Below are 115,343 nucleotides of genomic sequence, written 5' to 3' on the forward strand. Positions count from 1 at the left end.
TATCCTTTTTTTGATCAGATTTCTTAGGGGACTTCTTCTTAGCTGAAGAAGCCTTTTTCTTTTTGTCAGTTTTCTTCTTAGAAACTAGGGTAGTCTTATCCTTTTTTTCAGCAGAAGAACTGGCTGACTTGTTATTTGAACATGCTGTTAGCGAAAGGGTAGTAGCAATTAATAGAGCAGATGTGATAATACGTTTCATCTTGATATCCCCCATATCGTGAATAATAGATTCCAGAATTACTGTTAATTATTTTTGTGTTATATAAATTAATAAAATATAAACCCTAATGTTCCAAAGCCAATGATTGATTATATTCAACTGCTTCTGGAATCTCATTAAAGTCAACCGTCAAATCCTTATATTCTTCTAAGACTTTTTCAATTTCATCAATTGATACGTGAAAATATTCTTTTCTATTATTAACTTTGTTGATACGTTTATCATTAAAACGTTGGTGTAATTCGGCTTCTAGTGAATATGCATCATATGAGAATATAAATGCATGAACATCAAATTTGAATGGAACAGATGCGGATCCTAATTCATCAATCCGTTCTTGAGGATCAAGTCTCCTTGTAACGCCAATTTTTACTACATCTGGTCCAAAAGAGCCGATATTTGAAATTATATAGACATAACCAGCCGTGGCATTTTCTTGTCGATAATCCAAATCATTTTTCTCTGCTTCACCTTTAGAGATATTTTGATTTAGTTCATCAATGCTTTGCTGAACGTCGTCACGTTCTTTTCCCTCTAAAGTCGATAATTTAGCAGTAAGTTCTACGAGTGCTTTTTTATAATGATCAAGTTCTTTATTTAATTTCTTTTGAGCGTCTTGGATTTGCTTTTGTGCTTTTTTATCTTCTCGTTCACGTTCACGCTGTTCACGTAATTCTTCTTTTTCCTCTTGTTTCTTTTCAGAGTATTCATATGCTAGATGTAGTTCATCTATCTTGCTGTCCAAGTATTCAGGCGCAATAGAAATTCCATTCGGATCATTTAGTTTATTCAATTGGTCGTAGGATTTATGTATACGTTTCTCTATACGATCTATATTAGAATAAGTTATTTTGTTGATTGCAGCTTCGCATTCACCATTAAAGGCTCTAATCAGTTGTTTTCCGTTTTTCTTTTGCATTGAGCGGCCTTTTGCTTCTGAGTTGTTTAAGGTCATTGGGGTGAAAATAGAGTATGCTTCAAAGCTACGAATCATTCTTTTTTGTGTTTGACGGACCTCATCAAGACGAGCCTTATATCCAAGAGAATTTGCAAAATCATAACGTGGTTTATAGAGTCCGTACGACTGCATGTTCAATTTATCTTCAGTGTCATCCAATTCCTTTTTCAGTGATGATATTTGTGAAGTTAAATTCGAAATTTCATTACGTAAATTGGACTCTTCGGTGGTTAATTTAGACAATGTGCTTTCATGTGTTTTCACTATGTTACTAAGTTCAGATTTTTTTGAGCTTAATTCATCTTGTTTCTTTTTAATTAGTTCATTTAATTCAGCCGGTTTCATTTGACTAGCAGTTAATTTTAAATTGGCCTGTTGAGTAAGTTCATTGTTCCTATTTGTGAGTTCGGCGTTTTCATTTTTAAGTGTTTCTATAGTTTCTTTGTACTGTTGTGTTTTGAATAAGTCAGAAAGTGACATCATTTTACCCCTTACAAAATAGTTTTTTTGTCCTCATATCTTGAATGTATTTTAAATCCCCAAAATTTGTTTTTTTTGGAACTGTCTAAAATAAAAAGCCGTTGCCGGCCATTTATTAATTTAAATTTAAAGTTATGTCGTAATCATGTTGAGCATTTTCATCTTCATAATTGTCTGTATCATAGTAAGCATCAAATTTAAGACGTAATGTCTTCATATCACTAATCTTACTTAGCTTTTCAATAGGGAAGAGGATATCACCTTGTTTTGTAACACCTTTGGAGATTTCTCCCGCCCAATTTTCTTTGTACCCTTTAACGGTATCAAGAACAGCATCTACTTGTTGTCCGTCGTTTGTTACTAAGGTACCTTGATCAGGATAAGTCGTAATGTCTCTGTTAGCTGCGACACTCATATGAATGATAATATAGCCCTCAGCTTTAGTATTTGAGTCATCATCTGAAGTGTATGGATTCAATTTAAAGATAGATACCTTTGAGACTTTAATGTTGGCTGGTTGCCAAGAATTATCATTAAATGAAACGTCATAAGATTTTTGATCTAAAATCTTGTGATTATCGTAATTGATATCCAAGGTATCTTTATTTGAAGATGATTTTGTACCTTTTTCTGTTTGTGTTGTAGTGTGTCCAGATGCCTTATTAGAAGTATCGTCATCAGATGAACTTCCGCCGCCACCAATCATTCCAAAAATAATAACAACTAAGACAACGACAATTAACCAAAACCACCAAATTTTATAGAATGGTTTACCTTTGTTCATATTAATTTACCGCCTTAGCATTTTTTGATGGGTGATGTAGGAATTCGAATACAGTTCCAACGATTAATACAACCATAGCAGGGAATGCCATAGCACCTGACAAGAAGAATAGAGCGTTACCAATAATTCCTAGAACAGGTCCAACAATTGAAATATTGTGTTGTTTACTTTGAATTAGAGCAATAACATTAATAATTAAACCGATTGCGGCCATAACATAGAAGAACGTTCCTGCACCGTTTGTCATACTTGTACCATCAAATGCATCACTTGCAGCCGTACTAAAAATAACAGGCCATGAGACAGCAAATAAAATACAGTTAATAATATCCAGAATCCCAGTCCAGATATTTATTTTTAGATTTTTCATAATAAAAAAATCCCCCCTAAATTTCAGCTTTTAGTGTCGTCAGTATTTGGACATATATTTATTAATTTAAAACAGAATTGATTTCTTGAATAACAACATCTTCAAGATGATACGGAATACTAAAAGTATCCATGAATCGATGGACATTTATGTCTTCTTTATTTTTGTCCTCTAAATACATTGGTAACAACAAAGAAATAGCATACTCGTTGGCTTCTAACTCCATGCCATACTTATATGGAGTAAAATAGAGGATTTTAGTTGATTGTTGACCGGATAAAATATGTCCCAATTCATGAGCCAGTTGAAATGGGATTTCCGATTTGTTATGCCATCTTGAGTTCATGGCTATACATCTGGCTTCTATATCAGTCGCAGGTGGTGTATATGGATCTAAAGTATCAAAAAAGACTACGGATATATTATTATCAAGAGCAATGTTCATCAAATAAGGCTTAATTTCATTATTTGTCATTTTTTCCACCCCTAAAAAATCTTCTTATTATTTCAAGATCTTCAGGTGGAATAGGTTTCCCTTCATATGACATAACAATGTCATCATCAGCAAGGTCCACGTGCTTCTTTTTTGATTTTACTTGTGAGTTTTTATTAGCACTTAAAACATCCAATGAGACATCTAAAGCAGCCGCAATGTCTTTCATAACTAAAGAATCGGGCGTGCTATAGCCGCGTTCATAATTAGAAATCACTTGTGGAGTTTTATGAATAAGATTGCTTAACTCCTTTTGAGTAAGATGTTTTTTCTTTCTATACTCTTTAATTCGTTCTCCAATTGTAGCCATGTCTATCAACTCCTAATAGTCTTTAATATATCATTAGTAACGAAATTAGTTATAAAACTAACGAAAAAATTGAAAAAAGGCTTTACATTAACGGAATACGTTAGTATAATGTATTTATCAACTAAAGGAGATGATAAATTGAATTTGCAGAACAACGTCAAAAAAATAAGACAAGCAAAAGGAGTAAAACAAAAATCCGTTGCTGAGTTTTTAAACATAAGTCAAATGAGATATTCCAGGATAGAAAACACTAATAAGTCAATTGATCCGATTATGCTAGAAAAAATAGCAAAATTTTTAGATGTAGATGTGTCTATTTTTTTTGATGATAAACTAACGGAATCCGTTATTAGTAAATATTTATTATCAACATCTTAATAGTACACAAACGCCGATTCACACATCCATGTCTAATCGTTAACACAAGTTTACAAAAATACAGCCTGTCAAAAATATCTAACTTTGACAGTTTAAGGAGGTGAGATTTATGAAAAGTTTAATAAAAAAAAGCCACCTAATTAAAGGTGGCAAGATTGTTACTTATAAAACAGATCAATACGAATTAACTCAATTATTGCTGGGACGATATGGAGAAATTCGAATCACTTCTGTTCGGGGAATAGCGGTTCATACATACTCTCGTTGTCTGATATGTTCTGCAATTTTAGATTGGTATAAACGTAGGTTGATTTTAAAGCGCCTGAATCTTCGTGCTCCATCTCGGTATAAACAATGAAGCCATTTTGATATATGAGTATGCTCTTATCCCAACCAGCATGAAAGTCTTCTGCTTTTTGAATAACTATTTCCGTGGCAGTACTAGCATTAGGACCACCGTTTATGATCATATTACTATGAGAAAAATCATATCTATACTTCAGATTTAATTTTTAAGATTATTTATTGGTTGTATATAAGCCATAAATTTCACCACCTTTCTTATTCAAATTATAGACGTTATGCCTGAATGTGAAAGGTCCTTAAAGGAGATGATAAGTAGTGGGAGACATAAACATTGTTAAGGAAGTTTTAGATATGCAAGATCGTCAAAACTTCAATGATACCGATTTGGCTGCAATAGCAGGAACGTCAAAAACAACTGTTGGTAAATGGTTTAAGGGTACCCCAATCAAAGATGAATATTTGGTTAATTTATCAAATGAAATCGATGATACAAGGTTCTCGTTAGCAGTTAACTGTTATCTATTCAACTTGCCACCGGTTCTACTAAATATTTCTAATGATTATAACCAAGAAACATCATCACTACTGATAGGTACACAGATTGAAGATTTAAATAGTGATAGTGCAATTGAAAATGCATTAAAGGAAATAAGTAAAAGCAATCCTGATGAGAGTGTAATAAGGTTTGGGATATTCAAAATGATCAGAACAAGCTCGATTATGCAAGCATGTGCGACAGCAATGTCACATAGGTACCACATATCGCTTAAACAAGCTGCATTAGGTGGAAGAGGGTGAATTGAATGCAGGAACCAGCAGTTGAACCATTTCAGGGAATTCCTGAGCGTGATGGATATGTTCTTACATGGATCCGTAAAGATAAGTTGAACGAGTTAACGAATGCATCACTTAATGAAGGCTTGGAATTACTTCCATGGGCATGCAAAATTGCCGGATGTTCAGCTCCTACATTGAAGAAAAAACTATTTAGGTATCGTGATGTATTGGATATGGATAATGGTGGGTGCGTTCGATTTTCAACTGGTTCTGGTAGTCCTTGGAAGTTTCAAGCAAAAGAGTTTAGAGATTTTGTTTTAAAGCACAAAAGAGAGTTTATGAAATCGGAGGAAATTTAAATGTTTGATCCAGAGGAATACAAGAAACAAAGAAAACTAGCTAGAACATCTTTTAAGGTTGAGCAAGTTCCAGAAAAGACATTACTACTAATTAAGCAAGGATTTTCAACGATGGAAGAATCATTTGAAACGGAAATTCCTGAAGAAATTTTGTGGGAGTGGTCGGAAGCAGGATTAAAAGCAGAGCTTAAGCGCGCCGAACTGGAAAGATATACATACCATTTCACATTTTAAGGAGGTGTAAATAATGGGATTATTGATCGTTACTTTAGGAACCGGCTATGTTTTCGGTTATGCAGCATCAAAGGAGCACGGCTTTATGAACCTATTCGACTTCGATAAAAATACGATTCAAAGCGTACAAAAGTTTTGGAAGAAATTAGATGATTGGTTCTTTGGCCCAGACGTTCCAAAAAAGATTGAGACGTACACAGACAGAACACCGGAAGCCATAAAAAAAGACTCACTATCCACAAAATAGCGAGTCCGGCGTTTAAATAAAAATTTTATATGAAAATTATAGCACGAAAAGGGGCTTTAAACATGCATGATTCAAATTATGACGCTAAATTAGCCGACGAAGACTCTGTTAATGCTGAAAAGTCACGCTATGAACGTGAACAAGAAGAATGGCTAATTAAAGAAGATTTATCGGAGGAATAATAAAATGACAACTCAAAATAACAATCAGGTTGAAACAAAAGAAATGGAAGTAACTTATAAGGTTAATGGTGAGCCGATAAGGTTGACGGCTAACATGGTTCAAAGCTTTCTAGCAAATGGAAACTCAAGAATTACTCAACAAGAAACAATGATGTTTCTATCTCTTTGCAAGTATCAAAAGCTAAATCCATTCACTAAAGAAGCGTACATTATCAAGTTTGGTAATAGCCCAGCTCAAATTATCGTATCAAAAGAAGCATTTATGAAGCGTGCAGAGGCAAATCCAAATTTCGATGGGTTTAAGGCCGGATGTATTGCCACAAATGTAGATGATATTGATCCACGATACACACAAGGCGCTTTTATCCTACCTGATGAGACTTTAGTAGGTGGATGGGCAGAAGTGTATCGCAAGGATAGAAAAATACCTACAAGAATTGAAATTTCACTTAAAGAATTTAACAAAGGTCAATCAACTTGGAAAACAATGCCAGCAACAATGATCCGTAAAACAGCAATTGTTAATGCTTTGCGTGAGGCATTCCCTAATGACTTAGGAGCAATGCAAACCGAAGACGATAAAAAGGTAGAAGATGAAACACCCAAGTCCGTTAATCAAGTACCTCAACAACCTACACCAGCTACAAATATCAACGAGTTAACGGGCAGTAAGCAGGAAGCTCAAGAGCCAGTTAAGGAACCTGCTAAAGAGCCAGCAAAGAAAACCGCTAAAGTTAAGAAGTCCATCAAAGATGTGACTCCTAAATCTCAACCGATTCCACAAGATGAATTACCTAAAACAAGCAAAAGGATGAGTGCTGATGAGGCTAAGAAGGCTTATGAGGAAATCAAGAATGGGGGTATAGACGACGATGCTGAAACAGATAAGCAACCAGAACAAACAGAGGCAGACGGACAAACAGACCTATTTGACGGAGAGTAATTACTACGATACTGAAACGGACAAAGTATTTCAATCACCAACGTTTTTCAAAAAATTTATAGCTTGCGAAGCTGAAACGATGGCAGAAATTAATGGGACTTGGAAGCCTGACTTTCATGAGGCTTTATTGATGGGTAACTACTTGCATAGTTACTTTGAGAGTCCTGAAGCACATCAGAAGTTCATTGAAGAAAATAAATGGGAAATTTTTGGCAAAAAGAGAGCTACTAAAGCGGACAAAGCAGCCGGTTTAGATGTAAATGGTCAAGTTTTAACCAACAAAATGCTTGTTGCTTATACGCAAGCTGATGAAATGATTCGGACACTTGATACAGACGAGAACTTTAAAGATTTATACCAAGGAACCAAAGAAACAATCGTAACAGGTCAAATTGATGGTGTTCCTTGGAAAGGTAAAATTGATTGTTTGAACCTAGATAGAGGCTACTTCATTGATTTAAAGACTACTCAAGACATTCATAAGAGATATTGGAATGCTAAAGATCGTGAGTGGGAGTCATTCATAGCACATTGGAATTATCAACTTCAAATGTATGTATATCAACAGCTTATCTATCAAACGTTCGGAGTCATGTGTGAGCCTTATATCGTGGCCGTATCAAAAGAAAAGATACCAGGTAAAGCTATCGTATCAATTTCAGAATATCGAATGATTGAAGCCGAAAACCAATTATATGAATTACAAGATCATATTGAAAAAGTTAAAAAGGGTCTGGTTGAGCCTAAGCGTTGTGGATTCTGTGACTACTGTAAATCAACCGCAAAACTATCCAATATCGTGGATATGGACGATTTAATAAGTTAGGAGGTGACTTTATGAATTACCTAAAACAGTTACAGGCGTTTAGAGATTATCAAATGTTTGAAACCGAGTTATCCAGTGGACAAATTGCTTTATACTACGCACTTTTGCAGATAAACAATAAATGTTCATGGATAGAATGGTTTACTGCTGCTAATCAAACGCTTGAAACACTTTCGGGATTGAGCCGGTCAGGTATCAATAAGAACAGGAATGTTCTTAAACAACTTGGGCTAGTCGATTTTGAGAGTAATGGCAATCGCAAAGCCACGTCTTATAAGATATGTGTACTTTATAACGAAGATAGTACACATAACAGTGAACATAGGAGTACACATAACAGTGAACATAACAGTGAACATAGGAGTACACATAACAGTAGCACATTAATTAAACAAGACAGAAACATAAACAAAACTAATAAAGATAGTCACAACTCAAAACACGACAAGCGTGTTTATGAGTCTGATGACATTAATTTCAAACTAGCTCAATTGCTATTATCAAAGATTGAGGAACAAAACCCAGACCACAAGAAGCCTGATCTACAGAAATGGGCTAATGATATTCGATTAATGCACGAGCAGGATAAACGTTCATATGACAAGATTCAAAAAATGATTGATTGGTCTCAAAACAATGACTTTTGGTCTGGCAATGTGCTTTCTGCCGCTAAATTACGTAAACAGTATGACACGATGGCGGCACAAGCTAATAACGAGGCTAAGGGTAAAACTACAGGCTATCGCAAAAAGTCCGGACGTATTGAGACGGCGACCGATTGGAACAAAGTTAAAGCCAAAGAAACGCCATCGAATGATCTACAAGAAAGACTAGCAAAAATTAGAGGTACTGAAGATGTTGCAAACTAAAGAACCACTCAGGTTATTACCTGAACAAAAGACTTTCCTGCTTCCATGTGGCCATTACAAAGTTGATAGTGTTGAGAAGGCAACGGAAACAATGATTAAAGGCAGTGATGCCATGGGTCAAGTGTATAAAGAAACCTTTGAAACGTTAGTAAATATAACCAAACAAGATAATGACAATCCACATTATCAAGGTGACCTGGAACTAAATCAAAATTTGATAAAACTAGCAAGGTTAGCGGACTGGTGTCAAAAGAGATTTGATCAGAAAACTATTGCTGCTAATCCCAATATTCTCAAGTTAGGGAGTGAATGAAATGAGAGCAATTATAGTAATAGCAATAATTTACTTCTTAGTGAAGACATTTAAATTCGTGGAGGATAAATAAATGGATCAATTAATAAAAGTAGACGTTAAAAATAACCAGCAAGTTTTGAGCGCTAGAGATTTATATAACGGTTTGGAAATTGCTCAACGTTTTAGCCGCTGGGTACTAAATAATTTTGAAATGTTTGAAGAAGGTATTGATTATGTGCCCTGTACATCAAGTACACAGCTAAATCAATATGGTGGAACTAAAGAAATAAATGATTATACGATCACAATAGGCATGGCTAAGGAATTAGCAATGATGGTCAGAAATGACAATGGTAAAAGATACCGTAAGTATTTCTTGAAGCTTGAAGAAAAATGGAATGATCCTCAAGAAGTAGTTAAACGAGGTTATGAAATTCTTCAAGATGAAAATATTCAATTGAAATTGGAAAATAAAAAACTCAAACCTAAAGCCACATACTTTGATCAAATCATGGCTAGTAAATCATTGATGATTACTACAACGATCGCAAAAGACTATGGAATGAGTGCCAAAGCATTTAACGATCTACTTAAAAAACTCAAAATTCAATACAAATTGGGTGGCATCTGGTATTTATATTCTAAATATCAAGATAACGGCTGGGTTAGCTCATCAACGCGAATGATTGATGGCAAGCCACGTACCTTAACCAAATGGACACAAAAAGGTCGTGTAGGACTATACAACCTATTAAAAGCCCACGATATTGTTCCTATGATTGAAAAGCTAGATATTACTACTGTAACTATTGGAGGGCAACAATGATTAATAGAACTGTTTTAGTAGGACGACTAACACGTGATCCAGAATTGAAACGTACAGCTAATGGTGCAGCAGTTGCCAGTTTTACATTGGCTGTAAACAGACAATTTACTAATTCTCAAGGGGAACGTGAAGCCGACTTTATTAATTGCGTTATTTGGAGAAAGGCAGCAGAAAACTTTACCAAATTAGTTCATAAAGGTTATCTTGTTGGAATTGATGGACGTATTCAAACACGTAACTATGAGAATAAGCAAGGCAACAGGGTTTATGTAACAGAAGTTGTCGTGGATAACTTCTCGCTGCTTGAAAGCAGAAATACTAATTCAAGCAATAATGCTCATGATAATTCAAATAATCAATCTAACAATTCAAACGATAATATGAGCGATCCGTTTGCTGACAACAGTAAACCAATCGACATATCAGATGATTCATTGCCATTTTAATATAGATGGAAGCAATTATTATTCGAATTTGGGGACAAAATAATGAATTATGAAAAGATCTATAAGTCGTACGTAAGAACGAGATTCAGCGATGAGTGTCATAACATCATACGAGCAATCATGTATATCCAAAAGAACTTCTGCGATATGCCAAGAGAATTTCAGAATGCTGACAGAGAGCTTAGTGATGAGGCTAAAAACAAAATAATTCAATCAATTCTGTGGGAGGACGAAATTGCTAACGAATTTAAAATGTGCCGTGTATGAAATGCGTTGCAATAAGTATTCATGTGTTGAGCTTATTGACAAGGCTAATCAAGAACACTTGGCAAAATTAGAAATGATTAGGCTAGGGCGGTTAAGTCTTAGTGATTTTAATTAGGAGGCTAAAAAATGACAGATGATAATTTAGCGGTTTATCAAATGCGAGAAAATAGATATAAGAATAAAGAAATAGCAGCTGCTATGCATAAAGAGCTTTTTTATATAGAAGACATAATACGTCAAAATAACAGGATCGGTAAAAAATTATATAGAGAAGACGATGAATGGCAGCGATCGAATGCCAAAAGGAATAAACATAGGAACGACAAGGCAGGTAAATAGACAACAAAAAAGCCACCCACAAAGTGAGCAGCTAATTAATTGGTTCCAGCAAATCAATTATATCACTATGGGAGCTGTATCAATGGGATTATTTCCGGAATTAGACGAAAATCAAACAATTAAAAACGTTAAATACTATTTTGAACACGATTTTCCCAGATTGAAGGCACGTTCACATATGAATATTGCATCGATACAGTCACCCAGTTTTGATACTGTTGGAAGTGCAGGCAATGCTATTAATACTCAAGAAAATAAAATTATGAATCAATTGAGAGCTCAAGAATTGGTTGTTGCTACTTACAAGGCGATCAAGAATTGTCCCGATGATTACAAATATAAAACTATTCTTAAATACCGTTATTTATATGGCCAAAGCAATACTAAAACTATGGAGGTGGCAGGATATGCTTCGACAAGATACAATGAGTGTAAAAATGCTGCGTGCTTGTATTTTGCCGAAGCATTTGCAGATTACTATACTATGCAAGTATTTAAAAAAAGCGGTGAAGCAGCGATGATATAGCGACGAGACAGCGTTCATCAACCGATGAGTAATCATTGTATATTAGTAGCATAGATGATTGGTAATAATACTAGTCATCTAAATAAACAAAAATGATATCCCTCAAACTATATTTTTAAATGGCGTTGTGGCGCTGTTTAATCGACATTGTGGAGAACATGGAAAATTCTCTACATTTTGTGAGAACGCACGGGCGGATCAGTAGAGACCAAATAATACAGAACGATACTAATAAATTATATCGTTGCTCTGACTGATGTTAGGTTCGATACCTATTTCTTACGTTGTGGAGGTGGCAGCTTCCACATTAAAAGCATACTCAAAGTTCTCCTTTCTAATTTAAAATTCATTATTGAAGGCTGGTTAATTCCAGTCTTATGTTTCGATAGCTCAACTGGTAGAGCGTCGGTGTGAAGTACCGAAGGTAATAGGTTCGACTCCTACTCGAGACATTGATTGTCGGAAAACAATCAAAAATTAAAAGAAAGAGCTTTTAATTCTTTTAATTCGCAAAAACAACAATAGTAGCCAGTGGCGCAAAGGGTAACGACAAATACTGATGATTGTGCGTGGTTCGATTCCATGCCTGGCTATATAGATATGCGGTTACTCTACCGCTTAAAAAAGGAGCGAATGTAGGAAGGACCACCTATTTAAACCAAGGTCCACACATTTGGTTTAACTCTCAATGATCAGTGATGATAAAGCTGGTCATGCTATGTGGATGTATGGCTACTGTTAAGCAAAATTTCTCCTCTGAATTCTTTTATACTTATTACTCAACAATTGTAGACATTCCTTTAATTTATTTCGAATACTAACTTAATTTTAAGACTTAACAATTCGGTTCGATTCCGGATATCCACATTTTTATCAATTTTAGACCAGTCAATTATGGCTGGCCTTTTTATTTTGAAGGAAAAGAATATGAATGAACAAGAATTTGTTAAAGCATGTAAAGAAAAGGTAGTTGAATACACAAACAAACATGTAGATAAGACAGATAGCACATCCATTGATGAATCAAATGTCTATACCGTATGGCAATGCAAGACGCTTCAAAACAACAAGGCTTTGCTATCTACTACATTACCCGATGGAATGTACTATGAAGCCACTTACAACGGTGACAAGAAGGAATTATATCTCGATGCCTACAAAAAATTTGAGAATGTTAAATACGATTTTTTAGTTGAAGGAAACAATATATTTAAACTGTTTAGATATTTAGTTAATAACTATATTGAAATGTCTAAAGATATTGATAAGTAGATGTCTGATAGTGAACGTGATAGACAAGCTATGAAAGAAGATTATGAAAAAATGAAACAAGATAACGAACAGTGGTTTGGCAAGTTATGAAGATGATTAAGACATCTTGCGGATATATGACTGCTCAAGAAGCCAAGATAATTGGCGACATTGCTAGAGATGAAAAGAAACAAAAAAAGAAGTACCTTAACAGACCAAAAACAGTTAGAAATTAAATAAATAATTTTAGAAGGAGGTAGGTGCCATGTAATGAAAAAATGGGAAGAAGCTGAGAAAGATTACTTAGCTGGAATGAAGTACAAGGATATTGCTACTAAGTATGATGTTTCAGTTAATACGGTTAAGTCTTGGAGAAGTCGACATGGTTGGGCAAGAGGCACACCAACTAAAAAAAGTGTGCACCCTAAATCCAAAAAGGTTGCACCCAAAATCGTTGATGATTTGTCCAAAAATGGAGACCTCACGGAAAACCAAAAGAAGTTTTGCTTGTACTATTTGCAACGTTTTAATGCTACTTGGGCGTATCAAAAAGCCTATGAGGTTGGTTATGAGTCAGCCATGGTTAACGGATCTAAAATGCTAAGAAATACTAAGGTTAAAAAGCAACTATCCATTTTGAAGAAACAGCAGGTGTCTGATCTCTATTTTGATGCAACCGATGTAATCAAGAAGTATATTCAGCAAGCTAATGCTGATGTAACTGATGTGGTAGATTTCAAGACTGTTAAGAAATACGAATGGTACAAGGTACGTTCTAAAACTGGTTCACAGGAGGATAGCGGTGGTTGCTTCGATTGGGTCCCTAAGATTGACCCAGATACTGGTAAACAAGGTTTCTATTATGAGAATGTTGTCCAATTAAAAGATAGCAATGAAATTGACACTTCAAATATCAAATCAGTTCGCATTGATAAAGGTGAACCGGTGGTTGAAATGTACGATAAGCAAAAGGCATTGGATAGCTTGTCTAAGTTGATTGGTACTGACGATGATAATGTTAATGAGCAACGGATCCGCAAGCTTAAAGCTGATGCAGATATTGCAGAGGCTAAAGCTAAGCAGATAAATAACAGTGAAGAAACCGTTCGGATTGTATTTAACGATAATTTGGCACCAGATGAGGAGGATAACCAAGACAATGGAAATCAAAGTTGATTTGGCTAAGATGATTGGTCGTGGTTATACTGATTTCTGGCGTGATCATCACTTTTACCGAGTGATTAAAGGTAGTCGTGGATCGAAGAAGTCGGTAACCACTGCTCACAATTTAATCTACCGGTTAGTTAAGTATCATTGGTCAAATATCTTGGTCGTAAGACGTAATGCCAATACCAACAAGACCAGCACTTTCGTGGAATGCAAGAAGGCTATTAATGACTTCCACTTAGAGCGTTATTTTAAGTATAACGAGTCACTGCCAGAAATCACTTACTTACCAACTGGCCAGAAAATTATCTTTCGTGGCCTTGATGATCCATTGAAGCTGACTTCAGTTAATGTCCTTACTGGTGAATTGTGTTGGCTGTGGGTAGAAGAAGCCTATGAAATTGAATCATTTAGCAAGTTACAAACGGTAATTGAATCGTTACGTGGGAATGATCCACAAGTCTTTTATCAAGTAACGCTCACGTTTAATCCTTGGAATGAGCATCATTGGTTAAAGCGTGAGTTTTTTGACCAGAAACGTGATGACGCCTTTGTTCGCACGACTACCGTTAGATGCAATGAGTTCGTTTCTGACGAATATAAGCAACGGCTTTATAGTTTATACCAAACTAACCCCAGACGAGCTAAAACAGTTGTTGATGGCGACTGGGGCGTAGCTGAAGGACTAGTATTTGAAGACAACGTTGAACAAGTTGACTTTAATGCTATGGATAAGATACAAGAATGTGGGCAGACTGGCTTTGGTCTGGACTATGGCTTCGGTAATGATCCTAATGCTTTCGTTGCTGTTGCTATTGATGTTCAAAATAAGCAATTGTGGGTTTACGATGAGATGTATACATATCATCAAACAACACCACACGTTGCTGAATGGTTAAAAACTAACGGCTATGAACGAGCTAGAATATACGCAGATAGCGCAAACCCTGAAAGAACCGCTCAATTAAATGATTTGGGAATTATTAATGCTGACAGTGTTGTAAAAACACCGGTTGAAGCTGGTATTGATCAATTGTGGCAATATCAAATTCACGTTCACCCTAAATGTAAGAATTTGTGGCGTGAATTAAACAGTTATGTTTTTGACAGTGATCGCATGGGTAACACATTAAGTAAGCCTAAAGACCAAGACAACCACGCAATTGACGCATTACGTTATGCAGTTCGTCAATATATGGGGGATTACGATGGATCATTAGGTGTTAAATGGGACGAACAATACGCGATTGGTCGTCAGATGGGAGTGAGTGACTATTAATAGTATTTATGGAAAGCAACGTTTTGACCGTGAAGCCAACCGAGACTACACGATGCCAGTTGGCACATATACGGCAGTTGCAGAACAGCCGTTAGAGCTAATGAAGATTGTTTATCAATTTATTAATCATCATCAGAATCATCAAGTCTTGAGACTGCAAACTTTATATGATTACTACCAAGCTAACAACGCAATCAAAAAGCAAGAAGATAGTAACAATCCTTACCACGCTAACAATCGGGTGGCGGCAGCGTTCGCTCGTTATATGACAAGCATTAGGGTTGGTTATTTAATTGGTAATCCAATTCAGTTAAAGCTACAAGATAATAATGAAGTAGATGATATCCAAGCACAAAAGTTTCAAAACGTATTGGACACTTTTACCACTAATACGAACGCAGACTATGTCAATCAGCAACTAGCGAAAGACTTATCAATCACTGGTCGAGCATATGATTTAGTGTATGTCAAAAATGGAGTGACTGATTTAGGACTAGTTAGAGTTGACCCTGAACAAGCATTTGTAATCTATGATGATACTGTTGATCATAAGCCACTAGTTGGTGTCCGTTATTATCAGACTGGTATCTTAGATAATCAGTTGACAGAACACTATGAGGTTTACACTGATAGTCAGCTTTTTACCTTTCATAGTGAAGGCGGACTACCTCAAACTAATTCACCAGTTGCTAATACGGTATTGGATGATACATTGCCACACTTTTTTGGTGTTGTTCCCTTAACCGAGTATCGCAACAATGACGAACGACTAGGTGATTGGGAACCTGAACTAGACCAACTAGATGCACTGGACAAAAGTGTATCAATGATGGCTGACTTTCAGGAAGATTTCAACAATGCCAATATTGTCTTAACTGGTAAGTTCTCCAATATGACAGAACCTAAATATTTACTGGACGAGAATGGTAATAAGAAAATAGGCCAGGACGGTCAGCCAATTATCATTGAACCGGCTCACCCAAACGTTGATCCTAAAAATCACATGTGGTATTTGGAGCCATTTGCGGCAAGTGGCGGTGTTGGTTCTACTGCCAAGCACATTATTCAGCCTGACGCTAAGTATTTAACTAAGCAGTATGACGCGGCTGGCTGGTCAACGTACACTAATTTTCTTATCAACGAAATTCACAAGTATACTAATACGCCTAATGTTAATGATCCAAACTTTGCTTCCAATGCTTCCGGTGTGGCTATGTCTTATAAACTATGGGGCAGTGATCAAGAACGCAAGCTACAAGAAACGTTGTTTAAACGTGGCTTACACGCTCGCTTGAATGCTTGTGTTAACTACTGGCAAACACTCAATCAGATTAGTGCTGACAAGTGGAATACGATGGTTAAAGCTAACTTTATGCCAAATCTTCCTAAGAATGATGATGCAACTGCGCAACTTATTCAGTTGCTAAACAGTACTGGTAAATTCAGTGACGAAACTATTCGTGACATGGCTGAACCAATTACTGGGGTTAATGCTGATACCGAAGCAGAACGCGTTAAAGAAGATACTCAAGCTGCTAATGAAGACAGCATGAATTATGCTCAAGGTGATGGTGGGCTGGGCAACATATTCGCAACTGGTAAGCCAACTCCTACACCCTCGATGAGTAACGGTGATGATCCAACGAAAGAAGGCTGATTATGGACATTAATAAACTGACCCATGCTTTAGCAAAGATTTTAGATGTTAAGGACCCAGTCTTCCAACAGTTGATTAGTATTATTGAACGTTCGCATCATTCACAGGTTAAGAATTTAACCTATTTTCTGCACAAAAATGTAGCCTGGCAAGATAATGCTGATGACGCAGACATTAAAGAGTTAACCGATGCAGTACTTGAGCTAAAGCAAAGTGCTACTCGTGAGGAAGAACAGGTTTTAGCCACGTTATTAAATAATCTACCTTACAAAACTAATCTAGATGTAGCCCAGGCTCAAGCACGTGTTAACGTCGCTAATATGGGGCTAAAGGTTAACAGGTTAGTTCAAGCTAAGCAGGCAGACATCGTTCAACAGGTAACTAAGTTAACTGGTAATGGATTAAGTGGGTATAATACACAGCTTAGACGACGTGCTTTGTATCGAGTGACTGCTCAAAATGAGCCTGAGAATACCTCAATAGACCTAATTTTTAAACATGCCAATAAATTAGCAATTGACTTGGATAACATTATCAAGTTTCAAATGCAAAATCACGTCAACTCTAATTCTATTAGCAAAACGGTTACGCAAGAACTGGGTGTTACTGGTAAGCCTAATCCTAATGAAGACTTATGGGAAACAGCAATGCAAAAGCGCTATATGTCAACCAAAGCTGATATGGAACGTATTTTAGAAACTGAAAGCAAAGCAACTCAGACACGAGAATGTGCCAAGCAATACAGTAATTTGGGCTTTACTAAGTTAAAGATTGTTACACGAGATAATCCTCATGTTTGCAGATACTGTGAGGGTCATGATGGCACAATCGTTGAAATTAAAGATGCTGTGGTCGGTATGAACGTACCACCATTACACCCACGTTGTCATTGCAATGTAATTCCAGTACAAATGGATTACAAAGATGTTTTAAGTGAACTAAATTAATATTTTATTGCCCTAGACATGGCGTTAAAAGGTCTATTTTTTATGCACCTTTTTAGCCGACGGGCGTTAAACGAATTGAGTCGACAGACGTTAAATGGAGGTATCTAATGAGTGAAGAACCAAAGAATCCGGAAACTAACCCTGAAAATGGTAAACAATCTGAAGAACCGGTAACATTTACTGATGAACAACAAGCTAAAATTGATGAATTGATTGGTCAACAGCACGCCAAATGGTCTAAAAAGCTTGATCAACAACAAGCTGACTTTAAACAAAAGCTAGTCGATGCACAAAAGCAGGCTGAAGAACGAGCTAAAATGACTGCCGAGCAAAAAGCTGAAGCCGATCGTAAACAACGTGAAGCTGAAATTGCTAAACAAAATCAAAAATTAGCAACTCAAATTCAAGAATATAAGACCAAGTCAATGTTACTTGATAAAGGGATTAGCCCTGACATGCTGCCATTGGTTATGGGTGCTGACGAAGATTCCACAAGCGACAATCTAGAGTTATTGCAAAAATACGTTGACAGCCAAGTACAAGCGGCTACTGAAAAGCTATTAACTGGCAAGCAATCCGTCACTACTGGGAGCAACAATACTTCACCATTAGAAACAGGGATTGATAATCCATGGTCCAAAGATGGTTGGAATTTAACAAAACAAACTGAAATTTATAACACCGACAAAGAACAGGCTCAAAAATTAATCGCTAGTGCCCAACCCATTAGTCAGTCGTTTTATGTTGGAAAACAATAAGGAGAGATAAATTATGGCAAACGGAAACATCACACAATTAAGTGATATGCAAATCCCTGAGAACTGGGGGGCTTATTTAGCTGAAAAATCAACACAAAACAACGCGTTCTTTACTAGCGGCGTTGTTCAAAGTGTTCCACAAATTGCATCATTATTAGGTGCTGGCAAAACAGCTAATATGCCACTATTCAAGCCACTAGCTGACGATGATCCACAAGTACCCGATGACACAACAGATTTGTTAGTCAACAAGATCACTACTGACTTAGCACAAGCTCGCAAATTGGGCTTCGATCAAGCTTGGAGTGCAACTGACTTATCAGCTGAACTATCAGGTGCCGATCCATTAAGTGCTATTGGCGATCAAGTCAGCGATTATTGGTCACATGTCTATGAAAAACTATTGCTACAAACTCTAGCAGGAGTATTTAGCTCAACTAGCATGAAAGGTGTCAACCAATTAGACATGACTTCTGATAAGACCGATACAACATTCAGTTTAAGAAACTTTAATAAAGCTCGTTTCTTATTAGGCGACCGTTATAAAGACTTGGCAATTGTAGCAGTTCATTCTGATATCCTCCGCCAATTACAAGATGCTAACCTAGTTGACGCTAAGAATAACTCAACTTTCGTCTTAAATGGCAATAGTAACGTACCAACAGCAATTCAAGCGCCCGATGCTGGTGATAAGATTAAAGGCGTCCAAATTGTTGTTGATGATAGCTTACCAGTAGATAATGGCAAGTATACGAGTTATTTGTTTGCTCAAGGTGCAGTTGGCTATTCTGAATTACCAGTCACTAATGCGGTTGAAACTAATCGTGATCCACTAAAAAACCACGGGGTTGATTATCTTATTAACCGCCGTCGTTTTGTCTTTGCACCACAAGGTTTATCTTGGAATGAAAGTAACTTTGTTACTAAGAATCCTGGTAAGGCTTATCCTGCAATGGCAGATTTAGCAGATGGCACTAATTGGTCAAAGGTCTACGATCAAAAATTGATTCCAATGGCACAATTTGTAACTAGTGCTGATGCTATCGTACCGACTGCACCAGCATCATCAACAACAACAACCGGTAAATAGTCAGGAGGCGTTCTATGAGTGACACACAGGACAGTGATAAGACATTAGCGAACGTTATTACTCTACTAGGCATTACTCCTACCGATAGTGAAAAAGAACGATTGATCTTGTATATTACCCATGCAAAGCAAGCCGTTGTTTTATATCTGGGCCGTGCGGTTAGAATTTCAGGGTTGCCATCAGGATTAGACTACATTGTAGAAAACTTGGCCGTCACTAAGTTCAATAAGTTTCATAACGAAGGCGAAAAGTCTCACAGTGAAGAAGGGTTGTCTTTCCAGTTTAATGTTAATGATTTGGCACCCTATTATCCAGACTTACAGGCTTGGATAGATGGTCAATCTAATACAACACGTGGCGCTACTGCGATTGGATGGTGATAATATGCGCTATTCAGATAAAGTTTATTTATTAACCAAGCTTGATGATGAAAACCCCGACGGTCTTAATCATCAAGTTAAATATCAAAGCCAAACAGTGCCAGCTAACGTACAACAGGTCAATTTAACATTTGCCCCTAATGGCACGGTGTACAACGCAACTGTTATTCGTGTTTATGGACGTTACCAGGCTGACGCAATTGGATTTGATGGTGAATACGTTGAAGGTGATAACGATACGGTTCATGAAATTCAAAAAGTTAGTCAGCACGATAAGCAAACAGCGTTCTACATTATTCATAATGAGGTGATACTACATGGCGAATAACTATGACAAAATACCCGTTGTTACGTTCTCGATTGACGTTGATTATTTTAAGCAATTGTTTGAGACTGCCAGAGGGCTTGCACGCAATGGTATGCCAGAGGCCATGGAAGAAGCCAATAAGGAATATCAACGAGCTATTGCGCTTAGCAAAGCATTTATCAAGAATGCTGGTGCACGCGAGCAAGAGGCTGCACAAGGCTTAGAACGCACTCAAGTTGGACATGGTAAGTCTGGTTATGTGCCAACGGGAACCTTGCAAGGATCGCTAGAATTCAAGATTAGCGACGATGGTAAGTCAGTGTCTATTAAGCCAATGGCAACAGTTGCAGATCAGAAACGAGCACTGGCGGCTATTGCTGGTAGTGGTAGTAAGAAGCCAATCACCAGTCAAGATGGCGTTGATTATTATGGTGTCTATGTAGAATATGGCACTTATAAAATGGCTGCTGAACCTTTTATGAAGCCTACCGGTGAGAAAGTTGCAATGAGGCTTGATAATGAATTTGAACGCATCATGCGTTTGGCAGTATTGGGAAGTGAATGATATGTCACCGGAGGAAGACTTGCTATTAAGCGTTAAACGATGCCTGCGAGCATTGAACGTTCCAGTATATGACTTCGGCCAGCAACGGCCAACTAAGTTTCCACAGATAGTTGTCAACTTGCAGAATGAGCAAGAACAAACCGACATTAAAGTCTTGGATTATTTCTTAGGCACTGTGGCTGTTGATGTTTATACTGATGTAGGCAATGTTGGCCAAGCATACGCATTAGGCCGTCAAGTTGCCAATGCTATGCAACGATTAGAATTAGCAGAATGGCCGTCTAAATATGACAGCTCATCAATGCGTAAATTAAGTGATAACAGTTTAGAAGGCCGACCGTTAAATCGGTTGGCTTATTTATTTGATATTTTTGTATATGGAAAGTGAGGAACATTAAATGGCTGGATTAAAGCTACAAACAAAGAGTGCTGACAAAATTTTATACGGGATCAAATTCCCATGGGATGACAAGGCAACTCTCATTCAAATGTTAGGATTACAAGCTGCATCTAGTACGACTAATACTCGTGCCAGTTCTGCAGTCAACTTAAAGCAAGGAGTTTTGCATACGTCTGGTTCACGATCAGAAACATTTGTCGTTGATTCATATTGGACAATCGGTGACAAGATTCATGATGGAATTAAGCGAGCGGTTGTACAAGATGTGGCGATTGGCATTTGGCGTATGGATTTCAACGAAGCAACTTTAGATGCTCAAGGAAACATTGCGTCTGTGCCTGCTGAATTTGGTATGGCTAAGCCTAATGGATTGCCAGAAACTGAAGCAGTTAACAACTTATTACATGCTAATATCACTTACAATATTGATGGTAATACGCAAGATGGCGTACTAGCTGTATCTGAACTTGACCCACAACTATTAGCTGACGGATTAAAGATGTTTGACTTCGCTCACAACACCGATATTGGTGGCGACACGACACCAAGCTCCGCAGCTGGTACTACTACTAAACCACAACAATAATGGAGGAAATTTAAACTATGGAAAACTTAATGATTGATGGTACTACTTGTACCCCTAAACTTAACTATGCTTTTGCTAACCAAGTAAAGAAAGAACTTAGTAAAGATGGTCGCGACGGTTTTGATGTCCTTATTGATGGCTTATTAGACGAAGACCCAGATCAAATTGTTAATGCTTATTATTACGCATTGGCTTACTTTAAGCGTTCACAACCTAGTCGTGACAAAGTAGTAGAAGCGCTCGAAGATACTATCTTTGCTGACGATGACAAGACTAATGCCGCTTACTCTGATATTATTCAATCTTTACACGCCGATAATTTTTTAGCACGGAAGCTTTCCAGTTTTGTAAAAGGATACAACAAAATTCTGGATATCATGCAGAAGAAATTGGATTCGGAAAAAGAGGGCAGCGACCAATACAATCAGGATCAGTTGGGTATGGAACAGCTTCAAGCACAACTGGACAAGCTGAAAAAAGTTCTGCAACCTGGTACACCGCAATCAGTTACGCCAGAAGTGCAGGCTTAACTCCAGAACAATTAGAACAGTTGACACCGGCTGAGTTCAAAGCTGTTTGGCATGGTTATCAGGTTAATGTGCTCAATCGGCAACGTGAGCAAATGCATGCTCGTTTAATGCCACAGGCAACCTATGGAGTCGAACTCAGTCAACCGTTAGGTGAAGTTGTAGAACGGTCCGATGAACAGATTGCAAATGAGATTAGCAAATTAACTGATTATCGAACTGTCGAAGAACGACAACCCGATACGCCTCAAATGGCTATGTATCGAAGATTAATGGAAGCAAAAGCTGACAGAGAGGAGGCCGATTAATGGGTGCAGTTGTTGAAAAGACATTCGTGTGGAAATTCATGGATCAGATTAGTCAAGGAGTTGCTAATGCACGTCAAGCAATGGACGAAGCAGTTCGTGCTGCTGCTAGTATGGGATCTAAAGTTAGTGAGAGTGGCGAACAGTGGCATAATTATGCTTCTAAACAGAAAGAAGCGATGGACGAAGCTAAAGCTAACTTTAATGAGTATAAAAACCAAGTTTCTAATTCAAGCAATTCAATCCGTGAAAAAATCAGTGGCCTAATTGATCGTCTCAAAGAGATTCCACGTGATGTTGTGACGACATTAAAGTCTAAAATCAACGATAAAAATATTGGCATCTTCTCACGCAAAGTGCGGGACGTTCCTAAGGAGCGATCCGTACTTTTGCGTGCTAAGGATAAGTTCACCGATATGTTCAAGCATCTTAGTGAGCGAATTAAACAAGTTCCCAAGGAACATTCATTGCTACTAAAAGTAAAAGATGGCTTCAGTAATGGATTCCAAAAGTTTAACGAAAGCGCCAAGAAAACACGTGAGAACGGCCATCGTTTGCGTGACATTATAGAAGGTACGTTTGTTGGCAATGCACTGTATAGCGCTTATGACAAAGTTAAAGATGGCGTTGTTGAAGCAACCAAGGCCGGCTATGATTTTGACAAAGAACAGCAGGTTATGTTACAAACATGGACAACCTTAACTGGATCAGCTAATAAAGCCAAAGGCATGGTCAGCACAATCAATGATTTAAGCAAGAAGACTGGCCAAGCTAGTGATCTAGTTAACGAGCTAGAACAAGGATTCTATCATTTACATTCCAGTAAGTCTGAAGCCGATGACTTGTCAAAAGCCATGCTGAATATGGGTGATGCTGTCGGACTGACTGGTGATCAAATGAAGTCAGTAACTCAAGATATGGTTCATGGGTTAGCCACTGGTAAGGTGTCTGCTGGTGAATTAAATCAAATAGGTGCTTATTTTCCAATGATTGATGAAGCACTTGCTAAGCATGAACATACAACCGTTGCAGGAATGCGTAATATGGCTCGACAAGGAAAAATCACTGGTAAAGACCTTGAGAGTGTTTTTACTGAGTTAGGTAATCACAAGTATGGTGAAGCGGCCGATAATATGTTAAAGACCATGACTGGTATGCAACGAACGGTTAAAGCACAAATGCCGAAACTTTTAGGTGACATTGAAGAGCCGATGCTAAAAGCACAAAACCCTATCTTTGGCACTATTTCTAAGTGGGTTTCTGAAACTCATACAGAGAATTTATTTAAAGACTTGGGAGACAAAGTAAGTAAAGGGTTTGCTACGGTTACTAAAGCTTTTGCTGGCGACAATTTTACTGGTAAGGGCTTTACAAACACCCTAAACCAGATGGTTGAAAATGCCGGTAAGTCAGTCGATAAGCTTTCAGCTTGGCTTGCCAGAAACGCTGGTAACATCAAAGCATTCGGCAGCATTGTTAAGAGCAGTCTAACTATTGCTTTTAAAGTTGTGGGAGCAGCTATTAGTGGTGTGGTTTCAGTGCTCGGATTTTTAGTTAATCCACTTGGTAAAACATCAAATAACAGTAAAGATGCTTCAAAGTCTGTAGGCGGACTAGCTAGCGCCCTAAAATCATTATCAAACAATGGACCAGCTATTCGAACGTTCGGTAGAATACTAGCTAGCGTGTTTGTTTTAAAGAATGCCAGTAAATTCATTAGTGGCGTCAAGTCTATAAACGATAATCTAAAGATAACTGGTGGTCTAAAGAATCTTGGCAAGCCAGTAACCGAGTTTACGACTTCATTAAAGAGTGGCTCTGGTGTTGTAAAATCATTTGGATCAGCACTAAAAGCAGTTCCATTTACCATTTGGATTGCGGCTATTGCGGCAATCATATTTGCTTTAGTTGAGTTATATAAGCACAATAAGAAATTCCGTGATTTCGTAAACGGACTTATTAATACAATCAAAGATTGGTATAGAAATGTTGTTATGTGGCTTGGTAATGCTGTAAAGTGGATCAAAAAGACATTTGGCCCGTTCTTCAAGTTGGCAGTTAAATCTATTCAGGCATTTTGGAAAACGATTGAGCCAGTTGTTTCTGCCGGAATTAAGATGGTTGAGCAAATCATTAAACTTGGGATGGCTGTGGTAAATGTAATCTGGAATGTTGCTTGGGGCCTTATATCGCTTGAAGTGAAAAAAGCTTGGGCGATTATTAAGCCAATTGTTGATATTGGTATGGGTGTAATTAAAGGTGTCATATCAGGTGGCATGGATATTATCAAAGCGATTTGGAAAGCAGCTTGGAACGTCATTACTACTGTAGTCAGATCTACATGGAATGTGATTAAGCCACTAGTTACTGGGGCGATGAATGTAATTTCTGACGTAATTCAAACTGTGCTTGATATTATCCATGGTAACTGGAGCAAAGTCTGGACAGATATTAAAAACATCTTTTCAGATATTTGGAAAGCTTTATCGCAAGCTACTAGAGCTTACATGAATGGTATGCACGATATAATTGCTTCAGTATTAAATGCAATTAGTTCTGTTTGGCATAGTATGTGGCAAGGATTAGGAGACTTCTTCAGTAACATCTGGAAAGGTATCAAGCAAGCCGCACAAGATGGTATTAACGGTGTTTTGAATGTTATTAATGCTGGTGTTAATGCCATTGATTCGGTTTGGAAATTCTTCACTGGTCATACGACCAATATTCACCATTTAGCGCCAGTCAGATTTGCTCAAGGCGGTGTCGTACATACTCGTCTATCGATGATTAACGATGGTGCCGGTCAGAACTGGAAGGAACTGTTACAACTACCTTCTGGCGAATTAAAGATGACTCACCAACGTAACGCAGTGCTACCTTTGCCGGTGGGCACAAGAGTATATAACGGTGATGAAACAGCGGCCATTATGGCATCTGCTGGTGTAGATCATTACGCACACGGTGGTATTGTTGGCGATGCAATTGATTGGACCAAGGGTAAGTTATCTGATATTGGATCATGGATCGGTGACAAGCTTGATGCTGTTGATAAGTTTCTCAAAGATCCGCTTGGAAATATATCCAAACTACTTCATAAAGCTACTGATGGTCTATTTAAAGGAGCAGCCAGTTTTGGTGGATTAGCCAGTGGTGCTATTGGAAAGCTATCAAGCATAGCAGTTGTTAAGTTCAAGGAAATGTTAAATAGCACCAAGAAAAAATTAGAAGAAAGCCTTGGTGATCTTGGACATGGTGGCGCTTCATATGATCCAAGTTTGATTAAGCGTGCTGCAAGTGCAATGCGTACTAGCATAGATGGTGAGAAGCTACGACAATTGCAATTTTTGATTAAAAATGAATCAGGTGGACGAGCCGGAATTCGAGGAATTGATGACGGCGATGGTACTGGACCTGCCATGGGACTATTACAGTACAAACGAAGTACATTTGATGCGTATGCGTTACCGGGTCACCGTAATATTTTATCTGCTTACGATCAATTACTTGCTTTCTTTAACGATAGTAATTGGTATTCTGATATTGGCGTGGGATATAACGGCAAGTATGGTGAATGGCGTGGACTAGCATCAGGCCCTTCTGGTCATCGTCGATTTGCTAATGGTGGCGAAGTTTTTGAAGAACAAAGCGCAATCATTGGAGATAACAGCCAACACCATGAATTTGTAATTAATCCTTATGATGTCACGGCTTATCCACTATTAGCTAAGGCAATGGACACAACTATGCGTGCTCAACCCGTCTCAACTCAAGCTGCTAACAATTGCGAAGATGATAATGCCGATATAGATAGAAAATTGGAAATGGTTATCGATTTACTTGGTTCAATCAATAATAAAGATTTCGCTCCAGAAATTAATATTGCAAAAGCTTCGAGTAATCTAAACCAACAAAATAGGCGCAATACAGATATCTATGCATACCAACGAGGTGATAGACAATAATGACAAATCAGGTATTTAAAGATGAAACGACTAATCCTAAACCTCATGCTTATGGCTTTTCAAACGGCCACGACAATCCTTCAAGACTGCCACTAGAGCCAATTGAGGTGGCAATAAGTGCTGATGGGGTTAATTGGGAATCATATTATGATGATGAAAATTTATTTGGCGTGCACATGTACGATTGGGACCCAGCTATCACCAATCCGGTAGATAACTGGCAAAAGATGAATACACGTGACGGTCAAAATAGAACTTCGGGATCATTCGACTCACGTGATATCACAACAACATGGATGATTGATGGAGATAATAAGCCCGAGTTTTCTATGCTACTTGCTGAATTACAGAACTTCTTCATGAGTAGAAATGGATTCTGGATTGTTTTTGGTGATGAACCAACATTTAAATATCGCGTGGTTACTAAGCCTATTGCACCAACCTATTTCAATGAGAAGCAAGGTACTTTTGTCATCACATTCAACAACTATACAGGTATGCGTGAGAGTGTAGGCACGTCGTTAGAAATCTTTGATAAAGAAAAAAACTTCTTTTCTTATGGAATGGGAATACCTAATAAAGATATTTCTTATGAATCCAAAGAAGAGAAGTTTTCTATTTATAATCCAAGTTCAGTTGATATTGATCCATTGGGACAAAATCATTATCTAAAAATCCACATTAAAGGTTCTGGATCACCAACTTTGACTAATAAAACTACTGGCGAGACATTCACCTACAACGTGGTTTTAAGTACAAATGATGAGCTTATTCTTGATGGAGTTGACCCGTATTTAAACGGTCAGCCTGATGGAATCAATAGTAATCACGGAACAATTTCACTAGCAAAAGGTGATAACGAGTTTGAAATTTCTGGCCTAACAAATTCGGACATTGCCTTTGAATTCTATTTTATCTATTTCTAATGCCAGCTTTTAATGGGCATAAAATTTACGTTAGATCATTTGATGGTCAGAATGAAGAATGGTTAACGTGTTTAAATGAAGATACATTTCAAATAGATAAGCAGGTTAGTTCGACATTTCAACTGTCTTTTACAGCGTTCCTCACAAAAAAGAATGGTGTTTCATTCGATTTGCTGAAGAACGATGCTTATATTATTTTTGACGGCCAAAAGTATCAAATCAAGCAGTGTGTATCTAAATACGTGGATGATTTTGTTACTAAAGATATCACGGCAACACATGAAATCTTTGGTATTCAAAATTTTAGGCAGTTCAAAGTTAACAAGGGAAGCCAAAGCTATTCTATTGATTCAATGATGAAATTCGTCTTTGATAGTCAGTACAATTCAGGCTATTCATATAAAACCAATGGGAGTTTTCCCACAGTTGATATTACGGACTGGGGTAACTGCTCCGGTTTGGACGCAATTCAAAAAGCCGTTGATTCATATGGAGCACGTTGGCTGCCAAATGGAAAAACGGTTTTAATCTATGATCAGAATTCATATAAGACTGCTACAAACCGGCAATTCATATGGTCTCACAACACTAATGATATTGAGTTATCAGTAGACTCCACTTCAATGGTTAATGGAGCTATGCTGTATGGTGCCACAGTTGATGATTCCCACAGTTCAACAGCTGATGGAACCTCAACAAGCGATTCTATTGGCTCATCTAGCACATCGGCAGCAACTTCTACTGGCAATGCTCGGGGAACTATTTCAACTATGGAAGATGGTGGAGCACCCGTTTATAGCTCACCGGTAGGAAATAACTTTACCGGTCAAAAACTACCAAATGGTAGTAAATGGGCTATTGATAAGCAAGTATCAATTAACGGTGTTGTCTGGTATCGTGTTGCCACAAACGAATGGGTAAGTGAGAAATATTTCTCATTTGATAAAACTGGCGATGTCAAGCCAGAACAACAAGTTATCGAGCAAGTCTGGGGTCAAGGTACTATTAAGGCTGCTGACATAACCACTGGTACTGGTGACAAGGAAACTACTATCACGCCAGCTTTTGCTAAAATTTATGATTCTCCATATTCTGCTCAACACGAAATTTCTGGTCGAACACTACCTAACGGCAGTCAATGGAAAATTGATGGAACTGTGTCAGATGGATATGGTGGAAAAACATGGTATCGTGTGGCAACAAATGAATGGGTTTGTGCTGATGATATCAACTTTGACGGTGATACAGATGTTGAGCCTAAATCAAATGGTGCAGCCACCGATGATACAGCAAAGGCAGACACGGACGAAGTAAAATATTATTTTGATCCGTTCTTTTACTACAGCTTAGCTTCACGCTCTAAACACGGTTTAATCGTTGGCGAAGATATTACTAATGACCAAATTAAAGATGCTGATTCTATGAAGAAGTATGCTGATTCGGTAATGCAAACCGAACCAGTAGTTGAGTTGACTGTTAACTTGTCTGCTCAAGATGACAGTTTGAACGTTGGTGATACGTTGTTTTTGAATGCTGAACCTCTCGGAATTAAAACAATGATCACGCTAAACGGAATCAGTGGCAATCCGTTGACAAATAACAGTCCTATGACCGTCACACTTGATAATTCAAAATTATCTAAGCGTGATATCAATTATGAAATGTCTGATAAGATTCGACTTGCAAATCGAAACAACGTCCTACTTAATAAAGCTTTTAAAAAGCAAGAAGCCAAACTTAGTAAAGCAACTGAGTCTATAAAGAGTATGAATGACAAAATAAATAAAATTAAATTAAATAAGGAGGGAAGCTAATGGATCCAATGCAAATTGTAAATTATAGTCGACTGAATAGAATGCATATAAATAAGACAGCCGACACTGGCACAAAGATTTTCGATGATTCTGGCGGCTATGTTTTAAAAATTCTTGGCAAAGATGATGATGGTAATGTTATTGCTCAAAAATATAAGTTGCTAGACGTTACTAAAGATACACAACTATCCGTTCCAGATATTGCTCCGCTAGAAGGAATTGATGGAAATGAACTACATTTGGATAGGCTAACTCAAGAACAAATCGGCCCTTCGATGTTCCATTCAACTACTTATAACATTGAAGAAGTCGAGAACGCTATAAATACTGTATTAAAGAACCAAGCAGTCGAGGATTCAAACATCCAACTGCTAGTTAACTTTTTCCAACAGCTTACTCCAGATAAGCTAAGTCAAATAAGCGATGAACTTTCTGAATCAATTGCAGAATATTATGCCAAAAAATCGGAAGTTGATCAAAAACTTGGGGATCTAGAAACTAGAATTAAAAATATTGAAGGAAGATTCCCTAGTAATCCAAATCCAAATGGATATTATCCGCCAAATTACACTGGTGATTATGGTATCAGCGATGCTTACAGTTGGAAGGGTAAGTTACACCAAATGGATGATGAAATGGAGGATAAATAATGGAAGATAATATTTTCCCGGGTTCCTATGAGAATTTCGATTATAATGCTGTTGATAGTGCTTTACCGACGACTCAAGCACTATTTTTTTGTACCAATTTAGCTGAGGCCTCATATCTGCCAACACAATATTCTACTGACGAAAGTGGCCACATCACGCCTGAAGGCTGGTCACAATTGCTATTTTTGGGACACAAATTTCAACCTGCTTATATGGTGCAAGGACTAGCAGGAAACTACAATTTTGAACTTAATTTCCTAACTCCTAATGCAGATGTGGAAGATTTGAGCGGCTATGTTGGCGATGGGAATGCTTTAAGAGACAAGCTAATCAGTTTTGAAGGAACAGATGCAAGCGGTGCTTACATTCGTTCTGATATTGGCTTTGAAACTTCTCAGGCTTCAGAAGGGATTATCACTTGGCAACCTGAATCAGTTATTGCTCAAGCAAAGGGACATTTTAAGTCGGCTCACTTCATCATTGAAAGTGTTAATCGTGATAGAGCAATTACTACACTAGATTTTGATTTGCAAATCATTGGAAATCAAAATGCTATGCCACACCGTTTTTCCGTCTATATTTCAGAATTTCAACGTGCTTTGCTTATGATTCACGATTTGATTGAGACCGGTAGAAAACAGCTTGCTTATTATGTTGCTTTGTATGTAGCGATTGTAAAGAAGAAAATTGACGATATACAAAGCCAAATGGCAGATGTCAATTCTCAAATTGAAGATTTAAAGTCTAAAAATCAAACTAATGCTCAAGCCCTATCTGATTTGCAAAACCAAATTAAAGCCAGTGATGTTTTGACTAATAGCAATGCTCAAAATTTAATTTCACAAATGATTACAAATGGTCAAATTGATGTTAGTCAAACTATGAATATGTCAATCAGAAATAAGTTACAAGGAATGAATAACGAAATGGGGGCTTAATAGATGACAAAAATAGCAAAGATTAGTCTTGATATTCGTAAAAATGTCACTATTGATAATGATCCAATCATCTTGAGACAAGGTGAAAATGATGTGATTATTGAAGCTTCTATTTCTAATGATGGCTACCCTAATCTTGAAATAGGTTTTGCAACATTCGAGGCAAAAAAGCCTGATGGAACAATTATTTGTAATGATCCGGTAAATGTAAATGGGAATGTTATTAGCTACCCAATCAGCAAGCATTTAACTGATTCTGTTGGCAAGATTCAGGATGCCTATTTCATGATTAATAATCAGATCACTACCTGTAGTTTTGATATTTCAATCATCCCTAGCACACAGCTAGATGGTACTTCAATAAATTATATTCCAGGTATTGAGAGCATTAATAATCTTTTGGAATCTACAAAAGCTGATTGGCTCGAAAAAATACAACAAATTAAAGCTCAAATTGATGGGTTTAACATTCCAATTGACCAACGATTTGAGTATAAGAAAGTAGGAGAGATTAATGACTGACATTCTTCAATTGTCTAAGGATGGAGCAAAATTCTATCCACAAACACATGCACAAGCTGTACTAGGACTTCCAGATTTTTCGACCTTTGAAAAAGCTAGTGATGTTCAAACTGCTATTACAAGTGCAATTAAAGGAATTGCACCGACAGATTTAACAAATTATCCGACTAAGAGTGATGTAACAACTGAAATAAGTACTGCTGTATCTGGAATTAAACCAACGGATTTAAGTAATTATCCAACCAAAACTGATGTAACAACTGAAATAAGTAGTGCTGTGTCTGGAGCAAAACCAGATTTAACAAATTACCCTACAAGGTCAGAAATGACTACGGCAATAACTAAGGCAACACCAGACGTATCTAGTTTTGTGAATATGACACAGGTTCAAAGTGCAATAACTAATGCTAACATTGTTCTTAAAAAGGTAGGGGAGGTTAATGACTAATTTTAAAAAGGTAGGGGAGGTTAATGACTAATTTTAAGAAAGTAGGAGAGATTAATGACTGACATAGTTCAAATGTCAAAGGATGGAGCAAAATTCTATCCACAAACACATGCACAAGCTGTATTAGGACTTCCAGATTTTTCGACCTTTGAAAAAGCTAGTGATGTTCAAACGGCTATTTCAAGTGCTTTAGGAAAAGTTGATGTTAGCCAAACTATGAGCATGTCCATTAGAAACAAATTACAAAATATGAATAAAGAAATGGGGTCTTAATAAATGGAAAATCAAGATTTAGATTTGATCGGTAAAACAGTTGGAAATATGCCTTATAAAATTGGAATTGTTGATCAAAACGGCAATTTAAAAAATCAATTTGTTGCAAAAGCTTCTACCAATCGAATTGACATTCCAGAACAAATGCTAAGCGGTAGTGGTTCAACAGGTGGGAGTACAGGCAGTAACACTGGTGGGAGTACTGGAGGAACTACTGGAGGAAATACCGGTGGCGGAGTAGCACAATTGCCATCCACCATAAATCTTTTTTCTGGTTCAGCAGTTGGAAATATTTTGTTATCGGGTCCGACACCAAATTATGATAATGTTGGAGATGGCCTGTTAATCACTTTAAGCAATCAAACTTCAGCAGTTCAGGGGGTTTTTGGACTTGGAAGTAATACTGTTCGTATGGATTTATCATCAATTGGATTAAAAAGAATTAAGGTTCCTAAAGAGAAATTAATTGTTAATAATTCATTCGATATTTCTGACCAATTGTCACAATATATCGGAAAAACAGTTAATGGCCAAACGCAAATTAATGGCATGGGCAGTTGGGATGATATTTCCAAGGACTATAGTAATTACTCTTTTTCTTTCAGCATTTTAAGTTTTGGAGGAGCAACAATTAATGTACTTCCTAATAAAACGCTTAGTATGAATCTTATTGTTAATATACAATCAAAAAATAGTATTAATAGTGATGTTGCCAAAGCTTCGCTCCCAATTCCAGTAATTCAAGTGAACACATATAAAAATTAGGAGGTGTAATTATGGAAATAGCAGTTTATTTAGATGATGATAGAAATATTATCGGTGTAAACAATACAAGCAATATTGCTGCTGAAACGCAGGCAAATGAAAAAGGTTGGACACTAATTCAAAATAGTGATCCAGCCTTTTCAATCGATGAGATGTTTAAGTGGACGGTCAGAGAATCTGATAATAAATTAGTCCACATTTCAACAGGTATGACACCTGATGAAGAAACAACTCAAGCTAATGCATTACTTGGTAAGAATGTTGGTCAAGCAATCGTGACAGCTAATAGTGCTGATAAAAAAGCAGATAGTGCTATCGCTAGTGCGGCACAATTGGGGAAACTTATAGCACCACTTTTAGCAACATCACAAACTAATTCAAATACAACAAATGGAGGTACTAATTAATGTTTGATTTTATTAAATTGATGTTCAATATTGGTGGTTATGATAATGAAGGAGTGGCTTATTTTGTAAAATTAGGCAATATCACTGTCGATCAATATAAACAAATCACAAATGAAGATTATAAGAGTGATAAAGAAGGAGTAGCCTAACGGCTACTCTTTTTTGTGTATCGAAAGAAGATGATTACTTTTGAGATATTTAAAACATAATAGATTTTGGTTCATGACTGGACTAGAAACCTTAATTCTTGGCCTCATCTTTGCCATAACGGATAATTTCATGGATCATCCACCACATTCTCCTGAAATTATTTCTGAGGTAAATAAGCCTATTTATTCAATGATATTGATATTTATTGGATTGTTCGTTGTAGTAGTTTGTAACAACGAATTAAAAGGGAAGCTAAGATTAATAGTTACTTTTCTGCTTTCGTTTGTGTGGCTTTTCTATTCAATTATATTTTTGATTCATGATCTATTTGCACCTGTGTTTGTTCCACACCTGGACACGATATTAGTTTGCGCTGTCGCCATCCGAATAACTGCTGAAGCTATGTGGGGTGATACCAGGTGACTGACCTAATTAAAATTATTGTATCTGCCGTTGGTGGTGCTATTGTCGGTGGTTTCTTCAATGTTTGGCTTCAACACGTTAAAAATCAAGGTGGTAATGAAAAAGTCTATGCTGAATACTCTGAAGATATGTATCAAAGAACCAAAAAGGCAATGGACGAACGTGACGATTTAAAGCAGCAAGTTATTGAAATGCGAGTTCAAATTTCTGAACAAAGTAAAACTATTAAAAAACAAAGTAAGGTAATCGACGGCCTTACAGCTCAAGTCGAAAAATTAAGCACTCAATTTAAATCAATGGAGGATAAAAATGAAAAAAAGTAAATTAACATTAGATGTCCACTCAAAAGCGTGGTGGGTATCTCTAATCTCTTTGATATTAGTGTTTGGTCAACAAATTGGCCATTTATTTGGTTGGGAAATCACATCTGACCAAATTAATCAAATTATGGGAATAGTAAACACTATTCTATTGATTGGTGGTTCACTTGGGTTGATTACAGACACATCTAAAGGGAGTACTAACAGTAATACTCCCACGGAAGTTAAAACACCGGCTTATTCAAATTCAACAAATTTAAGGAGGAACTAGCATGACTAAATATTTTGCAGACATTTCGAGCTATCAAAGAGATGATTTAGCATTCTTCCAAAATTTTGTAAATTCAGGTGTTCAAAGCGTTTTGATCAAAACAACTCAAGGAAGCGCTAATGGATCTAATTATTTAAGTCCTAAAGCACTAACTCAAACTAGGAATGCAATTAAAGCTGGCATGAACGTCGGATTCTATCATTATTTCTTGGCTATTAGTGTTACTGATGCAATCAATGAAGCAAAATTCTTTGAACAATCGGTTACTAATTTAGGTTATGGAAAAGATACACCGCTTTGCGTTGATGTTGAGGATCCATCATTAAATACGTCGGCAGTAGCAAGCTATGTTGATACTTTCATTAATTACCTTGAAACACAAGGCTATACAAATGTGTTCCAATACAGTATGGCAAGCTGGTTCAACCAAGGCATTTTAAACGCTAACAAGCATAGAACTTGGGTAGCTTCTTATGGTTCTGCAGATTGTGGAACCCGAGGCAATATCATTGGTTGGCAATACACATCGAAATGGGGTGGTAGTTCTCAAGATATGAGTTATGATTGGGGAATTTTTGATAAACAGCCAACTAAAACTGAAGCAGTCACACAACCTACAGTTGAACCTGAAAAGTCAAAGGTAGAAAATGTCATTAAGCTAACTGAACAAACCCATTCAGTGGATAGATTAGGCATTGAACGACCTGAAACATATGATGCAGGCTCAACTTGGAAAAGTTCTGATATTGTAATGATCAACAACGAACCTCACTATCAAATTGCTACCGATATTTTCGTGCCAATCTCTAAGACCACTTTTAAAGATTTAATCACTGTTAAATATTTGGACGATTCACCGGCACCTGTCTTTGATAGTAAGGGAAACCGAGTACAGAACGCGTCTGTCAGCACTGGTAAATCCTTCAAAACCGCTGGATTCAAAGTCATCAATGATATTCCGATGGCTAAGATTGCTACTGATCAATTTATTCCGTTCGAATATACTTCTGGCTCAAAATTTGAATAGTTTGACATTTAGATTAATCGTAGTAGTATAACAAACATTATATTTCAAGGAGGTAAACATATGAAATATCGTGTTCAATTAGACATGGTTTCACAATTGTTTACCGTTTCAGATAAAGACAATTCAAGTGTTTCAGCAAACGGTAAGACAATTTTAGAAGCCGTGAACAAACTTCAAAATAAATAAAAAAGCCCATCATCTATTAATTTAGGTGGTGGGTTTTTTTGTTTGTCTAGAAATAATTAAAAAAGTCTTTACATTATACGTATAAGCGTATATAATATAATTGTAAAGAGATAAAGGAAGAAGATTAGAAATGGCAAAAGTTTCAGCTGCACAAAGAAAAGCCAGCGATAAATGGGATCGGAAAAATAAAGAGCGAAAGCAGTATATTAATCGAAGATCTACTGCCAGAAATTTTATAAAAAATCAAGCTACTAAAGAGGATGTAGATGAATTTAAAATCCTATTAAAAAATAGAGAAAAAGAGTTATAATTCTCTTTACATTATACGTATATGCGTATATAATAGAACTTGTAAAGAGATAGAGATAAAAACAAAGGAGAACATAAAAATGACTGTTAAATTTGATGAAGTAGACGCTAAGAATTACGATGTATTGGTAAACGAGAACGATTACGGAAAGCTTACATTTGATGAAGAACAAGGCGCTTGGGTTCTATGGCCTAATTCAATTGATGACGGTGTTACATATTTTGAGGATCTCGAAGAGACAAAAGAAGCCATTGCTGATGAAATTAAGGATTATTCAGAAAATAACTAAATTGTTCTTACGCTAGATGTTTTACCGTTTATGGGTAGAAAAACATAATAAAAAGTAAGACTTTGCGCATATTTTGCGCATATTTCAAATGGGAATTGATATATAGGCTTTTTAAAATCCTGTACTCTCCTTAAATAAGCAATTTTAGAACACTTCTAAGTGTTCTATTTTTTTACCTTAAAACGCTAAAAGTACCGATACAATAGGGATAAGGGAAACTTTTTTATTTTAAAAAAATATAAACATTTTCTAATATATTCTAGCAATAGAAATTCTATTGTCCCACAGTTGTCCCAATTGTCCCAATCTAGCATGTTTTGGGACAATTACTGTTATATCAACGTTTACTTAGACAATTCATTTAAAGCATTAATAGTTTTATCTTGCTGTTCAATATTTTGTTCTTTTAATAAATGTTCATATGCACGCATGGTAATGGCTGTATTTTTATGTCCTAGCAATTCTGAAACGTATTTAATCTGAACACCCTTAGACAATAGATACGAGGCTAGGGTATGACGTAGGCCATGTGTGGCTATCTGCTGTTTACGAGGTATGTTTATTTCATCTTGAATTAAAGTAAGGGTTTTAATACAACCTGTATCACTTGGAATCTTGCAGTCGAATGATTTAAAAACTGCATTTTCAGGATCACGATACTTGTTAGCAAGTTGCCATTTAGATTGTTCGAGTTTTAGTTGTTTTAGAATTATAGATAGTTCTGGCAATATAGGAACTGTTCTAATAGAACTAGGAGTTTTAGTCCTAGGTACAATTTTCTTTTCTTTTTGGTAATCATAAATGTTTTTAACATATAGTTCTTTCTTTTCAAAATTAACATTATCCCAAGTCAAACCACCGATTTCTTCAAAGCGCAATCCAGTGTAAGCACCGGTTAAAATCAAGTAGTAGGTAATTGCAGAATAAGATTTGTTTTTGTCAGCATAATCAATTAATTTTTTAAAATTATCAATGGATAAAAATTTTACTGCACGTTTTTTACTGGGAGCACCATTGATTGTTACTTTACGAGTGAAGTCGGAATAAATGATTTGATCGTCAATTGCGTCTTGAATACATGAACGGATTATTGAGTTAGTTTTTTTACAAGTGACCGTTGAACGCGTTTTTTGATAGTCATTCATAAATGTTTGATAGTCCATTTTAGATATGTCAGTTATTTTTGTATCAGGGAAGTAGTTATCTATAACTTCCGCAATATTGTTAAAACGGTTCATGGAAGAATAGCCAACGTTTGGCTTTTTATATACTTCAACCCATTTTTTATAATAATCATTGATAGTAACATCTTGTTTATCAAGACTAGATCCATGACGCATTTGTATTTCCATTTCTTCTGCGGCGTGACGTGCCTCTGTTTTGGTAGAGAAACCACCCTTAACATATCTTTTATTATTGCCTTGTTTATCTTGGTAACCAATTTTGTATCTATAAGATTTACCATGCTTTTCTATCGTTGCCATAATAAAGACCTCTTTAAGTCGTTTTTGGGCAAAAATAAATAAGCCTACTTGAGACTTAGATTTATTTTTGTTGTTTAGCCGATTATTCGTACTGATTATTAATATCTCTTTCAACACGTAATCTAAACTCAGCACTAATCTTTTTGTTTTTAGATTTATCCTTGGAATAGATGCCTTTGTTATTAAGAGCAATTATTGCAACAGTTTCAATGGATTCAATTTGATCGCCAAAATTATCTAAAGCAGTTCCCGTTTGAGAATAACTTAAATCAGAATTACCGGTCATCTCATCATCAACCTGATTTAACAAGGTACTTCCGATATTTCCATTGCCTTTTGCGTTAGCTTGTTTGGCTAATTTTTGTTCAGCATTAATTGAAAATTCAGGGAATCCACTATCACCGTATATTTTACTATCTGGAAGTGTCTTAGGATTATCCTCTGTGACTTGAGCTAAATAATATTCATAGCCATAGTTTATTTTTGCAACCAGCTGTTGTTCATCTGATAGTGTATTGTATTGGTCAATAGTAACGTGTGTATCACCATATTTCTTAAATGGCGCAAAGCTATAAAATAGGTATGATCCTACAAGGACCACAACCAGTGTAGATAAAATACATACAATAACTTTTTTCTTCTTAGACCAGTTCTTCATAATATTTCCCCCAAAGTATTAAATGAAATACAAAATAATTAATATTGGTATCGTAATGAATATAGTTAACATACATCCTATATGTGACATATTGCTTCCAGTTTTATTTAAGCTATCACTAGCCGATTGTAAACTGTTGGCAGCTTTACCCCAAGCGTTGTTATTTGCTAAGTATATTCTCTGCTGCTTACCTAATTCTTCTGGCGAAATTTGTACTTGTATTCCGCACTTTGGGCAAGTGGTTTCATTATGAAGCAATGGATATCCACACCTAATACAATGTGGATGAAAATCAATTAGTGGATCAGGCTTATTTTTGTCGTCTTTACTAAGATTAGCAAAAAGAATTGCTATTAATGCAACCGCAAGTATTACTAACAGTATGGCAAATTCTATAATTAATCCGAACAGAAATTAAAAAGCCCAAAGCAATCACTTACAATGGTAGTAGCTAATTCCAACCAATATAGGGAGTGATTACTTTGGGTACATCTACTTTATCACGTTTTCAACGTGGCGCACTAGCACAACTGGTCAATGAGGGGAATAAATCTTACCAAGTAATGGCTGACGCCTTAGGCGTCACCAAAGCTACGATTAGCTATGAGTTGGACCGGGTTAAACCTTATGATCCAGAATTAGCTCAGCAAGATGCAGATCGCAAAAGGCGGAATTGCGGTCGTCGTTCGATGCTGACGGCAGCATTAGCGACTTTAATTACCAATCACTTACGATTAACCTGGTCACCAGAAACCATTGCGGCCGCTTATAACTTGAGCACTGCGTCAATTTATAATTGGCTTAATCGTGGCTGGCTCCCCTTCAAATTGACTGATCTACCCAATCGGAATGTCCGCCAGCACCGAGTGAGCGAAAATCGTGGGAAATTTACAAGTGGGACTTCCATCGAACAACGGCCAACAACTGTTAATCAACGGTTAGCTTTTGGTCATTGGGAAGTAGATACGGTGCTTTCTAGTCGAGGTGAGTCACGATCATGTCTGGTTACATTCGTAGAACGTAAGACCCGACTTCTATGGGCCATCAAAGCCCCTAATAGAACGGCTAAGGCTCTAAACACCGCCTTTGGCAAGTTTATGGGGGCCTTCGGTCCCCAAGTAAAATCCATTACTGTTGATCATGGTAAAGAGTTTGCCAATTATCAGGCCTTAGAACAGGATTATCAGATCAAAGTTTATTTTTGCCATCCATATTCACCATGGGAGCGAGGTTCCAATGAATATTTTAATAGACGGTTACGCTGGTTCTTCCCGAAAAAGACCAATTTTAGCCAAGTAACGACTGATGAGATCCTAGCAGCACTTGAACTAATTAATCAACGACCATTAAAAATACATCATCAACAGACTGCCATTGAAAGATTCCGGGCTTGTTCGGATTAAACTTGTAATTTGCCGTATAAAAAACATTATGTTTCCCCCATAAGATATATTTAATCAATTTAAGTATATCAAAAAGGGATGTATTAAAAGCTAATTCATTACCATTTTCTTCTTTACTATATATTCGTATCTTAGAGGAATGCAGAATTGTTGAAGGAACATAATGTAGTTATTAAATTGGATGTCATTATCACGACAATACTGTAGTAGTAAATCGATTGCTACCCTATTAGCAGCTCCCTCAGAACTAATCTTTCCAGTATTTGAGTGGTCATACATGTAGCAAGTATCACCGTTGAGCATATGACCAATTTCATGAGCTACCATCATTGGTAATTCTTCTTGCTTGTACCAATTCGTATTAATGAACATCATGTTTCGCTCCGGTATAGCTAAAGAGGGCCAGTCTGAATCTATTCCATTAAGTAATTCAAATCCTATGTGGTGATATAATGCGTAATTGAGCAAATATGTTGTAACATCACCCATATATTATTTTCCCCCATCTAAGATACGTCTAATCATTTCTAATTCTTCTGGTGGTATTTCTCTACCACCATAGCTCATGACTGTACTCTCCTTATTAGAATTAAATAATTATTTGAAGTACATATTGTACGGATGAGTGTGTAAAAGAAGGGATGCCCTTAAAAAAGGGGTCTCTTTTTTTATTAATTCTTGAATTTTTTAGTAAACCATCATAGAATGTAATCGTTTACAATAGGAGGGCTGAAATATGAAAATGAAAAAAGAAATCGTCTTTTTTCTCTCTTTAAGTCTCTTTATGTTATTTGGTATTAAGTCACAATCTGTACAAGCGGCTGAAACCGATACATATCAAACTAGTAAGAGTAGCTATAAAACAGTGATTAACACTAGAGATAGTATGGTTAAGCTCTATGCAAAAGGTAACGATGGGGTTTTTAGAATAATTAGTAATAGAGTTCTGGGGCCATCATCTTCATGGGCAACAGATAAGCAAGTTTACAATGGTGTAGAAGCTGATGGAACTCATGCGACCCTTTATAGAGTTGCTACAAACGAATGGATGGCAAATAATTCCGATGGAACAGCTTTTGGATTTGAAGTAAGACTTCAAAATTTACCGGGACAAGTAGATAATTATCCACCATCAGATGCTAAAGTGATTACTGTGAAAAATGGCGTTAATGCACCTATTTATGATTCCTATGGACATAAGACAGATAAAACCTTACCTGCTAATAGTTCATGGTTAACAGACAGATACTATTCTTATGGTTCAGGTATACCATTGAATTTTGTGGCCTATAGAATTGGCAATAATCAATGGTTAAGTCTTGAAGATATTAATGTAACTGCAAGTTACTAGACGTACTCAAAAAGGTCGTATTTCATATAGAGATACGGCCTTTTGAATATTATTTATAATTACCGTTATAAAAGTAATCGTTAAGTTTGTAGTTCAAGCGATTATCCCAATAAACAGGGGATTGCATCATTAACTCATCATTTTGTGAAACAAAAGCAGGGTACGGAACTTTGTGCTCTAAAGTCTTAGCCGTGTAGAGAAAATCGGGATCTTTAACTCTATTCATATTGGATTGATAATTAGCAATCATCATGAACATCACTAATGCGTAGGAAAGAACAATTCCACTCATAATGATTTTAAAAATTTTATGAGTCAAAGTGGTCATGTCGATAATTGCGATGGCTTTGTTGACATAAATAATTCCTAGAATATACAAAAAGACAAATGAACTAAAATATTCACGAATAAAGATCGGTGACAAGATGAATAAAAAAGGAATGAATAAGGCAACTGTGCTAAACAAATAAAAATAAGTGTCATAATTTTTAAGGACTAACAACGTGGACGCAATTAAGAAAAGATAAAATAGTATTCCAAATAGGCCATCAATTAAAGCAAGCTTATGATTTACTTGAAAAAATTGATAGTTAATATAGTTAATTTTACAATTCAACTTGAGATATAAATTAACTGATAAATAGTAAATTATAAAGAAGACAGCGGAAATAATAATAAAATATTGAATTCGCTTACTTTTGACTTCTTTTAAAGCAATAACAATCAATGATAAGCAGATTAGAGTGATAATAAAATAATTAAAAGTGATTATCCAAAAATGTGTCGTATTAACATAACTTTCAAAGTATTTGTCCAGTGAAAATGAAACTTTGCGATATTCATTTCTACTGAAGTAATAGGCTGGATTGACAAACATGAAAATCGCAGAGGACACGGCACCAAGTGTATATGCATAAACAATATTTTTTGATAAATTATTATTCTTACGTTTGTTCCAAATTTTAATGAAATATATAGATAGAAGGCCGACAAAAATTTGATAAAGCGTCATGTGTTCGACAAATAAACCACCTATAAATGACATGAGAAAGAAAAAAGCTGTAGGCGAACTGTAATTGGTTTTAATATACTTTTTGAACATGATACAGTAGAGCAATAGTAGGGTAATCGGTGGTAAATAATTGACGAATCCAGCAAACCACATGAAAATACTTTGAATATAACCAGACTGTAAAGTGATAAAGAAGGCTAATGCCATAGTCAAAGATACTCTAGTACGGCCAGTTAAGTACCATAAACACCAAATAAAGATCGTAATGATACCAGCGTAAAAGATTGCCGCAAAAATTGAACTGTGCATGATTAAAATTTCTAAAAGGTTACCTAAATAACGTCCATTAGAGCTGCCACCAAATGAAGAGTCTAATCCATAGAAATGATGTGTTAGTAAATAGTGTCCCGGCTTGCCCCACCAAAAGAAATCGTCACCAGCTGGAATAATTAAGAATGACGTAATGAGAAAATATAAGTATAAAATTGAAAAAATAACTTTATTATTTAGATGAAATTTGAAAGACCTATTCATGAATAAACACTCACCCCAGTTTAAAACCCATAGCTTATGTATATATTATGATGTGGATGATAAGTTTTCAATAAGTTATAAATAATTTTGCTTAAATAAATATATAAAAAGACATCAATATTTGCTTATTGATGTCTTTTTGTACACTGAACTTATTATTTTCTTAAAGGCTTAAAATTAATTATTCGACATTATTTAATTATTAATTTAATATAGCTACACCAATTGTTAAATATGTAGCAAATAATATCCAAATTAGATAAGGGATTAGTAAGTTACTGGCAAGCCGATTGATCCGTCTAAAAAATACGATACACAGAAAAACGACAATATCTAATATTAAAATTATTATTAATCCCCAAATGTAATGTTCATTGAAGAAAACAATTGACCAAATAAAGTTAAGAAGTAGTTGTAGCCAAAAGAGAATTGATGATACTGTTTTCACACGCTTAGGAGCCCGATTTGAGAAAATAATTAGATAACCTGCGACCGCAATTAAAAAATAGAGTATCGACCAAACAATACCGAAAACATAGTCTGGTGGCGACAATGGTGGTAGATTCAATACATTATATTTGAGTTTTATGTTACCAGCAAAAGCTGAAGATAAGCTCCCCAACAATTCAACGATGACTATAAAGATTATTAAAGAGAATATCCCTTTTTTGATACCTAACTTTTCCATGATCCGCCTCCTCTAAGTTTTTATTAATTGTATTAAATTGAGGAGTAAATTTACAAGGAAAGAACAATTTGATATTTGCAAGTAAAGGAGCATTAGAAATAGATGATTTTTTCATAATGGTGGAGTAATAAATAATTGATTCTAATCTAAGCAAGCGCTATCATAAATACGAACTGGATAGTAAATGAGTGATTGGGATCACTTTGGAAACATGTAGGAACTACGTGAACCTACTTAGTCCGTTTAGTTTGATGAGGACTGAGTAGGCTTTTTTGTGTAAAGATTAAAAATATTTGGTGAATTGTATTATGCGTATTACTTGAAGGAATAGCATTTAAAAGATTATTGTTACCGTGAAAATATCACTATGTTATGTATAGTTTCGGGAGTGAAAATCATGGAATATGAACAGATGGATAAGCAAATTATTCAAGGTGTGGGTGGAAAAGAAAACGTCAAATCTGTTATTCATTGTGCTACACGGTTGAGATTTGTTTTATATGATGAGTCAAAAGCAGATGATAAAAAAATCGAAAATATTCCAGGAATCCTGCAACTGGTTAAACATGCCGGACAGTATCAGATTGTCATTGGAGGACATATTGAGGACGTTTATAACAAGTTAATTGATATGTTAGATTTTGACGATGTGTCTAATAATTCGTATAATCCTCAGAAACTCTCAAAGAAGCAAAGTTCAGTGGACAAGTTGATTGAAACGGTTACAGGAATACTTTCTCCGGCAATTCCTTTATTGGCGGGGGCAGGAATGGGAAAGGTTCTGCTTTTAGTTCTAAATCTGATGGGTGTATTATCATCCAAAGGCCAAACTTATATTATGCTGAATCTGATATTTGACACTGGGTATTATTTTATGCCAGCTTTTATTGGATTCTCTGCCGCCAAGGTTTTTAAAACCAATCAAATTTTGGGAGCTTTTATCGGATTAGTGACAGTTAATCCTAATTGGGTAGCGATGGTAGCTGCTGGTAAGCCAATACATTTTTTAGGATTACCAATCGACTTAGTATCGTATTCTTCAACCTTTATTCCCGCTATCTTGTCAGTATGGGCTATGTCCTATATTGAGAAAATCGTTAAAAGAGTTACTCCTGACGTTATTAAGGTATTTGCGGAACCAATGTTAATCATCCTGTTTACAGCACCGCTGACTTTTTTAATCATTGGTCCTGTTGCTAATTTAATTTCTAAAGGTATCGCCAATGGCAGTATGTTTTTATATAACAGTGTGGGAATGATTGCTATCCCAATATTAGCTGGTCTTTATCCCTGGTTAGTTTCGATGGGAGTTCACAAGGCCCTGAGTCCAATTAGTATTCAATTGTTGATCTCTAAAGGTTACGATCCAATTGTTCGAGTAGCAGCTTTATGTTCAAATATGTCTCAAGCAGCCGCCAATTTAGCAGTTGGATTAAAAACTAAAAATTAAGAAGTTTGGCCTTGTCATCCAGTGCTACTGCGTATTTAGGTGGTATCACTGAACCGGCAATGTTTGGTGTTAATTTAAAATTAAAAAAGCCAATGTATGGTGCCATGATTGGTGGCGCTGTTGCCGGAATATTTGCCGGATTTATGAAAATGAAGGCATTTGTTTATGTCACACCTGGTCTGCTGAGTTTGCCTATGTGGGTTTCGAAGACTGAGAACTTCATATTACCCGCAATTATGACAATTGTAGTTTCCAGTTTAGTAACTTTTGTGGCTACTTGGTTGATTGGGTTTGAGGATCCGGTAGATGATCCGGATCTTAAATTTGAAAAAAATAACGCTAATAAACAAACTAATGCAAAACAAACACTCAAGAGTCCTGTTGAAGGAAAAGTAATTGCCTTGAGTAAAGTTAATGATAAAACTTTTTCCAGTGGCATTATGGGTAAAGGAATTGCGGTTATTCCTAATTCTGGAAAAGTGATTGCACCAACCGATGGTAAGGTGGTAGCGTCTTTTGCAACCGGACATGCCATCGGGATTCACCTAGATAATAATGCTGATCTGTTGATTCATATAGGAATTGACACGGCAGAATTAAAGGGAAAGTATTTTCAAACATTAGTTCAAAAAGGTGAACGATTTTCTGCTGGTCAGGAATTATTAAGATTTGATGTTGAAGGTATTAAGAAATCGGGGTATGACCCTACAGTTATGGTTATTGTACTCAATAGTAGCGATTTCCTAGAAATATCACCAATTCCTGAAGTGGAGAAGGAGGTTACCATAAATAACAATTTGTTGATGTTAGCGTAGTAGGAGGCTCTTATGAAAAGTTATCAGATTGATCCTGATTTTCTATGGGGAGTTGCTACGTCTGCCAACCAAGTGGAAGGTGGTTGGAATGAAGACGGTAAAGGAATGTCAATTGCTGATTGTTTAAGATATCGTCCCCAATTGGATGTCACTAATTATAAAGCTACTAATTCAATAAGTAGTAGACAAGTTAAAGAAGCCATGTCTGATCTTTCGACGAAAAATTGGGCTAAACGCCATGGTGTAGATTTCTATCATAATTATCATGAAGATATTAAGCAATTGGCCGCTATGGGTATTTCGGCTTTTAGATTTTCAATCAGTTGGGCCAGAATTTTTCCCAATGGTGATGACCAAGAACCTAATCAAGCCGGGCTAGATTATTATCTAGACCTAGTTAAAGAAATGAATAAGTACAATATTGAACCAATTATGACGTTGTCGCATTATGAAATTCCTTTGAATTTAGTTTTGAATTACGACGCCTGGTATGATCGTCGTGTGATTGGTTTCTTTGACAGATTTGCCAAAACGGTCATTGACTATTTACACGATTATGTAAAATATTGGATTCCTATTAATGAAATTGACAGCATCGTCCGTCATCCGTTTTCATCAGCAGGTTTAATCAAAGATCGGTTCCCTAATAAAAATTTTAAAAATGTTATTTATCAAGCAATGCACAACCAATTTGTGGCTTCGGCAAGAATCATCAAATATTGTCATGAAACTTATCCTGATTTAAAGATTGGTTGTATGATCACTAGTACAATGGTCTATCCATACAATAGTGATCCAAGAAATGTTTTGAGAGCTACTGAAATCATGAGAAATGTCTATGCTTTTAGTGATATCCAAATTAGAGGTCAATATCCTAAGTATCTTTTGAAGAAGTTAAAAGAAGAAGATATTAAAATCGAAGAAAAAGCAGAGGATGCGGATCTAATTAAAAGAAATACGGCCGATTTTATTGCTTTTAGTTATTACTCATCGGTTTGCACAGCCTATGATACAAGTGGTTTACAGGTAACTAAGGCTAATCGAATCAATGGAGTTTATAATAAGTATCTTCCTGAAAGTGAATGGGGTTGGCAGATTGATCCGATTGGTTTGAGACTTTCATTAATTAAACTTTATGATAGGTATCAAAAACCACTATTTATTGTAGAAAATGGTCTGGGTGCTTCAGATGTCTTAATGAGTGATAAAAAAGTTCACGATGACTATCGTATTTGTTATTTACGAGATCACATTCATCAAATGCTAATTTCCTTAGTTGAAGATGGAATTGAACTAATTGGCTACTGTGTCTGGGGTACTACCGATATGATTTCTGCTTCATCTAATCAAATTTCCAAACGTTATGGATTGATTTATGTAGATTTGGATGATGAAGGTAATGGAACTTACAAGCGTTATAGAAAAGACAGTTATTATTGGTATAAAAAATTGTTATCCTTTGGAAATAAGATCCCAATGTCTTTTTTTGATGAACCATTAACGCATGTGAATGAATCAGCTGTTAGTTAGAATGGATGTAAGCTGATTCCTGAGACAACTTTTAAGAGAGGGTATAATGAATAAATCGTCTCTCAAAAGGAAGGAATTTTTACATGCCAACTCGTTACGACAAAGAATTCAAACAAAACATCATCAACCTATATAAGCAAGGCGAATCAGCTGCCCAACTGGCCAGAGAATATGGCATTGGCTATTCAACCGTTCATAAGTGGATCCAGGGCCAAGCCAAAACTCAATCCGGTAAATTGCCAGACGAAATTAAAGCGATGGAAAAGCGGCTGGCTTCCCTGTCTGAGGAGAACGAAATCCTAAAAAAAGCCCTGGGCTTCCTTGCGCAGAAGTAACCAATATTTTTGATTACATTCACCAAGAAAGCCATCACCACCAGGTAACTAAGATGTGCCGAATCCTCGGTGTTTCCAGAGCTCAGTATTATCGTTATCGATCCCCAAAGCCTTCAAAACGCCGGGCCGAAGATGCGGACTTAAAACAACGGATTCTGCGGATCTTTGCGGAATTTAAGCAGCGATACGGTGTTATGAAGATCCACCATGAATTGAATCTGGAACTTCAACCACTGCAGCGTCGGTGCAGCCCAAGACGGATTTCCCGGCTCATGAAGGAACTGGATATCCACTCCGTTACCGTCAATAAATGGAAAGCGGCTTCGGCTTCCAAAACCAAGGTTGAACAGCGTCCCAACTTGCTTAAGCAGGATTTCTCGACCACTGGTTTAAATCAAAAATGGACCGCTGATATGACCTATATTCAAACGAAGCGTAATGGCTGGTGTTACTTATCAACCATCATGGATCTGCACTCAAGACGAATTATCGGCTATTCATTCTCAAAAAAGATGGATACTGATTTAGTCTTAAAGACCCTGGAAAGCGCGGTTAAAAATCGAACCATTACTGGGGACCTGATTATCCACACAGACTTAGGATCACAGTACACCAGCGATGATTACAACCAACGGTTAACAGAACTACATATCCGCCACTCTTACAGCCGTAAGGGGTGTCCATACGATAATGCACCAATGGAATCTTTTCATGCTTCCCTCAAAAAGGAATGTGTTTATCCAGTGCCGGTCTTTGAGAATTATGAAACTGCCGCTGCTGTCCTTTTTGAATATGTGCATGCTTTCTACAATAGGAAGAGAATTCATAGTTCACTGGGCTACCAGACCCCCTTACAAGTTGAAATCGCAACACTTGCGAGCCAAATGGCCGCCTGATTTAATGCTTTCCAGGGTTCAAATAAGTTATTAATCACGATTAATGATTTATTTGAGCTGTGGAAGGTAAACGCGGTTCTGAATGTCTCTTAAAACCTGTCTCAAATATTGACTTCAATCCACAGCCCCTATTAAGAGATTCAAGTAAAGGAAGATATACCTTGAATACTTAATAAAGGCTGTTTTTTTAATTATATGTTACTGAATTCTTGTTCTTCATCTGAATGAACATTATTGTGCTTATGTTTGATTTTCATCTGATTGGATGCGGACACTTGATGGACAACAAAACTACTATCATTCGTATGCGGATGAACAATAAAAAAATCGCAAATAATCATTGCCGAAGTGAAAAAGATGTTTAACCTAATTATCTTTTTTAGATGTTTTTTCAATTATTACTCCTAATTTTTTTAACTATTATATCCAGAAAAAGGAAAACTAGTTATTTTAGAGCTTAAAAAAAGACACTGCCGAGGAGCAGTGCCGTTAAGTTAGAAGAATTATTCTATAGAAGGATTGTACTATTGAGAATATAATATTATTGCATATTTTGGGTTTCTTCCAACAAACTTATTATATTACAACTTATAGATAAAAGTACGTTTATATAAAAAATAAATAAAATAATAACTATTATACTTATAATCAAAAAAATCTTTGTAATGAATACTTTTCATCAGCTTTGTTGAGAACTTCTTACCATTATTTGTTCTGATTGTAACAAGTATCCGATATGTAAATAGGTTAAAAATGTTAATTATTCCTGAACTTGGTAAAATCTAGCTAAAGATATCAAGATGTCTTGTTAGGAGGTGCTAAAATCATGTTTAATCGAATTCTTGTAGCTATTGATGGAAGTAAAAATTCATATGATGCCCTGCGTGCCGCAATTACCTTAACTAAACAATTTAATTCGAAACTATTTTTAGTTTCAGTCGTTAATACGGCTAATTTACCAGTGAATGTAGGTGTCTCATACGCTCCTGGACTAACTCATGATTTAGAAGAAGATGCTAAGACCGATCTACAAAAAGCTGAGGACCTCGTGAAGAAAGCCGGCTTGGCTTGTCAGGTAGAACTTTTAAATGGCGAACCTCGTTCAGAACTAGCTCATTTTCCTAAAGATAAAACAATCGATCTGATCGTTATGGGTAAAACAGGCTTAAACGCCTTAGAACGTGTCTTTGTCGGATCAGTAACACGTTATGTTTCAGAACATTCAAAAACTAATGTTTTAATGGTTGATTAGGAAATTAAGCATCGAATATATTTTTACTCATTTCAGGTAATTAAAACAGCACTTATTGGGAAATATATATTGTACAGAGACTCAAAGTCGTGTGCATTATATATTCTGAATAAGTGCTGTATTTTTATATTAAATGCGAATCATTTATTCTTTAACATTTCTTGAACAGTGGATTCATTATGTGCTAACCAACCACAGGCACCAGCAGCGATAGCACCAACTAGGTCATCCAAAAAGACATTGATTTTTCCAGTAGATTTATCGTTCAGTTTGGCCAAAATTCCATGTTTCAATTTATCGACATAACCGTAGTTAGTAACGGAAACGGAACCATACAAACTAGCTAAAGTAATAGCCATATTTTCATCAATACCATAAGTTGACTCATCAGTACGCATAATACGTTGCATAGGTCCAGATAGTAGCCCCTTTTCGGCTAGAACATCTAATTCGATACCGGTCATAATAGCATTTTGTGCTTCACGTTTATGTAGCACTTTTTTGATGGCGTGAATAGCTATTTCGGTATTTAGACCGGGAATGTAATCTTTTTCCAAAAAAATAACAATTTCAGCAATGTCATCTAATTGCACACCACGATCGTTTAAGTTTCTAATAATATGTTCAAAATATTCTTTGTCTTGTTCCTCAAATGATACCAAAATTAAAATCTCCTTATTATTTATTTGCATCCCATTCAGCTTTAAATTCATCTAGAAAATCCAGCATATATTGATGACGCCCTTGGGCAATTTTTTTAGCAGTAGGAGTGTTCATCATGGCAGTTAATTTTAACAATTTTTCATAAAAATGGTTGATAATAGTTTCGTCGTTTAAATTACGATATTCAGCTTTTGTCATTTTTTCACGCGGTTTGATAGCTGGATCGTAGATAGTTTCGGAATTGTTCCCTCCATAATAGACAGCTCTCACGATACCAATGGCACCAATAGCGTCTAGTCGGTCGGAATCTTGTACGATTTGTCCCTCTAAAGATAATTTGGGAGGATTGTCTAGTGACTTGCTGAATGACAAATTGTGAGTAATATAGAGGATTTCGCTAATTTGTTCATCAGTCATGTCCAAACCCTTTAGGAAATCATAGATTTCTTTCTCTAATTTAGCTGGATCAGAGACTAGTTTATCGTCAGCTACGTCATGTAAGTAGGCCGCGGCCAGCGTAATCAGATGATCGGCAGGCTCTTTTTTCAAAATTTGTTTAGCAGTCCTAATAACCCTTTGGATATGATCAAAATTATGACCGGTTGTGTCTTGTTTCATCTTATTAAATGAGTACTTACGAATGGCACTTAGTTTTTCTTCGTCTGTCATCAAATCAATCCCTCTTTAAATGAATAACTATATTGTCACACAAAAGGGTTTGTATTTAAAATAATACCGAAAATTTCAATAACAAGTTAGCCACTTGGACAAAATAAATTGAATCCAAGTGATATCAGTATTTGAAGTTTATAAATATGTCTTTAAGCGCCACAGGAACTAGCAAAGAGTTCTTGTGGCGTTTTATAGTTCAATAACTTTCTAGGCATATTGTTGAGCTTAAATTCTATGTCTCTTATTACTTTTGGGCTGACTGTATCCAGTGACAGCCCTTTGGGCAAGTCACGACGTATCATTCGATTATGTACTTCATTTGTTCCACGTTCACAAGATGTATATGGGTGTGTGAAGTAAACATCCGCAACGCCAGCCATATCAGATGATAGATTAGAGAACTCAGGGCCATTGTCTGCAGTGATTGAATTGATAAGATCACCATAGTTCTTTATGATCTCTTTCATAGCATAATCTACAGAGTCGGCATCTCTACCGTCAATAAGTCTCATTATTTCAAAGCGTGTCTTACGCTCTATGAGCGTTAAGACGACACTCTCATGGCCATTTCTTTTGCCCACAATCGTGTCTATCTCAAAGTCCCCAAAGGATTCTCTGCTATCAACACTTTTAGGGCGTTTCTCAATACTACGACCAAGTAGACGCTTATGCTTTTTTGAAGTATGTTGCTTAGTCGGTCTAGTTGACTTTTCTACCAGATCAATATTCCGGATTTCAAGTCGTTGTTCATCAATATATTTGTAAAGTGTAGTAGTACAAACCATTTCATCTACTAAGAATAATTCTTCGTTCTTAGCTCGTCCAACGGCCGTATCAGGTGACCATCCATTATCTATGAACTGGCTTACAAAGAAGCCTAAAAAGGCTGTGACTTGGTCGAATTTAGAAGGACGATGGCAAAGCTTACGGTTCTTTACATACTTTTGATGTGCAGTGTCAGGAAAGTAGCAATTCAAGTGTTGAACTTTACCATTAACTTTCTTGATCTGCTCAACAGTACCTCTGTTAATTTCATTATTAATAGTCTGAGGTGAAACGCCGATAGCTTTAGCTATCTGGCGATTCGAGTAGCCAATTGAATGAAAGGAAGCAATCTTTCCACGTTCAATTTCAGTTAAATGATGTCCTTTAGGACGATTTATGATATTCTGTTCTAGCACCAAGACGAAAAACCTCTTTCATTGTTTGTGTGAGAACTCCAATGATACCTGATTTTTACGTCTTGGTGTTTTTATTTTGTCATTTTTCTAAAGTGGCTAACTTGATTATAAAATTCGCCAAAATGATTTGTTAGGGAAATGGTCAATTATTTTTTTCTATCCTGCTGATTTTTCATTTGTTTGTCCTACAGAATTAAGTGAGTTGCAAGACTTGTATGAAGAATTCAAAACTGCTGGAGCTGAAATTTACTCAGTCTCAGTTGATAGTCAGTATTCACATATGTCTTGGGCAGAGACAACGGAAACTATTGGTAAAATCCAATATCCAATGTTGTCAGATCAAAAACATGAGTTGACAGACTTTTTCAATATGATTGATGAAACTAGTGGTCAAGATTATCGTGGTGTCTTTATCGCTGATCCAAAGGGAATTATCAAGTCATACACTGTTAATGCTATGGGTGTAGGTAGAAATCCAAAAGAAATTCTACGAACCTTACAAGCGGCACAATTTGTTGAAGAACATGGTGATAACGTTTGTCCAGCAAATTGGCATCCCGGGGAAGATACAATTAAACCTAGCGGAGATTTGGTTGGTAAAATTTAATTCTATTTTACGAAGACATTCAATTACTTTGGATGTCTTTTTTATTTTGTTGCTCCGTTATAACTATATATAGTGATACGAAATCAAAAAAATCTATATCTTGTATCAAATGATAAATTCCTAATTTAGCAAGTGAGTTAAGCGCTTTACACCGATATGTCGTCAATATGCTCAAGAAACCATTTACCAAATTTAGTTCAATTGGTGGTATGATTTTAGCTGTCGGTTAAATTGATATTTTTTAGAAATACGGTTTAAGGGATAAATAAAAATTGACCATTTCAAAATATAAATGCCACAATCATATATTTTGGCAATGGTCCAAGAGGAGAAGGATAAATGAGTATATTTAATCCAAAATGGTATGTTGAACAAATGAAACATTGGAGTTTCAAGAGTTACATGCTATTAATGTTTGGCTTGGGGGCCATCACTGCATCAACACTTTCACATTCTATTAATGCAATTGCTGTTTGGACATGGTTTGCGGCCGTTTTAGGTTTCACATGTACAGTTGCTATTACAAATGCAAAACCTTTAAATGGTGTTTTAGGATTAGTTTCAGCACTTATTTATATTTTTGTAGCTATCAATGCTAAGAACTTCTCTGATGTTGTTCTTCAATTAAGTTACATTATTTTGCTAGATATTCCTGTTTTGATCAGTCCACAATGGGCTAAGGATGCTGAAAAGCATATTCATGGTTTAACTGCTATTAAGTGGCTTTGGACAGCGTTATTTTTCTTTGCTTCATGGGGATTGCTTTATTTGATGGATACACATCTATTCATCAGTCCACGTCCAATTATTGATTCTGTAGCTGCTGCTATTGGATTTACAGGTGCACTTCTATGTACATTACGTTTCCGTGAACAATATTATTTCTGGACTGCTCAAGGTATTATGTCAATCGTTCTTTGGGGTGTTACCGCTACACAAGGTGATGCTAGTCCCGTTCTATTCTTGACATACATCATGTACTTCATGAATGATATGATTGCTTTCTTCGACTCACATATTCACTGGTTCCACAAAGATGCTACTGAAAACAGAGCTAAGAGTGAAGAATTGGCTAATAATTAATCTGTTTTTTGTTGCATTTAAATTACCAATTAGATTATTATTGTTGAACAATAGTAATCTAGAAGGGTAAATGAAACTGTGAAAAAATTTGTTAAAATCACTTTATCAGTCGTTATAGGCGTTACGTTATTTGTCGATGTAGCGGCTGGGGGTTACATGTTTAACTATGCATTTAGTAAGAGTGGGTACAGTAGTCAGATAAAGGGTCACTTGAGTAAGAACAGTCAATGGTTTTTGAGACAAAAACCGCAGATCTGGGAACAGACTACAAAAGACCATATAAAACTAAAGGCTCGATATTTACCTGCCGAGAAGGAAACCGCCAAAACAGTGGTTGTTGTCCACGGATTTGGTAGTGCTAGTAAATATATGGGGTCTTATGTCAGAATGTTTCACAACGCAGGATATAACGTTCTGGCGCCGGATAATCGTTCTTTTGGTATGAGTCAGGGTAAATACGCCGGGTATGGTTGGAAAGATCGAACCGATATGATGAATTGGATCAAACGACTTAATCGGAAATTTGGATCTGATTCACAGATTGGACTCTACGGTATCAGTATGGGTGCTGCAACAGTCATGTATACTTTGGGGGAACATCCTAAAAATGTTCGTTTTGCTATAGCCGATTGTGGCTATTCAACGATTTCCGGTGAGTTATCTTATCAACTAAAAGAAATGTTCCATTTGCCAAGTTTCCCAATTGTGCCTACAGCTAGCCTTTTTGCTGATTTTATGGCAGGTTATAATTTCTATCAAGCCAGCACTAAGGACAGTCTGAGGAATAATAAGGTACCATTATTTGTTATTCATGGTTCGAAAGATGATTTTGTACCAACTAAGAATGCTTATTTGAATTATGATTACACTAACGGTCCTAAAAAGCTTTGGATTGTTAAGGGTGCTAGTCATGCTAATTCCTATAGTAAGGCCGAGCAGCTTTACATTGATAAAGCAACGGATTTTGCTAATAAATATTTTAATTAAAATAATAGCCAGTAACTCGAGATGGGTTACTGGCTATTTGTGTTCTTATTCATGCTTTTGGTATATGATAATTTTACTAAACAAAGGTAGGTGATTGAATGCAAGAACAAGATGATTTGCGTTATTTTTTGAATCGAAAGCAAAAGTTTGATGTTCGTGCAGTATTGATCTTATTACATCAGGGTGAAGTCTTTGTTAGACAAGAGAATAGCAAGCAAGAATTGTATATCCTGCCTGGCGGAGCTGTTAAATTTAACGAAGAAAGTCAATCTGCTGCTGAGCGTGAGGCATATGAAGAACTAGGTTTAACCGATTTGAAGCTAGAATTTGCAGGTATCTTAGAAAACTTCTGGAAATTGAAGAGGATTGAATATCAACAATTGAATTTGATCTATCGTCAAGAAGTTAACGATGAAGTATATCATCAGCTACAACATTTGGATTACCAGAAATTTGATTTGCCCCCTAATTCTGATTTGAAGTGGGTTAGAGTTGATCAAATAGAAGATACTTTGCATCCGAAAGGAATTGCTAGAATTTGTTATCCAAAGGCCAAAGTACAGCATTTAATCAATCTTCAAAAATTTAATTTTTAAAAAATGATTCGTTATTGATTTTGTTATCGGTAACGAATTTTTTTTGTGAAATCCGATTGACTATGCAAAATGGGATGAATAATATTAAAAGTACGCTACCACGGTAAGCGCTTACTATATATAAAAGGGGGGATTTAGATGTCGATGATTGAAGTATCTAATTTAACAAAGGATTTTCGAAAAACTATTAAGTCACCAGGACTAGTAGGAGCCTTTAAATCATTGATTAAGCCAAAATATGAAACTTTTGAAGCCGTCAAAAATTTGAGCTTCGAGGTACCTAAGGGGGAAATTTTGGGCTTTATTGGTGCTAACGGTGCAGGTAAATCAACAACCATTAAGATGTTAACCGGAATCTTAACGCCGACTAGTGGATATTGCCGGATCAACGACAAAATCCCTCAAGAGGATCGTCAAAATTATGTTAAAGATATCGGGGTTGTTTTTGGTCAAAGAACCCAATTGTGGTGGGATCTACCATTGCGTGAAACCTATTCAGTTTTAAAAGAAATTTACAATGTACCTGACAAAAACTTCTATAAACGAATGGATTTTCTAAATGAAGTTTTGGATTTAAATGACTTCATTACTAGCCCAGTAAGAACCTTATCATTGGGACAACGTATGCGAGCCGATATTGCTGCCTCACTGTTGCATAATCCGAAGGTTCTATTTCTGGATGAACCAACAATTGGGTTAGACGTATCAGTTAAGGATAAGATCAGACATGCCATCGAACAGATCAATCAAGAAGAGCAAACCACAATCATTTTGACGACACATGATTTAGGCGATATTGAATTGTTGTGTAATCGTGTTTTCATGATCGATCATGGACAAGAAGTTTTTGATGGAACAATCAAACAATTGAAGAATCGTTTTGGACACATTAGAGAAATTGAGTTTGAATTGGTCAATGCGGAGGATGCGAATCGTCTAAACTTTTCTCAATTTGGTTCAGCTATTGAGTATTCGCAGAATGAAAAGAATGTTCGAGTTAAATTTGATAGTAGCAAAGTATCAGTTCCTGATGTTATCAGATTGACCTTGTCACAAGTTGACGTTCAAGATATCAGTGTTAAAGATGCGGATATAGAAGATATCGTTAGGAGGATTTTCCGAAAGGAGGCGGCCGAACATGACTAATTTCTTGAGAAAATATCGTCCCTTTGTATCAGCGGGTATCGAAGAGGCAATTGTTTATCGTGCTAATTTTCTGCTATTTGCGTTGGGTAATACTTTAGGCGCCTTTGTAACTTATTTCTTATGGAAAGCTGTCTTCCAATCGAGTACGAATTCAAGTTTAAGTGGGTTTACTTTTCCGGAGATGGTTTTGTATATCTTTTTGAGTTTCTTTACTGGAATTCTAACCTCAAGTGATGGTTCTAGTAGTGTTGGGGATGAAGTCAAAGATGGCTCAATTGCAATGCGTATCCTCAAACCAATCAGTTTTACGGCTAATTATTTTTATGAAGAAATTGGTAGTAAACTTATCGATGTCGGTGTTTTAGCAGTACCACTATTTGGTGGTATTTTAATCTATCAAATTGTTGGTACTGGGACACCAGTTCTTAATTTGGGCAATTTGTTATTGTACTTTTTCAGTGCAACAGTTGCATATCTAATTAATTTTTACTTTAATATTTGTTTTAGTTTCACCGCATTCTTTTTTCGGAATCTGTGGGGATCAAACGTTTTAAAAAATGCTTTGGTAATCTTCATGTCAGGATCATTAGTACCTTTGGCATTTTTCCCACCAGTCTTACAGAATGTTCTGAAAGTGTTGCCATTTTCATCATTACTATACACGCCGGTAATGCTGTATCTCGGAAAGTATAGCATGCAACAAACTATTTCTGTATTACTCCTACAAATCTTTTGGTTGATATTCTTTATTTTTTTAGCAAAAATCATTTGGCATTTTGCTATCAAACATTTGAGTATCCAGGGAGGTTAATATGAGAAGAGTATTACATCTAGAAAAAATTTTTATTTCACAATATTTAAAACAGACGATGGAATATAAGGCTGATTTTATCGTTGGAGTTTTGGGAGTTCTACTCAATCAAGTTTTAAATTTGATCTTTTTACAAGTTATCTTTAGTCAGGTACCTAAATTAGCCGGCTGGAGTTTACAACAGATTGTCTTTATCTATGGATTTGCCTTAATTCCCAAGGGATTGGATCATCTCTTCTTTGATAATCTTTGGATCGTTGGTCAAAAATTAGTTAGAAAAGGTGAATTCGATAAATATTTAACACGTCCTATCAATCCACTTTTTCACGTGCTAGTTGAGACCTTTCAAGTCGATGCTTTTGGTGAATTATTGGTTGGTGTTATCTTATTGGTTATGTCATCAGCTACAGTCCATTGGACTTTGTTAAAAGTGATTTTATTTATTGTTTCAATTCCATTTGCCACGGCTATTTATACAGCTTTAAAAATTGGTACTTCGGCCGCAGCGTTTTGGATGAAAAAGAGTAATACTATCACTTACTTGTTTTATATGTTTAACGATTTTGCTAAGTATCCGGTTAGCATTTTCAATCATCTAATTCGTTGGATCATTTCTTTTGTCATTCCATTTGCTTTTACGGCCTTTTATCCAGCCAGCTATTTCTTAACTGGAAAGAATGTGTTGTTTAATTTAGGTGGATTAGTGGTTATCTCAGTGGTCTTCTTATTCATTTCTATTAAGATCTGGAATAAAGGAATTTCATCTTATGAAAGTGCTGGATCGTAAAAAAAAGGAACTTCCTTTTGCCATTTGAAGCGATTGGAAGTTCTTTTCTTTATGCATTTTGTGTTTGACCACTAATATTTTTAACTGATGAAGTATCATCGCTGACCTTTTCTGCAGTTTCCATTTCCTCAGTATGTTCTTGTTTGTAAGCTGCCTTATCAAGAACTTTGAAGAATGGAAGGTAAACAGCAACGGCAATGACTAATTCAATTAATTGCCATACTGGAGCACGCCAATCACCACCAGTAATTAAATAACCATTGATAAAGATTGGAGTTGTCCATGGAACTTGAGCAATAACCATGCCAATAATATGAGCTTTCATTAAGAAGTATGTAATGCCTTGTAGAACCATTGGAATTAAAATGAAAGGAATTGATAATGTTGGATTTAGAACAACAGGGAAACCAAACATAATAGGTTCGCTAATTTCAAAAACTGAAGGAATAGCACCTAATCTAGCTAGTTGTTTGTAGCGTTTGCTCTTGGCAAAGAGAAGACAACAAATAACTAGAGCTAGAATAGCACCGGTACCACCGATATTCATACCAAAATCAAGGAATCCATCGGCTGTGATATGTGTTGGAGCAATGCCTTTAGAGACATCCTTGATATTTGCCATCAAAAAGTAGGTATAAATAGGTGAAGCCACTGCACCTAAGACATTGTTTCCGTGGATACCAACTGTCCAGAGGATCAGAGTTAAGAATAAGGCAAACTCAACACCCCAGAAACTATTTAATCCACCAACTAATGGTGAGAAGATTGCTTGAATAACGGCATTGATTTTGATGTTAAAGAGAACTCTTATAATCCAGAAGAAACCTAAAGATGCACATGCGGGGATTAGAGCAACAAAGGAGCTAGCAACAGCTGGTGGTACTGAATCTGGAAGAGTAATGACAATGTGCCTTCTAATGAAGAAAGCTACAATTTCACTTGAAATAATTGAAACAATAATTGCAGTAAACATACCATCTGATCCTAAAGTCGAAGGATCGATTTGGAATTTATCATTCAACATACAAAGAAGGAATGCTGAAACACCGATAGCTGTACCGGATAATGTATCTATTTTATTTAATTTGGCCATCTCATGACTCATACCGATGGCAACAATAACAGCTAAGATACCAAAAGTAATGCTAACAGCCGACTGTAATTTTGCTTGATAGGGTGCGACTAATTGTGTCCAACCTGGGAGTGGCAGATTTGCCAAGATCATAAAGATACTGCCAAAGATTGTAAATGGAACGGTAATAATCATTCCGTCACGTAATGCCAACATATATTTCATATTACTGAGTTTTGCTAACGCTGGGCTAAAACTATTTTGAAACCAATTTGTAATCGCTTTCATAACTAAACTTTCCTTTCCGCTTGATTACCTTTAATCTAGCATATGGAAATGGTATTGTAATTAAAGATAATGCTAGCTAAATACAACATATTGAAGGTGAATTCAATGAGATATAGTTTCAAAGCAAAGGATCGATCATTACCATTATATGTAGACAGTATTGGTTACAAATGGCGACAAGAGAATGTGTCTAGACCGAAAGGTTATAATTACGTTCATTGGTTACAGACATATTCGGGAACTGGAATAGTAAATATTGAAGGTCGAACAATAGAATTGAAAGAAAATCAGGGCATTTTGATCAATCAGAATATCCCTCATGCTTATCATTCTAAAAATGGTCTTTGGATTACAGATTATTTTTCCTTTGGTGGTTTATTAATTTCAGAGATTACTAAGGTACTGGGAATCCAAGATTATCTTTATATTGAAACTCCAGAGAGTAAGCTAAAAAATTTTATTGAAGTGCATCATAAGGAATTTAAAGAAAATAATCGTTTAGCTATCTATGAATCTTCGACTCTAGTTTATGAATTCATGCTTTTGATAAAGAAGTATTGTGTCGTCAATCCACACAATTATCAGATGAACAAAAAAATTATTGATCCTATTTTACAGTTGATTCGTGAATCATACCAACAGAATTTGACTAATAATGATTTTGTTAAACTAACAAACTACAGTTTACAGTACATCTTGGAAGCCTTTAGAACTAATTATGGCAGTTCGCCACATCAAATCTTGATAGATTATCGTATAAAGATGGCTAAGGAATTGTTATTGAATGAACCGGAGCTCTCAATTGATGAGATTGGTCAAAAAGTCGGTTTCAATACTAATAGTTATTTCATTTCAATGTTCAAACGCGGTGAAAAGGTCACACCAGGAAAGTTTCGTGGATTATATAGATAGTTTCAATATCTGATATTTTTGTACTATTCTCCTTAATTACTAGTTGTTATTTCTATGGTAAATTGATTCATAATCAAATAAAAGGAGAAATGACTATGAAATTTCCTGAACATTTCTTGTGGGGTGCGGCTTCGGCGGCTTATCAAGTCGAAGGTGCCTATAAAAACGATGGCAAAGGTCCATCAATTTGGGATGAGTTTTCGAAAATTCCAGGAAAAACAAAACACAATACCAATGGTCAGATTGCAGTCGATTTCTATCATCATTACAAAGAAGATATTGCTTTAATGGCGGAAATGGGTCTCAAGGCATATCGTTTTAGTGTTTCTTGGAGTCGGATTTTACCTGATGGTGAAGGCAAAGTTAATCAAGAGGGATTAGCGTTTTATGAAAAAGTAATCGATGAACTTCAAAAAAATCAGATTGAACCTATTTTGACACTGTATCATTGGGATCTTCCTGAAGCTCTACAAATTAAGTATGGTGGTTGGGAGAGTCGTCATACAATTGATGCTTTTCTAAAATACTGTCGGGTACTCTTTGATAATTTTGGCAATAAGGTTAGGTATTGGATTACCTTTAATGAACAGAACGTATTTACTTCATTAGGCTATCGTTGGGCATCTCATCCACCTAATGTTTCAAATCCTAAGAGAATGTTTCAGGCTAATCACATTGTCAATTTAGCAAATGCTAGAGCCATTCAACTATTTCACCAGATGGTTCCCCAAGGTAAGATAGGTCCCAGCTTTGGCTACGGGGAAGTTTATCCATTAACTAGTTCTCCTGCAGATGTTTTAGCTGCCGTTGATGCTAATCAGTTTAACAATGATTGGTGGTTGGATGTTTATTGTCGAGGCGAATATCCAGAAAAAATTATGTGTTTGTTAAAGCAGATGCATATAGCTCCAGATGTAACTATCGAGGATAAAAAAACTCTGCAGGCAGGTAAACCTGATTTTCTTGGAATCAATTATTATCACGGGGGAACGGTCAAGGCACCTGATACTGAAAAAAGTACTATAGAAAAAAACTTTGACAAAATTGATCCTTACTTGATGGCTGGGGACGTACAAGAGGATACCCCTGAGTCACGACTGTTTCAATCAGTTGAAAATCCCTATCTAGATAAAACCGATTGGGGCTGGGAAATTGATCCAATTGGATTTAGAATTGCTTTGAGACAGGTTTATGAGAAGTATCGTTTACCACTTATTATCACTGAAAATGGTTTAGGAGCTTTTGATAAATTGAAAGATGGTCAAGTAGATGATCAATATCGAATTGATTATTTAAATGAGCATTTGGTACAAGTTGGAAAAGCTATCTCTGATGGAGTACCAGTATTTGGTTTCTGTGCTTGGTCATTTACCGATTTATTGAGCTGGCTAAACGGCTATGATAAACGTTATGGGTTTGTCTATATTGATCGGAATGACTATTCTCCTAAATCATTGTTGAGAATTAAGAAAAAGAGTTTCAACTGGTATCAAGGAATAATCGAAACCAATGGTGGAAAGTTAGAGGTAAAATAATGTCAATTTTGTACGGTGGTGACTACAATCCTGAGCAATGGCCTGAAGATACTTGGCAAGACGACTGGGATAAGTTAAAACAAGCACATGTTAATTCAGCAACAATTAATGTTTTCTCGTGGTCTTTATTAGAACCAGAGGAAGGCGTCTTTAATTTTGATAAGTTAGATAAAATTATTGCCTTATTGGAAAAAAATAATATAAAAATTGTTATGGCTACTTCTACAGCAGCTTTGCCATTCTGGATGACTAAAAAGTATCCAGAAATCAATCGTGTAGATGATTATGGCAGACGTCAAATTGGTGTTAAACGAGAGAACGCTTGTCCTAATAGTCCTGAATTTCAACGTTTAGCTAGTCAATTGGTCGAAAAAATAGCACAACGTTATTCTTCGGTTAAAAATATTACACACTGGCACATTTCAAATGAATACAATGGTTACTGTTACTGTGAGAATTGTACGAAAGCTTTCAGAGAATAGCTAAAATATCAGTATGATAATGATTTGGATAAAATCAATCAGGCTTGGGGAACTAATGTCTGGAGTCATACTTATCACAGGTGGGATGAAATTGTACCTCCAATGAGAATTGGTGATACATATGATAATGGAAAACCAGTGATGTCGGGATTGGATATGGCCTATCGTAGATTTCAATCAGATAGTCTTTTGAACAATTTTAAAATGGAACGAAATATTATTAGAAAATATGATCAACGTCCGGTAACAACTAATCTAATGGGTTCACAAAAGGATTTGGATTACTTCAAGTGGGCCAAAGAAATGGACATTGCTTCTTGGGACAACTATCCCAGCTTTGATACGCCAGCCGGTTATACTGCTATGCAACATGACTTAATGCGCGGAGTCAAAGATCAACCATTTATGTTAATGGAGCAAACGCCTAGTCAACAAAATTGGCAACCATTTAATTCTTTGAAAGCACCTAACCAAATGCGGATGCTCAGTTATCAAGCAATGGCTCATGGAGCCAAAACTATTCAATTTTTCCAATTAAAACAAGCTCGTAATGGTTCAGAAAAATTGCATAGTGCCATGATTTCACATGCTGAATCAACTAAGACACGTGTCTTTGGTGAATTGAAGAAGTTAGGTAGTGAATTGAATCAATTACCTGAAGATTTGGAAAACTCACGTAATCAATCAAAGGTCGGAATGATCTTTGATTGGAATAGTTACTGGGGCCTAGAGGATTGTATGGGACCAACGACTAATTTGGATTATGTTCAAGAGGTTTATGACTATTACAGAGCCTTTTATAATCGTAAAGTTGGTGTTGATATGATCTCCAAAGAAACTGATTTGCAAAAGTATCAGATTGTCGTTGCTCCAAGCATGTATATCAATTCACCAGAAATGACTACTAAGATTGAAAAATTTGTTCAAAATGGTGGCATTTTTATCACTGATTACATGTCTGGCTTGGCTGATAAAGATGATAATGTTTATCTGGGCGGTTATCCTGGCCTTTTAAAGAATGTTCTAGGGTTAAAGTACGAAGAAACAGATGCCTTACCATTCGATCAGATGCATGATTTGGTGTCTGACGGCAAGATTATTGGAAAAGGTGGTTTAGTTTGTGATTTGATTCAGCCGCAAACAGCAGAATCGTTGGCTCATTACAGTGATGAAGTCTTTTATCAGAAAAATTCAGTTTTAACGAAGAATCACTTTGGAAAAGGTTTCGCTTACTATGCTGGTAGTCGGTTGGATGATCAAGCTATGGACTTCTTTATGAAGGATATTTTGCAGCAAGCTCAAATCACACCAGATGAAACCAAAACAGGCGTTGAGGTCGTTACGAGAACAGGTAAAACGGCTCGCTATACTTTTGTCATTAATACTGATAGTCAACCTAGGCAAATTAATAATCCCTATCCCAACAGTAAGGATTTGTTGACACAAACGATGACAACTAAAGAAATTGATTTAAAGCCATATGATGTATTGATCTTGGAAAATGGATTATAGATATTGAAAAAGTGCATCTCGAAACGTAAATGGATTTGATTCTACGTTTTGAGATGCACTTTTAAACTCACTTTAGTATTTGTTCAATTGTCTTACGGGGTACTTGTTTCTTTTCCACCTTTTCCCAAGAAAGAACTTTATCATATTTGCGATTATAAACGACTTTTAAGTAGTTATCAGCTTTGATAGGGCGGCCGATAGTGCTATTGAACTTTAATAACTTTTCGTTGCCATCCTTATCATAAGCCTTTTGTTTATAATAATATTCCTTATAGTCGGCACCAGAATCATCCTTTTCAATGATTTCTTTGTATGAATCACTAACATAAGTATAATAGTCATCCCCAGTAAAGTTAGGAACGTACCAAAATTGATAAGCCATCAATGGTATTAAAACTATTAATGCAATTACTAAACTAATGCCGACTTTTTTATTCATCATTTATCCCTCCGAATTCATTAGGAATAATAGCATAAATATTGAAACAATAGTCCTAACGATTTTGTAAGGTCTGTAAGATAAATAATAGGAAGGTTCCCATATCAAGAATTTTCCCACATTGAAAATGTTAGATTCAAACAGTAAATTTTTCCCCAAAATGGCTGATTTGATCGTGATACTTCACAAAAATATGTGCATCTTTATTTTCAGCAATTGGATAATTAAAAAATTGACCAGAAAAGATATTTCTTTGATTAAGGTAGGAAAAGTCTACCGTATCACTTTGAATTTCATCGATTGTAGCTGGACTATTGCCGACATTGCGAATCTCAATAGTTTGTTTATTGATACGCCGACAAATCACATAAGGTCGATTCTTTTGTAGTAGTAATTTATTTTTAGTTTTCATCAATCCTTTGATTTGAAAGAGACTGGTTGAAATTAAGATTAAGCCGACTAAAACAGATAGAGCCAGAATGAAACTGGCAATAACTAATAAAATTTGCGTTGCTGAATTCATGTTTTCACCTCAAATTTATTATTTCATAATCATGTTTATCTTACAATTCCGTCACATCAAACTAACAGTTTAGTTATAGAAGCACTTGTTAGTTTACATTTGGGTAAATAGATTAGATAATTACTTTCGATAGATGCATACATTGTGTATCTATCAATCAAAAATAATTCAAAAAGGTACATACACCAGTACGTTTACTCCGTAACCAGAAAGTCGTCTATAAGACGACTTTTTTGCTATATAAAAATGATGATGAGATAATTATAGCTAATAAGAGGCGAGGATTATGAAATTTAATATATTCGTAAATCAAATCCCTAAAGATTTATATTTTCCTAATTTTTTGATAAATCCTTTTATTGGAGCAATCGTTATAAGTTTAATTATTTTTATAATAATAGAAGTTACAAACAAAATAAAAAAATAAAGAATATTAAAATAATAGATCCAATAACTCAATGTTAAGTTATTGGATCTATTATTTTATTCTATATTCTAATTACGTTGTGTTTTATCCCAACTAGTGTGGCCAATTAATAGATGATAGCAGGAGATGATTAAACTGAAGAATAAAATAACGTAAATGTAAGAAATTAAACCGATGGAAAGGATAGTTTTTCTTAAGTGCATATTTTCATTGATCATATCATCCTTTTGAATGACTAAATTGCATTTATCATGTAATTTAAGTTCCTTATGATAAATAAGTGTAAAGACTGTTCCAAAGAAGAAACTAACAGTGGTCATAATAATTGTTGCGATGAAAATAAATTCGGGATTATCAGAGTAATGTGAAATGAAATCGAATGTAAGAAAAATAATACTGAAATCAGCTAGAATATTTAAAATAGGCTGAATGAAGAAGAAGTATGTATCAAACTTTTGACCAATTGTAACGACATTGGAAGTAGTGATCTGTTTGAAATATTTCCAACAATTCCAACCTCCTTGGGACCAGCGGGCTCTTTGCCGAATTAGTTTTTTAACTTTTTTGAGAGCCTCTTGTTCAACATATGCCTCGTCAACATATTTTATTTTTAAACCTTTTAGTTCCATTCGTAAAGTTAATTCATAGTCTTCCAGTAAAGCATTACCCCAAGGTTTATTGCCTAATTTTGAGAGAACTGATGAGACACGGAAGAATTGTCCATTACCGCATAAAGCAACTGCTTTAATGTAAGTTCGAATTAATTGAATCATATGATTAACAACAAAAAATTCCACATCTTGAAAGGTTTGTAAAATTTTTTCAGGCTTTTTCATCTTAATTCGTAACTGAACAGCGTCAGTATCAGAATTCTGGAATGATTGATTTAGTTTGTAAATAGTGTTGCCACTGAGAACACCATCAGCATCAAGAACACCGATGATGCATTTTTTTGAATCAAGTTTTTTTTCACTAATAATCCGATTGATTTCAGGAATAGCGCTGTTCAAGGCGTCACCTTTACCGGTTTGAGCATTGGGAAGTTTTCTTTGGATAATACTGATGGGACCAGCAACGCTTTGAGCTTGGGATACAGTGTCGTCTGTTGAATTGTCGTCAATAACGATAATATGCATGCGACCTTTTAAATCGATTAAGTGGTTCAAAGAATTTTTAATGACTTTTCCTTCATTTAAACAGGGTAACAATATAAAATAAAAGAATTGATTCAAATCTTGCTGTGGTTCATAAGGATTTTGCATATCCTTTTTAAATCGTTTTTGCTGTGAAAGATAAATATAGAATAGAATGAAACATTGAATCATGAAAACGGTGATGGCTATTAAATAAATAATCATTTTTATCATCTTCTCAATTAATCTTCGATTAGATTTTTGCTCAAATGTAGAAGATGTTCAAACATGCTGCTCATTTAAATAGTTTTAAATACAATTAGTCAAATTTTAAGAATCAAAAATACTATTTATTTAAATTTATGAAAAAGCTCCTGAAAGGGCTTTTAAAGTGTTATATAATTAACTTGTGATGTATGGAGGGGAATTCATGACCACTTTATTAGATGTAGCAAAAAAAGCCAATGTTTCAAAAATGACGGTTTCACGAGTAATCAATCATCCCGATAAGGTTACTGATGAGTTAAAACAATTGGTCTATGAAGCGATGCGGGAATTAGATTATCATCCTAATGTAATTGCTAAAGCTTTGGCCAACAATAGTACAAGAATTATTAAGCTATGTATTTTAGAAGATATTGATACGACAGAACCTTATTATATGAATTTGATGATTGGTATTGCCAAGACGTTAGACCTGCATCAGTATTCCTTGCAATTAGTAACGCGAAGGAATTTTGATATCGGTAATTGCGATGGCTACATCATCACAGGGATGCGTATTAGTGATGTTGACTGGATTAAGGATTTAAAAAAACCAGTCGTCTTATTTGGTGAAAACCGTTATGGATTTGACTTTATTGATACTAATAATAAAGCGGGTACTTACTTGTTATCACAGTTAGCTTTGAAAAAAGGATATGAAAAGTTAATTTATGTTGGTATCGATAGTAAGGAATCTTTTGAATATTCACGTGAAGCGGGTTATTTGCAACAAGTTCAAGAGAAAAGAATGGTTCCTGAATTACATCGATTTGGTAATCACAGTCATTTGTCTGAGGATTTTATTAGACAAAACTGGAATAAAATTCCTAAGAATACAGCTTTTATTTGTGCTTCTGATCGTCTGGCACTTGGAGTAGAACGTGCCATTGTTCGTTGTGGTGGAAAGGTTCCCGATGAATTTGGTGTAACCGGTTTCGATGGTGTCTTTTTGAATCAAGTTGCTTCACCAAAGATAACTACGATCAAGCAATCAATTATCCAAATGGGTAGTGCTTGTGGTGAAACACTTTTAGATAAGATTCAAAGTGGTGAGTCACAAGGCTCTCTAGTCTTTGAGCCTAAGCTAAGTTTAGGTGGTACATTGAGGGATTAAATTGTTACCGATAACATCAAACAAAGCCTTGCGGTTGTGGGGCTTACTTTTTTATACTGGTATGTAAGGGTTTACAAGGGGGCTATGTATTTTGAACTGGTATGATAAAGCAATCGTATATCAAATTTACCCCAAAAGTTTTCAGGACACCAATGATGATGGTATTGGAGATCTTCAAGGAGTAATCGCACACTTAGATTATATTAAGAATTTAGGATTTAATACTATTTGGCTAAATCCAATTTTTGTGTCACCACAAGTTGATAATGGCTATGATGTTTCAAATTATTTCGCAATTGATCCAATTCTTGGGGATATGGATGATTTTACAGAAATGATGGATAAAGCACACCACCTAGGGTTACACATAATTTTGGACTTGCCGATCAATCATACATCGGATCAACATCCTTGGTTTAAAGATGCTGTCAGCAATCCCAATAGTATTTTCAAGGATTACTACATTTGGCATAAGCAAGTCAATGGACATGAACCTAACAATTGGGGCTCATTCTTTGGTGGCAGTGTTTGGGAGAAGAATCCTAATAATTCAGAGGAATATTATTTTCATCTATTTGATAAGAAGATGCCTGACCTAAATTGGAAGAATCCAGAAGTACGCAAATCAATTGCAGATATTGCTAAGTTTTGGATTGAAAAGGGTGTTGATGGTTTCAGATTGGATGCCTTTATTCATATTGCTAAAGCTAATTTGGAACAGAATTCATTGATTCAGGATGAACAATTTCCAGCTGATGATACCTTTTATGCTAAGTTACCAAAAGTTAAGGATTACTTAGCCACTTTTGTTAGAGAAATCAAGGATTTCAAGCCAGATACTTTCTTATTTGGTGAAGCATCTTCGGCTAATGCTTTGGATGCAGCAGAATATACTAGACCAGATGAGGATGGCTGTGATGTAGTAGTTAATTCAGGCAATTATGGTGAAGTTTACGATGATAGTAATCCAGACGTACCAGGATTTTTCCAGACCAGACGCTTATCACTTGATCGTTTGAAGAAAACTTATGTGACATGGGAAAGTGTGTTAGCAAATATTAGTTTGCCAACATTGACTTGGGGTAATCATGATATTAGTCGTTTACGTGATCGCTTGAATCTACCAATTGATAATGAAGATGTCAGCAAATTACTGGCAACTTTGATGTACTTGCAACGTGGTATGCCAATTATTTATTACGGAGAAGAAATTGGAATGCACGGGTTGAAGTATCAACAAGTGTCTGATTTTGATGATCAGAGAGCTGTAGATTTAATTAATACGCTTCACAAGAAGTCATTTAAAGATGAAGAGATTTTGAAGCTGTTGAATAATCAGGATGAAATGACTGCACGTGGACCTATGCAGTGGGACGACTCTCAATATTGTGGCTTTTCAAATAAGGAACCATGGAATTGGGGCCAGACAGATGAGACTAATGTGTCAGCCGAATTGAAAGATTCAAAAAGCTTAGCAACATTTTACAAAAATTTATTAAGTATGAAGAAACATGACTGTTTTACTAATGGTGATTATCAATTATTAATCACTGATCCAGAGATTTATGCATACTTGCGTCAAACAAGAGATAACAAGGGCATTGTTGTAACCAATTTTTCTAATAAAGTAAAGAAGTTTACTTTACCAGAAGAAAAATGGAAAAAAGTATTGGCCAATAAAGTTAAGTTAACCAACAACGAACTAATACTTGATCCATGGGGAAGCTGTGCTTTGGAATCAAAAATATAGTAGGGGTGTAAATTATGGCAGATAATACTGATATTAAACTAAGAAGAGCTCAAATTTATAGTGTTTTTGTAAGAAATCATACTAAAAAAGGAACCCTCAAAGCATTAGAGGATGACTTACAACGTATCAAGGAATTAGGAACAGATTATATTTGGCTTTTACCAATTTATCCAATCGGTAAGAAAGATCGTAAAGGTAAATTGGGTTCACCTTATTCAATCAAAGATTATCGTTCAATTGATCCTAAGACTGGTTCATGGGATGACTTCGTTCATTTTTCTAAGAAAGTTCATGATATGGGTATGAAGTTGATGATTGATATTGTTTACAATCATACTTCACGTGATTCTGTACTTTTGAAAGAACATCCAGGCTGGTTCTTACGTGACAGCATGGGTAATTTGATGAATAAGAACCCTGATTGGACAGATGTTGCTGAATTAGACTACTCTCATAAAGATCTATGGAAGTATCAAATTGAGACTTTGAAGAAATATGCTGACTTAGTCGATGGCTTCAGATGTGATGTAGCACCACAAGTTCCAATTGAATTTTGGAAGGAAGCCAGAAAAGAAGTTGCTAAGGTTAACCCTAAGACAGTCTGGTTGGCTGAATCGACAGGAAAAGACTATATTAAAATACTTGGTGCTAAGGGATATCATGTTTCTTCTGATGCTGAATTGTATAGTGCATTTGATATGACTTATGACTATGATATAGATCCTATTTGGCGAGGCTATGTTAAAGGCAACGTTACTTTGAAGAAATATATTGATGCCTTAAATACTCAAGACGTTATTTATCCATCCAACTATATTAAGATGCGGGCCTTAGAGAATCATGATCAACCACGTGCACACAGTATGTTTATCAATGAGAATGATGTTTACAATTGGACGGCTTTCTCAGAATTCCAGAAGGGTTCAACTTTAGTTTATGCTGGACAAGAATTCGGAATGAAACATACTCCTAGCTTGTTTGATACTGACAAATTAGATTGGGATTCTCCTAAGATGAATCTAAGCTCTTTGATATTGACAATGCATGAGCTCAGTCAATATCAGATTCAAGTCGAGGGAGATTATAAGATAACACCAATTGAAAACGATGTAGTCGAAGTAACTTATCGTTTAGGTGATCTTATCCGGATTGGTATTTTTAGTTTGAAGGGAATGTCTGCTGAAGTTCCGGTCGCTTTACCAAGTTATAGTTACACAAACATGATCAATAATTCGTTAGTTAATGTACAAAATGGTATTGTTACCCTTGATTATGACCCCATTATTATTCAAGGAAAGACTAATGCATAAGGCTTTATAGCCGATAGAGAGTAGTTGATTCGATTGTGAATCAACTACTCTTTTTTTGGACAAAATTGAAACCTGTTATCGGTAACATTTCGAAAACGGTTGCAAAGTAAACGCTTTCGAACAATAATGGAAATTGTAATAAAGAAATAATATTTTTATAGGAGGCTTTGGTAATGAAGAAGAACTTCTGGAAACGTTTAGGTAAACGTGTCGCAGTTGTTGCTTTAGCAGCCGGTGCAACATTTATGTTGGCAGCCTGCAGTAGCAATGGTTCATCCTCAGGTAAGGATGTTAAGATCACAATTCTTCAAGGAAAGGTTGAAAACAATAAGCAATTCAAACAAATTGCTAAGGATTATGAGAAATCCCATCCAAATGTAAAGATTGAAGTTACATCAATCGGTGGTGGTACTCAATATGATCCAGTTCTAAAGACTAGAATTTCATCTGGTAATGCGCCTACAATCTTTAGTTTGGCTGGTCCAGCTGATGTGCAACAATTTAAAGCACATGAAGCTGATTTGTCCAATACAAAGGCTGCTAAGGCAGCCCAACCAGGAACATTGGATGCGGTTAAGTCAAATGGCAAGACTGTTGGACTTCCATTCAACGTTGAAGGTTATGGTTTAGTTTATAACAAGAAAGTCTTTGAAAAGGCTGGTATTGATCCAAACAGTTTGACAACAATGGACAGTTTGGAAGCTGCTATCAAACAATTGGATTCACAAAAGAGTGAATTAGGTATCAAAGGAGTCTTCGCTACACCTGGTAAGGAAGCCTGGGTATTCTCAGATCACTTGGCAAATCTTTACTTAGCACAAGACTTTAATGGTAATGCTCAAAAACTTTACAAGTCAAAGACAATGCCATTTACAAAGGCTAACGACATGAAGACTATGATTGACCTTGAAAAAGATTACTCAATCAAACCTATCATGCAACTAGATTATTCAGCACAAGTTAACCAATACTTCTCACAAGGTAAAGCCGCTATGATTCAACAAGGTGACTGGATTTATCCTACAGTTGAAGGTGTTGATAAAGACTTTGCTAAGAACGATATTGGTATGATTCCTATTCCAGTACCTGGTGAAAAAGGCAAGATGCCTGTAGGTACATCACTATACTGGGCTGTTAATAGTCAAAAATCTACACAAGAACAAAAAGCTGCTAAGAACTTCTTAGACTGGATGTACACATCTAAAGAAGGTAAGAAACAAGTTGTAGATACATTGCACTTTGTACCTGCTTACAAAGGATACAGTAACTTCAAGATGGGTGATCCATTGACATCAGCAGTCTTTGAATACTCACAAGCTCACAAGACAACCGGCTGGGCATTCCCAGGATACACTGGTACTTCATGGGATCCAGACGTTGCACAACCAAATCTACAAAAGTACTTATCAGGCAAACAAAGCTGGGATAAGACAGTTCAAAATATGAAAGATGGTTGGGCTAAACAACAAAAATCATCAAATAATAAGTAGAAGTAACAAAAGAGGGCAATGAATATGAAAAATAAGAGTCTTTCATTTTGGTTATTTTTAACACCAACCCTCGTTGCGTTAGCTTTGGTAGTATTTATTCCGGTAATTGAAGGTCTCTTTTATTCATTTACTGATTGGGACGGTTTGACTTTTACCAAGATGGTAGGATTTCAAAATTACATAACATTGTTCCACGATAAGGCGTTTATTAACGCCTTTTGGTTTACAGTGGGGTTTGTAATTGTCACTGTCATTATGCTGAACGTAATAGGATTGGGCTTAGCATTACTAGTTACACAAAAATTCAAGGGAAATAATTTCCTACGTACCGTTTTCTTCATGCCAAATATGATTGGTGGTTTAATCTTAGGTTTCATCTGGCAATTTATTTTCACACAAGGATTTCAAGCTTTAGGTAATGCCTTGCATATGGATTGGCTACAAAATTGGTTGACTAATGAAACAACTGGTTTTTGGGGATTAGTTATTGTTACTGTATGGCAAATGAGTGGTTATATTATGATCATTTACATTGCTTACTTGCAAAATATTCCTAATGAAATCATTGAAGCTGCAAAGATTGATGGAGCTTCAGCATGGCAACGTTTCACTAAGATCACGTTCCCAATGATTGCACCAGCATTTACAGTTTGCATGTTCTTAACATTATCAAACGGATTTAAAATTTATGATCAAAACTTGTCATTAACAAATGGTGGTCCATATAACTCAACACAAATGTTAGCGATGGATATTGTTAATACCGCTTATAACTCAGCTAACTTCTCCTTGTCAGAAGCAAAAGCTATTGTGTTCTTTATCATCGTTGCTGCTATTTCACTAGTGCAAGTTGCTTATAATCGTAAGAGGGAGGAGGATCTCTAATGAACAAGAAGAGTAGAAGTGCCATTGGTATCGTCGGAATCTTGTTGGGTATCTTGTGGTTGTTCCCATTTTACTTAATTGTGACTAACTCATTTAAGACACCTAAAGGGATCTTCGCCTCAGTTCTATCGTTACCACATCCAAGTACCGGTACGAACTACGTTAATTCATTTCATGCTTTGAATTTCATCACTTCGTTGACAAATTCATTGATTATCACTGTTTGCAGTGTCTTAGTCATTATTTTGGCTTCATCAATGGCCGCATATGCATTGCAAAGAAATCACAGTAAGTTAAGTAGTGCTCTCTTGATGCTATTTATCTCAGCTATGTTGATTCCTTTCCAATCAGTAATGATTCCTTTGACAGCCAACTTTGGTGCTGTACATTTTCTAAACATGTGGGGACTAGTTGTTATGTATCTTGGCTTTGACTGTAGTTTGTCAGTCTTCTTGTATCAAGGTACTTTATCAAGTATTCCTATTGCAATGGATGAATCAGCTGAACTAGAAGGGGCAAGTCGTTGGCAGATCTTTACAAAAGTTATCTTCCCAATGCTTAGTCCTATCACAGTTACTGTAGCAATTCTAAATATTATTGCTATCTGGAACGATTATCTATTGCCATCACTAGTATTGCCACAAGCGCAATACACAATTCCACTTCAAATGTTTAATTTCTTCGGTGAATACACAAAGCAATGGCATTTAGCCTTAGCTGGTATCACTATTTCCATTATTCCAGTTATTCTCTTCTATCTATTTGCCCAAAAATGGATTATCAAGGGTGTTACTGATGGTGCTGTTAAGTAATTAAAGAAAGGACAAATTATTGTGATCAATCTTAAATCTAAGAACGGACAACGATTAATAGCGAGTGGTAACTGGCTGTGGTCCTTGTTTACGATAAACTTTTCATTTTTTATCATTAACTTCTCAGTAATATTGACGGCAATAATTTTGTTTAATTTGAAGTTCTCTGTAACATATAATGTTGTTTTAATAATTCTTTGGTTAATGATGTCGGTATTTACTATTCCCGGATTAGCAGCAAGTTACGCTGCGGTTCAAGAATGGCAAATAAATGGTAGTATAAGTTTCTTTAAGTATTTTTTTAAAAAATGGTTTGATTTTCAGAAAAACTATCGTCTCAACTTTGGGTTAGGCTTTTTCGCTAGTATGTTCATTTTATTGAATAAACTTACGATTGGGAATCCGCAATGGCATATGGCAGTTTTGATTTTAACCTTTGTATATTTTATGGCTTTGGTAACAATCAGTTTTCAATTGGCAACAGCTAAATTTGCGAATTACTTAACATTATTTGTTGAAAGACCTTTACCCATTATTATCTCAGTAATAGTATTTTTAATCTTGATATTGTTGAATTTCGTTTTGCAATTGGCCTTTTTAAGTGTGATCTGCAGTATATCGCTTTCAACGTATGTTTCATACAGATTATTAGGTGGTCAAGTAGCCAAAAAGGATTGACTTTGGGTGTGGAGGACACATCTAGATTGATTAGTAAGATTAAACTTATTAGTTAACTGGAAGTCAAAAAATAAAAGGAGCGTTAAAAATGGTAAAAATTAATTTGGAACACATTTACAAACGCTATCAAGGTAATACTGACTATTCAGTTAGTGATTTCAACCTAGACATTAAAGATGGTGAATTTATTGTCTTCGTTGGACCTTCCGGATGTGGTAAATCCACCACATTGCGTATGATAGCGGGACTAGAAGATATTACAAAAGGCGACTTCAAGATGGATGATAAAGTCATGAATAAGGTACAACCCAAAGATCGTGATATCGCCATGGTTTTCCAAAACTATGCTTTGTATCCTCATATGACCGTCTTTGATAATATGGCGTTTGGTTTAAATATTCGTAAGAATGACAAGGAGGATACTAAGAAAAGAGTTGAAAATGCTGCTAAAATCTTAGGATTAACTCCTTATCTAAAACGTAAGCCAGCGGCTCTATCTGGTGGTCAAAGACAACGTGTTGCCTTAGGTCGTGCCATTGTCCGTGATGCAAATTTATTCTTGCTTGATGAACCATTATCAAACTTGGATGCTAAATTGAGAGTACAAATGCGTACTGAAATTGCTCAATTGCACCAACGTTTGGGACGTAACTTTATCTACGTTACTCATGATCAAGTTGAAGCTATGACTATGGCTGATCGTATCGTTATTATGAATGATGGTATGATTCAGCAAGTTGGTACACCATCTGAGCTATACAGCAAGCCCGCTAATAAATTCGTTGCTGGATTTATTGGTTCACCGGCAACTAACTTCTTTGATGTCAAACTTGAAGATGGCAAAATTGTTAACAATGGCGGAATTAATATTGCTGTTCCTGAAGGTCAATATAAAGTACTTAAACAAAAAGGCTATGTTGGTAAGGAGCTTACATTTGGTATTCGTCCTGAAGACATTCATGCTGAAGAAGTCGCAATTCAAGCCTTCCCTGATGCCATAATTAATGCTAAGATTCAAGTTTCTGAATTGCTAGGTGCAGAATCAATTCTTTACTCTAATCTCGGTGGAACTGACTTTATTGCAAAAGTTGATTCACGTGACCATCGTCAACCTGGCGATGATGTTCGTATGGCTTTTGAAATGACAAAAGCACATTACTTTGACAAAGATACAGACGAAACAATTCTTTAAGGATTAAGAAAGGTAATTAGGTATTTTACCTAATTACCTTTCTTTATAGGAGGTGTCGTAGATGCAAAGAATTTTTGAGGTTGATCCTTGGAATGTTGTAACCCACAAATTGGATAAAAAAAATAAACGTCTTCAAGAGAGTTTAACAAGTTTAGGCAATGGTTATATGGGCATGAGAGGTAATTTTGAAGAAGATTATTCAGGGGATGATCTTCCTGGAATTTACCTAGCCGGTATCTGGTATCCCGATAAGACCCGTGTGGGTTGGTGGAAAAATGGATATCCCAAGTATTTTGGCAAAGTTATCAATGCTGTTAATTTTATTAAAATGAACTTTTTGATCAATGGCTCTAAGTTAGATTTAAATAAAGATATTATTAGTGATTTTACTTTAGATTTAAATATGAAAAATGCCACTCTAACAAGATCTTTTATTGTTGACAAGGATGGTATTAAAGTAAAATTCAATTTTGTAAGATTTTTGAGTGTTGCTCAAAAGGAATTATCAGTACAAAAGGTCAGTTTCGAAAATCTTTCTGATCAGACAGTTGATATCAAAGTGATCTCAGCGATTGATGCTGATGTCAAAAATGAAGATGCTAATTACGATGAACGTTTCTGGCAAGTTTTGGAAATAACTGATAACAGTTTGATTGCTAAAACTAAGCCTAATGATTTTGGTACGCCAAGATTTACTTCAGGAATGCAAGTTGGTTATGTAACTGGACTAAAAGAAATCGATCATACCGTCGACAAATTAGAAACTAGCAAGACTTTTGTAGCAAATTTAGAATCGCATGAAATCGGTACAATTGAAAAACGCGTTGCTGTAGTTACTTCACGTGATTATGAAACTGTTGATGATTTAAGAGATGCTATGGAAGGTATTTCTGCCAAAGTTAAAGATGTTTCTTATGAAGAGTTGCTAAGTGCACATGAAAATGTTTGGGATAATCGTTGGAATCAATCAGATATCAAGATTGATGGCGACACAGATGCTCAACAAGGTATGCGTTTCAATCTCTTTGGATTATTTACAACATATTCTGGCGAAGATTCACGTTTGAATATTGGACCAAAAGGTTTCACTGGTGAGAAGTATGGTGGGGCTACATATTGGGACACTGAAGCTTTCTGTATTCCAGTTTATTTAGGTGTTTCTCAACCAGAGGTATCACGTAATCTGCTAATGTATCGTTATAACCAATTGAAAGGTGCATACATCAATGCTGAAAGACAAGGACTAAAAGGTGCGTTATATCCAATGGTTACTTTCAACGGTATTGAATGCCATAATGAATGGGAAATTACTTTTGAGGAAATTCACCGTAACGGCGATATAGCGTTTGCTATTTATAATTACACTCGTTACACAGGTGATAAATCATTTGTTCTTCATGAAGGTAGCAAAATGTTGACAGAAATGTCACGCTTCTGGTCTGATCGTGTTCACTATAGTAAACGTAATGAACAATATATGATTCATGGCGTTACTGGACCAGATGAATATGAAAACAATGTCGACAACAATTGGTATACAAATTTCTTAGCTCGCTGGACTCTAAAATATACACTACAAATCCTTGGCGAAGTAAGTAAAGATCAATTTGAAAAATTGAATGTTTCTAAAGAAGAAATGGATCACTGGCAAGATATTGTAGACAAAATGTATTTGCCATATGACGAAGATCTTGGCATTTTCGTTCAACATGATGGTTTCTTAGATAAAGACATTGAACCAGTTAGCTCTATTCCAAAGGATCAACTACCAATCAATCAACATTGGTCATGGGACAAGATTCTACGTTCACCATATATCAAACAAGGTGATGTTCTTCAAGGTATTTGGGATTTTATTGATGACTTTTCAGAACGTGAGAAGAAACGTAACTTTGATTTCTATGAACCATTGACAGTTCATGAGTCAAGTCTTTCACCAGCAATTCATGCTGTTTTGGCTGCAGATTTACATTATGACCAGAAAGCGGTTGCATTATATGAGAGAACAGCTAGACTAGACTTAGACAATTATAATAATGACACTGCAGATGGTTTACACATTACTTCGATGACAGGTGGCTGGTTAGCCATGGTTCAAGGATTTGCGGGTATGCGTGTTCACGACGATGGTACTTTGAGTTATAAACCATTCTTACCTAAGAAATGGAACAGTTACTCATTTAGACAAGTATTCAGAGGTCGTGTCATCGAAATAACCGTCAAGGAAAATGGATCAGAATTTAAGTTGGTATCCGGTGATCCACTTCAAATTCAAGTCAACGATAAACCGCTAATGCTAAAATAATTGTAAACTTAAGATGTCTGGAAGTTATTTCAGACATCTTTTTATCAAAGGAGTTAATAACGCGATATGGTTAAATTTGAACAAATTAAAGGTTTCATCTTCGATTTAGATGGAGTAATTGCTAATACATCAGTTTTTCATGCAAAAGCATGGCATCAATTGGCAGATAAATTAGGTGTCACATGGACTGAGGATTTGGCTAACCAACTAAAGGGTGTTGGTAGAATGGATTCACTTAACTTGATTTTAAAGTCTGGTGGCAAAGAAAACGATTACACAGAAGATGAAAAAGTTAAGTATGCTACTGAAAAGAATGACAACTACTTAAGCCTTTTAAAGGGACTTACTGATAAAGATATTCTTCCTGGTATGAAAGAATTTATTGAAGATTTGAGTGCAAATAATTATTTGATTTCTTTAGCCTCATCTTCTAAAAATTCACCAAAAGTATTGGAAGCTTTAGACTTGGAAAAATACTTTGATGCCAGAGTCGATCCAAGTACTTTGAAAAATGGGAAACCAGATCCAGAGATTTATGTTCGTGGTGCTGAAGTATTAAATTTGAGACCTGAGGAATGTATCGGACTTGAAGATGCCGTTTCAGGTATCAAATCAGTTAACGGTGCTCATGAAACGTCTGTTGGTATTGGTGATCCAGAAATCTTAAATGAGGCCGATATTAACTTCACTGATACATCACAAGTAACACTAGCAAATATTAAGAAGGCAATGAATTAGCAAAGAGGGGTAAAAAAATGGGCATTTCAAAAACAATTTTTGGGGAAATTGATTCTGAACCGGTGTACCTCTATAAAATCACTAATAAAAATCAAACAAGTATTAGTATTATAAGTTATGCGGCGACTTGGCAAAATTTTGAAGTTGTTGAGGATGGTAAAAAGCATTCATTGATTGAGCATTTTGATAATTTAGAAGATTACATTAAAACACCTTATCAGGTTGGTAAAACAATTGGACGTGTAGCTGGAAGAATTAAGGATGCTACTTTTAAAATTAATGATGAAAGTTACCAAATGGAACAAAATGAAGGTGAAAACTTTTTACATGGTGGTAGTCATGGACTTCAATACCAAAACTTCTCCAGTCGACAAATTTCTAATAAAGCCGTAATGTTCAGCCATACCGTAAGGGGTGAGGATGGCTTTCCTGGAAAGCTTGAAGTTAATGTTATCTATATGTTAACCGATAACGATGAAGTTTATGTCACTTACGGTGCAAATACTGATCACGATACTTTATTCAATCCGACATGTCATGTTTATTTTGATGTTGATGACGAAAATATTAGTCAGCAGCAGTTACAAATAAATTCTGAAAAACTTTTGGAAGTCGATGATGGGAAGATTCCTACAGGACAATATTTACCAACTGAAGGACCTTATGATTTCAAAAAGTTTAAGACAATTGGTAAGGGATTAGATCAACTATCCTTATTAGATAAGCATGAATATGATGACACTTTTGTCGTTGATGGCCATGCTGCTACAATCAAATCTGATAAACGTGCTGTTGATTTGTATACAGATCGTAATGGTATGGTTATTTTTACCGCTAATCCTGAAGATGCTCAAAAAGCCGCAAAATACGATTACAGTTGTTTAGCAATGGAATTACAAACACTGCCAGATGCTATTCATCATCCGGGTTTTGGCGATATTGTTTTAAGTAAGGATAAGAAAGTAGCCTATACTAATAAGTATAAATATCGTAGGTTGGATTAGAGCGTTACTGTGTCATTTAGTTTAAAAGTATTTGTTGAAGAATTAACAAGTTAAAGTTTAATAATAATCGATACGAGAATTCTTAAATTAGAATTTTTGTATCGATTTTTTTAATATTTATTAATACGTGTTATACGAACTATATACACAAAATCTATTGACATTGTTCGCTATTAGACGTTATATTTAAAAAGTTAAATAAGTGGGGAGGAAAATAATAGTAATACCACAATTTAAAAATAAAAAGATAACAGAGTAGAGGATAAAGCGTTAAGTGTCAAAAAGACGGAATGTGCTTTTGAACGAAGAAGTAAATTCGCGGTTTTATTCTCGCATTCGCTGCATAATGATATGTAGCAGCTCTAAGAGGAGATGCTCAAAATGAACAAGAAAAACAGTATTTATTCGATTACCACAATGGGTCTTTTAGTAGCAATGATGATTGTTTTAACTAATTTTTTAAGTATACAAACGCAATTCCTACGTATTTCATTTGAATTCATACCACAAGCCATTTTAGGAATGTTCTTTGGTCCGCTTTGGGCGGGAATTTCATCGGTAGTAGCTGATGTTGTCGGGACAACATTATTTGGTAAAGCTGGATTCTTTATTGGCTTTACGTTAAATGCGCTTATTTCAGGTGTTTTATATGGATTATTCTTCTACAAAAAAGAAATTACTTTAAAAAATACTTTCATCTGTGTTTTACTAAATACCCTTATTATTAGTTTGTTTTTAACACCATTATGGTTATCAATCATGTATCATGTGCCATTCTTTAACATGGGGCTTTGGGTTCCTAGAATTATTAAAGCAGTTGCCATGCTCTTTATTCAAACAGGTTCAATTATGTTCTTTGGTAAGGCACTACCACTAAAAATGCTTGCTAGTCGTTACATGGCGAAAGGATAAAAATGTTTAAGACAGGTTCAGAGGTTATTCAGTGGATTATTTCACGAGGTTACTTTGGCAGTTGTCCTGGATTAGAACGTATTACTGAATTATTACGTTTGCTCGGTAATCCTGAACGAACTTATCCGACAATCCATGTTGCAGGAACTAATGGAAAAGGATCAACGACACGCTATTTGGCTAATCTGTTGCGTACCAATGGTTTGAAAATTGGTACTTTTAATTCGCCATTCATTAAAGATTTTGCTGAACAAGTGGAAATCAATGGACAAGAAATTGATAGTTTTAACTTGGTTAAACTGGGAAATCAGATTAAACCATTAGTTGAGCAAATGGATAGACAAAAAGAATTTTACAGTATAACTGAATTTGAAATTCTCACTGGGTTAGCCTTTTCTTATTTTAAAGGACGAGTAGACATAGCAATTATTGAAGTGGGCATGGGTGGCCTGCTAGATAGTACTAATGTCATTGAACCAGAGTTGACTGCTATTACAACGATTGGATTAGATCATACTGCCTTTTTAGGGGATACAATTGAAAAAATAGCTTATCAAAAGGCTGGTATCATTAAAAAAAATACACCGTTAATTGTTGGAAATGTTTCTGAAGATGCATTGAACGTTATTAAAACCCAAGCAGCAAAAAATGATGCACCAGTATATATTTGGAAACGAGACTATCAAACCGATTATCGAGGATTTGTTAGACAGCAATTTGAAGAATTCAATTTTCATAATCGTGAAATACAATTAAAAAATTTGGAGACACCATTGATTGGTCATCAACAAGTTGAAAATGCAGCTGTGGCATTGGACATGTACTATCTCTATACTCAAAAACATAATTTGCCTTTTAACAAAAGTAAGATTGTTAATGGGTTACTACAAACTAAATGGCCAGCACGAATGGAGATTATTAGTTTAAAACCTTTGGTAATTATGGATGGAGCACATAATCCTCATGCGATTAAACGATTGAAGGAAAACCTTTTGACTGACTATCAAAATTATCATGTAAAAATATTGTTTTCAGCTATTGTGACAAAGGATATTAAATTAATGTTGGAAGAGTTATTACAGATACCCAATGTTGAAATCACCATGACAACCTTTGATGATGAAAGAGCTTTGAAATTGGAAGATTTTAAAGCTTGGCAACCGCGGATAAAGTTGAATGCTGACTGGCACGAGGCTTATCGGAAACTGAAAAATGAATTACAACCAAATGAGCTACTTTTGATTGCGGGATCACTTTATTTTTCTTCAGAAGTACGTTCACAAATTAAATAAAAGATTGAGCTGAAAAGACAATCTTCTTGGTTCCTTTGGAATCGGAAGATTGTCTTTTTGTATTGTAGGACGAACTAATATTAGTTGGAGTGTGTTTTTGTTATTCAAAAAATGAATTTGTCTAAATACAAGATAAGTATTAGACGAATGTACACTCTACCTTTATTCTAAAAGGTAAAGAGGTAAGAAAAATGAATGCATTAGATAAAGCTTTAAAGGGCGGAATTTTGGATTATGATGAAGCCGATTTTAAATTGGTTGATCAAACAGTAGAAAAAAATACACAAATAATTAATGAAATTAATTATCAAAATCATTCAATTGATGAACGTCGAAGGTTGTTCAGTCGTTTGTTCGGTTATCAAGTTCCTAATACTAGCGATATTAAAGCACCGTTCAATGCAGATCTAGGTTGTCATACTTTTATTAAAGACAATGTTTTTATCAATAAAGATTGTTTTTTCATGGACTTAGGCGGTGTTTGGATTGATGAAGGTACTAAGTTGGGTCCAAGGGTGGTTTTGATAACAGTAAATCATGGAGAGGCTCCTACGAAAAGAAAAACTTTGATTACAAAATCGATTCATATTGGAAAAAATGTTTGGCTCGGAACTGGTGTTACAGTGCTTCCTGGAGTGACAATTGGCGAGAATTCAATTGTTGGAGCGGCCTCAGTAGTAACCAAGGATGTAGCACCGAATAGTGTCGTAGTTGGATCACCAGCTAAAAAAATTAGGGACGTTAGGGGATAAAATATTATGACAGAACATGAAAAATTATTGGCCGGTCAGGAATATGACTATCGAGATTCTGAATTACAACAGATGATTGCCCGTGGTAAAAAAATGATTCAGGAAATCAACACTCAAACTGATGATAAGCAACGTAGTGAGACAATGCAGTCGCTATTCAAACATGTTGGCACCAATCTAACAATTAATGGGCAATTTGGGGCAATCTACGGATCACATATTAGTTTTGGTGATGATGATTTTATCAATGGCAACTGTTATTTCCAAGATTCTAATTTAATCACTTTAGGTGATCGTGTTATTGTTGCTCCAGATACTAAATTCTATTGTGGTGAACATTCAATAGATGCTAGTCATCGTTTTGGAGTTCGTGAAGATGGTAGCCATTATTTGATTACACACACTGAGCCTATTTCAATTGGTAATGATGTTTGGGTCGGTGGTAATGTGACAATTATCGGTGGTGTCCATATTGGTAATAATGTAATTGTTGGAGCCGGAGCAGTAGTTGTAAATGACATACCTGATAATTGTATTGTCGGCGGCGTTCCTGCTAAAGTAATCAAAAACTTACCTAGTTTAAAAAATAAATGAGGTGAATGATTGTGAAATTACTGAAAAAACCGATTTTCAGCTTGTACAAATTAACCATTGATCCTAAGAACCAGCAGGCCTTCTTAGCAGAAGGAGTGAATAATTTAATAACATCGTATCAAAACGAATCAGGCACTTTAATGATGGTAGCAACACATGAGGATGAGGCTGGTAGCGTTAATTATATTTTTGAAATGTATCAAGATGATGCCAGTTATCAAATTCATGCGGCTTCACCGCAATTTCAACATTATGCCAAATTAGCTCAGAAAGTGGTTCAATCTAAGGAGATTCATAAATTAAGTTTAGAAAGACTTCACACGAGTAATCAACCGTTAGAAATTAAGGGTGAGAATCCATATTTTGTTCGTTTACTTGAAGTTACCGTAAATCATAATAATGTAAAATTTTTAAAAAATATTTCTAAAAATACTGTGGCTAATCTTGTAAGTAGTGTCGATTCTAATCATTGGGTAATTATTGATATTTTTAAGGATAAATCAGCTATGCAAGAAATAAATGTTAATCAGTATTTATCACAAATTTCAACTGAATATACAATCCATGAATTGAAGGTTGATACTATGGTCAGTCAAGCCGATTTAAAGTTGGAATAATCAGCAAAAACAAGTAAACGTTTTCAATAGTCTGCTACAATAGAGTATGTAATTATTTATAAAACAGACGAGGACTTTAAAATGTCAAAATATTTAGTATTTATGGATTTAGATGGGACACTGCTATCAAGTGACCATAAACATATTTCGGTTCGTACTAAAGCTACAATTGAGCGCTTACAGAAGCACGATGTTAAATTCTATATTGCTACAGGAAGAATGTATGAGTTAGCCAAGATTACTCAGAATTTGTTGAATCCTGAAGTAGGATTGATTACCTCTAATGGTGCGGTTTTCGACGGTATCAACGGTCGTGAAGTTACACTGTTGGGTAGCAAGACAGTTGAACTAGCCTATCAAATAACTCAAGTTAATAAGTTACCAATGATGTTGTTTACACCAGAAACAGCTTATTTTACTGAAAAAATTCCACACTTTATTGCTCAGAATGCTGGTAACTTCGATGAAGCATTTGGTTATAAAGAAATTGAAAATCTAGAAGAATTACGTCAGGTAGCTGACAAAATTACCAATGGAGTTGTTTTGAGTCGTGGAGACATGGATGAATTGAATCAAGCCAAAGCTAAGTTAGCTGATAGTAAGAAATTACGTTTATCATCCTCAGGTCCCGATAATATTGAAATGATCCCTTTGAAGACCGATAAGGCTACTGCTATTCAGCAAGTTCAATGGGAACAACGTATCGATGCTGATCATACCTTTGTCTTTGGTGATGGCATGAATGACTTAGGAATGATGCAACAGGCTAAATATTCGGTTGCTATGGGGAATGGAGTAAGTACAATCAAAGAGCAAGCCAACTATGTAACGGAAACAAATGCTAAAGATGGTATTGCTGCATTCTTAGAGAACTTCTTTAAAGATGAATTCTAAAATAATTAGCTTGTTAATCAAGAAAACTCGTAATTATTGAAGTTTGACTAGAGCACACGTTAACAAAATACGAGATGTTCATATCAACCAGTTTATGGTTGATATGGACATCTTTTTAATTAAAAATTATATAATTTATTCCAAACTAAATCTCAATAAAAATCTAAATATTGAATTTTATGATTTTTTTGATTAATAGAATTGAATTAAGCTGTTCTACATGTGTATAATGTAAGCGTTATCGTTAGTTTTTTGTTTAAAAAAACTAACTAAAATTGTCCTGATAGGAGGCTGCAATAGTGAAGTTTACAAATGGTTATTGGATGAATCGTGAAGAATATCAGATTGATTCACCGATGGAAGCTTATGATGCACAAAAAGAAGGGAATAGTCTAAAGGTCTTTGCACCGTTTAAAAGAGTTTTAAGCAGGGGTGATCAACTTAACTTAGGAGCAACAACTATAACACTGACTTCTCCTATAGAGAATGTCATTGGCGTTAAACTGGAACATTTTGACTCTGAAGATCATGGTCCTAGTTTCAAAATTAATAATTTGAACCCTAAAGTAGACATTCAAGTGAAAGATAAAATGGCTTCTTTGAAAAGTGGCGACTTAAAAGTGTCATTACCATTGAATGAGGACTTTTTAATGAAGTTTACAGCCAATAATCATTTGGTTACTGAATCAGTCCAAAAGGCTCAAGGAGTTATATATAATCGCGATAAAAAACAAAATTATATGCGCGAACAATTATCAATGGGTATTGATGAAAAAATTTATGGCCTAGGAGAAAGATTTGGTAATTTTGTCAAGAATGGTCAGTCCATAGATACTTGGAATCAAGATGGTGGAACGGGAAGCGAGCAAGCTTACAAGAATATTCCATTTTATTTAAGCAGTAATGGTTATGGTGTATTTGTAGATGAACCGCAAAAAGTTTCATTTGAGGTGGCATCAGAAAATGTTGATCGAGTGCAATTCAGTACTGAAGGTCAATCATTGCAATACTATGTAATTTACGGTCCAACGTCTAAAGAAGTATTGCATCGTTATACTCAATTAACCGGAAAAATCAATTTACCACCAGCATGGTCATTTGGACTTTGGCTAAGTACTTCATTTACGACCGACTATAGTGAGGAAACTGTTCTTAAATTCATTGATGGCATGAAGGAACATGATATTCCTTTGGATGTTTTTCATTTTGATTGTTTCTGGCAAAAGGGCTTTGAATGGTGTACTTTAGCATGGGATAAGGAACAATTTCCTGATCCTGAAGGATTATTGAGAAAGATTCATGAACGTGGTGTGAAAGTCTGTGTCTGGTTAAATCCTTATATTGCTCAAAAATCACCATTATTTAAAGAGGCTAAGGAAAAGGGCTATTTGATTAAGCGTCAAAATGGTGATGTATGGCAATGGGATTTGTGGCAAGCAGGTAATGGGTTTATTGATTTTACGAATCCGGCCGCTAAAAAATGGTATAAAAGTAAGTTAAAAGAATTGTTGGATATGGGAGTAGATTGCTTCAAGACTGATTTTGGCGAGCGGATACCAATTGATGATGTTCAGTTTTATGATGGCTCAAATCCACAACAGGAACATAATTACTACACACTGCAATATAATCAAGCAGTCTACGATATTATCGCAGAGGTTAAGGGTAAAAAAGAAGCCGTGGTCTTTGCTCGTTCAGCAACAGTAGGTTCTCAGTCATATCCTGTTCACTGGGGTGGCGATTGTCTATCTAACTATAATTCCATGCGTGATACCTTACGTGGCGGTTTGTCGTTTCTAGTATCTGGTTTTGGATTCTGGAGTCATGATATTGGAGGATTTGAAGATGGTGATGATCGGCCAACACCTGACCTATACAAGCGTTGGACCCAATTTGGATTGTTATCTTCACATAGTCGATATCATGGAAGTAATGTTTATCGTGTACCATGGAATTTTGATCAAGAAGCCGTTGAGAATACTAGACGATATGTAAATTTAAAGTTATCATTGATGCCATATCTTTATACACAGGCGGCTTACGATGCTAAGTTTGGTAATCCTCTGATGAGACCAATGTTTTTAGAATTTGAAGATGATCCGAATGTTTCAGATTTGGCCACACAATATATGTTTGGTTCTCAAATCTTAGTAGCACCAATCTTTAATGATCAAGGCAAGGCACACTTCTACTTACCAGGGGGGAAGTGGACTAGTTTGTTGGATAATAAGGTTTATCAAGCACCTGAGTCAGGGGAGTGGTTAAACGATAAATTCGATGAATTAAGTTTGCCAGTCTTGGTACGTGAAAATACTATTTTGGTACGTAATGAAAAAGCCATTCATGCTGAATATGATTATACTAAGAACGTTGATATTCACTTATATCAGATCAAAGAAGGGACTGTCTCAACTAATATCGTTAGTTCTAAAGGACTAGAGGCAGCTTCCATTAGAGTTCAAAGAAAAAATCAACAAATTAAGGTATCAACTGTTGGCGTTAAAGGTAAAGTAAGAGTATATTTACATGAAAATGAACAAATTATGCAAAAAGGATTAATTGATAATCAGGTTGTCTTTAATTTAGAATAAACTATTGTGACAGATTCGTTTTAAGAATGGATCTGTCTTTTTATTGCTAATAGTTGCCGATTGGTCTATACATATGTAGTATGTAATTAGGATTATTAAATTGTTTATATTAAAGCCGTTGAGAAGGTATGTTTAATGAATAGATTAACTATTAGAAGGATAAATGAGCTGAATGTGTTGCGCGAAGTGTTCAATCAGACACCAACATCTCGGGCTGCTGTAGCAAAAAAACTAGGATTAACTAAGTCGACTGTCTATAATATTTTTACTAAATTAGCTAATGATAATTTGGTATATGACATCGGTCAGGGAAACAGTACTCGTAGTGGTGGACGTAAACCAGTCTTGACTAATTTTAATGCTCAAGCTGGATATACTATAAATACAAAAATTAATCAGGCTACGATTAGTTGTATGACAAATTGGTTAGATGGAAGTGTTGTAAATTATCAGGAGTTTCCTATCGATGGCAAGGATGCCTCAAAGCAATTGTTAGCATTATATCAGGCTATTAAATTATCTACGCTTGATAATGCTGACTTAATGGGTATTTCCGTCGCAATTTATGGGGTCGTTAAGGATAATCATATTGTCAAAGCTATGAGTCAAGATTTGATTCAGTATGATTTGGTTCAAATTTTGCAGAGTAGATTTAATGTACCAGTACTATTGGAAAATGAGGCCAATTTGGCAGCTTTAGCAATAAAAGACTTTTCAGGTATTTCAATTCAAGATGCTATTGCACTCAGCCTGACTGATCAAATTGGAGTTGGAGCGATCATTAATGGTCAACTTTATTCAGGAAAAAATAGTCGAGCAGGAGAAATCGGCTCGGGCAAGTATTACGGCTTGGGTAATAAAAGTCCATTGTCATTAGAGAATGTAGGCTCTGATCAAGCTGTTTTTACACAAATTCAAGACTTAAAACAATCCTCAGTAGTTATTGCTGATATTCGTCGTTGGTATGATCTAGGGGATGAAATCGTGCAAGAAGTTTTGAAAAATTTTGAAACTAGTATAATTATTATTTTACAAAATATTTTTTTGCTATTTGATCCTGAAAAAGTGGTCATAAGTTCTCGAGTTTTGCAGGCGATTCCTGAAATAATGAAGCGTGTTGAAAAGGAATTGTCGCAAGTAGTAGATCATGAATTTTATATTGAAGTTTCTGATAGTGTAAGTAGTAATAGTTTATTGGGTGGTTGTGCGATGATAACTAGAAGAATATTAGAACTTCCAGATGCCGATTTACAATTCAAAAATAGAACCATGCCCACAGTTAGTGAGTAGTGAAAGGGACTGATATAAAGATATTAGTCTTTTTTATTTACGATTATTTCGAATAATTATTTTTAATAAGGGCTTGACGTTTCTTTAGAAAACGGTTACATTCTAGTTAGTTCTTTTAATAAAAAAACTAACTAGGAGGGTTATTTATGAAAAGTATTATTTCCGGATTTCAAAATAAATTTTTGCCAGCTTTAGCAAAATTTGGAAATCTGAAGTATATGGTTGTTCTTCGTGATGGAATGATTATTACAATTCCATTTACTATTTTTGGTAGTATTTTTATGATTGTCGCTAATTTGCCATTTACTTGGTGGGCTGACTTTATTAAACCTATTTCAGGTTATTTAAATGCTGCTGTAACAGTTACTTTTGGTATTTTGGCTTTAATTGTAGCTATGGGAATTAGCTATCAATCAGCTAAGGCTAATAAATTGGATACAATGACAGGAACGGTTATTCCTACGGTTGCATTCTTATTAGCGATGTTGAACAATAAGTTGACTATCGATCCAGCCGATCTTGGATCAGGTGGTATCTTTACAGCTATTGTCATTTGTATTATTTCTAGTGAAATTATTCGTTTCTGTGTTGCCCGTAATTGGACAATCGAATTACCTGACTCAGTTCCACCTGCAGTTGCCAAATCATTTTCATCTTTGATTCCTGGCTCAATTGCATTGTTCCTTGTTTGGTTAGTTAGAGTTGTATTACATGTCAATATCAACTCAGTTATCCAATTTATTTTCTCACCACTTGTTGTTGGATTAGATAGCATTTGGGGTATTGAATTGGCTATCTTCTTAGTACTTGCACTTTGGGTTGTTGGTGTTCATGGTACTAACGTAATTGGCAGTATTTATACACCAGTATTCTTAAGCTTCTTAACAGCTAATATCAATGCTGTAGCAAAAGGACATGCTCCAGTTCACATTGCTGCTGATGGTTTCTTGAACTTTGGATTAACTATTGGTGGTACAGGTGCTATTTTAGGATTAGTTCTTTGCATGTTCACTGCTAAGAGTAAACGTTATAAGGCAATGCGTAATCTTGGATTCATGCCTTCAGTCTTTAATATCAGTGAACCTATTATGTTTGGTTTACCTGTTGTTTTAAATCCTACTTTGATGGTTCCATTTATTGTTACACCGATGGTTCTAGAATTTATTACGTACTATCTTATGAAGTTTGGTGTCATTGGTATGATCGTAGCTCAAGTTCCTTGGACAACACCTACAGTTATTAGTGGATTCCTTATGACTGGTGGAGATTGGCGTGCATCACTTTGGCAATTAATTGAATTGATTGTTTCCGTTGCAGCATACTATCCATTCTTCAAAGTCTTAGACCGTCAAGAATTAAAGGTTGAACAAGCTGAAGAGGCTAAAAAAGAAAATGCAGCTACAGACGATTCAATAGCTACTGACACTTCTGTAAAGGGAGCATAATTAATGTATTATCAAAGATTAAAAAAATTTCCTAAGAATTTTCTTTGGGGAGCTGCTTCTGCTGCCTATCAAATTGAGGGTGCTTTTGACGAGGATGGTAAAGGTCCTTCAATCTGGGATACCTTTACCAAAATTCCTGGTAAAACTTTCAATGGTACGAATGGTGATATTGCTGTTGATCATTATCATCGATATAAAGAAGATGTCCGTTTGATGTCAGAAATGGGATTGAAAGCTTATCGTTTTTCAATTGCGTGGTCACGGATAATTCCAGATGGTGAAGGGACCGTTAATCCAGAAGGCTTAAAGTTTTATGATAATTTAATTAATGAGTTAATAAAATATCATATTGAACCGATTGTAACTTTGTATCACTGGGATATTCCCCAAGCATTGCAAGATAAATATAATGGTTGGGAATCTAGAAAAGCCATTCAAGCCTTTAAAAAATACTGTCAAACTGTTTTCAAGGCATTTGGAGATCGAGTTAAATATTGGGTAACCTTTAATGAACAGAACGTTTTTACAGCAATGGGCTATAGATGGGCTTCACATCCACCTAATGTTAGTGATGTTAAGCGAATGTATGCAGCCAATCATATCGTCAACCTTGCAAATGCCGAGGTGATTAACTTATTTCATCAGATGGTTCCACAGGGTAAAATTGGTCCTAGTTTTGGTTATGGTCCAACCTATCCGATCACAGCAGATCCTAATGATGTTTTAGCAGCAGATAACGCTGATGATTTTAATAATAATTGGTGGTTAGATGTTTATTGTCGAGGAACTTATCCAGCTTTAGTCATGAATCATTTAAAGGATCTTGGCATTGCTCCAGAGGTGACTTTGGATGATGAAAAACTATTGAAATCGGCTAAACCTGATTTTCTAGGTATCAATTATTACCATGGGGGGACGTTCCAACAGAATCAAATTGAGCATCCTGATAAAACTACGCAGCATGAAAAGAATTTTTCGAAAACTGATCCATATTTGATGCAACCTAAAGGTACTCAGGCACAAACACCAGAGATGGCAATGTTTAACAATGTAGAGAATCCTTATTTGCATAAGACACAGTGGGGATGGGAGATTGATTCAGTAGGTTTCAGAATCTCATTGCGTCGGGTCTACGAAAAATATCAATTACCAATAATGGTTACTGAAAATGGTTTAGGAGCCCAGGATAAGTTAGAAGACAATAATGTGATTAATGATCAATATCGGATTGATTACTTACAAACACATATAACGGAAATGCAACGTGCTTTGACTGATGGTGTAGATTTATTAGGGTATTGTGCGTGGTCCTTTACAGATTTATTGAGTTGGTTAAATGGATATAAAAAACGCTATGGATTTGTATACGTTGATCGTGATGATAATGGTCCTAAAAATTTGACTCGTATACCTAAAAAGAGTTTTTATTGGTATCGTGATTTTATTCGAAGAAATTCTTAAATGAAAATCTCATAGATGATTTAAAAAGTCTATGGGATTTTTTTTGTTATTTGATTTTTGACATTACTTAAAAGTGATACTTAATATAACTAATAATTAATAAAGCTAAATATTGTCAATAATTCAATAGTTATTTTTCCTTTTTTTGTTACATTTTAGTTACTATCAGTGAACAAAACTGTAACTTTCCGTCATTGTCAAGATTTCTGCTTTATAATTTGTTTTGTTGCGATGGCAACGAAAGGGAGAAGGGAATTATGGCTTTGAAAAGAAGAATTATTGTAGCTCTTACTACGGTAATGTCGATAGTTTTGTTTTTCGTGGGTGCAACAGATGTCCAAGCAGCACGTGCTGATATGGTTGATGTGTCCAATAACAATGGGGCGATGACCATTTCTAATTTTACTGATATGCATAATAATTATGGTATCAAAGCGATTGTTACTAAAGTTAGTGAAGGTACATCATTTAAAGATACAACAGCTGCTGGTAATATTACAGCTGCTAAATCTGCTGGCTTATATGTTAATGGTTATCATTATGCTAGATATAGTACTGTTAGTGGTGCTAAAGCTGAAGCTGACTACGCTGCCAAAATTGCTCAAGCTGATGGTTTGCCAAGTGGAGCTGTTTTAGCAACTGATGTTGAAAGTTCGGAACAACAGAACTTATCAACATCTCAAAATGATGCTAACAATGCAGCCTTTATGAGCGAAGTTGCTAAATACGGATATCGTTCATGTATTTACACTATGGGTTCATGGGTTGGTACAACTATGACTGTGGATCAAGGATGGATTGCAGCATATCCATACAATGCTACAGGTGTAGAAGAATATACAACTCAACATGCATGGCAATGGTCAAGTTCATATACATTCAACGGTAGCTATGGAAACTTTGATGTTTCAGAACTTTACGATGATTACTTTGCAAGTTATACAGCACCAGCTGGTTCTAGCTCAACTACAACAACTACTACAGATAATAGTAGCTCAAGTAGTTCTGCTTCAACCGACAGTGGTTCAAACAGTGCCGGTGCAAGTAAAGATGTAATTACTGTCAAGAATTCTTCTGGCAGTTACGTTCCTTTAATGGCACTTCAAAGTGACGGTACGATGAAGAGAATCACTAGCGAAGTTCTAGGTAATAACACACCATGGCAAACGGATCAAACTAAATCAGTGAATGGCGTAACATATTATCGTGTCGCTACAAATGAATGGGTGGCTGCAAGTTATGTAACTGGAAACAGTTCATCATCTGCAACTACTAATAATAGTAGTTCAAACAGTTCATCTAGTAGCAGTAACGTCATTAAGGTGAAGAATCCTTCAGGATTATACGTTAAACTTCAAGCTTTACAAAGTGATGGTTCAATGAAAGATATCACTAATGAAGTTTTAGGTAATAACACACCATGGCAAACAGATCAAACTAAAGTTGTTAACGGTGTAACATATTATCGAGTTGCTACTAACGAATGGGTTAGTTCAGCTTATGTAATTGCCTAATAAATTTTGAATTTATCTAAGATGTTGTGAGTTTTCACAACATCTTTTTTTATAGAAAAATAAGTTACTTGTTCTTTGCTTTAAATTTTGGATTCCTTTATAATGAAGACATAACAAGGGAGTAACTTGCAGGTTGCTGTGACAAAATCGTCAACAAGACGTAGCTCTGGTTTTGTCTTAATTAGTGAGACTTGTACGCATATTTAGCGTGCAGGTCTCTTTTTTTATAGAAAGAAGGGATACTAATGAAACAAGTCGAAAATAAAAAGTTTTCTCGGTACTATGCTTTAAGTAAAGGATCTTTGCTAAGTAAATTTAAAACTAGCGAGGATGGATTAAGTAATCAACAGGCTGCAAAGCTTTTGAAAGAAAACGGTCCTAATGCTCTAGCTCAAGGGAAACGAAAGAATCTTATCCAGCGTTTCTTAGATCAGTTTAAGGACTTCATGATTATTGTTTTATTGGCAGCCGCATTAATATCTGGATTGGTAGCTAAAGAATGGGCCGACGCAGCACTGATTTTGGCCGTTGTTATTATCAATGCTATTTTTGGTGTTTTTCAGGAATCAAAAGCCGAGGAAGCTATCGATGCATTAAAGGAAATGTCGACTCCAGAAGCTCACGTAAGACGAAATGGAAAATTAGAAACCATTAGTAGTGAGGATTTAGTTGTGGGGGATGTAGTTTTATTAGAAGCTGGTGATATTGTACCTGCCGATATTCGCTTGCTCGATTCGGCCTCCATGAAGATTGAGGAATCAGCTTTAACCGGTGAATCTGTTCCCGTAGAAAAATCCGCTGAAGTGTTGGCAGATGAGGACATTCCTTTGGGTGATCGGAAGAACATGGCCTATATGAACAGTAATGTGACATATGGTCGAGGCGTCGGCATTGTTGTCAGTATTGGTATGGACACACAAGTTGGGCAAATTGCTGGAATGATCAATCGAGCTGAAGATATTGGAACACCATTACAAGATAATTTGAATTCTTTAGGGAAAACTTTAACTTGGTTAATTTTGGTTATTGCTGCAGTTATTTTTGCAGTAGGTATTTTCAATAATCACGATGGTCTACCAATGAATGAACTGGTTATTAATATGCTATTGGTAGCAATCTCGTTAGCAGTTGCTGCTATTCCTGAAGGGTTACCCGCTATTGTTACAATCATTTTGGCTTTAGGAACAACAAGGATGGCCAAAAGAAAAGCTTTAGTTCGTAAATTACCAGCTGTAGAAACATTAGGAAGTACAGAAATTGTTGCCTCTGATAAAACAGGTACGTTAACACAGAATAAAATGACCGTGGAAAAAATTTATCAATACGGCAAATTACAAGATGCTTCGGAACCAATTTCGGATGCCGATAAAGTTCTACAGGTTATGACCTTTAGTAACGATACAAAGATTCAAAGTGATGGAACTCTAGTAGGTGATCCAACTGAAACAGCTCTAGTACAATTTGGCTTTGACCACGATTATCAGGTGGAAGATGAGTTAGTTAAAGAACCACGTGTTGCAGAAGTGCCGTTCGATTCAGAACGTAAATTGATGTCAACGATTCATCAATTGCCAAATAGTAAGTATCTGGTGGCCGTAAAAGGTGCACCTGATATGTTATTGCAGCGTGTTACTAAGATTCAGGCTACCCCAGGTGAAGTACGTGATTTTACAGAAGCCGATGAAACTGAAATTCTGAAACAAAATAAAAATATGGCCGTTCAAGCTTTACGAGTGTTGGCAATGGGATATAAGATCGTTGACCAGATACCAACAACAGTAGATTCTGACACTGTCGAAAATGATTTGATTTTTGCCGGATTGATCGGAATGATTGATCCAGAACGTCCAGAAGCCGCTCAAGCTGTAGCAGATGCTAAAAAGGCTGGTATCCGCCCAATTATGATTACTGGTGATCATCAAGATACCGCTGAAGCTATTGCTAAACGATTAGGTATCATTAAACCAGGTGATGATGGAGCAGTTATTACAGGAGCTCAATTGGATCAACTGAGTGACGAGGAATTTGATAAAAAAGTTCAACAGTATTCAGTTTATGCTCGTGTCTCACCGGAACACAAAGTTAGAATTGTTAGTGCTTGGCAAGATAAAGGTAAAGTTGTAGCGATGACAGGGGATGGAGTTAATGATGCCCCCGCTTTGAAATCAGCTGATATCGGTATTGGAATGGGTATCACTGGTACTGAAGTATCTAAAGGTGCATCAGATATGGTTTTAGCCGACGATAATTTTGCTACTATTATCGTAGCTGTTGAGGAAGGACGAAAAGTCTTCTCGAATATCCAAAAGTCGATTCAGTATTTACTTTCAGCAAACTTAGGTGAAGTATTGACTTTATTCATGATGACACTGTTGGGTTGGGACATTTTACTTCCAGTTCAACTATTGTGGATCAATTTAGCAACAGATACTTTCCCAGCAATTGCTTTAGGTGTTGAACCAACAGAACCAGGCATTATGGATCGAAAACCCCGTGGTCGTAAGTCTAGCTTCTTAGGTGGTGGAATTGGTTCCTCGATTGTCTACCAAGGCATTCTAGAAGGTCTGATTACATTAGGAGTTTATGGATTGGCAATTACATTTCCAGTTCACACTGCAAATGCTGCTATGCACGCTGATGCCTTGACAATGGCTTATGCTACTTTGGCCTTGATTCAGTTATTCCATGCATTTAATGTTAAATCAACTTACCAATCAATTTTCAAAGTACATCCATTCAAGAATAAGATATTTAATATTGGAGTTGCCACTTCATTTATTATGGTTGCAGCGACAATTTTAGTACCAGGCTTTAATGGATTATTCCATGTAACAGAGTTGAATTTGTTACAATGGTCAATTGTTTTAGGTGCTGGTGTCTTGATGGTACTTATTGTTGAAATTGTTAAGTTCTTTCAACGTCGCACTAGCAAGTAAAGGATAATAAACGTGTTTATAAAGCAAAATGGCGTTCATGTTGACCGATTTAGTCAATATGAACGCCATTTTTGTATAAGTAATTATTTTGATAAGCTGAGCAATTGCTCCAAGCTTTTGATCTCATAAGTTGCTTCAAAAGTAGTTTGATTAGCAATTTCTTTAGGATTGAACCAAACAGAATCCAGATGAGCCGCATTGGCGCCGGAAATATCCGCTGTTAATGAGTCACCGATAACTAACATTTTTTGTTGATCAATACCAATTTTGTCGATAACAATTTTGAAGAAATTAGGATCAGGCTTCTGATAACCAAGATCTTCGGATAGATATAAATCATCAAAATCAGTTAGTAAGTTGGAACGAGTAAGCTGTGAGTATTGTTTTTCTTTAGTACCGTTTGAAATTGCATAGATATGATGAGTTTGATGTAGTGCATCTAAAACTTGTTTAGCATGTGGCATAAGAATATTTTCTAGTTTAAAGAGTTCAAGATAGGCCGCATTTACTTTAGTACCATTAACTTTTTTTCCAAAGTGATCAAAGTATAATTCAAAACGAGTATTCAAAAGATCGTCACGTTTGATTTCTTTACGTTCTAATTTTTCCCAAAGTCCGTCGTTTAATTCATGCCAATAGGCAATCTGATCGTCGGTGAAGGGGAAGTTAATCTGCTTTGACAATCTATGTAGTGCCTTTTCAGCGTTGGCTTTAGTGTCAAGAATAGTATTATCAAGATCGAATAGCAAAATAGGATATTTCATTTAATTCCTCCACGATAATTATATTAATTGCATTATACTGCTAAATTTGTTTATAAAAAAAAAACTTAGGAAAATTCATCCTAAGTTTTCGTTTGCATGTCATCTGATTAACAGATCTGATCACCAAGTTTAACCATTTTTTCACGACGTTCTTCTGCTGATTCAGGTTTAACATTTCTCCAATCAACAACTGAAAGGGCACCATCGAGAATACCACTATTGTCTTTGAGAGCTAAGGCATTGTGCCATAATGAAGTATTCAAACCATCTGTTAGTAGATCAGCATCGGAAGGGGATGTCTTCAAATCGTAACCTGCGTTATTTTCAAGATCTACGGTGTATTTAGGATCTTCATCTTTTAAAATAACGATTTGAAATTTATCACCGATAGCACAGCTACCACCAAGACTAGAATATTTGTTTGAACCATCATCTGTTGTAAGAATCATTGGGAATCCACTAGGAATTCTTTCTGCTAAATATGCTTGTGCTTCATCTTTAATATTAATTTTCATAGTTGTTTTCCTCACTTATTTGTATTTATTTAAAAGTTCTTTTGATTGAATCTTTATTACAAGTATTACTATACATCATATTTAAGTTTATTGCAAATTAATTGTACACAATCTTTTACTTTGAAGAAAAAAGATGCATTTGATTTACATCTTTATTAAATTTATTAGCAAATTTGATCGCCAAGTTTAACCATCTTGTTATGGCGTTGCTCAGCAGTTTCGGGTTTAACATTTCTCCAATCAACAACTGAAAGGGCACCATCAAGAATACCACTGTTGTCTTTAAGAGCTAAGGCATTATGCCAAAGTGAGATATTTAGACCATCAGTAAAGAAATCAGTGTATTGTTCCTCAGTTGTCATGTTGTAACCAGCATTATTTTCGATCGGAACAGTATATTTAGGATCAGCATCTTTAAGAATAACTAATTGAAATTTATCACCGATAGCACAACTACCGCCCAAGCTGGAATATTTATTTGAACCATCATCTGTTGTCAAAATAACAGTACTGCCAGTTGGAATTTTATCTTCTAAATATTTTAATGCTTCATCTTTAAAGTTGATTTTCATAGTTAGGATCCTTTCTATTGCCAAATAGATTGTGCAATCTCTATTTGCACACAACCTTTATTACACTTACTAATCTACAGTATTTAAGAATCATGTGCAAATAGTTTGCTCATAACTTTTTGGAAACAAGGGTAATAATAGACATAATAAAGAGGATTGCCGCGATCCAAAGTAGAACGTTGCTAGTTAAATTCTGTGGACCAAAGTTTCCTAAGTAGTTCCAGATCAATGGTGCAAAAAAAGCACTGATGATCGTAGAAATAGTTAGATAACTGCTCAATGAGTTAATTTGCTCTGGTTCTAATCCTTGATTACTAGCAAAAATTAAATAGGGACCAGTGTAGGAATAAACAAAATTGAACAAGATGGCTGCTATAATCGCAAGATAACTGGTATCAGTGATCCATAAAAGCAAAACAGCAATGGCAGCTCCTAAATAACCTAACGTTAAAGTGAAGTGGTGAATTTTTTTATGTAATTTTCCGAAGGACAATCCAGCGACCAGCTCGCCTAAATTCATAGCTGATAGAGTTAAGTTGATGACTCGTGGATTACCCAATTGCTTATTTTGAAAATAACTAGGTAATTTTAATTGAACTCCCCAGATTAATAGATAAGTAATAAAAGTTAGAATAACTAATTGCCATTTTTGCCAAGGAAGATTGACTTTTGAATTGCTAGTTTTTACCGCCAAATTCTCTGGCTCAGTTACGAAGAGTCCAATTAGAATAGCAATTACAATAAGAATTAAATATAGTCCAAAAACTGCACGCCAGATTCCTACTAATAATCCGGCTATTCCTAGTAAAACAGCATTACCTAGAGCCGTTAAACCAGTTTGATAGCCTAACAATCTGGCTCGGAATTCACCTTGATAATTATGAGCAATCAGACTGATAGCATGTGGTGAAAAGAGACCAACACCTAAGCCCAAAATAAAACGACTACACATTATTAGTAGAAAATTATTAATGAAAGCTGGAATCACTCCAGCAGTGGCACTAATGATTAGGCCAAAGATAACAACCTTTTTAATACCTAACTTTCGACAGAGATAGGGATTGGGTAGTATTGTCAGTAAAGCACTGAAATTGGCAATAGTTACGAGCCATTCGATCATTGTTGTGGGCACATTAGGAAAAGATTGTTTCAACTGAGGAATTACTCCTGTAATAACAGTGGTTATGTTGCTAACCGTGGAGAGACTAAGGATGCTGATAGTTGTTTTAGTGGACTTCATAATACCCCTCATTAATTAATTGATAGGCGTAGTCTATCATCGAAGTTCTTTCATTAGCGGACACTTTTGAAAGTAGATAGTGACAATTCTAAAATAAAAAACGACTAACAATAGTCGTTTTAAAAGTGAAATTTATAAATTTTAATAGATTTCTGTCATAGGAACTAAATGTTTGATACCTACTTTATAATAAGTTTTTTCAGCAAACTTTTTTTGACCACCTAATGAGCAAACGGTTCCTTGTGATAAAGTGTGTGATAGCTTAGTTCCCTTGAGATTGTAGGTGGAAGCCTTAGGAGCCAATACCTTAACCATATAATTGCTGGCTGTACTCATTTCATTCATTCCAGTTACATCGGGTGAATTGTTAGTAAGTATTTCAACACCTCTGGCTTTAACTAGTTCATCTTTACCGATAAGAAAGTAAAGATTCTTCCCATTGATCTTTTTAACATCACAGTCCTTGGTAGTGGATGCTGCTTGAATAGGTATAGTTGAAATTGTTGGAACCAAACCAATTGTAAGAAGAGAAGTTAATAATAAACATCTGTTAAATAGTTTCATAATATTATCTCCTAAGGATACATTTATTAAGTGATGGATCAGTAACTAGTTGCTTAATATTCTGTTATCGGAAACATAATAACGCATCTTATCAAAGAGGAGATAGCATGAAAGGTTGTCAATCGGTATAGCTAAGAGTCAAAAGATTTGATAGTTTTTTTTACCCCATCTTCTTAGAAAGAGTTCCGAAAATTAGGTTGACTAGGATTGGCAGTGCGTCAACCATGTATTGACAATAAAAGAATGCTTATGTTAACCTTTTCATGTTATGAAAGAAGGGGTAAACTATGGCAAATGTAGAACCTGCTGAAGCCTTGATGGAAGCAATTCATGTTGCGAGCCAAGATAAGGAAGTTCAAAAGAATTCAGAATTGATGGACCTTCTAATTAAGAGTGCTAAGCAATTGAAGTCCACAAATAACTATCATCAAGTGGCTGCTAATCTAAATAAATCATTACAATATTGGGGAATGGGACATGTTGGTGGTCCAGCTGCTATTGACACCTTGTATCAGGCAACAATCAATGACACACATGGCCGTGCCTATCAAAAATTACCTACAGGTATGGAATAAAGAGTACAAAAAAAAGATACATAATCGTATCTTTTTTTTTACACTAATTTAGTCCATACCCCAATAGTCTAGTTCCTTATCGATTGCTCTTTGAGCAACTAAATTAAGATAGTTGAAAGGTTCGTCAAAGTTAGGCGAGAAAAGCATATCAACGTAAGCTAAATCATCAATTGTATTATTGTTTTGGATGATTACAGAAACAGTATTAGCTGATTGTGCAACCTCGTGAGAGCTCATGAATTGAGCACCCAGAACGCGACGACTTTTACGATCGTAGACCAGTTCAATATTTATTTTAGTATTAGTTGGCATGAAATCAGGACGGTAATTACTTTCAAAATAAACATGATGGGCATCATAATTAGCATCTTTAGCGGCATTTAAAGTCAGACCAGTACAGGCAATCGTTTGACCAAATAACAACATACCACTAGTTGCTTGACTACCCATTGATTTACGACGACGTTTGAAAAGATTCATACCAGCTAAGGTACCTTGACGAACGGCATGAGATGCCAAAGGAATATATTTGGAAGTTAAAGTTGGATTATATTGGATTTCGGTAACATCACCAGCAGCAAAAATATCAGGATCAGATGTCTGCATGTAGGCATTAGTGATAATAGCACCATTTTTTGCAATATTAACTTGTCCCTTAAGTAAATCAGATTGGGGAAGAACTCCCGGACAGATAGCTACCATGTCGACGATGTACTCATTGTCATCTTCAGTGGAAATTTTAAGATGTCCATCTTTAGTATCGCTGAAGCGGCTTACATTAGTACCAGTTAAAACGGTGACATGGTTATCCTCTAAGAGTTTTTTAACACGTTCAGAAATAGTGGTATCAACGTATTCATCCAATAGTTGATCATTTCTTTGAAATAAGACGATTTCATGTCCAGATTTAACGAAGCCTTCAGTCAACTCAACACCAGCATAACCACCACCTAAAACGGCAATTTTATGATTATTCTTAGATGCTTCGGAGAGTTGATGGGCTTGATTACAAGTCTTACACAACATAATCTTAGGATTTTCAATTCCCGCAATGACAGGAATACTTGTTCTTGAACCTGTTGCTAGGATAAGTTTATCGTATTTGTCATGAAGAAGTTCACGTGTTTTCAAGTTCTGAGCCAAAATAGTGTGAGCTTGAGCATCAATTTTAATGACGTCATGTTGCATACGCATGTGAACACCTTTTTTAATGAATTCTTCTGGATTAGCGTAAAAAACGTCTCCTAAATCTTTTACATCGCCGCCAATGTGCAAATATGTTGCACAGGATAGATAGGATATGTCGGCGTGTCGCTCATAAACAGTTATTTCCGCATCTGGATTATATTTAAGACATTCATTCATAGCAGAAATTCCCGCGTGAGTACAACCTATAATGGCTACTTTCATTCAATTACTACGACTTTTCTATTATATTTACATTTATCATTTTTCATAAATTATTTTATTTAATATAACTTATAGTATACTTAGATTATAGACTTTTGATATATAAATAGTAGGTAATTAACACTTTATTTTAAATTTAGAAGGCGATTTAATATTGAAACCGATTTATCGTTATTTTGTACAGCCACAGATAGATGTGAGAACACATTCTATTTTTGGTTATGAACTTTTAATCAAGCAATGGACTCCAGATGGCTGGCGACTTCCCAAATCTTTTGTCGATATTGACTTGAATGTGAACGCAAAATTGTTAGTTGAAACAACTAAAATCTTAGGGAAAAAAGTTCAATATTGTTCCGTTAATGTTAGTCGTGAGCAATTGATGGATACGCAAATGGCAAAAGCAATCATTAAAAGTCAAGTGCAACTGTATCCTACTAAGTTGGTCGTAGAGTTAACTGAAGAACAAGGGCCACATCAGTACTGTGATTCTAAATTGGTACCATATTTACGCAAATTTATGGAACATGGCATGCAAATTTCACTGGACGATGTAGGCACTGGTGATAATAGTTTTGAGAGTATACATAGTTTTTTGCCTTTGGCTTCGGAATTAAAATTTGCTTTACAAAATTTTCGTTCAAATATTGGGGATCCTAAATTGCGTGAGAAACTCCGTGCCTGGAAAGGAATTAGCGGTGAATACGGGCAACGCCTAATTCTTGAAGGAATTGAGGATTTTGAGGATGACGAAATCAGTAATAAATTGGGAATTAACTTTCGTCAAGGTTATTACTATGGAAGGCCTGAATTGTTGCCATTAATTGGTGACTCTAACGAAATGAAAAACGTGTGAAATGATTTATAAGAGAAAATCAGTGTTTTAAAATTAATAATTCAAAAAAATTTTTTAATCAAAAGAACAGCCTCTATTAAGCATTCAAGATATATCTGCTACTTGAATTCCTTAATAGAGGCCGTTTTTATTTATTTTTTAGACTTTATGAATTAATTTCTTTGTGTGATTGGTAAGTAGGCCAATAACATGATCAAACTTATGCTAAGGACAAATAATGGTAGTGAAAGAATAGTTCCATTATGAATAAGACTTACTAAATATGTTAATCCACTGACAATCAAATAATAACCAAAACTGAATAGGCCACTAGCGCTGCCAATAACATCTTCATAACTCTTCAAGGCTAAGTTTAAGGCAATTGGTAAAGTTGTGTTCAATCCCAGAAAAATCAGAAAGAATCCAATGATCATTAAAATTGAGTTATTAAATTGGAGACTAATTACTAGGAATAGAGCGGAAATACTACTAAAGATCAGCCCAATTAGACCAATATATTCTGCCTTAATATATTTAGCCAAGAAGTTAACCAAGATGGCACCTAGTAGACTGGCTAATGCCAAAGATAACCCCAGACTTCCATATTGAATTGAGGAATAGTGGAAATGTTTGATAAAAATGAAAGGAGCTTCAGAGTAGTAACCAAATAAGATACCATTTATTCCACCAATTAGAATACTGTAGACCCATACAATTGGATCTTTTACTAGTCTTGAGGTTACTTTGAGCAATGATACTTTTTGAATATTCTTGCGATCAATAGTTTCAGGGAGACAATAGTAAGCATAGAGCAGAGTGACCACAGCCATGGCGATTAAAAAGCTGAAAACATTTTTATAGCCTAGGTAAGTTTGAATCAATCCACCAATTAGTGGACCAAAAGCGGGAGATAGAGCCATTGCAGCCCCAACTTTTGAAAAAACTTTGGTACTGGTGATACCAGAAAAACTTTCACGCATGATAGTTTGAGTGATGACTGAACCGACGCTAGCTCCAAAAGCTTGAATAAAGCGAGCTACTAACAGAAAATTAAAATTAGAACTTATCAGTAATCCTAAATTGCCCAATAAATAAAAGATAATTCCAATTAACATAGCTGATCGACGGCCAATTTTATCGGATAGTTGACCCCAGAAGAGAACTCCAATGGCAAAGGCAATAAAGTAGATACTTATTGTTAATTGAGATGTTCCAGCGCCGGCATTCATTTGTAAGCTGATTTGAGGTAGAACAGGGGTAAATATCGATTCACTGATTTGAGGGAATCCCACAAGTACAATGATCAATAAAAGTGATGGTACGGTGTTACGGACGTTTTTCATTTTAGACTCCTAAATTTTATTTTGCTGAAAAACGTCCTATATCATTTGCGGGCATGCAGGCCATGATGTTAGTTAAATTCATGGTTTTCACCTAATTTCTATAAAGTATATTAATCATGTTATAGGAATTATTGGAAATTTACAAATTACTTTATAGTAAAAGCATTTTTTATCCAAATCTTGAAAGCGCTTCCCAAAAAATAGTGCTATATTGAATTTATTAAAGATTGAAAGGGAAAGATAGAATGGATGAAGAAACACCACGTGTTAAGTCAGTTCTTTTGTTACCAAATTTTTACCTACGAGTAAATTATGATAACGGTCAAGTGAGATTTTCTAAGAGTAAAATGTACTACATGGAAACTCATGTCTTCCAACGTCCACACTTAGGATTAACATCATTGACTCCGGGCTGGTATTGGATCGGTAGTGATATTAAATTATTGGATAACAACAAATTCTCTGTTAATGACGCAATTTACGATGGTAATGAGATTTATGGTAGTAAAGTAAAACCATATTAATTATTAATCGTAGGACACAACATGTTCTGCTTTCGAATACTAGGGAAAATAAAGCAGGTAATCGTACTTTGGTTACCTGCTTTATTTGGTTTGAACAGGAAAATCAAGGTAATATTCTGTATTATATTAGCCAATATAATATTCGATTCTTTGTAAATTTTTATGAAATAAACTAATCTTTTTCAGATAATTTGGGTGCTTTTTATGGATAAAAATAGATAAGAAGTTAATAATATGAAGGTGAATAACGAATATACTTTGTTGATTAGTTAAGAGGGGTAAACATGGTCACTCGTTTGTTGAATTTTTTTGCTCAGATTCGCAACACTAAAGTTGCGAGTGCTGTTCGTAATACTTTAACGTTATTATTTCCAATTATGTTGTTGGGCAGTTTTGCTGATGTTATTAAGTTCGCATTTTTAACTAAAACTGGTTACATGGCCCAAATGTTCGGTGTTACCAGTTGGCTGCCATATTCGCGTGAATTGGGCTGGGTTATGGAAGTCATCTTCCATTGTACAATTGATATGATTGCTCTTTATGCTGCTTACGGGATAGCCTATTTTACTGCTAAGGAGTATAAGAAAGATGGTGGCAGTGCTGGTGCTATTGGACTGTTATCCTTTTTAATTATTTCATATCAACCCACAGAAGATGGATTACCTAATTTTAGTCGTTTCTTCATGTCGCAAGGAATGCTGATAGCTTTGATTATCGGTTATCTTTGTGGCCGCCTTTGGGTCAGGTTTGATGATTCAAAGATGCAATATCGCTATAAAATCATTATTCCGGTTTTCATTGTTTTATTAGTTTCAGCAATCCTAAATTTGGCGGGATTATTTTTAGTGAAATTGGAAATACCAACTTATGTGGCCAGCTTTGTAACTCAACATTCACCGTTCAACTCGCTAGTATATGTTTTAGGGATGGGCTTTCTAACTGATTTACTATCTTGGATGGCGGTCGGTGGTCCCTTTAGCAATAATCCTACTTTTAACGATGCACCTTCGATGGCTAATATGAATGCGGCCTTAAAGAGTGGATCATCTTGGAATGTGCCGTATAAATTTACTGATACGACTTTGTTTCATAGCTTCGCCAATTTTGGTGGTAGTGGTGTAATGATAGCTCTGATTATTGCTATTCTGATTTTTTCTAAAAAGACTCGAAATCGTAATGTTGCTAAATGGTCGATTTTTCCAGCAATTTTCAATAGTCACTATTCAATGATGTTAGGAATACCAGTACTTTTTAACCCAGTTTTCTTGGTACCGTTCCTTATTACACCGTTATTTAATATGATTGTGGCCGCAATGTTTATTCTCTTACATTGGATGCCAGTATCTGCCTACCCAGTGCCATTAGGAACTCCAGGTCCATTGATTGCTTTTATTGGTACTAATGGTAATTGGGTAACTCTGGTTTTGGGTGCCATTTTGTTAGTGATTGATATCTTGATCTATATGCCATTCGTTAAATTGTCAGATCGAATTAGTCAGAAAGCGGGTGACATCAATGAAAATTAAACATTGGTTTTGGACAATATTAGGAATTACCTTGTCGGTGATACTGATTTTTGTGTCATTAAATTGGTCACATCAGAATACAACTGAATTGGCCAAAATTCATAATTCAAAACTGTCGCCGGTTATAATGATTCCAGGAAGCTCTGCTTCAGTAAATCGGTTTGATACATTAGTTGATAAATTGAATAAGAACAATAAACAACCACACAGTTTGATTAAGATTCGGGTTACGACTGATAATAAGTTGCACGTTTCCGGTCGTTTGCGTCGTGGTGATAATGAACCAGTAATCGTTGTTGGATTTGAGAATAACCATGATGGTTATGACAATATCAAGAAACAGGCTAAATGGTTCAACACAGCTTTTAAGTTTTTGACAAAACAATATAATTTTAATAATTTCAAAGCTATAGGACACTCTAATGGTGGGCTGATTTATACGGCGTTCTTGGAGAATTATTATTCTGAATATTCAGAACAGATAAAAATCAAACAACTCATGACAATTGGTTCACCATATAACTTCAATGAGAAATCTGTTCGCCATAAGACACAAATGTTGTCCGATTTTATTGATGACCGTGAAAAAATTCCATCAAGTCTTAGTGTTTATTCAGTTGCAGGGACAGAGACTTACAATTCTGATGGATTAGTACCATTGGGAAGTGTTATGGCAGGTAAGTATATCTATCAAGGACAAGTTAAACATTTTACATCTATTTCTGTTTCAGGATCGGATGCTCAGCATTCTGATTTACCTCAAAATGATCAAATTATTGATTTAATCAATCGATATATTCTCGATCCTAAGCAAAAACCACAGCAACGGCGGGGTGCTATCTCACTAGATGGACAATAACTTTAAAGAAAAGTCGGATAATACAAACCTAATCGTCTCTGAATTGTGAGTTATAATAAATGTAAAGGCTTACATAGGGTGGAGGGCGATTTAAATGAGTTTAAATTTTGGTCGTAAGATTAATTATATGCCATTAATAATTTCTTTATTTGGCGGAATTATCATTGGATTCTTCTTTTACTTATTGTCACAGAAGACATTGATAGCAATTTTATTTGGTATTGTTTGTCTGATAGTCATTGTAATGTTATATACTCTCAAAACAAAAGATAATTTGGATCAGTGGGGAATTGATGATCGGGGAATTTACTATCAAGATTACAGCACTACTGGTAAGAGAATCAGAGCTATTTTACTACCAAATATTTCGAATGAAGAGACCGTGAAGTTTAGTGAAATTAAGAATTTTTCAATTGTTGTTGGTAAGGGAATGGATCTACCAAGTGGAATTGGACCAGATGGTCCGATTGATGTCACGTTCTATGTGATAGATTCTGCATATCAGACTTTTAATAGTCCTTATTATTTAGCATTAAAGTTAGATAAGGGAAAGGATATTGATTTGGACCTTTCTTCTAATGTTAAAGATGTGGTGGCTATAAATGAGGTTATTAGAAAGATTGAAGAAAAAACCAAACTGCAGGTTAAATTAGAAAAGCAACGTGTATAGTGGCATAATAAGTCGACCGATGAAATTATAATGGGTCGACTTTTTATTATTAAAAAAAGGAAGAGAGGTGTATAGCAATGCGTTGGATACCAACATTATTTATTTTGCTATTAGCAATGGTCAGTGGCTTATACATTCTTGTTAATTTAAAGAAGCTTCCTCGACCATATTTTGTTCTCTTCTATTGGCTGTATTTCGTAGGTTTAATGGCCGTTTTGTTCATGCCGATTTCTATCAATGGAATAACGGTCAAGATTCTGCCACCTGGATTGGGTCGCGTAAATCTATATGAATTACAATTATCCGGAATTGAGTTTTACGAAAATATTATTATGACTGTACCATTTGGCTTTTTTATTAAAAAAGTATTTCCAAAGTTTCCATTAATATTACTAGTTATTTTAGGGATTTTAATTGGATCTAGTTTCGAGTCTATGCAATATGTATTGTCACATCATTTCTTGATTGATCGTACAAGTGATATTAACGATGTGATTTCTAATGCTATGGGTGTTGTCATTGGTGGTGTGATGGCAATGATTTACAATCTTCTTTCAAAAGATAACTGATAACTACCTATTAATACGTTAATATATTAATATGGAGGGACAGTTTATGAGTTGGATATTTGTGATGATCTTGGCGGCTACATTGGCAGGATTTGTTCAAGGAGTGACTGGCTTTGGTTCGGGAATTGTTTTGATGGTCTTTTTACCACAGCTTTTACCGATTGATCAAAGTGCCGGAGTTTCTACGTTGACGATGTCAATTGCTATTATCATGGTAGCTTGGAAGTATCATAAGGCTTTGAAGTGGCAAAAATTAGTTGGACCGTTTTTGATTTATATTGTTATGGCTATTTTCTCGCTACATTTAAGTAAATATTTGGCGGCCGGATATTTAAAAATATTACTGGGATTATTATTGATTATTTTGGCGGTGTATTACACTGTAATGAATTTGAAGTCGATTTCAGTTAAATCAATTTCATTTTATGTCATGGCAGTCTTTGCATTGATTTCAGGATTCTTCAATGGAATGTTTGGTATTGGCGGGCCGTTGATGGCATTGTACTTTTTGATTATTTCTAATTCTAAAGAGAATTACTTAGCTAGTATTCAGACTTTCTTTTTAATTGATACGATTGTCATGACTAGTTTACGTTTTTCGACCGGAATTTTAACAGTAGACAATTTGAAATTTGTTTTAGTGGGATTTATAGGGGCTATTTTGGGAACTATTTTAGCCAATCGTTTGGTTAGTCATTTGAATATTCGGATTATGGAATTTTTTATTTATGTTTTTATTGGAATTAGTGGCTGTTATTACTTGATAACGGCTTTATAATGAGAACATTTACTTGCATACATGGAAAATAGTCCGTATAATGCAATTTAATTATGTTTAAGAAATGAGGATTATATATTTGATTACTGTAAGTAACGTTAGTTTGCACTATGCTGATCGTAAGTTATTTGAGGATGTAAATATCAAATTTGCCCCAGGCAACTGTTACGGCTTAATCGGCGCAAATGGTGCCGGTAAATCAACTTTTCTAAAAGTGTTATCAGGTGAGATAACTCCTTCAACTGGTTCTGTTAAATTAGGACCTAATGAACGTTTGGCTACTTTGAAACAGAACCACTTCGACTATGATGACTACACAGTTATGGAAACTGTTCTTATGGGTCATGCCGACTTGTATAAGATTATGCAAGAAAAAGATGCCATCTACATGAAGCCTGACTTTAATGAAGAAGATGGTCTAAAAGCTGCTGACTTGGAAGCAAAATTTGGTGAAATGGGTGGCTGGGAAGCTGAAGGTGAAGCCTCTCAAATGCTTCAAGGCCTAAATATTCCTGAAAGTCTTCATCAGGAAAAAATGGCTAATCTAACAGCTGGTCAAAAAATTAAAGTGTTATTAGCTCAAGCTTTGTTTGGTCAACCAGATATTTTGCTATTGGATGAGCCTACTAATGGACTTGATGTTGATTCAATTGATTGGTTAGAAGAATTTTTGATCAACTTTGAAAACACAGTTATTGTTGTATCCCATGACCGTTACTTCTTGAATAAAGTATGTACATACATGGCTGACTTGGATTACAGCAAGATTCAACTTTATGCTGGTAATTATGATTTCTGGCAACAATCTTCAGAATTGGCTCAACAAATGAAGCAAGATCAAAATTCTAAAAAAGAAGAAAAAATCAAAGAGTTGCAGGACTTTATTGCTCGTTTCTCGGCGAATGCTTCCAAATCTAAACAGGCTACTTCTCGTAAGAAGATGCTTGATAAGATTACATTAGATGATATTCAACCAAGTTCACGTCGTTATCCATTTATCAAGTTTGTGCCTAATCGTGAAATTGGAAATGATTTACTACAAGTGAAAGATCTGACTATTTCTATTGATGGGAAAGCCGTTTTGAAGAATGCTAACTTTATTTTGAATAAGGACGATAAAGTAGCCTTTTTAGCAAAAAATGATATGGTAACAACAGCCTTATTCAAAGTTTTGACGGGTGAGTTAGAACCAGATTCAGGTACGGTAACTTGGGGTGTTACAACTAGCCAAGCATATTTACCAAAAGACTTTAACTCAATGTTTAATGAAGATACATCAATTATTGATTGGTTACGACAATTTGCTGAAAAGGGCGAAGATGATGATACATTCTTACGTGGTTTCTTAGGTAGAATGTTGTTCTCTGGGGATGACGTTACTAAGAAGGTTAACGTTCTATCTGGTGGAGAAAAAGTTCGTGTCATGCTATCAAAAATGATGTTGTTGAAGGCTAATGTTTTACTACTTGATGATCCAACTAACCATTTAGATTTGGAATCAATTACAGCCTTGAATGATAGTTTGATCGACTACAAAGGTTCAATTCTTTTTGCTTCACATGATCACCAATTTATTCAAACAATTGCTAACCGTTTGATTTACCTAACAGCAAATGGTGTGATTGATCGAGCAGATACTACTTATGATGAATTTAGAAGTAATGATCAAATTGAAGCACAAATTAACGAATTAGATAAATAAGCAAAATCCCGATTCCAAAATGGAGTCGGGATTTTTTGGTGTAACGATTAAGGATTATCAGAATAAATGATATTATATATTCAAATTATCCGAGGAGAGTGAGCGTAATGTCAGAGATAAAGCCTCTTTCATCATTAAAAGAATATACAAAAATATTTGATGAATTAAAGGAGGGAAATCCAATAGTCTTTACAAAGGATGGTAAAGAAGTAGGTACATTGGTTAGTTCAAAAGAATGGAATAAGATACAAGCCGAAATAAAATTGTTGAATGAATTAAATCATGAAGATAACTCATTTGATGGTATGTCATTAAGTGAGTTTAGGAAACTACATGATAGAAATCAAAAATAAATAATCAATATTCAAGGAGCTATTTACTTAAAATACCTAGTCCACCAAGAATGATTCCGACAATTAGAACAGAAACAATTAATCTCGTTGAATTCATTTTCTTTTTGCCTAGTAACCAGTAACAAATTGCTACCAAAATGACTGGTACAAGAGAAGGCATAATTTGATTTAAAATTGATTGAGCCTTAAGAGTAACTTTACCAGTTCTGAAAACTAATGGGACTTTAACTGATACAACAGTTGGAATCAATGCACCAACAACGGTAACACCGAGTAGGATTGCTGAATCGGTAATTTTGTTTAGCTTGTCACCAGCAGCATAAATTAGTTTTTCCCCTTGAGAATAACCTAATGGTAATAATGAGAATCTTAGAAACAGTACGGCAAAATTAACTAAAAGCCAAATAATTGCACCGATTGGATTTCCATGAAGTCCCATATAGGCACCAATTGACCCAAAAATAGTAGGAAGAATAACTCCAAAGATGGTATCACCAACACCCGCAAAAGGTCCCATTAAGCCGGTCTTTAATCCAGCAATCGTATCCTTTGCTTTTATTCCTTCCTTTTCCTCAATAGCCATATCCATACCGATGATGAATCCACCAACGTAGGCATTGGTATTAAAAAATTGGTTGTGCATTTTCATCATTTCTACACGATCATTATCTTTTGAATAGAGTTTTTTAAGTGTTGGAAGCATGGTATATAGATAACCAGTAGACATCATTCTTTCATAATTCCAACAAATTTGACTTGACCAAAGCCAACGCCAGTTAGCTCTGAATAAATCTTTTTTTGTAATGACTTTATTAGTTTTCGTATTCACCGAGTTCATTTTCAGTTTCCTCCTCACGTGTAGTATTCTCTGAATTTGAACTATTACTATTGTTACCTTGCTTGTAATGCATAATAGCTAGTGCTAGGCCTAGGAGAGCAACTCCAAGCATTGGAACTTTGAGATATGAAGCTGCAATAAAACCGATTATTAAGTAGGAGATGAATTTCTTTGTTGGTAAAAATCTCAATAAAATGGCAATACCAACCACTGGTAGAATACCACCAGCTACATTTAATCCATTTGATAGCCAAACAGGGATGGCATTAACAATTTTAGTTACAACGCTATTACCGACAATCAACATAACAAATACAGGAATCGATCTAGATAGTCCCCAAGGGAACACACCATAGATGATATTTCTTGCCACATTTTTTGTATCATTTTTATCAATATATTTATCGACTTTATGTAAGAAGAAAGTATTTGTAAATCTTGCTAATACATCAAGCTGAACCATTAATAGTCCGACCGGAACGGCCAATCCAATGGCGAAGTCGACACCTTTACCTGTCATAACTGCATAAGCCGTACCGATAATGGCACCGGTCATAAAGTCAGGCATACTTGCACCGCCGTAGGTACCAACTCCCAGAACCATTAATTGAAGAGTGGCACCTACAACTAGTCCAGTCTTTAAATCGCCCATTATAATACCCGAAACAAATCCAATTAATAATGGATAATTACATAAAATACCAACAGTAATTTGATCAATAATCATCCAAAATGATAAGCAGGTTAGTAATAATATTTGCCACCAAGCAATACTCATAGTAATTTACTCTCCTTTATCCAATAATTTCATAAAATTTTGTTTTTTATCATTTGGCACCATTTGGTGATATAAATTAATTCCTTTACTATTCAAATCATTAAAGACTTTTACATCTTCTTCTGTGACAGCGACACTCTTAGCAACTTGTCGAGCGCCTTGTTTCATTGAAATATTTCCAACATTTATATCTTTCAACTTAACCCCATCATCTGTTAATTTACTTAATACAGCAGGGTCTCTAACAATAATAAATACTCTTTGTCCAGCATATTGATTTTCTTTTATCCGCCTTGCCGCGCCGTCCGTAGTTAAGATACTCAGATGTACACCACCTGGAACGGCTGTTTTCAAAGTCATTTTTTGAACATTGCTTTTTACAATATTATCGTCAATTACCATAATTCGACTGGCAGATAAGCTACTTGTCCACATGGTAGCAACTTGACCATGTATCAATCGAGCATCAATTCTGACATTGATAATTGGATCTTTATTGGACGTTTTTTTAGATGATTCTTTTGTTACCTGTCTCTTGATGTTTGTTTTATGCAGATTTGATGGATCAATCTCCATCAAGAATTTTTTGTTCTCTTCAAGAGCATTCTCGATAGGAGTGCCCGTTGCAATTGATAAAACTATGGATGTAAGCTGATTCCTGAGACAACTTTTAAGAGAGGGTATAATGAATAAATCGTCTCTCAAAAGGAAGGAATTTTTACATGCCAACTCGTTACGACAAAGAATTCAAACAAAACATCATCAACCTATATAAGCAAGGCGAATCAGCTGCCCAACTGGCCAGAGAATATGGCATTGGCTATTCAACCGTTCATAAGTGGATCCAGGGCCAAGCCAAAACTCAATCCGGTAAATCGCCAGACGAAATTAAAGCGATGGAAAAGCGGCTGGCTTCCCTGTCTGAGGAGAACGAAATCCTAAAAAAAGCCCTGGGCTTCCTTGCGCAGAAGTAACCAATATTTTTGATTACATTCACCAAGAAAGCCATCACCACCAGGTAACTAAGATGTGCCGAATCCTCGGTGTTTCCAGAGCTCAGTATTATCGTTATCGATCCCCAAAGCCTTCAAAACGCCGGGCCGAAGATGCGGACTTAAAACAACGGATTCTGCGGATCTTTGCGGAATTTAAGCAGCGATACGGTGTTATGAAGATCCACCATGAATTGAATCTGGAACTTCAACCACTGCAGCGTCGGTGCAGCCCAAGACGGATTTCCCGGCTCATGAAGGAACTGGATATCCACTCCGTTACCGTCAATAAATGGAAAGCGGCTTCGGCTTCCAAAACCAAGGTTGAACAGCGTCCCAACTTGCTTAAGCAGGATTTCTCGACCACTGGTTTAAATCAAAAATGGACCGCTGATATGACCTATATTCAAACGAAGCGTAATGGCTGGTGTTACTTATCAACCATCATGGATCTGCACTCAAGACGAATTATCGGCTATTCATTCTCAAAAAAGATGGATACTGATTTAGTCTTAAAGACCCTGGAAAGCGCGGTTAAAAATCGAACCATTACTGGGGACCTGATTATCCACACAGACTTAGGATCACAGTACACCAGCGATGATTACAACCAACGGTTAACAGAACTACATATCCGCCACTCTTACAGCCGTAAGGGGTGTCCATACGATAATGCACCAATGGAATCTTTTCATGCTTCCCTCAAAAAGGAATGTGTTTATCCAGTGCCGGTCTTTGAGAATTATGAAACTGCCGCTGCTGTCCTTTTTGAATATGTGCATGCTTTCTACAATAGGAAGAGAATTCATAGTTCACTGGGCTACCAGACCCCCTTACAAGTTGAAATCGCAACACTTGCGAGCCAAATGGCCGCCTGATTTAATGCTTTCCAGGGTTCAAATAAGTTATTAATCACGATTAATGATTTATTTGAGCTGTGGAAGGTAAACGCGGTTCTGAATGTCTCTTAAAACCTGTCTCAAATATTGACTTCAATCCACTAGTCCAAAAGAAAGTCCTGAGAAAACTCTAACGTCTTTGTGTGTTCCCTTAAAAATCAAAGCAGAATTAGCTGGAGTTCCACTTTTGATATCACAAATAATATAGAAGAAATCATCATTATTTTTTTCATATAATTCTTGATATTTCTTTACTACATCATCAATTCCCATAGGATCTTTAAAAGATACTACCTGGAAATTATTTAGCTTACCAGTAATCATTTCACAGCTACTTAGAGTTTCTTTTGAATAATTACCATGACTAGCTAATACATACATAAAAATTCACCTCCGACATATTTAATGTGTTAACTTGATTTCAAAATTAACTTAACACATTAAGTAAGTGAATACAATTTTATTTATTTAGCTAATGAATGCTTATATATCAAGAGATTGTGGCGCAAAATCGTCATTTGAATAATCATAGCCTAATGTGTTATCCTAGTGGCAAATATTCGAAAAAGGAGTTTGTAATGATGAGTATGCCTGTAGA

Annotated in this window: 125 protein-coding genes, 1 tRNA gene, 4 pseudogenes and 1 riboswitch (2 of these 131 running past the window's edge); of the genes and pseudogenes, 101 read left to right on the forward strand and 29 right to left on the reverse strand. The window is 35.6% G+C overall.

Going from position 1 to position 115,343, the window contains the following annotated elements:
* From ACI6PB_RS05150 to ACI6PB_RS05175, 6 genes are all read right to left on the reverse strand, one after another.
* Window positions 1–199, reverse strand: partial view of a hypothetical protein gene (locus tag ACI6PB_RS05150; RefSeq protein ID WP_404327989.1) — the beginning only. 404 nt of this gene lie to the left of the window's left edge; only the first 199 of its 603 coding nucleotides appear in the window; its start codon is at window positions 197–199; the stop codon falls past the left edge of the window.
* 85 nt (window positions 200–284) lie between these two features.
* Window positions 285–1,658, reverse strand: a complete 1,374-nt coding sequence (locus tag ACI6PB_RS05155; protein WP_025084974.1) for a DUF4041 domain-containing protein — start codon at window positions 1,656–1,658, stop codon at window positions 285–287.
* A gap of 115 nt (window positions 1,659–1,773) precedes the next feature.
* Window positions 1,774–2,442, reverse strand: a complete 669-nt coding sequence (locus ACI6PB_RS05160; protein WP_404327841.1) for a hypothetical protein — start codon at window positions 2,440–2,442, stop codon at window positions 1,774–1,776.
* Between the two features lies 1 nt (window position 2,443).
* Window positions 2,444–2,812: a transporter gene (locus ACI6PB_RS05165; protein WP_404327988.1), complete on the reverse strand. Its 369-nt coding sequence runs from the start codon at window positions 2,810–2,812 to the stop codon at window positions 2,444–2,446.
* A 61-nt stretch (window positions 2,813–2,873) separates the two neighbouring features.
* A complete protein-coding gene (locus ACI6PB_RS05170; RefSeq protein ID WP_404327843.1) occupies window positions 2,874–3,287 on the reverse strand; it encodes an ImmA/IrrE family metallo-endopeptidase in 414 nt (137 codons plus the stop codon).
* Complete coding sequence (locus ACI6PB_RS05175) at window positions 3,277–3,615, reverse strand: helix-turn-helix domain-containing protein (RefSeq protein ID WP_404327844.1); 339 nt, start codon at window positions 3,613–3,615, stop codon at window positions 3,277–3,279. Before ACI6PB_RS05175 ends, ACI6PB_RS05170 begins: the two co-directional genes overlap by 11 nt.
* A gap of 138 nt (window positions 3,616–3,753) precedes the next feature.
* Here ACI6PB_RS05175 and ACI6PB_RS05180 point away from each other — a divergent pair, with 138 nt between their 5' ends.
* The 47 genes and pseudogenes from ACI6PB_RS05180 to ACI6PB_RS05410 all read left to right on the forward strand — a co-directional run bounded on the left by ACI6PB_RS05180 (window position 3,754) and on the right by ACI6PB_RS05410 (window position 36,335).
* A complete protein-coding gene (locus ACI6PB_RS05180; protein ID WP_164509361.1) occupies window positions 3,754–3,993 on the forward strand; it encodes a helix-turn-helix domain-containing protein in 240 nt (79 codons plus the stop codon).
* Between the two features lie 109 nt (window positions 3,994–4,102).
* The gene (locus ACI6PB_RS05185; RefSeq protein ID WP_404327987.1) at window positions 4,103–4,351 is read left to right on the forward strand and encodes a hypothetical protein; all 249 of its coding nucleotides are present in this window, start codon (window positions 4,103–4,105) and stop codon (window positions 4,349–4,351) included.
* A gap of 263 nt (window positions 4,352–4,614) precedes the next feature.
* Entirely contained in the window at window positions 4,615–5,097 is a 483-nt protein-coding gene (locus tag ACI6PB_RS05190; RefSeq protein WP_404327986.1) for a hypothetical protein, read from the forward strand.
* A 5-nt stretch (window positions 5,098–5,102) separates the two neighbouring features.
* Complete coding sequence (locus tag ACI6PB_RS05195) at window positions 5,103–5,435, forward strand: DUF771 domain-containing protein (RefSeq protein ID WP_404327849.1); 333 nt, start codon at window positions 5,103–5,105, stop codon at window positions 5,433–5,435.
* The gene (locus ACI6PB_RS05200) at window positions 5,436–5,669 is read left to right on the forward strand and encodes a hypothetical protein (RefSeq protein ID WP_404327850.1); all 234 of its coding nucleotides are present in this window, start codon (window positions 5,436–5,438) and stop codon (window positions 5,667–5,669) included.
* A 13-nt stretch (window positions 5,670–5,682) separates the two neighbouring features.
* A complete protein-coding gene (locus ACI6PB_RS05205; RefSeq protein ID WP_404327985.1) occupies window positions 5,683–5,916 on the forward strand; it encodes a hypothetical protein in 234 nt (77 codons plus the stop codon).
* 186 nt (window positions 5,917–6,102) lie between these two features.
* Complete coding sequence (gene bet, locus ACI6PB_RS05210) at window positions 6,103–7,041, forward strand: phage recombination protein Bet (RefSeq protein ID WP_404328022.1); 939 nt, start codon at window positions 6,103–6,105, stop codon at window positions 7,039–7,041.
* On the forward strand, window positions 6,971–7,867 hold the full coding sequence (locus ACI6PB_RS05215) for a PD-(D/E)XK nuclease-like domain-containing protein (RefSeq protein ID WP_404328020.1): 897 nt from the start codon (window positions 6,971–6,973) through the stop codon (window positions 7,865–7,867). Before bet ends, ACI6PB_RS05215 begins: the two co-directional genes overlap by 71 nt.
* Window positions 7,868–7,878: 11 nt before the next feature.
* Complete coding sequence (locus ACI6PB_RS05220) at window positions 7,879–8,736, forward strand: DNA replication protein DnaD (RefSeq protein WP_404328019.1); 858 nt, start codon at window positions 7,879–7,881, stop codon at window positions 8,734–8,736.
* Window positions 8,723–9,049 carry a hypothetical protein gene (locus ACI6PB_RS05225; protein WP_404328018.1) on the forward strand — a complete coding sequence of 109 codons (327 nt, stop codon included), beginning with the start codon at window positions 8,723–8,725 and terminating at the stop codon, window positions 9,047–9,049. The genes ACI6PB_RS05220 and ACI6PB_RS05225 overlap by 14 nt, the downstream gene beginning before the upstream one ends.
* Window positions 9,050–9,122: 73 nt before the next feature.
* A complete protein-coding gene (locus ACI6PB_RS05230) occupies window positions 9,123–9,857 on the forward strand; it encodes a phage antirepressor KilAC domain-containing protein (RefSeq protein WP_404328017.1) in 735 nt (244 codons plus the stop codon).
* Window positions 9,854–10,303 carry a single-stranded DNA-binding protein gene (gene ssb / locus ACI6PB_RS05235; protein ID WP_404327856.1) on the forward strand — a complete coding sequence of 150 codons (450 nt, stop codon included), beginning with the start codon at window positions 9,854–9,856 and terminating at the stop codon, window positions 10,301–10,303. The genes ACI6PB_RS05230 and ssb overlap by 4 nt, the downstream gene beginning before the upstream one ends.
* Window positions 10,304–10,696: 393 nt before the next feature.
* Window positions 10,697–10,909 carry a hypothetical protein gene (locus tag ACI6PB_RS05240; RefSeq protein WP_025084992.1) on the forward strand — a complete coding sequence of 71 codons (213 nt, stop codon included), beginning with the start codon at window positions 10,697–10,699 and terminating at the stop codon, window positions 10,907–10,909.
* Window positions 10,866–11,435 carry an ArpU family phage packaging/lysis transcriptional regulator gene (locus ACI6PB_RS05245; protein WP_404399128.1) on the forward strand — a complete coding sequence of 190 codons (570 nt, stop codon included), beginning with the start codon at window positions 10,866–10,868 and terminating at the stop codon, window positions 11,433–11,435. The genes ACI6PB_RS05240 and ACI6PB_RS05245 overlap by 44 nt, the downstream gene beginning before the upstream one ends.
* 379 nt (window positions 11,436–11,814) lie before the next feature.
* A tRNA-Phe gene (locus ACI6PB_RS05250) sits at window positions 11,815–11,887 on the forward strand.
* Window positions 11,888–12,362: 475 nt separating this feature from the next.
* A pseudogene (locus ACI6PB_RS05255) lies at window positions 12,363–12,608 on the forward strand (DUF6275 family protein); the annotation flags it as partial.
* A 191-nt stretch (window positions 12,609–12,799) separates the two neighbouring features.
* On the forward strand, window positions 12,800–12,922 hold the full coding sequence (locus ACI6PB_RS05260; protein ID WP_404327859.1) for a hypothetical protein: 123 nt from the start codon (window positions 12,800–12,802) through the stop codon (window positions 12,920–12,922).
* A gap of 34 nt (window positions 12,923–12,956) precedes the next feature.
* Complete coding sequence (locus tag ACI6PB_RS05265; protein WP_404328014.1) at window positions 12,957–13,862, forward strand: terminase small subunit; 906 nt, start codon at window positions 12,957–12,959, stop codon at window positions 13,860–13,862.
* The gene (locus ACI6PB_RS05270; RefSeq protein ID WP_404328013.1) at window positions 13,846–15,132 is read left to right on the forward strand and encodes a PBSX family phage terminase large subunit; all 1,287 of its coding nucleotides are present in this window, start codon (window positions 13,846–13,848) and stop codon (window positions 15,130–15,132) included. Before ACI6PB_RS05265 ends, ACI6PB_RS05270 begins: the two co-directional genes overlap by 17 nt.
* The gene (locus ACI6PB_RS05275) at window positions 15,122–16,789 is read left to right on the forward strand and encodes a phage portal protein (protein ID WP_404328012.1); all 1,668 of its coding nucleotides are present in this window, start codon (window positions 15,122–15,124) and stop codon (window positions 16,787–16,789) included. Before ACI6PB_RS05270 ends, ACI6PB_RS05275 begins: the two co-directional genes overlap by 11 nt.
* Before the next feature lie 2 nt (window positions 16,790–16,791).
* The gene (locus ACI6PB_RS05280; protein WP_404328011.1) at window positions 16,792–17,736 is read left to right on the forward strand and encodes a minor capsid protein; all 945 of its coding nucleotides are present in this window, start codon (window positions 16,792–16,794) and stop codon (window positions 17,734–17,736) included.
* Window positions 17,737–17,843: 107 nt separating this feature from the next.
* The gene (locus ACI6PB_RS05285) at window positions 17,844–18,494 is read left to right on the forward strand and encodes a DUF4355 domain-containing protein (RefSeq protein ID WP_404328010.1); all 651 of its coding nucleotides are present in this window, start codon (window positions 17,844–17,846) and stop codon (window positions 18,492–18,494) included.
* A gap of 13 nt (window positions 18,495–18,507) precedes the next feature.
* Complete coding sequence (locus tag ACI6PB_RS05290; protein ID WP_404328009.1) at window positions 18,508–19,584, forward strand: major capsid protein; 1,077 nt, start codon at window positions 18,508–18,510, stop codon at window positions 19,582–19,584.
* A gap of 14 nt (window positions 19,585–19,598) precedes the next feature.
* On the forward strand, window positions 19,599–19,964 hold the full coding sequence (locus ACI6PB_RS05295; RefSeq protein WP_404327866.1) for a phage head-tail connector protein: 366 nt from the start codon (window positions 19,599–19,601) through the stop codon (window positions 19,962–19,964).
* A 4-nt stretch (window positions 19,965–19,968) separates the two neighbouring features.
* Window positions 19,969–20,292: a hypothetical protein gene (locus ACI6PB_RS05300; protein ID WP_404327867.1), complete on the forward strand. Its 324-nt coding sequence runs from the start codon at window positions 19,969–19,971 to the stop codon at window positions 20,290–20,292.
* A gap of 91 nt (window positions 20,293–20,383) precedes the next feature.
* Window positions 20,384–20,836: a phage tail protein gene (locus tag ACI6PB_RS05305; RefSeq protein WP_404399129.1), complete on the forward strand. Its 453-nt coding sequence runs from the start codon at window positions 20,384–20,386 to the stop codon at window positions 20,834–20,836.
* A gap of 1 nt (window position 20,837) precedes the next feature.
* A complete protein-coding gene (locus tag ACI6PB_RS05310; RefSeq protein WP_404328007.1) occupies window positions 20,838–21,224 on the forward strand; it encodes a DUF3168 domain-containing protein in 387 nt (128 codons plus the stop codon).
* A gap of 10 nt (window positions 21,225–21,234) precedes the next feature.
* Window positions 21,235–21,822, forward strand: a complete 588-nt coding sequence (locus tag ACI6PB_RS05315; RefSeq protein WP_404328006.1) for a phage tail protein — start codon at window positions 21,235–21,237, stop codon at window positions 21,820–21,822.
* A 17-nt stretch (window positions 21,823–21,839) separates the two neighbouring features.
* Window positions 21,840–22,352 (forward strand): tail assembly chaperone, encoded by a 513-nt coding sequence (locus ACI6PB_RS05320; RefSeq protein WP_404328004.1) that lies wholly within the window; start codon window positions 21,840–21,842, stop codon window positions 22,350–22,352.
* Between the two features lie 20 nt (window positions 22,353–22,372).
* Window positions 22,373–22,657: a hypothetical protein gene (locus ACI6PB_RS05325; RefSeq protein WP_404327871.1), complete on the forward strand. Its 285-nt coding sequence runs from the start codon at window positions 22,373–22,375 to the stop codon at window positions 22,655–22,657.
* A complete protein-coding gene (locus ACI6PB_RS05330; RefSeq protein ID WP_404328003.1) occupies window positions 22,657–26,616 on the forward strand; it encodes a tape measure protein in 3,960 nt (1,319 codons plus the stop codon). Before ACI6PB_RS05325 ends, ACI6PB_RS05330 begins: the two co-directional genes overlap by 1 nt.
* The gene (locus ACI6PB_RS05335; RefSeq protein WP_404328002.1) at window positions 26,616–27,542 is read left to right on the forward strand and encodes a phage tail domain-containing protein; all 927 of its coding nucleotides are present in this window, start codon (window positions 26,616–26,618) and stop codon (window positions 27,540–27,542) included. Before ACI6PB_RS05330 ends, ACI6PB_RS05335 begins: the two co-directional genes overlap by 1 nt.
* The gene (locus ACI6PB_RS05340; protein WP_404328001.1) at window positions 27,542–29,356 is read left to right on the forward strand and encodes a prophage endopeptidase tail family protein; all 1,815 of its coding nucleotides are present in this window, start codon (window positions 27,542–27,544) and stop codon (window positions 29,354–29,356) included. The genes ACI6PB_RS05335 and ACI6PB_RS05340 overlap by 1 nt, the downstream gene beginning before the upstream one ends.
* A complete protein-coding gene (locus ACI6PB_RS05345; protein ID WP_404328000.1) occupies window positions 29,356–30,006 on the forward strand; it encodes a hypothetical protein in 651 nt (216 codons plus the stop codon). The genes ACI6PB_RS05340 and ACI6PB_RS05345 overlap by 1 nt, the downstream gene beginning before the upstream one ends.
* Complete coding sequence (locus ACI6PB_RS05350; RefSeq protein WP_404327998.1) at window positions 30,006–30,944, forward strand: hypothetical protein; 939 nt, start codon at window positions 30,006–30,008, stop codon at window positions 30,942–30,944. The genes ACI6PB_RS05345 and ACI6PB_RS05350 overlap by 1 nt, the downstream gene beginning before the upstream one ends.
* 3 nt (window positions 30,945–30,947) lie before the next feature.
* Window positions 30,948–31,466 (forward strand): hypothetical protein, encoded by a 519-nt coding sequence (locus ACI6PB_RS05355; protein WP_404327996.1) that lies wholly within the window; start codon window positions 30,948–30,950, stop codon window positions 31,464–31,466.
* The gene (locus tag ACI6PB_RS05360) at window positions 31,459–31,914 is read left to right on the forward strand and encodes a hypothetical protein (RefSeq protein ID WP_404327995.1); all 456 of its coding nucleotides are present in this window, start codon (window positions 31,459–31,461) and stop codon (window positions 31,912–31,914) included. The genes ACI6PB_RS05355 and ACI6PB_RS05360 overlap by 8 nt, the downstream gene beginning before the upstream one ends.
* Window positions 31,915–31,968: 54 nt before the next feature.
* Window positions 31,969–32,187, forward strand: a complete 219-nt coding sequence (locus ACI6PB_RS05365) for a hypothetical protein (RefSeq protein WP_158136977.1) — start codon at window positions 31,969–31,971, stop codon at window positions 32,185–32,187.
* 3 nt (window positions 32,188–32,190) lie between these two features.
* Window positions 32,191–32,952, forward strand: coding sequence for a hypothetical protein (locus ACI6PB_RS05370; RefSeq protein WP_404327994.1), 762 nt, complete (start codon window positions 32,191–32,193; stop codon window positions 32,950–32,952).
* A gap of 11 nt (window positions 32,953–32,963) precedes the next feature.
* Window positions 32,964–33,359, forward strand: a complete 396-nt coding sequence (locus ACI6PB_RS05375) for a hypothetical protein (protein WP_334351947.1) — start codon at window positions 32,964–32,966, stop codon at window positions 33,357–33,359.
* The gene (locus ACI6PB_RS05380; protein WP_334351948.1) at window positions 33,359–33,508 is read left to right on the forward strand and encodes an XkdX family protein; all 150 of its coding nucleotides are present in this window, start codon (window positions 33,359–33,361) and stop codon (window positions 33,506–33,508) included. The genes ACI6PB_RS05375 and ACI6PB_RS05380 overlap by 1 nt, the downstream gene beginning before the upstream one ends.
* Window positions 33,509–33,928: 420 nt before the next feature.
* Complete coding sequence (locus ACI6PB_RS05385) at window positions 33,929–34,255, forward strand: hypothetical protein (RefSeq protein ID WP_334352936.1); 327 nt, start codon at window positions 33,929–33,931, stop codon at window positions 34,253–34,255.
* Entirely contained in the window at window positions 34,242–34,523 is a 282-nt protein-coding gene (locus ACI6PB_RS05390) for a phage holin (RefSeq protein WP_334352935.1), read from the forward strand. The genes ACI6PB_RS05385 and ACI6PB_RS05390 overlap by 14 nt, the downstream gene beginning before the upstream one ends.
* Before the next feature lies 1 nt (window position 34,524).
* Entirely contained in the window at window positions 34,525–35,550 is a 1,026-nt protein-coding gene (locus ACI6PB_RS05395) for a GH25 family lysozyme (RefSeq protein WP_404327993.1), read from the forward strand.
* 60 nt (window positions 35,551–35,610) lie between these two features.
* Window positions 35,611–35,736 (forward strand): hypothetical protein, encoded by a 126-nt coding sequence (locus ACI6PB_RS05400; RefSeq protein WP_256970479.1) that lies wholly within the window; start codon window positions 35,611–35,613, stop codon window positions 35,734–35,736.
* Window positions 35,737–35,866: 130 nt separating this feature from the next.
* Complete coding sequence (locus tag ACI6PB_RS05405) at window positions 35,867–36,046, forward strand: hypothetical protein (RefSeq protein WP_404327889.1); 180 nt, start codon at window positions 35,867–35,869, stop codon at window positions 36,044–36,046.
* Window positions 36,047–36,125: 79 nt separating this feature from the next.
* Window positions 36,126–36,335, forward strand: coding sequence for a hypothetical protein (locus tag ACI6PB_RS05410; RefSeq protein ID WP_404327992.1), 210 nt, complete (start codon window positions 36,126–36,128; stop codon window positions 36,333–36,335).
* Between the two features lie 344 nt (window positions 36,336–36,679).
* On the opposite strand, the gene ACI6PB_RS05415 is transcribed toward ACI6PB_RS05410, so the two are convergent.
* Together ACI6PB_RS05415 and ACI6PB_RS05420 are read right to left on the reverse strand one after the other, a co-directional pair.
* Window positions 36,680–37,819 carry a tyrosine-type recombinase/integrase gene (locus tag ACI6PB_RS05415; RefSeq protein ID WP_025086250.1) on the reverse strand — a complete coding sequence of 380 codons (1,140 nt, stop codon included), beginning with the start codon at window positions 37,817–37,819 and terminating at the stop codon, window positions 36,680–36,682.
* Between the two features lie 82 nt (window positions 37,820–37,901).
* Window positions 37,902–38,477: a hypothetical protein gene (locus ACI6PB_RS05420; protein ID WP_309511004.1), complete on the reverse strand. Its 576-nt coding sequence runs from the start codon at window positions 38,475–38,477 to the stop codon at window positions 37,902–37,904.
* Window positions 38,478–38,959: 482 nt separating this feature from the next.
* Here ACI6PB_RS05420 and ACI6PB_RS05425 point away from each other — a divergent pair, with 482 nt between their 5' ends.
* Window positions 38,960–39,880 (forward strand): IS30-like element ISLsa1 family transposase, encoded by a 921-nt coding sequence (locus ACI6PB_RS05425; protein WP_404327580.1) that lies wholly within the window; start codon window positions 38,960–38,962, stop codon window positions 39,878–39,880.
* Window positions 39,881–39,970: 90 nt separating this feature from the next.
* On the opposite strand, the gene ACI6PB_RS05430 is transcribed toward ACI6PB_RS05425, so the two are convergent.
* Window positions 39,971–40,369, reverse strand: coding sequence for a hypothetical protein (locus ACI6PB_RS05430; protein WP_025086247.1), 399 nt, complete (start codon window positions 40,367–40,369; stop codon window positions 39,971–39,973).
* Window positions 40,370–40,616: 247 nt separating this feature from the next.
* Between ACI6PB_RS05430 and ACI6PB_RS05435 the strand changes: the two genes are divergently transcribed.
* On the forward strand, window positions 40,617–41,231 hold the full coding sequence (locus tag ACI6PB_RS05435) for a hypothetical protein (protein ID WP_404351223.1): 615 nt from the start codon (window positions 40,617–40,619) through the stop codon (window positions 41,229–41,231).
* 49 nt (window positions 41,232–41,280) lie between these two features.
* On the opposite strand, the gene ACI6PB_RS05440 is transcribed toward ACI6PB_RS05435, so the two are convergent.
* Both ACI6PB_RS05440 and ACI6PB_RS05445 read right to left on the reverse strand, forming a co-directional pair.
* A complete protein-coding gene (locus ACI6PB_RS05440; RefSeq protein WP_404327891.1) occupies window positions 41,281–42,777 on the reverse strand; it encodes a hypothetical protein in 1,497 nt (498 codons plus the stop codon).
* Between the two features lie 202 nt (window positions 42,778–42,979).
* Window positions 42,980–43,465 (reverse strand): TspO/MBR family protein, encoded by a 486-nt coding sequence (locus ACI6PB_RS05445; RefSeq protein WP_056955841.1) that lies wholly within the window; start codon window positions 43,463–43,465, stop codon window positions 42,980–42,982.
* A 397-nt stretch (window positions 43,466–43,862) separates the two neighbouring features.
* On the opposite strand from ACI6PB_RS05445, the pseudogene ACI6PB_RS05450 reads away from it, so the two are divergent.
* The 5 genes and pseudogenes from ACI6PB_RS05450 to ACI6PB_RS05470 all read left to right on the forward strand — a co-directional run bounded on the left by ACI6PB_RS05450 (window position 43,863) and on the right by ACI6PB_RS05470 (window position 49,743).
* Window positions 43,863–45,730: pseudogene (locus tag ACI6PB_RS05450) on the forward strand (PTS beta-glucoside transporter subunit IIBCA).
* Between the two features lie 12 nt (window positions 45,731–45,742).
* Window positions 45,743–47,260, forward strand: a complete 1,518-nt coding sequence (locus ACI6PB_RS05455) for a glycoside hydrolase family 1 protein (RefSeq protein ID WP_404327892.1) — start codon at window positions 45,743–45,745, stop codon at window positions 47,258–47,260.
* Window positions 47,261–47,343: 83 nt separating this feature from the next.
* Window positions 47,344–47,595 carry an IS3 family transposase gene (locus ACI6PB_RS05460; protein ID WP_057749582.1) on the forward strand — a complete coding sequence of 84 codons (252 nt, stop codon included), beginning with the start codon at window positions 47,344–47,346 and terminating at the stop codon, window positions 47,593–47,595.
* 17 nt (window positions 47,596–47,612) lie between these two features.
* The gene (locus tag ACI6PB_RS05465) at window positions 47,613–48,491 is read left to right on the forward strand and encodes an IS3 family transposase (protein ID WP_309511212.1); all 879 of its coding nucleotides are present in this window, start codon (window positions 47,613–47,615) and stop codon (window positions 48,489–48,491) included.
* A gap of 826 nt (window positions 48,492–49,317) precedes the next feature.
* Complete coding sequence (locus ACI6PB_RS05470; RefSeq protein WP_404327893.1) at window positions 49,318–49,743, forward strand: universal stress protein; 426 nt, start codon at window positions 49,318–49,320, stop codon at window positions 49,741–49,743.
* 140 nt (window positions 49,744–49,883) lie between these two features.
* Here ACI6PB_RS05470 and ACI6PB_RS05475 read toward each other — a convergent pair whose 3' ends face one another.
* The 3 genes from ACI6PB_RS05475 to ACI6PB_RS05485 form a co-directional block, all read right to left on the reverse strand.
* The gene (locus tag ACI6PB_RS05475; protein WP_051564362.1) at window positions 49,884–50,435 is read right to left on the reverse strand and encodes a phosphatidylglycerophosphatase A; all 552 of its coding nucleotides are present in this window, start codon (window positions 50,433–50,435) and stop codon (window positions 49,884–49,886) included.
* Window positions 50,422–51,075, reverse strand: a complete 654-nt coding sequence (locus ACI6PB_RS05480; RefSeq protein ID WP_056955845.1) for an HD domain-containing protein — start codon at window positions 51,073–51,075, stop codon at window positions 50,422–50,424. The genes ACI6PB_RS05475 and ACI6PB_RS05480 overlap by 14 nt, the downstream gene beginning before the upstream one ends.
* A gap of 152 nt (window positions 51,076–51,227) precedes the next feature.
* Window positions 51,228–52,262: an IS30 family transposase gene (locus ACI6PB_RS05485; RefSeq protein WP_059075255.1), complete on the reverse strand. Its 1,035-nt coding sequence runs from the start codon at window positions 52,260–52,262 to the stop codon at window positions 51,228–51,230.
* Window positions 52,263–52,368: 106 nt separating this feature from the next.
* Between ACI6PB_RS05485 and ACI6PB_RS05490 the strand changes: the two are divergent.
* The 7 genes and pseudogenes from ACI6PB_RS05490 to ACI6PB_RS05520 all read left to right on the forward strand — a co-directional run.
* Window positions 52,369–52,866, forward strand: a pseudogene (locus ACI6PB_RS05490) (peroxiredoxin); the annotation flags it as partial.
* Between the two features lie 339 nt (window positions 52,867–53,205).
* On the forward strand, window positions 53,206–53,949 hold the full coding sequence (gene pnuC / locus ACI6PB_RS05495) for a nicotinamide riboside transporter PnuC (protein ID WP_025085836.1): 744 nt from the start codon (window positions 53,206–53,208) through the stop codon (window positions 53,947–53,949).
* Between the two features lie 78 nt (window positions 53,950–54,027).
* The gene (locus ACI6PB_RS05500; RefSeq protein WP_025085835.1) at window positions 54,028–54,936 is read left to right on the forward strand and encodes an alpha/beta hydrolase; all 909 of its coding nucleotides are present in this window, start codon (window positions 54,028–54,030) and stop codon (window positions 54,934–54,936) included.
* Window positions 54,937–55,034: 98 nt separating this feature from the next.
* Window positions 55,035–55,532 (forward strand): NUDIX domain-containing protein, encoded by a 498-nt coding sequence (locus tag ACI6PB_RS05505; protein WP_309510996.1) that lies wholly within the window; start codon window positions 55,035–55,037, stop codon window positions 55,530–55,532.
* A 138-nt stretch (window positions 55,533–55,670) separates the two neighbouring features.
* Window positions 55,671–56,678 carry an ATP-binding cassette domain-containing protein gene (locus ACI6PB_RS05510; RefSeq protein WP_025085833.1) on the forward strand — a complete coding sequence of 336 codons (1,008 nt, stop codon included), beginning with the start codon at window positions 55,671–55,673 and terminating at the stop codon, window positions 56,676–56,678.
* Entirely contained in the window at window positions 56,671–57,489 is an 819-nt protein-coding gene (locus tag ACI6PB_RS05515) for an ABC-2 family transporter protein (protein ID WP_025085832.1), read from the forward strand. The genes ACI6PB_RS05510 and ACI6PB_RS05515 overlap by 8 nt, the downstream gene beginning before the upstream one ends.
* Before the next feature lies 1 nt (window position 57,490).
* Window positions 57,491–58,276 carry an ABC transporter permease gene (locus ACI6PB_RS05520; RefSeq protein ID WP_025085831.1) on the forward strand — a complete coding sequence of 262 codons (786 nt, stop codon included), beginning with the start codon at window positions 57,491–57,493 and terminating at the stop codon, window positions 58,274–58,276.
* A gap of 49 nt (window positions 58,277–58,325) precedes the next feature.
* Here ACI6PB_RS05520 and ACI6PB_RS05525 read toward each other — a convergent pair whose 3' ends face one another.
* Window positions 58,326–59,636 (reverse strand): PTS transporter subunit EIIC, encoded by a 1,311-nt coding sequence (locus ACI6PB_RS05525; RefSeq protein WP_309510994.1) that lies wholly within the window; start codon window positions 59,634–59,636, stop codon window positions 58,326–58,328.
* Between the two features lie 105 nt (window positions 59,637–59,741).
* Here ACI6PB_RS05525 and ACI6PB_RS05530 point away from each other — a divergent pair, with 105 nt between their 5' ends.
* The 4 genes and pseudogenes from ACI6PB_RS05530 to ACI6PB_RS05545 all read left to right on the forward strand — a co-directional run bounded on the left by ACI6PB_RS05530 (window position 59,742) and on the right by ACI6PB_RS05545 (window position 64,077).
* The gene (locus ACI6PB_RS05530) at window positions 59,742–60,548 is read left to right on the forward strand and encodes an AraC family transcriptional regulator (RefSeq protein ID WP_025085829.1); all 807 of its coding nucleotides are present in this window, start codon (window positions 59,742–59,744) and stop codon (window positions 60,546–60,548) included.
* 95 nt (window positions 60,549–60,643) lie between these two features.
* Complete coding sequence (locus tag ACI6PB_RS05535; RefSeq protein WP_309510993.1) at window positions 60,644–62,083, forward strand: glycoside hydrolase family 1 protein; 1,440 nt, start codon at window positions 60,644–60,646, stop codon at window positions 62,081–62,083.
* A pseudogene (locus ACI6PB_RS05540) lies at window positions 62,083–63,858 on the forward strand (beta-galactosidase); the annotation flags it as partial. The gene ACI6PB_RS05535 and the pseudogene ACI6PB_RS05540, both read left to right, overlap by 1 nt.
* Window positions 63,841–64,077 (forward strand): Beta-galactosidase C-terminal domain, encoded by a 237-nt coding sequence (locus tag ACI6PB_RS05545; protein WP_234031747.1) that lies wholly within the window; start codon window positions 63,841–63,843, stop codon window positions 64,075–64,077. The pseudogene ACI6PB_RS05540 and the gene ACI6PB_RS05545, both read left to right, overlap by 18 nt.
* 67 nt (window positions 64,078–64,144) lie before the next feature.
* On the opposite strand, the gene ACI6PB_RS05550 is transcribed toward ACI6PB_RS05545, so the two are convergent.
* From ACI6PB_RS05550 to ACI6PB_RS05560, 3 genes are all read right to left on the reverse strand, one after another.
* Window positions 64,145–64,519, reverse strand: a complete 375-nt coding sequence (locus ACI6PB_RS05550) for a YxeA family protein (protein ID WP_081784543.1) — start codon at window positions 64,517–64,519, stop codon at window positions 64,145–64,147.
* A gap of 133 nt (window positions 64,520–64,652) precedes the next feature.
* Window positions 64,653–65,039, reverse strand: coding sequence for a hypothetical protein (locus tag ACI6PB_RS05555; protein ID WP_025085826.1), 387 nt, complete (start codon window positions 65,037–65,039; stop codon window positions 64,653–64,655).
* Window positions 65,040–65,534: 495 nt separating this feature from the next.
* A complete protein-coding gene (locus ACI6PB_RS05560; RefSeq protein ID WP_025085600.1) occupies window positions 65,535–66,824 on the reverse strand; it encodes a glycosyltransferase family 2 protein in 1,290 nt (429 codons plus the stop codon).
* A 205-nt stretch (window positions 66,825–67,029) separates the two neighbouring features.
* Between ACI6PB_RS05560 and ACI6PB_RS05565 the strand changes: the two genes are divergently transcribed.
* From ACI6PB_RS05565 to ACI6PB_RS05675, 23 genes are all read left to right on the forward strand, one after another.
* Complete coding sequence (locus ACI6PB_RS05565) at window positions 67,030–67,977, forward strand: LacI family DNA-binding transcriptional regulator (protein WP_025085601.1); 948 nt, start codon at window positions 67,030–67,032, stop codon at window positions 67,975–67,977.
* Between the two features lie 91 nt (window positions 67,978–68,068).
* Window positions 68,069–69,727: an alpha-glucosidase gene (locus ACI6PB_RS05570; protein ID WP_309510989.1), complete on the forward strand. Its 1,659-nt coding sequence runs from the start codon at window positions 68,069–68,071 to the stop codon at window positions 69,725–69,727.
* Window positions 69,728–69,741: 14 nt separating this feature from the next.
* Window positions 69,742–71,037 carry an alpha-amylase family glycosyl hydrolase gene (locus ACI6PB_RS05575; protein WP_404327894.1) on the forward strand — a complete coding sequence of 432 codons (1,296 nt, stop codon included), beginning with the start codon at window positions 69,742–69,744 and terminating at the stop codon, window positions 71,035–71,037.
* A 173-nt stretch (window positions 71,038–71,210) separates the two neighbouring features.
* Window positions 71,211–72,527: an ABC transporter substrate-binding protein gene (locus ACI6PB_RS05580; protein WP_404327895.1), complete on the forward strand. Its 1,317-nt coding sequence runs from the start codon at window positions 71,211–71,213 to the stop codon at window positions 72,525–72,527.
* A gap of 24 nt (window positions 72,528–72,551) precedes the next feature.
* Window positions 72,552–73,412: a carbohydrate ABC transporter permease gene (locus tag ACI6PB_RS05585; RefSeq protein WP_404327896.1), complete on the forward strand. Its 861-nt coding sequence runs from the start codon at window positions 72,552–72,554 to the stop codon at window positions 73,410–73,412.
* Window positions 73,412–74,224, forward strand: a complete 813-nt coding sequence (locus ACI6PB_RS05590; RefSeq protein ID WP_119326135.1) for a carbohydrate ABC transporter permease — start codon at window positions 73,412–73,414, stop codon at window positions 74,222–74,224. Before ACI6PB_RS05585 ends, ACI6PB_RS05590 begins: the two co-directional genes overlap by 1 nt.
* 147 nt (window positions 74,225–74,371) lie before the next feature.
* On the forward strand, window positions 74,372–74,902 hold the full coding sequence (locus ACI6PB_RS05595; RefSeq protein WP_404351226.1) for a hypothetical protein: 531 nt from the start codon (window positions 74,372–74,374) through the stop codon (window positions 74,900–74,902).
* An 88-nt stretch (window positions 74,903–74,990) separates the two neighbouring features.
* The gene (locus tag ACI6PB_RS05600) at window positions 74,991–76,094 is read left to right on the forward strand and encodes an ABC transporter ATP-binding protein (RefSeq protein WP_404327898.1); all 1,104 of its coding nucleotides are present in this window, start codon (window positions 74,991–74,993) and stop codon (window positions 76,092–76,094) included.
* Window positions 76,095–76,155: 61 nt separating this feature from the next.
* Window positions 76,156–78,399 carry a glycoside hydrolase family 65 protein gene (locus ACI6PB_RS05605; protein WP_404327899.1) on the forward strand — a complete coding sequence of 748 codons (2,244 nt, stop codon included), beginning with the start codon at window positions 76,156–76,158 and terminating at the stop codon, window positions 78,397–78,399.
* Window positions 78,400–78,465: 66 nt separating this feature from the next.
* Entirely contained in the window at window positions 78,466–79,137 is a 672-nt protein-coding gene (gene pgmB / locus ACI6PB_RS05610; RefSeq protein ID WP_404327900.1) for a beta-phosphoglucomutase, read from the forward strand.
* Between the two features lie 17 nt (window positions 79,138–79,154).
* Window positions 79,155–80,141 carry an aldose epimerase family protein gene (locus tag ACI6PB_RS05615; RefSeq protein WP_404327901.1) on the forward strand — a complete coding sequence of 329 codons (987 nt, stop codon included), beginning with the start codon at window positions 79,155–79,157 and terminating at the stop codon, window positions 80,139–80,141.
* A 249-nt stretch (window positions 80,142–80,390) separates the two neighbouring features.
* A riboswitch (THF riboswitch) is annotated at window positions 80,391–80,485 on the forward strand.
* 28 nt (window positions 80,486–80,513) lie between these two features.
* Window positions 80,514–81,053, forward strand: coding sequence for a folate family ECF transporter S component (locus ACI6PB_RS05620; protein WP_193322480.1), 540 nt, complete (start codon window positions 80,514–80,516; stop codon window positions 81,051–81,053).
* Between the two features lie 2 nt (window positions 81,054–81,055).
* On the forward strand, window positions 81,056–82,345 hold the full coding sequence (locus tag ACI6PB_RS05625) for a bifunctional folylpolyglutamate synthase/dihydrofolate synthase (RefSeq protein ID WP_404327902.1): 1,290 nt from the start codon (window positions 81,056–81,058) through the stop codon (window positions 82,343–82,345).
* A 191-nt stretch (window positions 82,346–82,536) separates the two neighbouring features.
* Window positions 82,537–83,097: a DapH/DapD/GlmU-related protein gene (locus ACI6PB_RS05630; protein WP_227005225.1), complete on the forward strand. Its 561-nt coding sequence runs from the start codon at window positions 82,537–82,539 to the stop codon at window positions 83,095–83,097.
* A gap of 6 nt (window positions 83,098–83,103) precedes the next feature.
* Window positions 83,104–83,691: a maltose acetyltransferase domain-containing protein gene (locus tag ACI6PB_RS05635; protein WP_034544560.1), complete on the forward strand. Its 588-nt coding sequence runs from the start codon at window positions 83,104–83,106 to the stop codon at window positions 83,689–83,691.
* Window positions 83,692–83,702: 11 nt separating this feature from the next.
* Entirely contained in the window at window positions 83,703–84,308 is a 606-nt protein-coding gene (locus tag ACI6PB_RS05640; RefSeq protein WP_404327903.1) for a putative quinol monooxygenase, read from the forward strand.
* A gap of 81 nt (window positions 84,309–84,389) precedes the next feature.
* Window positions 84,390–85,202 carry an HAD family hydrolase gene (locus ACI6PB_RS05645; protein ID WP_404280155.1) on the forward strand — a complete coding sequence of 271 codons (813 nt, stop codon included), beginning with the start codon at window positions 84,390–84,392 and terminating at the stop codon, window positions 85,200–85,202.
* A gap of 299 nt (window positions 85,203–85,501) precedes the next feature.
* Window positions 85,502–87,793, forward strand: a complete 2,292-nt coding sequence (gene yicI / locus ACI6PB_RS05650; RefSeq protein WP_404327904.1) for an alpha-xylosidase — start codon at window positions 85,502–85,504, stop codon at window positions 87,791–87,793.
* A 135-nt stretch (window positions 87,794–87,928) separates the two neighbouring features.
* Entirely contained in the window at window positions 87,929–89,083 is a 1,155-nt protein-coding gene (locus ACI6PB_RS05655) for an ROK family transcriptional regulator (RefSeq protein ID WP_025085664.1), read from the forward strand.
* A gap of 146 nt (window positions 89,084–89,229) precedes the next feature.
* A complete protein-coding gene (locus ACI6PB_RS05660) occupies window positions 89,230–90,528 on the forward strand; it encodes a PTS sugar transporter subunit IIC (protein ID WP_404327905.1) in 1,299 nt (432 codons plus the stop codon).
* Between the two features lie 3 nt (window positions 90,529–90,531).
* A complete protein-coding gene (locus tag ACI6PB_RS05665) occupies window positions 90,532–91,989 on the forward strand; it encodes a glycoside hydrolase family 1 protein (RefSeq protein WP_404327906.1) in 1,458 nt (485 codons plus the stop codon).
* 257 nt (window positions 91,990–92,246) lie between these two features.
* Window positions 92,247–93,503, forward strand: coding sequence for a GH25 family lysozyme (locus ACI6PB_RS05670; RefSeq protein WP_025085662.1), 1,257 nt, complete (start codon window positions 92,247–92,249; stop codon window positions 93,501–93,503).
* Window positions 93,504–93,748: 245 nt separating this feature from the next.
* Window positions 93,749–96,439 carry a cation-translocating P-type ATPase gene (locus ACI6PB_RS05675; protein WP_309510978.1) on the forward strand — a complete coding sequence of 897 codons (2,691 nt, stop codon included), beginning with the start codon at window positions 93,749–93,751 and terminating at the stop codon, window positions 96,437–96,439.
* An 83-nt stretch (window positions 96,440–96,522) separates the two neighbouring features.
* On the opposite strand, the gene ACI6PB_RS05680 is transcribed toward ACI6PB_RS05675, so the two are convergent.
* The 5 genes from ACI6PB_RS05680 to ACI6PB_RS05700 all read right to left on the reverse strand — a co-directional run bounded on the left by ACI6PB_RS05680 (window position 96,523) and on the right by ACI6PB_RS05700 (window position 100,094).
* Window positions 96,523–97,203, reverse strand: coding sequence for a YjjG family noncanonical pyrimidine nucleotidase (locus tag ACI6PB_RS05680; RefSeq protein ID WP_025085660.1), 681 nt, complete (start codon window positions 97,201–97,203; stop codon window positions 96,523–96,525).
* Window positions 97,204–97,310: 107 nt separating this feature from the next.
* Complete coding sequence (locus tag ACI6PB_RS05685; RefSeq protein ID WP_025085659.1) at window positions 97,311–97,718, reverse strand: iron-sulfur cluster biosynthesis family protein; 408 nt, start codon at window positions 97,716–97,718, stop codon at window positions 97,311–97,313.
* Between the two features lie 164 nt (window positions 97,719–97,882).
* Window positions 97,883–98,290 carry an iron-sulfur cluster biosynthesis family protein gene (locus ACI6PB_RS05690; protein ID WP_025085658.1) on the reverse strand — a complete coding sequence of 136 codons (408 nt, stop codon included), beginning with the start codon at window positions 98,288–98,290 and terminating at the stop codon, window positions 97,883–97,885.
* Window positions 98,291–98,399: 109 nt separating this feature from the next.
* Entirely contained in the window at window positions 98,400–99,530 is a 1,131-nt protein-coding gene (locus ACI6PB_RS05695; protein ID WP_309510977.1) for an MFS transporter, read from the reverse strand.
* A 141-nt stretch (window positions 99,531–99,671) separates the two neighbouring features.
* The gene (locus tag ACI6PB_RS05700; protein ID WP_025085656.1) at window positions 99,672–100,094 is read right to left on the reverse strand and encodes an SLAP domain-containing protein; all 423 of its coding nucleotides are present in this window, start codon (window positions 100,092–100,094) and stop codon (window positions 99,672–99,674) included.
* A gap of 287 nt (window positions 100,095–100,381) precedes the next feature.
* Here ACI6PB_RS05700 and ACI6PB_RS05705 point away from each other — a divergent pair, with 287 nt between their 5' ends.
* A complete protein-coding gene (locus tag ACI6PB_RS05705) occupies window positions 100,382–100,669 on the forward strand; it encodes a bacteriocin immunity protein (protein ID WP_025085655.1) in 288 nt (95 codons plus the stop codon).
* Between the two features lie 48 nt (window positions 100,670–100,717).
* Here ACI6PB_RS05705 and ACI6PB_RS05710 read toward each other — a convergent pair whose 3' ends face one another.
* A complete protein-coding gene (locus ACI6PB_RS05710; RefSeq protein WP_404327907.1) occupies window positions 100,718–102,079 on the reverse strand; it encodes an FAD-dependent oxidoreductase in 1,362 nt (453 codons plus the stop codon).
* A gap of 154 nt (window positions 102,080–102,233) precedes the next feature.
* Here ACI6PB_RS05710 and ACI6PB_RS05715 point away from each other — a divergent pair, with 154 nt between their 5' ends.
* A complete protein-coding gene (locus ACI6PB_RS05715) occupies window positions 102,234–102,935 on the forward strand; it encodes an EAL domain-containing protein (protein ID WP_404280178.1) in 702 nt (233 codons plus the stop codon).
* Window positions 102,936–103,087: 152 nt separating this feature from the next.
* Here ACI6PB_RS05715 and ACI6PB_RS05720 read toward each other — a convergent pair whose 3' ends face one another.
* Window positions 103,088–104,257, reverse strand: coding sequence for a multidrug effflux MFS transporter (locus tag ACI6PB_RS05720; RefSeq protein WP_404327908.1), 1,170 nt, complete (start codon window positions 104,255–104,257; stop codon window positions 103,088–103,090).
* 245 nt (window positions 104,258–104,502) lie between these two features.
* On the opposite strand from ACI6PB_RS05720, the gene ACI6PB_RS05725 reads away from it, so the two are divergent.
* The 8 genes from ACI6PB_RS05725 to ACI6PB_RS05760 all read left to right on the forward strand — a co-directional run bounded on the left by ACI6PB_RS05725 (window position 104,503) and on the right by ACI6PB_RS05760 (window position 111,238).
* Window positions 104,503–104,781: a hypothetical protein gene (locus tag ACI6PB_RS05725; RefSeq protein WP_025085944.1), complete on the forward strand. Its 279-nt coding sequence runs from the start codon at window positions 104,503–104,505 to the stop codon at window positions 104,779–104,781.
* A 284-nt stretch (window positions 104,782–105,065) separates the two neighbouring features.
* Window positions 105,066–106,307: a PTS transporter subunit EIIC gene (locus ACI6PB_RS05730; protein WP_025085943.1), complete on the forward strand. Its 1,242-nt coding sequence runs from the start codon at window positions 105,066–105,068 to the stop codon at window positions 106,305–106,307.
* Window positions 106,297–107,166 carry an alpha/beta hydrolase gene (locus tag ACI6PB_RS05735; RefSeq protein WP_025085942.1) on the forward strand — a complete coding sequence of 290 codons (870 nt, stop codon included), beginning with the start codon at window positions 106,297–106,299 and terminating at the stop codon, window positions 107,164–107,166. Before ACI6PB_RS05730 ends, ACI6PB_RS05735 begins: the two co-directional genes overlap by 11 nt.
* Before the next feature lie 94 nt (window positions 107,167–107,260).
* Window positions 107,261–107,836, forward strand: a complete 576-nt coding sequence (locus tag ACI6PB_RS05740) for a hypothetical protein (protein WP_025085941.1) — start codon at window positions 107,261–107,263, stop codon at window positions 107,834–107,836.
* Between the two features lie 77 nt (window positions 107,837–107,913).
* Complete coding sequence (locus ACI6PB_RS05745; RefSeq protein WP_025085940.1) at window positions 107,914–108,405, forward strand: VanZ family protein; 492 nt, start codon at window positions 107,914–107,916, stop codon at window positions 108,403–108,405.
* Between the two features lie 46 nt (window positions 108,406–108,451).
* Entirely contained in the window at window positions 108,452–109,183 is a 732-nt protein-coding gene (locus ACI6PB_RS05750; protein ID WP_404327909.1) for a TSUP family transporter, read from the forward strand.
* A gap of 79 nt (window positions 109,184–109,262) precedes the next feature.
* Window positions 109,263–110,885 carry an ABC-F family ATP-binding cassette domain-containing protein gene (locus tag ACI6PB_RS05755; protein ID WP_404327910.1) on the forward strand — a complete coding sequence of 541 codons (1,623 nt, stop codon included), beginning with the start codon at window positions 109,263–109,265 and terminating at the stop codon, window positions 110,883–110,885.
* 107 nt (window positions 110,886–110,992) lie between these two features.
* Complete coding sequence (locus ACI6PB_RS05760) at window positions 110,993–111,238, forward strand: type II toxin-antitoxin system prevent-host-death family antitoxin (protein ID WP_404280189.1); 246 nt, start codon at window positions 110,993–110,995, stop codon at window positions 111,236–111,238.
* Between the two features lie 19 nt (window positions 111,239–111,257).
* Here ACI6PB_RS05760 and ACI6PB_RS05765 read toward each other — a convergent pair whose 3' ends face one another.
* Genes ACI6PB_RS05765 through ACI6PB_RS05775 form a run of 3 tightly spaced genes read right to left on the reverse strand, consistent with a single transcriptional unit; the run spans window position 111,258 to window position 113,430 of the window.
* Window positions 111,258–112,076, reverse strand: a complete 819-nt coding sequence (locus ACI6PB_RS05765; RefSeq protein WP_404327911.1) for a PTS system mannose/fructose/sorbose family transporter subunit IID — start codon at window positions 112,074–112,076, stop codon at window positions 111,258–111,260.
* The gene (locus ACI6PB_RS05770; RefSeq protein WP_404327912.1) at window positions 112,051–112,854 is read right to left on the reverse strand and encodes a PTS mannose/fructose/sorbose/N-acetylgalactosamine transporter subunit IIC; all 804 of its coding nucleotides are present in this window, start codon (window positions 112,852–112,854) and stop codon (window positions 112,051–112,053) included. Before ACI6PB_RS05770 ends, ACI6PB_RS05765 begins: the two co-directional genes overlap by 26 nt.
* Before the next feature lie 6 nt (window positions 112,855–112,860).
* Entirely contained in the window at window positions 112,861–113,430 is a 570-nt protein-coding gene (locus tag ACI6PB_RS05775; protein ID WP_404351243.1) for a PTS system mannose/fructose/N-acetylgalactosamine-transporter subunit IIB, read from the reverse strand.
* A gap of 146 nt (window positions 113,431–113,576) precedes the next feature.
* Between ACI6PB_RS05775 and ACI6PB_RS05780 the strand changes: the two genes are divergently transcribed.
* Window positions 113,577–113,828: an IS3 family transposase gene (locus ACI6PB_RS05780; protein WP_002816285.1), complete on the forward strand. Its 252-nt coding sequence runs from the start codon at window positions 113,577–113,579 to the stop codon at window positions 113,826–113,828.
* A gap of 17 nt (window positions 113,829–113,845) precedes the next feature.
* Window positions 113,846–114,724, forward strand: a complete 879-nt coding sequence (locus tag ACI6PB_RS05785; protein WP_309511212.1) for an IS3 family transposase — start codon at window positions 113,846–113,848, stop codon at window positions 114,722–114,724.
* Window positions 114,725–114,838: 114 nt separating this feature from the next.
* On the opposite strand, the gene ACI6PB_RS05790 is transcribed toward ACI6PB_RS05785, so the two are convergent.
* Window positions 114,839–115,126: a PTS sugar transporter subunit IIA gene (locus tag ACI6PB_RS05790; protein WP_404327914.1), complete on the reverse strand. Its 288-nt coding sequence runs from the start codon at window positions 115,124–115,126 to the stop codon at window positions 114,839–114,841.
* Between the two features lie 200 nt (window positions 115,127–115,326).
* On the opposite strand from ACI6PB_RS05790, the gene ACI6PB_RS05795 reads away from it, so the two are divergent.
* A protein-coding gene (locus ACI6PB_RS05795; protein ID WP_404327964.1) for an alpha-L-fucosidase crosses the window boundary here: on the forward strand, window positions 115,327–115,343 show its beginning. 1,225 nt of this gene lie beyond the right edge of the window; only the first 17 of its 1,242 coding nucleotides appear in the window; its start codon is at window positions 115,327–115,329; its stop codon lies off the right edge, out of view.

Origin of the sequence: Companilactobacillus paralimentarius (assembly GCF_963227125.1) — a bacterium.
GTDB classification, from domain to species: domain Bacteria; phylum Bacillota; class Bacilli; order Lactobacillales; family Lactobacillaceae; genus Companilactobacillus; species Companilactobacillus paralimentarius.

Bases quoted from the DNA above. Each gene is read 5' to 3' on its own strand.
- ACI6PB_RS05475 (WP_051564362.1), bottom strand. From the start codon at position 50,435: ATGCAAATAAATAATAAGGAGATTTTAATTTTGGTATCATTTGAGGAA.
- ACI6PB_RS05170 (WP_404327843.1), bottom strand. From the start codon at position 3,287: ATGACAAATAATGAAATTAAGCCTTATTTGATGAACATTGCTCTTGAT.
- ACI6PB_RS05460 (WP_057749582.1), top strand. From the start codon at position 47,344: ATGCCAACTCGTTACGACAAAGAATTCAAACAAAACATCATCAACCTA.
- ACI6PB_RS05770 (WP_404327912.1), bottom strand. From the start codon at position 112,854: ATGAGTATTGCTTGGTGGCAAATATTATTACTAACCTGCTTATCATTT.
- ACI6PB_RS05765 (WP_404327911.1), bottom strand. From the start codon at position 112,076: ATGAACTCGGTGAATACGAAAACTAATAAAGTCATTACAAAAAAAGAT.
- ACI6PB_RS05200 (WP_404327850.1), top strand. From the start codon at position 5,436: ATGTTTGATCCAGAGGAATACAAGAAACAAAGAAAACTAGCTAGAACA.
- ACI6PB_RS05440 (WP_404327891.1), bottom strand. From the start codon at position 42,777: ATGAATAGGTCTTTCAAATTTCATCTAAATAATAAAGTTATTTTTTCA.
- ACI6PB_RS05395 (WP_404327993.1), top strand. From the start codon at position 34,525: ATGACTAAATATTTTGCAGACATTTCGAGCTATCAAAGAGATGATTTA.
- ACI6PB_RS05445 (WP_056955841.1), bottom strand. From the start codon at position 43,465: ATGGAAAAGTTAGGTATCAAAAAAGGGATATTCTCTTTAATAATCTTT.
- ACI6PB_RS05165 (WP_404327988.1), bottom strand. From the start codon at position 2,812: ATGAAAAATCTAAAAATAAATATCTGGACTGGGATTCTGGATATTATT.
- ACI6PB_RS05725 (WP_025085944.1), top strand. From the start codon at position 104,503: ATGGATGAAGAAACACCACGTGTTAAGTCAGTTCTTTTGTTACCAAAT.
- ACI6PB_RS05280 (WP_404328011.1), top strand. From the start codon at position 16,792: ATGGACATTAATAAACTGACCCATGCTTTAGCAAAGATTTTAGATGTT.
- ACI6PB_RS05690 (WP_025085658.1), bottom strand. From the start codon at position 98,290: ATGAAAATCAACTTTAAAGATGAAGCATTAAAATATTTAGAAGATAAA.
- bet (WP_404328022.1), top strand. From the start codon at position 6,103: ATGACAACTCAAAATAACAATCAGGTTGAAACAAAAGAAATGGAAGTA.
- ACI6PB_RS05260 (WP_404327859.1), top strand. From the start codon at position 12,800: ATGATTAAGACATCTTGCGGATATATGACTGCTCAAGAAGCCAAGATA.
- ACI6PB_RS05680 (WP_025085660.1), bottom strand. From the start codon at position 97,203: ATGAAATATCCTATTTTGCTATTCGATCTTGATAATACTATTCTTGAC.
- ACI6PB_RS05645 (WP_404280155.1), top strand. From the start codon at position 84,390: ATGTCAAAATATTTAGTATTTATGGATTTAGATGGGACACTGCTATCA.
- ACI6PB_RS05535 (WP_309510993.1), top strand. From the start codon at position 60,644: ATGAAATTTCCTGAACATTTCTTGTGGGGTGCGGCTTCGGCGGCTTAT.
- ACI6PB_RS05750 (WP_404327909.1), top strand. From the start codon at position 108,452: ATGAGTTGGATATTTGTGATGATCTTGGCGGCTACATTGGCAGGATTT.
- ACI6PB_RS05480 (WP_056955845.1), bottom strand. From the start codon at position 51,075: ATGACAGACGAAGAAAAACTAAGTGCCATTCGTAAGTACTCATTTAAT.
- ACI6PB_RS05660 (WP_404327905.1), top strand. From the start codon at position 89,230: ATGAAAAGTATTATTTCCGGATTTCAAAATAAATTTTTGCCAGCTTTA.
- ssb (WP_404327856.1), top strand. From the start codon at position 9,854: ATGATTAATAGAACTGTTTTAGTAGGACGACTAACACGTGATCCAGAA.
- ACI6PB_RS05420 (WP_309511004.1), bottom strand. From the start codon at position 38,477: ATGAAGAACTGGTCTAAGAAGAAAAAAGTTATTGTATGTATTTTATCT.
- ACI6PB_RS05625 (WP_404327902.1), top strand. From the start codon at position 81,056: ATGTTTAAGACAGGTTCAGAGGTTATTCAGTGGATTATTTCACGAGGT.
- ACI6PB_RS05310 (WP_404328007.1), top strand. From the start codon at position 20,838: ATGTCACCGGAGGAAGACTTGCTATTAAGCGTTAAACGATGCCTGCGA.
- pnuC (WP_025085836.1), top strand. From the start codon at position 53,206: ATGAGTATATTTAATCCAAAATGGTATGTTGAACAAATGAAACATTGG.
- ACI6PB_RS05760 (WP_404280189.1), top strand. From the start codon at position 110,993: ATGTCAGAGATAAAGCCTCTTTCATCATTAAAAGAATATACAAAAATA.
- ACI6PB_RS05550 (WP_081784543.1), bottom strand. From the start codon at position 64,519: ATGATGAATAAAAAAGTCGGCATTAGTTTAGTAATTGCATTAATAGTT.
- ACI6PB_RS05685 (WP_025085659.1), bottom strand. From the start codon at position 97,718: ATGAAAATTAATATTAAAGATGAAGCACAAGCATATTTAGCAGAAAGA.
- ACI6PB_RS05305 (WP_404399129.1), top strand. From the start codon at position 20,384: ATGCCAGAGGCCATGGAAGAAGCCAATAAGGAATATCAACGAGCTATT.
- ACI6PB_RS05320 (WP_404328004.1), top strand. From the start codon at position 21,840: ATGGAAAACTTAATGATTGATGGTACTACTTGTACCCCTAAACTTAAC.
- ACI6PB_RS05175 (WP_404327844.1), bottom strand. From the start codon at position 3,615: ATGGCTACAATTGGAGAACGAATTAAAGAGTATAGAAAGAAAAAACAT.
- pgmB (WP_404327900.1), top strand. From the start codon at position 78,466: ATGGTTAAATTTGAACAAATTAAAGGTTTCATCTTCGATTTAGATGGA.
- ACI6PB_RS05205 (WP_404327985.1), top strand. From the start codon at position 5,683: ATGGGATTATTGATCGTTACTTTAGGAACCGGCTATGTTTTCGGTTAT.
- ACI6PB_RS05585 (WP_404327896.1), top strand. From the start codon at position 72,552: ATGAAAAATAAGAGTCTTTCATTTTGGTTATTTTTAACACCAACCCTC.
- ACI6PB_RS05655 (WP_025085664.1), top strand. From the start codon at position 87,929: ATGAATAGATTAACTATTAGAAGGATAAATGAGCTGAATGTGTTGCGC.
- ACI6PB_RS05245 (WP_404399128.1), top strand. From the start codon at position 10,866: ATGCCAAAAGGAATAAACATAGGAACGACAAGGCAGGTAAATAGACAA.
- ACI6PB_RS05335 (WP_404328002.1), top strand. From the start codon at position 26,616: ATGACAAATCAGGTATTTAAAGATGAAACGACTAATCCTAAACCTCAT.
- ACI6PB_RS05350 (WP_404327998.1), top strand. From the start codon at position 30,006: ATGGAAGATAATATTTTCCCGGGTTCCTATGAGAATTTCGATTATAAT.
- ACI6PB_RS05155 (WP_025084974.1), bottom strand. From the start codon at position 1,658: ATGTCACTTTCTGACTTATTCAAAACACAACAGTACAAAGAAACTATA.
- ACI6PB_RS05590 (WP_119326135.1), top strand. From the start codon at position 73,412: ATGAACAAGAAGAGTAGAAGTGCCATTGGTATCGTCGGAATCTTGTTG.
- ACI6PB_RS05380 (WP_334351948.1), top strand. From the start codon at position 33,359: ATGTTTGATTTTATTAAATTGATGTTCAATATTGGTGGTTATGATAAT.
- ACI6PB_RS05225 (WP_404328018.1), top strand. From the start codon at position 8,723: ATGTTGCAAACTAAAGAACCACTCAGGTTATTACCTGAACAAAAGACT.
- ACI6PB_RS05665 (WP_404327906.1), top strand. From the start codon at position 90,532: ATGTATTATCAAAGATTAAAAAAATTTCCTAAGAATTTTCTTTGGGGA.
- ACI6PB_RS05545 (WP_234031747.1), top strand. From the start codon at position 63,841: ATGAAGGATATTTTGCAGCAAGCTCAAATCACACCAGATGAAACCAAA.
- ACI6PB_RS05355 (WP_404327996.1), top strand. From the start codon at position 30,948: ATGACAAAAATAGCAAAGATTAGTCTTGATATTCGTAAAAATGTCACT.
- ACI6PB_RS05430 (WP_025086247.1), bottom strand. From the start codon at position 40,369: ATGGGTGATGTTACAACATATTTGCTCAATTACGCATTATATCACCAC.
- ACI6PB_RS05340 (WP_404328001.1), top strand. From the start codon at position 27,542: ATGCCAGCTTTTAATGGGCATAAAATTTACGTTAGATCATTTGATGGT.
- ACI6PB_RS05195 (WP_404327849.1), top strand. From the start codon at position 5,103: ATGCAGGAACCAGCAGTTGAACCATTTCAGGGAATTCCTGAGCGTGAT.
- ACI6PB_RS05390 (WP_334352935.1), top strand. From the start codon at position 34,242: ATGAAAAAAAGTAAATTAACATTAGATGTCCACTCAAAAGCGTGGTGG.
- ACI6PB_RS05455 (WP_404327892.1), top strand. From the start codon at position 45,743: ATGAAAAGTTATCAGATTGATCCTGATTTTCTATGGGGAGTTGCTACG.
- ACI6PB_RS05635 (WP_034544560.1), top strand. From the start codon at position 83,104: ATGACAGAACATGAAAAATTATTGGCCGGTCAGGAATATGACTATCGA.
- ACI6PB_RS05780 (WP_002816285.1), top strand. From the start codon at position 113,577: ATGCCAACTCGTTACGACAAAGAATTCAAACAAAACATCATCAACCTA.
- ACI6PB_RS05370 (WP_404327994.1), top strand. From the start codon at position 32,191: ATGGAAAATCAAGATTTAGATTTGATCGGTAAAACAGTTGGAAATATG.
- ACI6PB_RS05700 (WP_025085656.1), bottom strand. From the start codon at position 100,094: ATGAAACTATTTAACAGATGTTTATTATTAACTTCTCTTCTTACAATT.
- ACI6PB_RS05265 (WP_404328014.1), top strand. From the start codon at position 12,957: ATGAAAAAATGGGAAGAAGCTGAGAAAGATTACTTAGCTGGAATGAAG.
- ACI6PB_RS05405 (WP_404327889.1), top strand. From the start codon at position 35,867: ATGGCAAAAGTTTCAGCTGCACAAAGAAAAGCCAGCGATAAATGGGAT.
- ACI6PB_RS05295 (WP_404327866.1), top strand. From the start codon at position 19,599: ATGAGTGACACACAGGACAGTGATAAGACATTAGCGAACGTTATTACT.
- ACI6PB_RS05315 (WP_404328006.1), top strand. From the start codon at position 21,235: ATGGCTGGATTAAAGCTACAAACAAAGAGTGCTGACAAAATTTTATAC.
- ACI6PB_RS05400 (WP_256970479.1), top strand. From the start codon at position 35,611: ATGAAATATCGTGTTCAATTAGACATGGTTTCACAATTGTTTACCGTT.
- ACI6PB_RS05705 (WP_025085655.1), top strand. From the start codon at position 100,382: ATGGCAAATGTAGAACCTGCTGAAGCCTTGATGGAAGCAATTCATGTT.
- ACI6PB_RS05600 (WP_404327898.1), top strand. From the start codon at position 74,991: ATGGTAAAAATTAATTTGGAACACATTTACAAACGCTATCAAGGTAAT.
- ACI6PB_RS05300 (WP_404327867.1), top strand. From the start codon at position 19,969: ATGCGCTATTCAGATAAAGTTTATTTATTAACCAAGCTTGATGATGAA.
- ACI6PB_RS05230 (WP_404328017.1), top strand. From the start codon at position 9,123: ATGGATCAATTAATAAAAGTAGACGTTAAAAATAACCAGCAAGTTTTG.
- ACI6PB_RS05345 (WP_404328000.1), top strand. From the start codon at position 29,356: ATGGATCCAATGCAAATTGTAAATTATAGTCGACTGAATAGAATGCAT.
- ACI6PB_RS05565 (WP_025085601.1), top strand. From the start codon at position 67,030: ATGACCACTTTATTAGATGTAGCAAAAAAAGCCAATGTTTCAAAAATG.
- ACI6PB_RS05505 (WP_309510996.1), top strand. From the start codon at position 55,035: ATGCAAGAACAAGATGATTTGCGTTATTTTTTGAATCGAAAGCAAAAG.
- ACI6PB_RS05575 (WP_404327894.1), top strand. From the start codon at position 69,742: ATGGCAGATAATACTGATATTAAACTAAGAAGAGCTCAAATTTATAGT.
- ACI6PB_RS05215 (WP_404328020.1), top strand. From the start codon at position 6,971: ATGCTGAAACAGATAAGCAACCAGAACAAACAGAGGCAGACGGACAAA.
- ACI6PB_RS05410 (WP_404327992.1), top strand. From the start codon at position 36,126: ATGACTGTTAAATTTGATGAAGTAGACGCTAAGAATTACGATGTATTG.
- ACI6PB_RS05515 (WP_025085832.1), top strand. From the start codon at position 56,671: ATGACTAATTTCTTGAGAAAATATCGTCCCTTTGTATCAGCGGGTATC.
- ACI6PB_RS05530 (WP_025085829.1), top strand. From the start codon at position 59,742: ATGAGATATAGTTTCAAAGCAAAGGATCGATCATTACCATTATATGTA.
- ACI6PB_RS05330 (WP_404328003.1), top strand. From the start codon at position 22,657: ATGGGTGCAGTTGTTGAAAAGACATTCGTGTGGAAATTCATGGATCAG.
- ACI6PB_RS05555 (WP_025085826.1), bottom strand. From the start codon at position 65,039: ATGAATTCAGCAACGCAAATTTTATTAGTTATTGCCAGTTTCATTCTG.
- ACI6PB_RS05670 (WP_025085662.1), top strand. From the start codon at position 92,247: ATGGCTTTGAAAAGAAGAATTATTGTAGCTCTTACTACGGTAATGTCG.
- ACI6PB_RS05220 (WP_404328019.1), top strand. From the start codon at position 7,879: ATGAATTACCTAAAACAGTTACAGGCGTTTAGAGATTATCAAATGTTT.
- ACI6PB_RS05240 (WP_025084992.1), top strand. From the start codon at position 10,697: ATGACAGATGATAATTTAGCGGTTTATCAAATGCGAGAAAATAGATAT.
- ACI6PB_RS05290 (WP_404328009.1), top strand. From the start codon at position 18,508: ATGGCAAACGGAAACATCACACAATTAAGTGATATGCAAATCCCTGAG.
- ACI6PB_RS05435 (WP_404351223.1), top strand. From the start codon at position 40,617: ATGAAAATGAAAAAAGAAATCGTCTTTTTTCTCTCTTTAAGTCTCTTT.
- ACI6PB_RS05740 (WP_025085941.1), top strand. From the start codon at position 107,261: ATGAGTTTAAATTTTGGTCGTAAGATTAATTATATGCCATTAATAATT.
- ACI6PB_RS05360 (WP_404327995.1), top strand. From the start codon at position 31,459: ATGACTGACATTCTTCAATTGTCTAAGGATGGAGCAAAATTCTATCCA.
- ACI6PB_RS05710 (WP_404327907.1), bottom strand. From the start codon at position 102,079: ATGAAAGTAGCCATTATAGGTTGTACTCACGCGGGAATTTCTGCTATG.
- ACI6PB_RS05470 (WP_404327893.1), top strand. From the start codon at position 49,318: ATGTTTAATCGAATTCTTGTAGCTATTGATGGAAGTAAAAATTCATAT.
- ACI6PB_RS05605 (WP_404327899.1), top strand. From the start codon at position 76,156: ATGCAAAGAATTTTTGAGGTTGATCCTTGGAATGTTGTAACCCACAAA.
- ACI6PB_RS05365 (WP_158136977.1), top strand. From the start codon at position 31,969: ATGACTGACATAGTTCAAATGTCAAAGGATGGAGCAAAATTCTATCCA.
- ACI6PB_RS05615 (WP_404327901.1), top strand. From the start codon at position 79,155: ATGGGCATTTCAAAAACAATTTTTGGGGAAATTGATTCTGAACCGGTG.
- ACI6PB_RS05630 (WP_227005225.1), top strand. From the start codon at position 82,537: ATGAATGCATTAGATAAAGCTTTAAAGGGCGGAATTTTGGATTATGAT.
- ACI6PB_RS05510 (WP_025085833.1), top strand. From the start codon at position 55,671: ATGTCGATGATTGAAGTATCTAATTTAACAAAGGATTTTCGAAAAACT.
- ACI6PB_RS05790 (WP_404327914.1), bottom strand. From the start codon at position 115,126: ATGTATGTATTAGCTAGTCATGGTAATTATTCAAAAGAAACTCTAAGT.
- ACI6PB_RS05580 (WP_404327895.1), top strand. From the start codon at position 71,211: ATGAAGAAGAACTTCTGGAAACGTTTAGGTAAACGTGTCGCAGTTGTT.
- ACI6PB_RS05675 (WP_309510978.1), top strand. From the start codon at position 93,749: ATGAAACAAGTCGAAAATAAAAAGTTTTCTCGGTACTATGCTTTAAGT.
- ACI6PB_RS05730 (WP_025085943.1), top strand. From the start codon at position 105,066: ATGGTCACTCGTTTGTTGAATTTTTTTGCTCAGATTCGCAACACTAAA.
- ACI6PB_RS05775 (WP_404351243.1), bottom strand. From the start codon at position 113,430: ATGGAGATTGATCCATCAAATCTGCATAAAACAAACATCAAGAGACAG.
- ACI6PB_RS05415 (WP_025086250.1), bottom strand. From the start codon at position 37,819: ATGGCAACGATAGAAAAGCATGGTAAATCTTATAGATACAAAATTGGT.
- ACI6PB_RS05525 (WP_309510994.1), bottom strand. From the start codon at position 59,636: ATGAAAGCGATTACAAATTGGTTTCAAAATAGTTTTAGCCCAGCGTTA.
- ACI6PB_RS05375 (WP_334351947.1), top strand. From the start codon at position 32,964: ATGGAAATAGCAGTTTATTTAGATGATGATAGAAATATTATCGGTGTA.
- ACI6PB_RS05560 (WP_025085600.1), bottom strand. From the start codon at position 66,824: ATGATTATTTATTTAATAGCCATCACCGTTTTCATGATTCAATGTTTC.
- ACI6PB_RS05695 (WP_309510977.1), bottom strand. From the start codon at position 99,530: ATGAAGTCCACTAAAACAACTATCAGCATCCTTAGTCTCTCCACGGTT.
- ACI6PB_RS05270 (WP_404328013.1), top strand. From the start codon at position 13,846: ATGGAAATCAAAGTTGATTTGGCTAAGATGATTGGTCGTGGTTATACT.
- ACI6PB_RS05185 (WP_404327987.1), top strand. From the start codon at position 4,103: ATGAAAAGTTTAATAAAAAAAAGCCACCTAATTAAAGGTGGCAAGATT.
- ACI6PB_RS05720 (WP_404327908.1), bottom strand. From the start codon at position 104,257: ATGAAAAACGTCCGTAACACCGTACCATCACTTTTATTGATCATTGTA.
- ACI6PB_RS05160 (WP_404327841.1), bottom strand. From the start codon at position 2,442: ATGAACAAAGGTAAACCATTCTATAAAATTTGGTGGTTTTGGTTAATT.
- ACI6PB_RS05520 (WP_025085831.1), top strand. From the start codon at position 57,491: ATGAGAAGAGTATTACATCTAGAAAAAATTTTTATTTCACAATATTTA.
- ACI6PB_RS05735 (WP_025085942.1), top strand. From the start codon at position 106,297: ATGAAAATTAAACATTGGTTTTGGACAATATTAGGAATTACCTTGTCG.
- ACI6PB_RS05620 (WP_193322480.1), top strand. From the start codon at position 80,514: ATGCTCAAAATGAACAAGAAAAACAGTATTTATTCGATTACCACAATG.
- ACI6PB_RS05745 (WP_025085940.1), top strand. From the start codon at position 107,914: ATGCGTTGGATACCAACATTATTTATTTTGCTATTAGCAATGGTCAGT.
- ACI6PB_RS05285 (WP_404328010.1), top strand. From the start codon at position 17,844: ATGAGTGAAGAACCAAAGAATCCGGAAACTAACCCTGAAAATGGTAAA.